The sequence below is a fragment of the Trichococcus alkaliphilus genome (assembly GCF_003008695.1).
Lineage (GTDB): Bacteria > Bacillota > Bacilli > Lactobacillales > Aerococcaceae > Trichococcus > Trichococcus alkaliphilus.
The window spans coordinates 3,439-118,781 of record NZ_PXZT01000003.1 but is presented as its reverse complement, the minus strand read 5'-3'; the positions used below and the strand labels follow the sequence as shown (position 1 = coordinate 118,781).

Below are 115,343 nucleotides of genomic sequence, written 5' to 3'. Positions count from 1 at the left end.
ATACGGAACAGCCGAGACAATGCGAAGGCGTCGGCTGTTAGAAAAAAGCCAAAGACGGAACAGTCGAAACAATCCGCAAGCGTCGGCTGTTAGCAAAAATCCGAATGCACAACAGTCGACAGCAGCCCACGATTCCACCATAAAACTAAGTCAGCCGCCTCTTACCTTAGTTTTTTTCCGGTAATAAGTCCTTAATTTTTGTGAAACCGCTCCCCTCGTGCTAGGCTTAAGGAAAATGCACAAGATCCATTCAAAAAGGGGATAACCAACATGGAAATTTCAAGAATGACTGTCAAAGGCAAAGGTTTCGCCAGCGCGCCACCAGATGCGATTGCCATATCATTGCAGTTGGAGGACATCAAGGACACGTATGAATTGGCGATGCAGCATGCCGCTTTGGCGTTGGAGCAAGTTCGGGAAACGTTGCTGCCGCTCGGATTCCCGAAAAAGGAGATCCGCTCCACGCATTTTTCGATCGACAGCGCGTATGAGCACAGGAACGACTTCCGCGGCGAAAACAAGCGCTATTTCCTTGGCTACCGCTACCGGAACGATCTGAAGATCACCTTCGGAAACGACAGCAAGCGGCTGGGCGAAATCCTGTTGGCGCTGTCGGCCTGCGAAGCGGATCCGGAATTCTCGGTCTATTTTTTCCTGAAGGATCGTCAGGAGGTCGAACAGGACTTGCTGGAGGATGCCGTGCGTGACGCCAAGGCGAAGGCACAGATACTGGCTGCTGCGGGTGGAGTCATACTCGGGAAAATCTTGGCGATCGATTACGATTGGGGCGAAATCGAAGTGCGCTCCCGCGTCTACGAGGCCTCATCGAAGATGGCCTACGACAGCGCCCCGATGATCGATCTCGAGCCCGAAGACATCAGCAACAGCGATACCGTGACGGTCGTGTGGGAAATACTGAATCCGCAAAAGGCTTGACGGGCAATTCTTCCATACTGAATAAGGTATACTTGAAAGTCCGATGTCTATCATAATATTTCTGTCCAGTTCCAATGAATTCTGCAACATAACAGTACCGGAAAATGCCGTGATGTTATATCCTATACAAAGCAAAGCGTGTTTCTTACAAAAATTCATAAAAACTTCGCATTTGAAAAGTATACTGAAACCCGCTATAACATCATTAAAGGAGCAATTCCATGAAACTGAAAGAAATGCTGTCTGATTATCAGCTGGGAGAGCAGCCGATGTGGGATGGAGAACAAATAATCACCGGCATTACCGATAGTTCCAGGGAAATCACGGAAGGAATGGTATTTGTCGCCATCACTGGCTTTGAACAGGATGGCCATGATTATATCCCGCATGCAATCGCACAAGGTGCCGCTTTGATCGTCGGCGAACACGATTACCCAGAGGCATTACCGATTCCTTACCTAAAAGTCGCCAATAGTCGCCAAGCGCTGGGACAGCTGGCGGATAAATTTTATCAACATCCTTCCGGCAGGAAACGCGTCATCGGCATAACCGGAACGAACGGGAAGACGACTACCGCTTTTTTCCTAAAGCATTTGCTGGAGCAGCAAGGTTTTTCCGTTTCCATGATCGGCACCATCTACAATGAAATCAACGGGATCCAATATTCGACGCCAAACACGACGCCGAATGCCGAAAAGGTGCATGAGTTGATTGCGGCTTCCCAAGATGACTTTGTCGTCATCGAAGTGTCGTCGCATGGGCTGACGCAATACCGTCTTGAGGGCGTCGCTTTCGACTACGCCCTGTTCATGAACCTGCAGCACGACCATTTGGATTACCACAAAACAATGGAGGCTTATTTCGAAGCCAAGGCATTGCTGTTCGACAAGCTGAAGCCGGATGGGAAAGCTGTCGTCAATACTGATGATGCCTGGGGGATGAAACTGGCGCAGCGTCTTGTAGCCAAGGGGACTGCGGTCATCACCGTGGGCCATCAGGAAGATGCCGTTCTGTCCATCAAAAAGATGACGAACCAAGTGGTCACATTGGATGTTTCGGATGAGACGTCGGCGTTGGATCCGCATATGCCGGGTGAACATAACCTTTACGATATTGCGATGGCTAGTGCTGTGATTCAGGATCTCGGCTATCCGTTGGCGGATGTCACGGAACAGATGCGTTCTTTTGCGGGCGTGCCGGGTAGGTACGAAATTGTCCATCTGAAGAATGGGATCCACTGTATCGTCGATTACGCGCATACGCCGGAAGCGGTCAGCTCGATTCTGACATCGATGCATAAGGACGGGGCGCAAAGGATCACGCATATTTTCGGCTTCCGCGGCAATCGGGATGCGACGAAGCGGGATGAAATGATCGCGGCTTCGACTGCTCAGAGTGCGCGTGTGATCTTGACGACCGACGATCTGAACAGCATTCCAGAAGAGGCGATGAAGCAAGAATACATGGATTATCAGCAGAAATTTGCTGGGATGCATCAAATCGACGTCATGATGGACCGGACATTGGCCATCCAAACAGCCATGAATGAGGCTAGCGAAGGCGATTGGATTCTGGTGACCGGCAAAGGCCATGAGAAATACAAGACCGCCTATGCTTTGCCGACTGCTTCCGACAAGGAAACGGTGCTGTATCTGAAAAATTCAGAAAAATAAAATGGTTATAAAGCTGCAAGACACTGAAAAATTGGGTGTTTTGCGGCTTTTTTTTGTTTTGTTCGGGTGTTCGGTTTTCCCTATCAAAAGTGTTCGGAAATGCGGGATATGCCGATTCACTATGAAATGATAAGCTAGCATAAGCTATTTTTTGTGCATTTTAAACAGAAAAATAATGCATGTGTAGCCTTAACAAGGCACGCACAGCATCAGAATTGCGGATATAAATTGGGGGAGGAATCAGAAAAATGGCATCACACGTGATAGACATGATTATGATGAGGAACAATTTCGGAACGGAAGCGATGCGCGGGGTCTGGTCGGAGGACAATCGGCTGCAGAAGCATCTGGACGTCGAAGCAGCGTTGGCGCTCGCGGAAGGGGAGTTGGGATTGATCCCTCAAGCTGCAGCCGAAACGATCGCCTCGAAAGCGAAGAGCGAATACATCAATCTGGAGGCGTTGGCAGCCAGCGGGGCGAAGCTGAAGCATTCGTTGATGCCGACGATCAATGCCTTGCAGGAGTTGAGCGGGGAGGACGGCGAATATGTGCATTTCGGGGCTACGACGCAGGACATCGTGGACACGGGAACGATGCTGCAATTGAAAGAAGCGCATCAGATCTTCATCAGCGAACTGGAAGAAATCGCGCGTGAATTGGCGCGGCTTTCGGCTGAATACCGCACGACACCAATGGCCGGACGCTCGCACGGGATGCAAGGCTTGCCGACGACATTCGGCTTCAAGATGGCGGTCGTGCTCAGCGAAACCTTGCGCCATTTGGATCGCTTAAAGGAATCCGAAGAGAGGATTTTCGTGGGCGGCATCGCCGGAGCAGTCGGAACCTATGCATCCTTCGGGGAGCAAGGTCCGGCTATCGAAGCCGCCGCATTGACGCGCTTGGGCCTGAACACACCGGACATCTGCTGGCAGTCCTCGCGCGATCGGATTGCGGAGTACGCCAGCATCATCGGCCTCATCAGCGGAACATTGGGAAAAGTTGGCAATGAATTCTACAACCTGATGCGGACGGAAATCGACGAAGTCGAAGAGCCGTTCTCAGCTGGCAAAATCGGCTCCTCAACGATGCCGCACAAACGCAACCCGGCGGCATTCGAAGGAATCGCCAGCTTGACGCGTCCGATTTTGGCGAACGTCTCGTTAATCCAACAATCCACAATTGTCGAACATGAACGCGATGCGATGAGCTGGAGGGGAGAATGGATCGCTCTGCCGGAAATCAGCATTTATCTTTCCTCTCAATTGGCCAATACGAAGGCCGTCCTGAAAGGCTTGGTCGTGAAGCCGAAGCATATGTTGCGCAATTTGAATCTGCAAGGCGGTTTGCTCTTGTCGGAACGGGTCATGTTCGTCCTGTCCGAACAATTGGGTAAACAGACGGCGCACCATCTTGTCTACGAGTTGTCGATGGCGGCGGTCGAAGAGGAACGTTCCTTCCGCGACGTGCTCGTCGAAAACGAAACGGTCCGTCAACATCTGACCGAAGCTGATATCGATACCTTGCTGGATCCGGAAACGTATCTCGGCTCGGCTCCTCAAAAAGTCGATGAGGTGCTGCAGCGATTCGCAGCAACCGGCCTGGACAACAGCGCAGAAGGAGCGGATGCACAATGACGCAGATTTTCCGTTTGGCGCAGGAAGCGGATGCGCCCGAACTGGCGGAACTGCTCCGCCAAGCCTATGTTTCGAATACAGAGCTTGGCATCCATTTCGCCGCTGCGCATGCGGACACGGAATCCGCGGAAAAACACATAACCAACAATGTCTGCTACTTTTTGGAGGAGGATGGACAATTGTTGGGGACGATCTCATTGCGGATGCCTTGGGGGCCGAATCCGGGTGCGTCAGGGGTGCCGCACATCGGTTGGCTGGCCGTTTCGCCGACTGCAGGAAAAAAAGGGATCGGCAGCTTGTTGTTGGATTTCATCGAACAGGATATCGCGCGCGACCAACTGAAATGTCCGGCAGTCACTTTGGGCACGGCAGTCGAGCATCCGTGGCTGCCGCAGCTTTATGAAAACAGAGGCTACGAAAAATTCGCGGAGACCGACCTCGGTTTGGGGCACATCACCGCTTATTTCAAAAAAATAATCATCCAAGAATTTAAATAAAGCAGTGCTCAGAAGGTCGAAATGAAAGCTCTAAAGATACGCTTCAATGAGTTGACCGTTGTGGACGGAATCGCTATAGTAGTTGAAAAGGCTGGCGGAAAGCTTGATGGCAATCTGCTGCTGGCTTGCACAAAACAAAGGGAGAATGATACCATGACTGCAACGCAAACGGAAACACAAACCAAAACAGGCTTCTACGAAAAATTGGTCGCTTACCGGCGTGAACTGCATGCGCATCCGGAATTGTCCGCAAAAGAATTCGCGACGACCGAGCGCATCCGCCGCTGGCTGTCGGAGGAAGGGATTACGATTCTTGATTACCCGCTGGAGACGGGCCTGATTGCGGAGGTCGTGGGCGCACTGCCTGGCCCGACCATCGCGCTGCGTGCGGACATCGACGCTTTACCGGTCAAGGAAGCGACCAATTTGCCGTTCGTTTCCGAAACGGAAGGTCTTATGCATGCTTGCGGTCATGATTATCATACCGCTTCCATGATAGGGGCGGCGATCCTGCTTCAAGCGAAGAAAGCGGTATTGAAAGGGACTGTCCGTTTCATCTTCCAACCTGCCGAAGAGATTGCGCAAGGCGCGAAGTGGGTCGAAAAAGCCGGCGCTTTGGAGGGCGTTTCTGCCATCTTCGGGATGCACAACAAGCCGGATCTTCCGGTCGGCACGATCGGCATCCGTGAAGGCGGACTGATGGCCAGTGCGGATCGTTTTGAACTGGAAATCCACGGAGTTGGAGGACATGCCGGCATTCCCGACTCGACCATCGATCCGATCGTCATCGCCAGCCAGATCATCACCGGGTTGCAGACAATCATCAGCCGCAACACGAGCCCTTTCCACAACGCCGTCATCAGCATCACGCAGATCCACAGCGGCAATTCGTGGAACGTAATCCCTGAGAAAGCCTACATGGAAGGGACGGTCCGCGCTTTCCAGAAGGAAGACCGTGAGAAGATACCGGCCTTGATGCGCCGGGCAGCTGAAGGGATCGCAGCCGGTTTCGGCGCCATAGCGGATTTCCGTTGGCACCCTTACGTTTCCATCGTGGATAATGATGTCCGCTTCAAAGACATCATGGAGGAAACGGCTACCGAACAGGGCTATCGTTTCGTTGAGCCGAAACCGGTCGCCGGCGGGGAGGATTTCGCGCATTACCAGACGCTCATCCCCGGATTCTTCGTATTCATGGGCGTCGAAGGCACGCGCGAATGGCACCACCCTGAGTTCAACCTCAAGGAGGAAGCCTTGTCGGTCGCCGCTGATTACTTTTCGGCTTTGGCGATCAAGGTGCTGGACCGATGGGAAGCCTGACCGCATTCACTGAAATGATGGCGGCTGAAGTTTTGAAGGCAACCCCGACAGACAATGAAGCAGCTTTGCGGGAAGCCAAACGGGGAATACTTGACTTTCTTGCCAGCGCTTTTGCTGGCCGGGAAGATGCCGGGATAATCAAGCTTCTGCAGGCAATCGAAGCAGAAGGCGGCCATTCCATCACGCCACTGATCGGCCAAAATAAACGGGCGAACCGGCGCCAAGCGGCACTCCTGAATGGCTTTATGGGCCATGCACTGGATTATGACGATGTCCATTCCGACGTCCGCGGCCATCCCAGCTCGGTCATTTTGCCCGCGCTATTTGCTTTATCTTCGGGTCGGGAAATTTCCGGAAAAAGTTTTTTGGACGCCTACATCATCGGTGTTGAAGTCATGTCCCGGCTTGGCCAAGCGGTCGGGACTTCCAGCTATCTGAAGGGGTGGCACAACACCTCTTTGCTTGGCGGTGTCGCCGCCACCTTCGCGGGTGCACGATTGCTCGGATTCACAGCTACCGAAACGCAGAATGCTGTCGGAATCGCCGTCAGTCAGGCTGGCGGACTGCGGGTGCAGTTCGGTACGCAAATGAAGCCGTTGCATGCCGGACTTGCTGCGCAGCAAGCTGTCCAGTCGGTCGAATGGACCCAGCAGGATTTTCACGGAAGCGATGCGACGCTTGATTCAAAAATCGGTCTTCTGCAAGTTTATGGCGGAAAAGAAGCGGATGAACCCGTCCGGACGGCCTTGACCGAGGACTGGGGGAAATCGTGGCGAATAGCCGATCCTGGTCTCTGGTTCAAACGCAATCCGTTCTGTTCTGCCGCTTCGCATGGCGCAGATGCCGCGCTGGAGTTGGCGCAACTGCATTTGAATATCGCAACTATCCAAAAGATAAACATCGTTTTTCCGCCCGGCGGCGATGCGGCTTTGATCCATACTCGCCCGAAGACTGGCGAACATGGCCGCTTCAGCATCGAATATGTCGTTGCTTTGGCGTTGTTGGGGCAGCCATTCACGCTCGGAAATTTCGGGACTGCAGCTGTTTCGCTTGAGGCCGAAAAGCTGATGGGAAAAATATCCAGAAGCTATGACGCAGAGCACAAGCCGGACGCGCAAGCCATCCCAAAAGGCCGCTTCACGATCGTTCGGATAACACTGGCGGACGGTTCCGCCCATAGCCGCGAAGTGAGTGTTCCGAAGGGTTCGCCGCAAGCGCCGTTGACGGATACGGAACTCGAAAGCAAATGGCGCGAGTCCGCCCCGGATCAGGATAAAGCCGAGCGGATCCTGCAGACGATCCGCGGTCTGGAAAATGCCAAGGCGAGCGAATTGGAAAAATGGTTATAACGGGATTTGCCAACTCATATTCATTTGAATAAGATTATCGAAAACAGAATTATCAGACTCAAAACCTTGAATAGGATATGCAAAAGAAGGCAATCGACCATCCAAGCATTGTTCTCTAAGTGGTTTCGGGTCTCTTTTTCAGTTCACACGTGAAATCCAGATTAAAATTGCTCTACCTTACAGTATCCTGTTGCATTTAATTGCATCTAAACAGGAAATCGCTCAGTTATTACAAAATAGTATATCTAGATATGAAATATAACTATTGTACTTATTTATGGCGGCGGTTTAGAATGGCCTAGTAAATACTGATGGCAAATAAGATGGGGGAAATATCATGATGAATAACAAAGTTTGGTTCATTACTGGAGCTGGTCGCGGGATGGGATCGGAAATCGCAAAGGCGGCATTGGCTGCCGGAAATAAAGTAGTAGCTACTGGTCGAAACATCGAGCAAGTTACCAGAGTACTCGGCAAAGAGGAAAACCTATTAGTTATAAAATTGGATATCACGAATTCAGACGAGGCTTTGGAGGCTGTCCAAAAAGCTGTTGAAAAGTTCGGCAGAATCGATGTACTGGTCAATAATGCCGCAAACTTCTACGGTGGGTTCTTTGAAGAGTTGAGTCAAGAACAAATTGAAGCGCAAATCAACACAGCTCTTTTTGGACCGATGAACGTTCCACGGGCTATTCTGCCCGTAATGCGCAAACAACATTCTGGTCACATCATCTCCATTTCTTCAGGTGCAGGGATTTCCGGTTTTGAATTCAATTCTGCTTATGCTGCAGCCAAGTTTGGACTTGAAGGATGGATGGAATCGCTGCAGCCGGAAGTTGCGCCATTCGGTATAAACACCACAATTGTAAATGCAGGGATGTTCCGTACGGAATTTCTCACGCAAAATTCTACGACTTATGCCAGCCCATCCATTGAAGATTATTCGGAACGCCGAAAATTAAATCAAGAGGCATATGAAAGTCAGAATGGCAATCAAGCTGGAGATCCTGCCAAACTGGCTCGTGCACTTGTCAACATTGTTGACGAGAAACAGCCACCCCTCCGATTCATAGCCGGCAAAGATGCTGTCGCAATAGTGGAGAATAAAATAGATACCCTGAAAAAGCAAACAGAAGCTTATAGAGACCTTTCTATTTCCCTAAATCATGATGACGTCGTAAACTAGAAGTAGCCAACATTGAAAATCAGTGTGTAAGAGTCAACGTGGGTTGATGTCCTTGCACACTGATTTTTTTATAAAAATCCCAATCATTGAATCTGCAATATCAAAGTTTTCACCAGCTAAACGAAACAGGTACAATTCAAAATAAATATAAATTTTTGTTATCCGAAACGCGTATTTTAGAGATGGGAAGTGAATTTATGGATGTTAGAGTGCTACGTTATTTTTTGGCGGTTGCTCGGGAAGGAAACATGACCAGAGCTGCTGATCGCCTACATGTCACGCAACCGACACTTTCGAGGCAACTTAAATCATTAGAGGAGACTGTCGGGAAAAAACTATTTTTACGCACCAACTATGCAATCAAACTGACGGACGAGGGTCTGCTTCTTAAAAAAAGAGCGGAAGATATTGTTGAAATGGTCGATAAAACGTTGGATGAATTCCGAGCGCTGGAAGATATTAGCGGAGGGGATATTTACGTAGGGAGTGCTGAGTCCGAATCAATCAAATACTTTGCCAGAGCCGCAAAAAAATTGAAGGATAAACATCCAAGTGTCTGCTTCCATCTTTACAGCGGGAATACTGAAACAGTCACAGAAAGGCTGGACAAAGGTCTACTGGATTTTGCTATCATTGCTCAAGAAGTTGATTCAATAAAATATAATTCCATAAAGCTGCCTTCTAAAGACACCTGGGGACTCATTATGAGAAAAGATAACCTGCTTGCGGCTAAAAAAACTATTTCTCAAAAAGACTTGCTGCATATTCCATTAATTGTATCAAGGCAAGGAATAACTGAAGATTATCCAAAATGGTTCGGCGATCACATCGATGACTTGAACATTGTTGCAACATTTGACCTGATCTACAACGCTTCCTTCATGGTCAAAGAAGGGCTTGGTTATGCTTTGAGTTTTGATAAGATCGTCAATACGGGAAATGAAAGTGACTTATGCTTCAGGCCTCTCGAACCTGCATTAGAGACAAGCATGTATGTCATTTGGAAAAAATATCAAATATTCAGCCCCATAGTAAAAATATTATTGCAGGAGATTGAAGAAATCATCAAAAATAGTGCTATTGCTTCGGATAATTTTTGATTGTGGGAAAGAAAGTTGGCACAAGTTATGAAAAAAGTGAGAATTGCGGATAAAGAAGTTTTTCCGATCGGTTTTGGTACATGGAGTATGGGTGATAAAGCATACATGCGCGCCAAAGAGATAGAAGCTTTAATGGCAGGAATAGAAAAGGGAATCCAGATGATTGATACAGCGGAAATGTATGGGGATGGAAATGCCGAACGCTTAGTTGCAGAGGCCATTACCCCGTATGATCGCGATAAGTTGTTTATCGTTTCGAAAGTCCATCCAATGAACGCCTCAAGAGAAAAACTGCCTGTCAGTTTGGATAATAGTTTAAAAAGACTGAAAGTGGATTATCTGGATCAATATCTACTTCACTGGCAAGGCAATATTCCATTAGAAGAAACTATCCAAGCGTTGGAAAAAGAGAGAAGAAAAGGGAAAATAAAATCTTGGGGTGTGTCCAATCTGGATATGAATGAATTAAACACCGTGATAAAGATGGAAAACGGAAGGAACTGCGCTTCGAATCAGGTCCGATATAATTTAGGTGATCGGGGAATCGAATATGATTTGTTGCCTGTTATGAGACAGCATGATATCCCTCTGATTGCTTATGCACCTGTCGCGAAAGGCGATAAGCTCGGATCAAACTTTGCGAAACAAAAGGTATTGCTCGAAATAGCCAGTAACCATCAGTGTGATATTTTTCAGTTATTGTTGGCTTGGTGCATCCGGGACGGAGAAACAATTGCGATCCCTCAATCAAGTAACCGCAAGCATGTCGTCAATAATGCGGCCGCTGCAAACATACGGCTGACCGATGAAGAATTCAATCAAATCGACTCCATATATGGTCGACCTGTTTCTAAACAACCATTGGCTTTGTGGTGACAGGAAAGCTTGTCAGCTTTGCTTCTCCGAGAGTGTTCCAGCGGATATTTTAAATGAACCCCAATTTACGTTATAATAAAGAGGTAAGCTGCCGATCCGAAAGGCAACCAAGCAGCGAACCTCAAACTCCAAAAAAGAAAGGATCCTCCCTATGGCAGACATCACCTTTGAAATCGTCGAGGAACTCGGCGTCCTGTCCACATCCGCAAAAGGTTGGACGAAAGAATTGAACCTGGTCAGCTGGAACGGCAGACCGCCAAAATACGATATCCGCGAATGGAGTCCGGAACACGAAAAGATGGGCAAAGGACTGACATTGAGCGAAGAAGAAATGGCGGCCCTCGCCAAACTGTTGAAATAACCAGAAAACCAGCTGAAGCGAATACGCTCCAGCTGGTTTTTCGATTGCAGCATTTTATTAAGTATGGGCTGTGCCATTGCGTTTCCCGCGCCGATAGAAAAGGAACATCAAAAAAGCGGAAAGCAAGGCGGTGGCGGAACCAAAGTAGAAGGGCACCTGGTTGTTGAAGGTATCATACAACCATCCTCCGATCAGACTGGCCGGCAGCAACGTCATCCCAAGGATCATGTTGTAGAGTCCCAGACCGGTGCCTTTCTTTTCCTTGCCGATGATGTCGGATACTAGCGCTTTCTGGATGCCGTCCGTGGCGGCACTGTACAATCCGTAAAAGGCGAACAGGCCGACGATGGCGAAGGGGGTCGCGGCCTTGCCGAAACCGAAATAGATCAGCGAGAACGTCAGGTAGCCGCCGATGATGATCCTTTTGCGGCCGATTTTGTCGGACAGTTTCCCGAGCGGAACGGCAAAGGCGACCGAAACCGCATTGAATACCAGATACATGATCGGGATGAACGCATCGCTGACGCCGACGTCACTCGCCTTGATCAGGAGAAGGGCATCCGTCGAATTCCCTAGTGTGAACAGGAAAACGATGGTTAGAAAAAGATAGAAGTCCTTGGGGAAATCCCGGAAGGCCAGTTTTCCGAGCCGTTCCGATTTGGCGCGTTTGGCTTCCTTCACAAAAAAGATGATCGACAAAAGCCCCAAAAATCCAGGGATAGCCGCAAACAGGAAGACGCGCCGGTAGTCGCCGGGGAAAGCGGCCAAAACGGCAAAGGCGATCAGTGGGCCGACAATGGCGCCGCTGTTGTCCATCGCTTTATGGAAGCCAAAATTCAGGCCGGCATTGTTGTTTTCCTCTGAAGAACCGGCCACAAGACTGTCCCGGGGAGCGGTGCGGATGCCTTTTCCGACGCGTTCAACAAAGCGGATCGACAGGACCTGTAAAGGCGTCGTCACGAAAGCGAAGAGCGGAGAAAGCAGGGCGGTGATGCCGTAACCGATGATCATGAAAGGTTTGTTGCGGCCGATTTTGTCACTCCACCAGCCAGAGAGGGATTTGAGGACGGAAGCGGTGCTTTCGGCGATCCCTTCGATCAGGGAGATTTCGGTTTTCGAGGCGCCCAATGTCGTAAGGAACAAAGGTAGGATGCTGTAGACCATCTTTGTCGTTGTATCCGTCAGGAAACTGGTCAAGCCGACAAAGAAAATATTGCTTTCGACGCCGAGTATCCGCTTTTTCTTCTTCTGATTATCCGCCATCTCGAAAACCTTCTTTCCGGTTATTTCTTCATCTCCATTTAATTCCTTTTCCGGCCAAAAGTCTAGCAGAGCGCCCACGCTCACACGACCATTCCGCGCGATTCGGCCAAATGGATAATCAAATGAAATTTTGGTAAAGTGTACATATTGAGATGTCCGGACTGAACACCTTATGAGGGAGGAATCGGAATGAACAGATTGCAGATCAATCAAACAACATTATCCTTGGCGAAAGGCGACATCACCCAGTGCGAAGTCAATGCCATAGTTAATGCCGCAAACGAGAGCCTGTTAGGCGGCGGAGGAGTCGACGGCGCCATCCACCGAGCCGCCGGGCCGGAATTGTTGGCCGCCTGCCGTCTTTTGAACGGGTGCCGAACCGGTGAGGCGAAGCTCACGCCAGGATTCCGGCTCAAGGCCGCTAATGTCATCCACACTGTCGGTCCTATCTGGCGGGGCGGAACGCACGGTGAAGCAGATTTGCTGGCCTCGTGCTACCAAAAATCATTGGAATTGGCCGACGCCAACGGAATCCGCACGCTTGCTTTCCCGGCAATCAGCACCGGCATTTACGGGTATCCGCTGGAACAGGCGACCGCAATCGCTGTCGGAACCGTCCGGAAATATCTGGAAAATCATCCGGGATCCGACATCACCGAAATAACCTTTGTCTGCTTTGACGATGCGACAGTGCACGTATACGAGCAGGCATTCGAAGAATTGGAAAGGGGAACTGACTGATGTTTTTATTTTTTGACGTATTGCCGTTCCGCAAGCAACTGGAATACAACCAGACGATCACGTGCAGCCGCTGCGGCCACTTTGGGCGCTATGAGGTCTATCTCGTGGGCAATCGTTTCCGTCTGTTTTTCATCCCGGTCATCACCTTCGGGAAAAAATACCTTGTGCGCACGACCTGTTGCGACACGTGGTATTTGCTGGATCCGCAAATTGGCAAAGCAATCGAACGAAAAGAAACGATCACGATCCGGGACAGCGATCTGCAGCTGTATCAAACCGGCGAACCGCTTGAAAGCAGATGCCCCAACTGCGGTGCCTCCTATCCTCAAGGCGCGCATTTTTGCCCGAATTGCGGAGCGAAAGTGGATGAAATGGAACGCTGAAAAATCACTTGGAAAATAAATGAAAGAGGATTTTCTGAAAGCGTTACAAATAGTTCAATTATGGTATACTATCACTATCGAAAATTGTAAGGGGTGGTCATAATTATATGTTAACGAATAAAGAAATCAGATCCACGGCTAGAGAATATTTACGCGGCAATTATAAAATGGCGGTCATCAACCTGATCCTTATCACTATCGCGAACAGCACCATGCAATCGGTAGTCAGAACGCTGACGGGCGAAAGTGCCTTGAACATGCAGATGACAGGGGAAACCTTGCCGAATTGGGATTCCGTCTTCTCAATGCAATACTCGCCTTTCCAAACGACCCTGAATGTGGTTCTTTCGATCATCGTGGCGCTGATCATCGGCTCCATGCAAATGGGGAACGAATGGGGGTACCTGGATATGCTGGACGGTACGCCGCTTTCGTCGGGCCATCTGCTCAAACCATTTGAAAACCAGTTGTTCAAGACGTTGGGCGTTCTGGCGCTGCAGGCTTTCTATGTCATTCTATGGTCTGTGTTGCTGATCATACCGGGCATCATGAAGCTATACGCCTTGGCATTATCGAACTTCATTTATTTCGATAATCCGGATATGAAAACGACGGACATCCTGAGACAAAGTGAAGCCTTCATGAAGGGCAAAAAGATGAGACTTTTCCAATTGGATCTGACTTATTTTGTCATTTACCTGATTCCTGTGGCATTGTTCTTTGGTGTCGGAATTGCTGCGTTCAACATGTATGCCGGAGCGGCAACGGCTGATTCCGATGCGTTATTGTATCAAGCATTGTTGCTGGTAGGATTGATGTTGGCGGCATTCGCTGTCTTCGGCATCCTGACCTTCATTGTTGAGCCGAGAAGGAAATCCGCGCGTGCTGTCTTCTATTCGGAAGTCCTGAAGGAAGAAAACCTTATCGTCGGCTGATCGGCACATACCTTATGATTTAAATTTTCAGAAAAGGAGCGAAATAATGGAACCAAGAATTAAAAGAGAAGCACCAAGCATCACAACCGATTTGCGCAGTGATACAGTGCAAGTCCCTAGCGTGATCCGGAACTGCTCGGGAATCCGGATTTTTGGGAAACGAATCAAATCCCTGATCTTTACGACGGATATTGCGATTATCCTGAATAACGATGCGGATGCCGTCATCGCGGTTTATCCATTTACCCCGCATCCGGCGGTCATCCAAAGCATAGCCAACGTCTCAACCATTCCGATCCTTTCCGGTGTCGGCGGGGGGACGACCCAAGGCAAGCGCAGCGCCAACATCTCTTTGTTTTCGGAGGCGCAGGGTTCGTTGGCAGTCGTCGTCAATGCGCCTACACCGATCGATACCATCAGACAAATAGAAGAAACTGTTGATATCCCGATCGTCTGTACGATCGTGACGGAATACATGGATATTCAGGAACGATTGGATGCCGGCGTCGACATCCTGAACGTCAGCGGAGGGAAGGATACGGCCTATATCGTGAGTCGAATCCGTGAAAATTTCCCTGATGTTCCGATCATCGCGACTGGCGGCCCGACGGATGAAACGATCCTGGATGCGATCAATGCCGGAGCCAATGCCATCAGCTGGACCCCGCCTTCCAACGGCGAATTGTTCCGACGCAAGATGGACAAGTACCGCAATAAAGAGCGCGAACGCTACATGCAGGAGCATCAAGGCATGACAATCGAAGAAGTCGAAGACTTGGAAGATCACAGAGATTAACCTATTGAAAAAACGCGAAAGCAGTTTGCCAGGACAGTCTGGCAGCTGCTTGCGCGTTTTTTTTCGGTATCACGAGACTTCTTTTGTTAAAAAGATTACTACAGATCGGATATCATGCCGCCGTCGACGACGAATTGCGAACCGGTCGAGTAGCTCGAATCATCGGATGCAAGGTAGATGACCAGATTGGAGACTTCCTCCGGTTTAGCGGTCCGTCTCAAAGGAATATCCTTTTCCAGTTGTTTGATGTATTCATAGACGTCACCTTGTTCAGCCATCGGCGTTTCGATGATGCCAGGGTGGACGGAATTCACGCGGATGTTGAATTGGCCAAGCTCTGCAGCGGCTCCTTTCGTCATCCCGGTTACTGCGTGCTTGGATGCGCTGTAGGCGATGGCGGTAGGCGCACTGACCAGTCCGTCAACGGAGGAAATGTTGACGATCGAGCCGACACCTGCTTTTTTCATGGAAGACACGACAGTTTTCATGCCAAGGAACACGCCCAGCTCGTCGATTTCGAATGTCAGTCGGAAATCAGCTTCCGTCAATTGATCCAATGTTTTGAAGATACCGACGCCTGCATTGTTGACGAGCACCGTAACCGGTCCAAATTTTTCCTCTGTAAGTGCGATAACTTCTTCCCAATTGGCTGATTTTGAAACATCCAGCTTCATGAAGACGGCATTTTCGCCGATTTCCTCAACCAAAGCTTTACCTGCCTCTTCGTTGATGTCGGTTACGACTACTTTGGCGCCTTCCTCCGCGAATTTGCGTGCGTGCATGGCACCCATTCCTTGCGCCGCACCTGTGATGATCGCTACTTTGTTGTCTAATTTTCCCATTGCAGATTGCTCCTTTGGATTCTTTTTTTGCCGCTTCCTAATAGATTAGGATAACTTGTATAGGCTTACAAACATGTTATTCCTATAATGGGTCGGAATCAATATTACTGCAGTATATTTATCTATTCACAAACGAAGTGCTTTCATAAAATTCGTGAGTGGTTGTGAACATTGCATTATTAACGCGCGTTTAGGCATATTTAAACATTTGAACAGAAAATGAACAAATGTCCTTTATGCCGACAATGGAATAATTTGATCAATATGAATGCAGTCGAGGTTGCAGAGCACGGACTTGTCTGGTTGCGGACAGCGTTGTTGCGCGTGAAATCAACTTAAGGAACGGTCGGGTTCAGGTGTATTTTTTTTAAATTATCGGCCAATAATATATAATAAGTGTATGGATGAAATCGATTTTCGGATTGCAGTAAAAGTCTGGGTGGGGTTGGCAGAACCAGAGCCAGCGATGCGAAAAATAGAATATTGGAGGTATTCGTATGAAATGGAAGGGTGGAAGAAGAAGTTCCAACGTGGAAGATCGACGCGGCAGTGGCGGCTTTTCGACGGGTGGCGGCGGACTAGGCGTGAGCGGTATGGCAGGCGGCGGAATTTTTGGGATCATCATCATGATCATCATTGCCCTGTTCGGAGGGGGCGACCTTTTTGGCGGTGGCGGCGGCAGCACGCCGACTGAAACGCCACAGACAGGTGTCACTGAAACTAGCAACAAGACCGAGGACGAGATGGCAGAATTTGTATCCGTTGTATTGGCCTATACTGAAGATGCTTGGACACAAGAATTTGCTAACAATAACATGGAGTATGTGGCACCGACGTTGGTGCTCTATACAGGTCAGGTGCAATCTGCTTGCGGTGTAGCTGGTTCCCAAGTCGGACCGTTCTACTGCCCAGCCGATCAAAAATTATACATCGACTTGAGTTTCTACGATCAGCTTTCGCAAGAATACGGCGCGTCCGGCGACTTTGCGATGGCCTATGTCGTCGCTCATGAGGTCGGACATCATGTCCAGAACTTGCTGGGCATTATGGATCAGGTGCAAAGCAGTCGTAATCAGTTAAGCGAAACGGAATACAATGAGCTGAATGTGCGGTTGGAACTGCAGGCCGATTACCTGGCCGGTGTCTGGGCAAATTATGTCCAGGAGCAGGGCGTCCTGGAGGAAGGCGACTTCGAGGAAGCCTTAACAGCAGCACATGCTGTAGGGGATGATACCTTGCAGAAAGAGCATCAAGGCTACGTCGTACCGGACAGCTTTACGCACGGCACTTCCGAGCAACGCATGCGCTGGTTCACGGAAGGCTTCGAAAAAGGTGATCTGAGCGGCGGGGATACGTTCGCTATCCCTTATGATGAACTGTAATTTATGATGAATTTGGTAAAGCCTGTCGCGCTGCGGCAGGCTTTTTTTGGGGGCATTCAATGTACTTCCATCCGATTGACACAAGCAGTCTGTAGGATTATAATATAATCAACACATGAACGGTTATTCATATGTAATGCGGAATCATTCCGTTTTCGGATAAATAATCCGAATGCATATAGTTAAGGAGTGGTAGATATGTCTGAGAAAGTGAAGCAGATCGAATGGTATTTGGACGAATTGGATTGCGCCAATTGCGCCAACAAGGTTGAGACCGGCATCGCGAAAATAGAAGGGATCCTGGAAAGCAACGTGAACTTCATGACGAAGACTTTGCGGATCGAAATCGAAGGGGATCAAGAGGCGGATATTTTACCGAAAGTGAAACAAAAACTCAGTATACTTGAACCGGATATCCATCCGACTCTGAAAAAAAGCGGTGAATCGATCGGAGTGGATGGATTTCCGATAGTAGCGGCCCAAGCGGCTGAAGCGACATCCACAGAAAATGGCCACGAACATCACGACCATAATGCTGCACATGAACACACGCATGCGCACGGCGAAGGCGACAAGGATGAAATCCGGAAATCCTTCATCCGCCTGATCGTCGGCTTTGGGATTTTGTTGGCGGCGATCTTCGCACCGGTCAGCGGAACTGTTTCGTTGGCATTGTTTGTGACCGCGTACTTGGTTGCGGGCTACGACATCGTTTGGAGCGCGCTCCTGAACATCAAGAACGGTCAGCTGTTCGACGAAAACTTCCTGATGACGATAGCAACCCTGAGCGCTTTCTACATTCAGGAGTATCCGGAAGCGGTGGCGGTCATGCTGTTTTATCAGCTGGGGGAACTGTTCCAGGACATCGCCGTCGACAAATCCCGCCGCTCCATCGCCGAACTGATGGACATCCGCCCTGATTACGCAAACGTGAAGACAGCTGCCGGCATCGAGAAAGTCGCTCCGGAAACCGTCAAAATCGGCGACATCATCCTGATCCGGCCCGGCGAAAAAGTGCCGTTGGACGGGAAAGTCGTGAGCGGTACCTCCGCAGTCGATACCTCAGCTTTGACAGGCGAATCGGTTCCGCGTGGCATCAAAGTCGGCGACAATATTTTGAGCGGGTTCATCAACAAGAACGGCGTCATCGAAGTAGTTGTCGAAAAGCCGTTTGCTGAGTCCACCGTCGTAAAAATTTTGGATTTGGTGCAGAATGCCAGCGGCCGGAAAGCGCCGACGGAAAACTTCATCACCAAATTTGCCCGCTATTACACACCGGTTGTCGTCATCGCAGCCGTTTTGCTGGCGGTCGTGCCGCCGCTCGTCATCCCGGGCGAAAGCTTCAATGAATGGCTCTACCGGGCCAGCATTTTTCTGGTCATCTCGTGTCCGTGCGCTTTGGTCGTTTCGATTCCTGTCGGCTTCTTCGGCGGCATCGGATCAGCCTCGCGCCAAGGCATCCTCGTCAAAGGCAGCAACTTCCTCGAAGGCCTGAATGATGTCAAAACGGTTGTGATGGACAAGACCGGTACCTTGACGGAAGGCAAATTCGCCGTAACCCAGATCGAAAGCGCCGGCGATCTGACGGAGGATCTTTTGCTGGAACTGGCGGCCTATGCAGAACTGCATTCCAGCCATCCGATTGCCGATTCCATCAAGGAAGCATACGGAAAACCAATAGCTGAAGACCGGATTGCCACGACAAATGATATCCCAGGTCACGGTTTGCAGGTCGTCGTCGATGGGCAAGAAATCCTGGTCGGCAATGCCAAAATGATGGAGAAATTCGGCATCATCCATACGCCGGCTCATGAAACCGGGACGGTTGTGTATATCGCTGTGGATAAACAATATGCAGGATACATCCTGATCGCTGATGCCATCAAAGCTGATGCGAAAGCCACAATCACCGGCTTGAAGGCGAGAGGCATCCGCACCATCATGCTGACCGGGGATTCACGTGCGGTTGGTGAAGCGGTCGCCAAAGAAATCGGCATCGATGAAGTCCATGCGGAATTGCTTCCGCAGGACAAAGTGACAAAGCTGGAGGAAGTGTTGGCAAGCAAACGAAAAGGCGAAAAAGTCATCTTCGTTGGCGACGGCATCAATGATACTCCGGTGCTGGCCCGTTCCGATATCGGGATGGCGATGGGCGGATTGGGATCCGACGCCGCCATCGAAGCTGCGGATATCGTCATCATGGACGATCAGCCATCCAAGATTTTGACCGCAATGGATGTGGCGAAGGAAACACGCAAAATCGTCTGGCAGAACATCATTTTCGCCATGGCAGTCAAAGGGGTGTTCCTGATTCTCGGTGCGTTCGGCGTCGCCACGATGTGGGAAGCCGTCTTCGCCGATGTCGGCGTGACCGTGTTGGCTGTCCTCAACAGTATCCGTATCCTGAAAAAATGATTGTTAGTATGTGGGGCCGCTAGCGGCCCCTTTTTTTGTCAGCTCAGGCGTCCGCCGGAGCACCGCGTTGCAAACGGGTGTCAGCTCCGATGAGCGTATAGCTCACCGAAGTTGGATGAAGCAAAACAGGCTGAACTCCGGGAAGGCTGTCCTCATCGGAGTTGGGGCCGTAACGGGGCTTCTGTCCTTCGGCGAGAGCCCTGTTCCCCGGAGTTCAGGCAAGCCGACGCTAGCGGCTGCGCCTACCGAAGCGTCCCAAGCGGTTTATCCGCAAGGCTGTGCTACAATGAAAAAATAACATACGAAAAGTGAGTGATGAGATTGGAAAACGGAATCCGTAATTTTGAGTTTCAAAATCCGACAAAAATAGTTTTCGGCAAGGACCAGATCAAGCGTATCGACGGCCTGATTCCGCAGGACGCGAAAGTATTGATTTTGTACGGCGGCGGCAGCGTCAAGAAATTTGGGACCTTCGATCGCGTAGTCGGAGCCTTGGGCAACCGCGAATGGGCTGAATTCGGCGGCATCGAGGCGAATCCGACCTACGAAACGCTGATTCAAGCAGTCGGAAAAATCAAAGCAGAAGGCTACGACTACTTATTGGCAGTCGGCGGCGGCAGCGTTATCGACGGCGTGAAATTCGTTGCGGCAGGTGCGGTGTTCGATGGCGATCCTGTTGATATGTTCGGCAGCGGCGTAGGCAAAGGCTTGCCGGTCACAAAAGCTCTGCCTTTCGGAACTGTTTTGACGCTGCCGGCCACGGCATCGGAAATGAACAACAATTCGGTTGTCACCTTTGTGGAAAAGCAAGCGAAGATCAGTTTCGCCAGTCCACATACTTATCCACAATTTTCCATTTTGGAACCGGAAGCGACTTACACGTTACCGAAACGCCAACTGGCCAACGGTGTCATTGATTCCTTCATCCATGTTATGGAAGCTTATCTGACGTATCCGATTGACGCAAAAGTACAGGACCGTTGGGCGGAAGGGCTGCTGCAGACATTGATCGAAATCGGCCCGGACGTAGTCGATGAGGACAACCACGACTATGCGACCCGCGCCAATTTCATGTGGACAGCGACGAATGCGCTGAATCGTTTCATTTCTCCAGGTGTTCCCCAGGACTGGGCGACGCATCAACTGGGCCATGAAATGACGTTGGCATTCGGAATCGACCATGCCCGTACTTTATCGATCGTCCTTCCGGCCATGATGAAAGTCCGCAAGCAGCAGAAATGGGACAAACTGCTTCAATATGCGGAACGCGTGTGGGATATCCGCGCGGACTCCGGCCTGACTAGTGATGAAGAAAAAATCGATTTGGCGATCAAAAAGACCGAAGACTTCTTTGCCAGTCTTGGCGCACCGATCCGCTTCTCCGATGTCGAGCTGGATGAAACCGACATTCCGGGTCTTGTGGAAGCACTTGTCCGCCACAAGAAAGAGAACATTTCCGAGCGCGGCGACTTCACTACCGAGGATGCTAGAGCTGTTTACACAGCGGCGCTTTAAAATTATGTTTATCCTGCATGAACTCCCTTTAACCGGGGAGTTTTTTTGCGCATTTTGCTCACGTTAATTTAATAATTTTTAAAACTAACATAGTGACACCCAATAATATATGGTAATATTGAAGAAAGAGAGCATCGGAGTCAACGGGAAAGAAGGGTTGCCAATTGGAGAATAACCAGAGCATTTTCGATACGATTTGCCGGCTGCGGGACGAACAGCCTGGCCTGCCTTATCGATTCCAGGATGAGCGGACGGCTGGGCAAAAAGATGTGCTATATGTACTCGCATCTGAAGGGATCCCTTTTTGGCGGAAAGAGGACTTGGCGAAGGAGTGCTGCGGCATCCTCAAGGACCTCGTCAACAAAGAAGAAGCGATCCTGACAGATCCTGTCCTGCACCATTTTCTGGAGCATTATCCGATCTGCAGTTATTTCCTGGAATTGCGCGAAAGGGTGCGCATTACTTTGGAAGCGGAATCAGGAGCGAGGGAGCGTCTTTATCACCTCGGAATGCGGCTCGCACGCAGCGGTACCGATCCGGAACAGGTAAAATTGGGCATCATCCTTTTGGGCTTCTTTCCGTATGATACGACCAAACAGATCATGCGCACACTGGGTTACCACAGCGAGTATACCTTGTATGTGCTCGAGAGCATCCAGTTCATTTTCCCTTTGCAGAACAATTTCATCTTTGAACTGGCCAAGCACACGGTCGGTTACGGGAAGCTGGCAGCCATGTTCTTGCTGAAGCCGGTCAGGTGGGAACAGCAGCACTGGATGATGCATGAAGGCATCAAGAGCGATTTCCTCGCCAACATCTATGCCAATCTTTGCATCCAGAAAACGGATATGCGCGCCTATTTCAAAAAGACGGAGATCACGGCCGCCAATTTCACGGATTTCGCTTACCTGATCTGTTATGCCGATTACAACAATGATAGCGTGACCATCGATACCCAGCTGGATTTCCTCTATAAGTTCATCGATAAGCGTGACTATGCGACAAGCTTCATCGATCTGGGGGCGCTCGTCAGCATCTGGTATCAGGTAGTCGATTATTGGCAACAGGATTACGACTTCATCAGTCAAAATGAAACGAAATACCGCCGCACCAAAACAATGTGGGATACCCGCATCGCCCGCTACGAAAAGCTGGTGCATAAAGTCGAAAGTTTCTTGCACCAGCCAAAATGGCGCCACATCGTCTATCAAGAAATTTCCGCCCCGAATGAATCGGATAACCTGATCATGAAAGTGCTCGTCTATCTGAACATGCATCCCGATTTTCCGGCTTTCATGGAAGTGCTGAGTAGGCAACCGTTGGGATTCAACATGCTCGATTTCTTCCTGAAAATCAATCCCGAATTCTATTTCGACGATGTCTGCGAATACCTGGAAGCGATCCTGAACCCGGATCTCTACATGCTCCCTCTGGAAACCGAAGAGCCGGAAAATCCCAGCGTTACGGACCTGATGCGCGCCGACGAATGGTTGCTGCGCCTGTTCGAAGTGATGAGCGAGAAACGCAAATACAATGAAGCCTGGTGCATCCGCGGTATCCATTACCGTCATGCCGGCGTGCGCAAAAAGGCAGTGCAGGTGCTACAACAGCACAGAAAAAAATGGTCAGACCAAGTGGAATCCGAACTCCAGATTGCGCTTGAAAAGGAGCCGAACATCAAACTGAAGCGGCAAATCGACAGACTGTTGCAGCCGGAAAATCTGAAGAACCAAAAAGAAAACCGTTATTTGAAGATAAAGCAGCCGCCTTTGAGCCATGCCCATACCGACAAGGAATTGCTGCATACGTATATCGCCGGCACGCAGTTCCATGAGCTGAGCGGAGTCGCCGATTTCCTGAAACCGGGGGACCTGCTGCAGCTCGTCCGGGAGGCCGATAATGCTTATGACGCGAATGCCATCGCCGTTGCGACGCAAGCCGGCTATATGTTGGGTTATGTGCCGCGCTCGGAGAATCCCGTCCTGGCCAGTCTGCTCGATGCCGAGGAGCGTCTATACGCAATCCTCGAATCGCCGACAGTCGAGATGGAACGCCCGAAAATCACCATTGTCCTGAAACGCACCTTTTTCCAGGCGCAGCCGACTGAACAGGGCCAAGGCATCATCTTGCCGTTCCCGCCGCCCAAGAAAAAGAAATACGAATGAGAAGAAAAGCTGAGAGGAACATCGAAAGAACATGGTGTTCCTCTTTTTGCGCGGAAATGAACTTGACTATTTCGGCAGAAAGTCGAAAATGAGGAGAGAGGGTCATTCTGACATAAGGGAGCATAAATATATGAATTTTGGGAAACTATTGGGTACATTGATCGTGGCATTCATCGGTGGTTGGGCAGGGATCCGATTTCGTGTTCCCGCTGGGGGGATGATTGGCTCGCTGGTCGCAGTCGCCATCTACAATTATTTTTCGCAGATGGGCTACATGCCGGCCAATCTGAAGATCATCGGCCAGATCATCATCGGCGGTACTATCGGCATGAACTTCACGAAAAGCAGCTTGGCTGAAATGAAGCAGGTGTTTTTCCCTGCCGTCACTTCCGTACTGATTTTGTTGACCGTCGGAGTGATTGCAGGCTACATCCTGCATAAAGTGGCCGGAATCGATCTGATCACGGCCTTGCTGGGGACCTCCCCGGGTGGATTGACGGACATGACCATCTTGGCGGCGGCCTTCGAAGCGGACACGATTATCGTCTCCTCCATTCACCTCGTCCGGCTGTTCTCGGTCATTCTGTTGATGCCGATTTTTGTCAGGATCATCAGCACGTATATCAACAAGTAAGCAAAAAATAGTGGGGCGGGAAATCCGAATCGGATTCTCCGCCTCACTATTTTTTTGTATAAATGCTGTCATTCGTATTTCTTCAGGAAGAACAATCCCAGCGTTCCTAGGCCGGTATGCGAGCTGATCGTGGAACCGATCGTGTTCACATAGATGCGGCGCGGATGGAAATGATCTTCGATGTATTGACGCATTTCCTCTATGGCTTCGGGATCGTCGCTATGGCAAAGGAAGACGTTTTGTTCCTGGATCATATCCGCTTCATCGCGCAAGCGTTCATACATCCGGTTCATGACTTTTTTGCGTCCGCGCAGTTTTTCGACGGGGATCAGTTCGCCGTTCACCACTTCAAGCAAAGGTTGGATATTCAGTAATCCCCCAAAAAAGGCGCTGGATTTCGAAAGTCGGCCGCCTTCGGCAAGATAATTCAGATCCTTGACCGTAAACAGAGACACGACGTTGGAAGCCGTGAAACGGACACGCGATTCGATCTCATCCAAAGTAAAACCGGCCTCGCGCATTTCAATCGCTTCGACGACGGACAAGCCTTCACCGACGGAGGCGCTCATTGAGTCGACCAACCGCAGATCGAAGTCTGGGAACTCCTCTTGCAGTTGCTGGTAAGCCAAGTTGGCCGCTTGGTAGGTGCCGGACAGCTTGGCGGAAAGGGAAATGTAGATGCCCGATTCGCCGGCTTCGGCCGCTTTCCGGAAACCGGAAAGGAATTTTTCCAGGGACACTTGGCTCGTTTTCGGGTTACCGCCGCGCGCGATCATTTCATAGACTTTGTCGGCTTGGATTTCGATCATGTCTTCGTATTCGCCGGTATCCAGCAAAGTGGTCAACGGGAAGACTTCCACATCATTCTCCTGCAGATAGGCATAAGCCAGATCACAAGCACTATCGGTAAATATTTTCATAATAAACGCCTCCTCTAGCGCGAGTTCTATCACGGGATATTCCGTGGACTACTCTACAGTATAGCACGTTTCGTCCATTTAGAAAATTTCAGCGCTACAGCTTCATGAAGTGGAACGAAGTGTGTTCGAAGTGGATGCCGGAACAAAGGCTCAATCGTTCAGTTCGCCGAGTTCCTCCTTGATCAGCAATGCAGTCTTTTCTGGGATGCCCAACGCTTTGAGGTCTTCGTAACTGGCTTCGCGGATGTTCTTCATCGTCTTGAAATGCTTCAGGATCTTCGTGCGGGTTTTCGGTCCGACGCCTTCGATCTCGTCCAATTGCGAAGAGATGCTGTTCTTGGCGCGCACTTGGCGATGGAAGGTGATTGCGAAGCGGTGGACCTCTTCCTGGATCCGCTGCACGAGATGGAAGGCTTGGCTGTTCGGACTGAGCTCCACGATTTCATCCTTCTCGCCGAAGATGAGCGAGGACGTCTTGTGCTTCGTGTCCTTGACCATGCCCGCCACCGGGATGTCCAGTCCGAGCTCGTCCTCCAGCACTTCCTTGGCGGCATGCACCTGGACTTTGCCCCCGTCCATCAGGATCAGATCCGGCATGGCGCGTCCTTCGCGCAGCAGCCGGCTATAGCGGCGGCGGATGACCTCCTGCGTCGTCGCGAATTCGTTGCTGCCTTCGACCGTTTTGACTTTGTATTTCCGGTAGTTTTTGCGTTCGGGCTTGCCGTCCCTGTAGACGACCATCGCCGAGACCGGATTGGTTCCCTGAATGTTCGAATGGTCGAACGACTCGATTATCTCCAAGTATTCGATGCCAAGCGCCTCGGAAAGTTCCTGGATGGCGCCGACCGTCTTGTGGGTGTCGCGCTCGATCAGCATGAACTTCTCAGTCAGCGCCAGTTCGCTGTTCGTGATCGCCAGTTCAAGGATGCTGCGCTTGCTGCCGCGGACAGGGGTGTGCACTTTCGTTCCCAGCGCTTCCTGCAGCAATTCCGTGTCGACGCCTTTCGGTACGAGGACTTCCTGCGGCAGGATGTGATTGGGATCCTGATAGAACTGCATAATGAAGGAAGCCAACTCTTCCTCAGGCGTATCGTAGCAGGGGAAAAGGGCGGCTTCGCGTTTGATGATCGAGGACTGACGCAACAGGAAGACTTGGATCGACAGCCAGCCTTTGTCCATATGGAAGGCGAAGACATCACGGTTCGTGTAGTCGCGGGACATGACCGTTTGTTTTTCGACGGTCGCCTCGATGTAGCTGATCTGGTCGCGGTAATCGGCAGCCTGTTCGAAATTCAGGATGTCGGCGGCACGGTGCATTTTTTCCCGCAGATCCTTCTTGATGTCCCTGACTTCGCCGTTCAGGAAAGCGGCAATCCGTTTGATCTGGGCATCGTATTCCTCTTTTGATACCTCATGATCGCAACAACCGATGCATTGGCCCATATGGTAATAGAGACAGGCGCGCTTGGAATTCTTGGCGCACTTGCGCAGCGGATAGATCTTCTGGATGAACTCCTGCGTCTCAGTCGCCGCGTAGACGTGCGGATAGGGGCCGAAGTAGAGGCCGCCGTCATCTTCGACCGTCGAAGTGATGATTAGCTGAGGATCCTTTTCGTTCGTGACCTTCAGATAAGGATACATCGTCCCTTGCTTCAGCTTGATGTTGTATTTGGGCTGGTAACGCTTGATCAGGTTGATCTCCAGCAGCAGCGATTCTTTATTCGTTTTGGTGACGATCGTTTCGAAACGGTCGATGTCCTCGACCAATAGCTGCGTCTTGCCTTCGTGCCTGCTGTGAAAGTAGGATTTCACGCGGTTCTTCAAATTTTTGGCCTTGCCGATGTAGATGATTTCGTCATCCTTGTCCCGCATAATGTAGCAACCGGGCAAGTCGGGCAGCAGCGCCAATTTTTGGTTGATTTCTTCTCTGCTCATCCGTTTCAATCCTTTTACTTTTTGTTGAGAATAGTATACCATGAATGGAAACATACGTTCAGCCGTTTGATTCCGAAAAGGACCGGCGGACACAGTCATTTTTGGGGGCATCCCCATCCCCACAGCAAGGATGTGAAAACAGTGTGGTCAACAAAATGAAATATGAAAAGTGGCAGCGTCAAACCGCTCTCTTTTTGGGCAGCCAGACGATTTCCCTATTCGGCTCGTCGCTTGTCCAATACGCGATATTCTGGTACCTGACTTTGGAAACGCAATCCGGCGTCATCATGACCTTATCGACCATCTTCGGCTTTCTGCCGACTTTCTTCATCTCGCCATTTGCCGGTGTGTGGGCTGACCGCTATAACCGGAAACGCCTGATCGTGCTTTCCGACGGCATCACCGCGCTCTCGACCTTGGTGCTGGTGCTACTGTTCTTGGCGGGGCAGCGTTCGATCTGGATCCTGCTGGCGACATCGGCCATCCGTGCGGTCGGGGCGGGCATCCAGATGCCCGCTGTCGGCGCCATCCTGCCGCAGATCGTGCCGGAAAAGGAATTGACCCGGATCAACGGTCTCAACGGCAGCATCCAGGCCGTCGTCATGCTGGTTTCACCGATGATCAGCGGCGCGCTTTACCAGTTTGCACCGATGGAAGAAATATTCATGATTGATATCGTGACAGCGGCTTTGGCGATCGCCATCATGGTATTCCTGCTGAAAGTCCCTACGCATGAAAAAGCCAGCCATGAACAGGTCAGCAATTACCTGCAGGACATGAAGCTCGGCTTCCGCTACATCCAAAATCACGCCTTCATCAAAAGGCTGTTCCTGTATTTTTCGCTTGCCTTCTTCATGGCCGCTCCGGTCTCCTTCCTTTCCCCGCTGCAGGTCGCGCGTTCGTTCGGCGAGGATGTTTGGCGCTTGACGGCGATCGAAATCGCCTTTTCCATAGGGATGATTGGAGGAGGGCTCTGGATCGCGTCATGGGGCGGCTTCAAGAACCGGATCCATTCTATCGCTTTTGCGATCGGGGCTATGGGCTTCTGCACTTTCGGGATGGGTGTGATTCCGAATTTCTGGATTTACCTCTTCCTGATGGGTCTCGTCGGTCTCGTCATCCCGCTCCTGAACGCGCCGAGCATGACGCTGCTGCAGGAAAAGGTCGAGGAAGATTTCCTCGGCCGCGTCTTCGGCGTCCAAAGCATGGTCGCAAGCTCGATGATGCCTTTAGGGATGCTGATCTTCGGACCGCTAGCGGATCGCATGGCGATCGAAATCCTGATGGCCGTATCGGGCGTGTTCCTTATGGTCGTGGCATTCTTCGCCATCCGCGACCGGGTCCTGTTGGAAGCCGGCAAACCGGAACCTTCGGACGGAGAATAATCAACTGAATACAAAAAACGAGCGCGGCTCATCCAAATCGGATGAGCTGCGCTCGTTTTTTGCTTTATGTGATCAGAGGCCGCATTTCAGTTGCGCGCCGCAGTTCGTGCATGTGTTGCAGCCACCCAGATCTTCGACCGTACCTTGTCGGCAGATTGGGCAGGTATCGCCGATTTCGTTGCCGATTGTGACATCGGTGGACGCGAGACTGGCTATCGAATCAACCAGGAAAGTTTTGTCCTTGTTGATTTTGACGTGCTCTTTCTCTTCCTCAAGCTTGGCTTCGTCATCCCAAACGTTTTCTTCGGCTTTCAGCGTCAGCACTTGCGAATCGCGGCTGCCGTCGACGTAGACCGTACCGCCCTTGGCTCCGCCTAGGTAAAGGCGTTCGTAGATTTTCTCGACTTGATCGACGGTATAGCCTTTCGGCGTGTTCACCGTTTTTGAAATGGAACTGTCGACCCAGCGCTGGATCGTCGTCTGCACATCGACGTGTTCTTCAGGAGCAAGCGTCATGGCGGTCGCGAAATAATCAGGCAACTGGTTCGGATCGGCATTCGGATGACGATCCAGATATTCTTGGACGATATCTGCTTTCACTTCGATGAATTTGCCGAGACGGCCGCTTCGGAAATACGTGAACGAGAAGTAGGGCTCCAAACCCGTGGAAACGCCGGCCATCGTGCCTGTCGATCCGGTAGGCGCCACCGTCAACAGATGCGAGTTGCGGATGCCGTATTTCAGGACGCCTTCACGGACATGCTCCGGCATTTTTTTCATGTAGCCAGTGTTGATGAAACGCTCGCGCAGGATCTGCGTCTCTTTTCCGGTCTGTCCGACCAGGAACGGGAAGCTGCCGCGCGTCTTCGCCAATTCGATGCTTTCTTCGTAGGCCGCCACTGCGATCGTTTCGAATACTTGATCGATCAGCTGCAGGCTTTCCAGTGAACCGTAGCGGACGCCGCAATAGATCAGCATGTCCGCCAAGCCCATGATCCCCAAGCCAATCCGGCGTTCGCCAAGGGCTTGTTTTTTGTTCTCCTCAAGGAAGTAAGGGGTGGAATCGATGACGTTGTCCTGCATATGGATGCCGGTGCGGACAGTCTGTTCCAATTTGGCGAAATCGACCATCTGCAGGTCCTTGTTCACCATTTCAGCCAGATTGACGGCGGCCAAGTTGCAGACGGAATAGGCTGCCAATGGTTGCTCGCCGCATGGATTGGTCGCAACGACCTTTTGACCATAGGCGACTGCATTCGTCATTTTGTTGGCGTTGTCGATGAAGAAGATGCCAGGCTCTGCCGCGTAAGTGGCGCAGACATTGATCAGCCGCCACAATTCGCGGGCTTTGACGGTCCGGAAGGTGCGGACGGCGTTGCCGGCAGCTTCCCAATCGCGGACATCGCCGCAGTTGGTCCATTCGGCGTCATAGTGCGCCATCGCGTCCGCGTCGTAATGTTCGACATCCGGGAAACGCAGCGCATACTCTTCATTCCTCATTACGGCGTCCATGAAGTCGTCGGTGATGCAGACGGAAATGTTGGCGCCGGTCAGGAATTCAGGATTGTTGACGGTGTAAGTGCCACCGTCGCGCAGTTTCTTTTCGGCTTCATGGATGACCGAGGCGTCAAAACCGCCATGTCCGGGAATGTGCTTGTAGTTGACGATGCCTGTATACATGTTGATGTCCTTTGATGAAAACGGCGTGAAATGCAGCTTTTCCTTCGCCAGCATGCGGATCTGTTCATCCTCGAAGTTTTCGATGATGTAGCGCAGGATGCGCGGATTCTGCATCTTCGAAATGATGAATTCGAAGATATCCGGATGCCAGTCGGCCAGCATGATCATCTGTGCCCCGCGACGTGATCCACCTTGTTCAACCAAATGCGTCAGCTTGGCGATGTCATCCATCCAGGAGACGGAGCCTGAAGAGCGGCCGTTGACGCCTTTCACTCCTGTGTGGCGCGGGCGCAACGTCGAACCGTTCGAACCGACGCCGCCGCCACGGCTCATGATTTCCATGACTTTTTTGCGGTGATCGGAAATGCCGCCGCGCGAGTCGGGCACGAAAGGCATGACGTAACAGTTGAAATAGGTAACATCAGTACCGGAGCCTGCGCCGTAGAGCACGCGCCCGGCCGGGATGAAGTTCAGGGCTTTCTGTTCTTCGTAGAACTTCAGGAACGCTTCATGGCGCAGTTCCGGCGTGATTTCGACCTCGGCAAGACCATGCGCATTGCGCATCGCGATCTGTTCGTAGAAAAGCTCCAGCGGTTTGTCCAGCGTCAGGATCCGGCGCGTCACGATGCCGCCTTCCTCGACTTCGAAATCATCGATATTGTGCTGGTATTCCTCGGAAACTTTGATGCGGACAGTCTGTTCCTTGTGGTTTACGGAAAGGACGGTGCCGGTTCCGCGGGCCGGATATTTCGGGTCCTCCTTGACCGTCAGAATCACGAGATCCCCTTCCGACAGGGTCTCCTTGGTGGAATCCTTGTAGGAGTAGCGATCCAACATGACGAGGCGGGACACTCCCTCATAAGTCACGTGCATATCATCCGTGATCGGAAACACATGCGGGAACTGCTCGATGTCCTTGTTCAATTTTTCGAATCCTGCTTTAAATGTGGTCTTTGTTGCATCCACAATAATCACTCCTTCATTTATGGCGAAAACACTAGATGTTGTGCTATCGGTTTGTTTCTCATACCATATATATTAATTCTGTTCACCAGATAAATCAAGGGGAACAGACGGTAAGTCGGAGTATGCAAACGGATGAAAACGTTGTTTGGGTGGAAGGGGATGCGTTTATAAGAATATATCGGCCAATAAGAAGAGGTCGTTGTGCGTCGGGATAGGGAAGTCGGCTTATGCGGAGAGAATGAATGCCGAACAGCCGAGAGGGCAAGCAATTATCCAAATCCGAACACCCCAACAAATCCGTCCCCGCCCAGAATGCGAAATAGTACCCGGTCAGCCCTCGCGAAAGCTATAATATAGGCAGAAAGAACAACAAATGAAAGGAGCTCGAGCATGAATAACGATAAAGAACGCTTCGCGGACATGATCCGCAATTCGCAACGCATCGTCGCCTTCACAGGGGCGGGCATCAGCACAGAGAGCGGCATCCCGGATTTCCGTTCGGCGGGCGGGATGTTCGACAGGCTGAGCGGCCGCCATTTTACTGGCGAGGAAACGCTCAGCATCGGTTTTTTGGAGACGTATCCCGAGCTTTTCTTCCGCAATTATGCGGCGCATTTCGATTTTACGCAGGCGCTCCCGAACGCCGCGCACCGCTTCTTTGCGGCCCTCGAGCAGATAGGCAAAGAAGTCACCGTCGTCACCCAGAACATCGACAATCTGCACCAGTCCGCCAGCAGCAGCGCAATCATCGAGCTGCACGGCAACGGGACGAGATGGCGGACGTTCGACACGGGCGAACCCGCCGATGCCACCGCAATCAGCATGGATGCGGAAGGCATCCAGCGCGATCCCCAAGGCAGGATGGTGCGCCCCGATATCGTGCTCTACGGCGAAATGCTCGATGAGGAAGCGATGGAGCGCGCAGCCGCGGCAATCGGCGCAGCAGACATGCTGGTCGTCATCGGTACCTCGTTGGCCGTCTATCCGGCCGCGAGCTTCGTCCACTATTTCAAAGGCCCATACGCCGTCCTGCTGAACCGTACGCCTGTGCCGCAGTCGCTGGCCTTCCAATTGGCCGTCCAGACCGATGCGGGCGCCTTTTTGGCGGACGTCTGGAAAGAATTTTTTGAAAAATGAAAAACAGGGCGCATTAACAAAAAAAGATGTGGGAAAGGGGAAGTCGTTATGCCCAAACTGAGTCAGCTGGCGAGGTATTTGGTCTATTCCTACGAAAACCATACGGCAGCTCGGTTCGGCGACAACGAGCTGAAGCTGCAAACGATGCTTTATTTCGCGCAGCGGGAATGCCTGGCGGTGGTCGGAGAGCCGTTGTTCGAAGAAAGCTTTGAAGGTTGGGAAGAGGGACCGGTGTTGCCGGAACTGCATTTCTTCTTCGAGGAAGGCTACGAGCCCTTCGAACCATTGGAGATGAAAAAGTTGACGGAGCGCGAACAGTACATACTGGACCTCATCGTCTTTGCGTACGGACAATACGAAGGTTGGTATCTGGCGGATTTGGCGCGCCGCGAAAATTCCTGGCGCAACAGCAGAACGGCAATCCCAGCAGAATCTGCCGAACCCAAACTTATGGCACTTGCGGACATCCGCGAAGACGCGAAAAAAGTGCGGATCTATGATTCCGTTTTTGATGTTTATCTGGATGAGTTGGAGGATTTCGAAGGGGAGGTGCTGGAACGATGAACGAAACGAAAGCCTTCATCGGGGCCATCGTGAAGACCCGGTTTGCCTATCATGACCTTGAAATGGACAAAATTGCCTTCAAATCGCGGCCATTCCTGATCATCGGTGCAGAATACGATACGTTGCCGTGCGACTTCACGGCCTTTCCGATTTCGAAAGTGTCGACGAGCCAAAACATCGACCCCATCCACGACATCAAAGTCGAAAAGGAACGCTACCCCAAATTGAGCCTAAATGCAGACATATCCTACATCCGCATCCATAAAATCCAGACGATCCACAGCTCACAGCTTGCGATCGGGATCCTGTCCTCATTGAGCGAGACCTACCCAGATTTCTATGCGGAAGTGAAGGCAGCTTACCGGGATTTTTCTGGAGGTCTCTTCTGACTGAGCGGAGTAATGACAACAGACTGGAACTTACCGCGCAAAAAAACACCCCTGCACAGCCGAGGGCCCATGATGGGGTCTCCGTCTATCCAAGGGTGTTTTACAATCGATTATGCAAACTCAGCGACGTGCGCTTAAGCTTCCACACTATTTTACGCCATTTCCCTTTGTCGGGAAAGCAGCGACAATAGTGTCGTCTGCACCACTAAAAACAACTTCTTTTGAAGTCACAGTAACAGTAATATCCAACACAGCAGCAGTTGCAGTAAGCTCAGCTAAGATGGCTTGTTTATCAGCTTTCGTAAGTTGATTCATGCTTTTCGCTCCACGTGCATTCACGATAGCTTGTGCATTATTTATGTGGACAATGATTTGATTCGCTTCTTCAGCAGTCACATCATTGGACCTTAAATAATTTTTTGCTTGCTGCACATAATTGGATGGTAAGTTGGTGGCTACCAAAGTTTTGATGATATCATTTTCAGTTGCAGCAGCAACATTCGCTTGCGCTCCGAAGAACAACACGAATGCAAACAAAAGAGATACGATGATTTTTTTCATATTTTTCACCTCCTTTCAATGCATCTGTCCCGATGCTAAATCAGTATTGTTCCATTTCGGCCGTGCTGGCACGATTTTGGCGGTAGGCAGCTCGCTTGGCCTTGCTGATTAGACTGTAGCCCACAAGGCAGGCTATCCCCAAAAAGAAGACCAGTGCCCCGGTTGCCAGCAAAAATGCAGTATAATGCATTGCCAACGTGCGCAGGGCAGTGTTGATGTAATCCGCTGAAACAGTGATGCGTTGCGGAATCTTAAGGCTCAACGCCACGATTGCTGGGATGATGATGAAGGCAGATCCGGAAACCAAGCTGCTGCCGATCCAAATCAGGGAGCGGTAAGGCAGTTTCCAATTCAGGCAGACGAGTGTCCCGGCAATCAAAAAGAAGGTCAACGGTACGAGATAGAAATAAGCAAGAACGGTTTGCAGCATTTTTCTGAAGGTCTGGAATTGCGGGTAAGCAATGACGTTATCCAGATTGAACAGCATTGTATGGCTGCCGACAATGGCGGTGGCTTCATCAATGATAGCACCGGTCTGCGCTTGCAAGATTTTATCGAACGGTTGGTTGTGCTCTGCGGCATAATTCTCAACATAAGCCGTCACGGGTTCCTCGAATAGGCTACGATCAATCTTCATTGCGTAAGTTGCGTCGGGGTCAATCAGATAATTGAGCGCTTGTTCATTGTTCGTGCGGACAAGCTGTCGCAAGCCATATGGGTCCATCGCAGCTTCGATGAAGACTTCCTCAGGTATGGACGTTTCCAGGCTCAACGTCTTGAATTTAGCGGACAGGCTTTCCTCTATTTGAGTGTAATAGGAGCTATCTTCCAACTGCTGATTGAGGTCGCTTGCGTTCAGCAGGACTAGCTTCATGAAAATGACTCCGATCAAGGTAACCACTACAAACATCAGGAGAAAGCTGAGGATCACTCTGCCGATTTTTTTTATGTTTCGCATCACGATTCTCCTTGAAAATTGATTTCCGACAGTGGCTTACCTTCGACCAATTTTGCGGTCACGACATATCTGTCAGGTGTGTTACCGATGTAGTCGAAAGGATAATAAGTGTACAAAGTCAAAATTTGTTCTTCGGAAGGTGCCAGTATACTTTCGTCGGTACTGCTCTTGATTTCGATGTTGCTGATTTCATACATATAGGTTCCGTAGGTCAGCTCGAGGCGGATTTCATCACCAATCTGCGCTTCATCCAGCGTCTTGAAGACCGAATTGGTGTGCCCGGTGATGACTGTGTTTCCGATATCCCCCGGAAAAACTGAACCATAATATTGACCGGCACCATCTAACAATTGGGTTGCACCGTCGCCAACGAAAACAGGCGAGACGATGCCTGCCGCATCCACGTTCAGCGTCCCATATTCATCCCCATATTTCGGGAAAGAGAGTTGGTTCACTGTGGTTGTCTCTGTCACAATCACACTGCTGTCGCTCAGATTAGTCTGATTGATGGCGACTTCTTGTGGGAAAAACATCCGAGATATGTTAAGAGCGTAGGAGACATTATCAAAAAAAGCCAAGGAAAGCAGCGTAATGCCGGATACGAATAGCAGTACCGGGATGCCAATCAGCGTAGCGATTCTCCGTTGCTTTGCCCGATTTTTTTGACTTATTTTTTTTTTCATCATTCCACTCCATTCATTTAAGGTGATTCAGAGAGTATGTAGTTTCCGCGAAAAATACAAGGAAACAGAAAACGACGTTTTACTTTCGAATGTAATTATATTATTCCATGGATATCATGATCCCTACCGTTTATAGTCTTATAGGACTATAAACGACTTCTACCGTACTTGTATTAATAGGCTATACCTCACCTGAATAATTCATACAGTCTCAAATGACTATTACTAACCTTGATACAGCAGCATTTTCCGGTGTATCGATTTCAATCCTAACCGCGGGTATATTGCTTTCAAGTAACAACGATTTCTACGTTGGCGATGACGGTATTGCCCGCCATTGCCAAATGGGAGCTGATATCTTCATTAATGTCGCCAAGGTGCATAGCTTCATAGGGATGTAAGGGCGCATCCTCGAATGGAATGGCGAAAACACCGAATCCTGCATAACAATAGAGTCCGCCCGCATGGACAATGTTTGTTGTAGGCATTCCCGAAATCGGGAGCAGCTTCGGCAACGGTGCATAATATTCCTGATTGGCATATCTTTTGAACGTCAGCTCGATGGGATCTTGCAGAGCGAATGTTTCAATAGTATGTTCTTCCTTCAGGTTAACTGTATATGCGATCCCATCAATCAGTAATTTCATAGTATTCGTCATCGGATCAACTTCTTTCGCAAGTCTTTGCAACGGAATCAATCAGCTTTTGTATTCAGACTAGCACTTGAAGTGGACTCCAAGTCAATATCGAATACAGATTAAACTGATTATTGCACCAAACAAAAGGCCAGCACCCCATTTCGGGAGTGCTGGCCTTTTGTCGGACAATATTTAAAAGTTTTTAAGGAGAATGGGGGATTCGAACCCCCGCGCGCCTTTCGACACCTAACGCATTTCGAGTGCGTCCTCTTCAGCCGGACTTGAGTAATTCTCCATAAATGACATTATACCGCTTTTCGAACAATCAGAAAAGAAGATTTTTCAAAAAGTACCTAAAAAGGCAGAAAAATTTTTGAAAAGGGATCCTGTCGATGAAGCGCGCTAAAACGGAAATATTAAGGTTTTCTTCCTCGGTAGATTAAATTATGGTAGTATAAAATTCTGCGTACTCATTTATCTATCACTTTTACATACATCAGGAGGAATTTGAATTGTATAAACTAATGAATCACTGGTACAAGCTGAGTCTTGTCAAACGTATCATCGCCGGTCTTATCATAGGTATTATTCTTGCGGTAACCATTCCGGATGCAGCAAAGCCGGTCACCATTTTTGGATCACTGTTTGTCGGCGCTCTGAAAGCGATCGCGCCGATGCTGGTATTTTTCTTGGTTGCATCCGCGATTTCGCAGCACAAAAAAGGCCAACAGACGAACATGAAATCTGTCATCGTGCTCTACCTTTTGGGGACATTCTTGGCGGCACTCGTAGCCGTGGTCGCCAGCTTTATCTTCCCGGTTACTTTGACATTGGGCGCCGGGGCTGAGGATATCGCCGCTCCAGGCGGTGTGGTGGAAGTCCTGAAGGCGTTGCTCCTGAACGTCGTGGACAATCCGGTCAAGGCGCTCTACAATGCCAATTATATCGGCATTTTGTCATGGGCCCTTATGCTCGGCTTTACTCTGAAGAATGCCGCAGCTTCAACCAAGCTGATGCTGTCCAATGTTTCTGATGCGCTGACGGAAATGGTCAGGATCGTCATTGCCTTCGCACCTTTAGGGATCATGGGGCTTGTGTTCGATGTCATCGCGACAAGCGGAATCGGCGTTCTGTTTAGCTATGGGAAACTGCTTGCGGTCCTGATCGGATGCATGCTGTTCGTCGCTTTGGTCGTCAACCCGATCATCGTCTACATCTATATCCGTTCCAATCCGTTCCCGCTCGTCTTCAGATGCTTAAGGGAAAGTGGCATCACAGCCTTCTTCACAAGAAGTTCTGCTGCGAACATCCCCGTGAACATGACGCTGTGCGAGGACCTTGGATTGGATAGGGATACTTATTCCGTATCCATTCCGCTTGGGGCAACCATCAACATGGCCGGCGCGGCGGTAACGATTTCCGTCCTTACTTTGGCAGCGGTCAATACCTTGAATATCCCGGTGGATTTCGCGACAGCCTTCATCCTCAGCATCCTGGCAGCCATCAGCGCCTGCGGGGCATCGGGTGTTGCCGGTGGTTCCCTGCTACTTATCCCGCTCGCGGCCAGTCTGTTCGGCATCCCGAACGATGTGTCTATGCAAATAGTCGGTGTCGGTTTCATCATCGGAGTCCTGCAGGATTCATTCGAAACAGCCCTCAACTCATCGACAGATGTTCTCTTCACTGCGACTGCCGAATTCGCGAAACGACGCAAAGAAGGCAAGATTGCCTAAAAAAGAACAAAATAGTCTGCACCAAAGCATGCTACTGGTCCCGAAGCGGATCAGTGGCATGCTTTTTTCGATTGTCGAATTTGCAGCGGAATCGGAGAAGAGAGCATCGCAGATTTATAAGCAAATTACATGCTGTTTGATCGCTTGTTGCCTGTATGAAAAGGATAGGCAGTTTATGCAACTTTGTTGAACATAAATTTTTGAGAAGAATAGTTGCTCAAAAATATGCTATACTTGAAGAAAGAATGAGGATGGACAAGTGAGTGTTGGGTACTTTGCATCAGAGCACGAGTCGTAGGAGGTTGATTATGGGGGAAGAGAAGCAAACGGACATAAAACAGCTGAAAAGTCCGATCAACAAGGAAATCATGAACATTGCGTGGCCGGTTCTGATCGAACTGGTCCTGAGTTCGTTGTTCGGGATGATCAACATGATGATGCTGGGGAATATCGCGGATCATGCCTATGCTGCAGCGGCCGTTTCGGCGGTCGGGGTGACGAACCAACCGCTATTCCTCGGGCTGGCCGTAGTACAGGCGTTGAATATAGGAGGCACAGCCTTGATCGCCCGCTATTTCGGAGCCGGAAAACACGACCGGATGGAAAACGTCATGAAGCATGTCATGATCATCAGCATGATTCTTTCCGCCCCATTGGCCCTAGCCGGCTTTGTCTATTCCGATCAGATCATGGCCTTTATGGGCGCACAGCCCGATACAGTCGAAGTCGGGAGGCTCTATTTCCGCATCATCTGCATCAGTTACCTGTTGCAATCCTTCAATTTCAGCATTTCCGGTTCCTTGCGCGGGATCGGCGAAACACAGATTCCGATGGGCGTGAATTTGCAAGCGAATTTTCTGAATGTCATCGGCAATGCCTTGCTGATTTATGGACTTTTCGGGGTTCCGGCTTTGGGCATCGAGGGCGCGGCGTTTTCGACAGTCATCGCCAACCTAGTGGCCAACTTCCTGCTGATCCGTTACCTGCGTTCCGGCAAGAGTAAGCTGAATTTTTCTTTCGCGCATCCTTTCCACTTTTCGATGAAAACGATGAAAAGTTTGGCGAAAATCGGACTGCCTTCAGCGTTGGAACAATTGGCGCTGCGTTCCGGGATGATTCTGTTCATCCAGATCGTGTCAGGCTTGGGGACCGTCGTCTTTGCCGCCCACAACATCGGCATGAATATCCTGACGCTGTCATTCACGCTCGGACAAGCCTTCGGTATTGCGGCGTCAGCCTTGGTCGGCAGGGCATTGGGGGCCGGGGACGCGAATCTGGCCGAAAAATATGCCTCGCGGACCGGTAAAATTGGCAGCCTGTGGGGTGCGATCCTCGGAGTAGCCTTCTTTTTCGGAGCCGAATACATCGTCGGCTTCTATTCCAGCGATCCGGAAATCATCCGGAATGCCTCAATCGCCATCCGGGTTGCGGCCATTACACAGCCTTTCCAGTCGCACCAGCTGATCGTCGCGGGTTCGTTGCGAGGGGCAGGGGATACGATTTTCCCGCTGATCTCGACTTTCCTTGGGATTTTGATCATTCGTGTCGCAGCCGCCACATTCTTTGTTCAGGTGCTCGGACTCGGCATCCTCGGAGCCTGGTTGGCCGTTATGCTGGATCAGATCATCCGTTGGTTCCTGATTGCAATGCGGTTCCGATCCGGCAAATGGAAAAAGATGAAACTGGCATAAATTCATCCCAAAATAATTCAACAAGCCTCGGCTAATCCGCCTCTTTCTGAAAAAGAGGCGGATTTTTTTCACATGAACTGGCGAAAAATGGTATACTGTTCAATGAGAGAGCGGTTACAAATTATGATCTGTTAGCCGTAAAGAAGAGGCCAATATAAAGGAGGATGAGCAGTATGGGAGGACAACTGATACTAATTCGGCATGGAATCGCGGAAGAGCGTACGCCTGAAGGGGATGACTTCTACAGAAAACTGACGGAAGCAGGAGTGGAGGAACTGACTGCGTTTCTGCCCGACATCGCACCCTTACTGACCGAGAGCGGAAACCTGAAGATATGGACAAGCCCATTGGTCCGGGCGCGTCAGACTGCTGAATTGGTGGCTGAGGCCACTGCCGTCAAAGTGATCCAACCGCAAGAATTTTTGGAGACCGGTGATTATGTCGCTTTTATGGAGGCATTGAACCAGGAGGACGATGGCTTCAATTTGGCGCTTGTCGGGCACGAACCTTATATGAGCATCTGGACGAAAGAATTGATCGGTGCCGCGATTCCGTTCAAAAAAGGGGCAGTCGCCTTCTTTACGGTCGACATGACCGCAGACCCGATCGGCAATCTGGAGTGGCTGTTGGCGCCGGGCGAATCGGCGAAACGCAAACATGAAGATGCCGCTGACAAAAAGCATGCGGCTGATAAGCACGAAGGGACCGCGGATTGGGGCCCGTGCGACGGCGAAGATACATTATATGCCGGCATCATCAACGAACAAATAGCCGGGGTCCAGCATGCCTATGCCGCTTATCAACAGGATCCCGTCGATCCGGAATCGGCCCATGCACTGCGAGTCGCAATCCGCCAACTGCGGGCTTTGTTGAATTTCAACAAAGCGAACGGCGAGGAGAAATATTACCGGGAAGCGGGCGAAGACTGGCGCGACATCGCAATCACCTTCGGATACCTGCGCGAGCTGGATGTGCTGATGGAAGAGTGCCGTGAGCTCCGCGGGTTGTATCCTGAAATGCTTGCCGAGGATGGCCAAGTCATGACTTGGTTGATGGAAGAACGCCAAGGCGAACAGGCCAGCATTCATGAATTGATCACAAGCGGTGCTCTCACCGAACGCATTCTCGATGCGGAAGCCGCTACGGCTCATTACTTGAAATCCATCAACTTGGATGATGACCAGCAGAAAAAAGCGACAATCAAAAAGCTGGAAAAAATGAAGAAACGCCTGATGCGCAAGTGGGAAGAAGTCGATTTCTCAAACCATGAACAGACCCACAGCCTGCGCATCAATGCCAAAAAACTACGCTATGCCGCAACTTACCTTGCCCCAATCCTTGGTGAAAAGGACAAGGATACTATCAAAGAGATGAAGAAAGTCCAGACTGCACTCGGTACGCTCTGTGACCTCGACATCAACGGACACCTGCTGTTGGAGATGGCAGATAAGACAGACGATTCCGATCTGCAGAACGACTTCAGAAAAATCAGCGAACATCAGTTCCAGCGCAGGGAAGCGATATTGAACGACGAAGCAGATTGAATATAAAAGAAGCCCGTCCAATAACCGTTCAAACGGTCATTGGGTGGGCTATTTTTTGTGATTCTGCTATGGAACCGGAAAGGAATTAGCATTTAAACTGCAGCTATACTTATTTTGTTGACTCTGCTATCATGATAATTAGATTGTAAGTGTATACAGGAAAGGAGGTAATCCATTTGGGAACAATGAAGGATGTAGCTGCTTTAGCGAAGGTGGGCGTCGGAACCGTATCGCGTGTGCTGAACAATTCCGGAGCCGTAAAAGAATCGACCCGCAGAAAAGTGGAAGCGGCGATGAAAGAGTTGAATTATATTCCGAATGCCTATGCACGCGGCCTGAAGATGAACAAGACGCACACGATCGCATTGATCATTCCGACAATCTGGCATCCGTTTTTTTCGGAGTTCGCCTACTATGTGGAGCGGAATTTGTCTGAACATAAGTACAAGATGCTGTTGTGCAACTCTGATGTCAGCAATGACAAGGAACTGGAATATATTCAGATGGTCCAAGAAAACAAGGTGGACGGCATCATCGGCATCACCTATTCGGATTTGGATAATTTTGTCTCGTCGCATTTGCCTTTCGTCACCATTGACCGTCATTTCAAGGAAGAAACGGTTTGTGTCACCTCGGACAACCTTCATGCAGGTCAATTAGCTGTAGAAAAGTTGGTTGAGAAGGGCTGCAAAAAACTCGGGTATATCGGAACCCATTCACGCTTTCCGAGCGAGACGACAAAAAGAAGAGTGGGCTTCGAAGAGCAAGCTGAGCTTATGGGAATTCCTTATGCCATCTACGATGGGGAAGACCCTGTTGTGGAATTCAAGCAGGAGATACGAACCTTTCTCGAAGAAAATCCGGATGTGGATGGCGTATTTGCCCACACAGATTTTATTGCTTTGGACATTCTGGAAGTTTTGGAGGAAATGAATCGCAAAGTACCGGAAGAGGTGCAGATCATCGGGTGCGATGGCATCAAGATGGAAGCAGGGCGCAAACAGATCGTATCGACAATCCGTCAGCCTGTGGATTTGATGGCCAAAGCCGCAGTCGAAAAAATCATCCAGGTGATCGATGGCGAACCCGTCAAAACGAAGATCACTTTGCCTGTCCATTACATAGAAGGACCGACGACGAAAAATGAAATTTTAAAATAATATGTTTTTGGTATTGACAGAAAACGGTTACTGAATTATTATATGTTTAAATCAAAAACATATTTTTTTGAAGCAAAGTGGAAACGTTTCAATTATCGAATAAACGTTTCCCTATTTTTGAAATCGCGGGCAGTTTGATGATCCATCAACCGCACCGATTTCAAAAGTAGCATGCCGATTCTTCAGAATTTATTTTTTTGAACTAAAGTGGAAACGTTTCAATTATCGAGCATGAATCTTTCCACATTTTTTTGAAGCAAAGTGGAAACGTTTCAATTTCCAAAAGGAGGAGTTAGATCAGTCATGAAAAAAAGCCAGACAAGCATCAAACCAAAGGGCACACAAACAAAATGGGAATTCATCAAACAGCACCGAATGCTCTACTATATGCTGTTGCCGGGACTGTTACTCACACTGGTATTTAAATATTTCCCGATGTACGGCATTCTCTTGGCTTTCAAGGATTACAACCCGCTGCGTGGGATCATGGGAAGCGAATGGGTGGGAGTGGAAAACTTCGTACAGTTCATCGACTCACCGAACTTCTCAGTGTTATTGGAGAATACGCTCAAAATAAGTATTTACGGACTGATCTTGGGGTTCTTCCCGCCGATCCTCTTGGCATTATCCTTGAATCATCTGATCAGCACAAAATGGAAGAAGCGATTCCAACTGATTCTGTATGCACCGAACTTTATTTCCTTGGTGATTGTTGTGGGGATGTTGTTCATGTTCCTGGCCGCGGATGGCCCGATTAACGGATTAATTGAAACCATCACCGGTTCGCGAATCACGTTCATGACCGACCCGAATTATTTCCGGACTTTGTACATCCTATCCGGCATTTGGCAAGGAATGGGCTGGGCATCGGTCCTCTACACAGCCACACTGGCAAACGTCAGCCAAGATCTGATCGATGCAGCTCACATGGACGGCGCCAATATCTTGTACCGGATCTGGTACATCGATCTTCCGGCGCTGCGCCCGATCATGGTCATCCAGTTCATCCTTTCTGTCGGGGGAATCATGAACGTTGGTTATGAGAAAGCTTTCCTGATGCAAACATCTATGAACCTGCCTGTTTCGGAGATCATATCGACCTACGTCTACAAAGTCGGGTTGCAAATGGGGGATTACGGATATTCAACGGCAGTCGGGTTATTCAATACAGTCATCAATGTCATCTTGCTGTTGGCCGTAAACATGATAGCAAACAAAGTAAACAATGATGACGCGGCTTTATAGAGAGAGGAGAACAAAATGATAACGTTGACAAAATTTGACCGCAGCGTCCTGCTGCTGAATCGTATCCTGATAGGGTTACTCGTCCTGATCACCTTATCGCCGTTGCTGTATGTATTGATTGCTTCCTTCATGGATCCCTTCATCCTCCGCTCGCAAGGCCTGAGTCTGAATCCTGCGAATTGGAGTTTGGATGGCTATAATCGGGTGCTGAAGGACCCGGCAATCATAAGAGGTTTTGTGAATTCGATTTTCTATTCGTTCACTTACAGTGCATTGACCGTGGGGGTATCGATCTTGACTGCCTATCCTTTATCAAGAAAAAAACTGGTAGGCAAACGACCGCTAACAATCTTTTTTATAATCACGATGTTCGTAGGTGGCGGGTTGGTTCCTACTTATTTATTAGTGAAAAACCTGGGCATGTTGAACACCGTCTGGGCAATTGTCCTTCCAGGCTCAATCAATGTTTGGAACATTATCTTGGCCCGGACGTACTTTCAACAACTACCCGCCGAGTTGGAGGAAGCAGCCATCATTGATGGCGCGAATGAACTGCAAATATTCTTTAAGATCATGCTGCCATTGGCGAAACCAATCATTTTCGTGCTGTTCCTCTACGCTTTCGTGGGTCAGTGGAATTCTTACTTCGATGCCATGATTTACCTGAATGATGCGGACCTGCAGCCACTCCAAATTGTGCTGCGAAAAATACTGATTCAAAATCAACCACAACAAGATATGATCGGATCGGCGACTCAAATGGCGGAAATGGCCCAGTTGGCCGAACTGATTAAATACTCAACAATCGTCATCTCCAGCTTACCGCTTCTGATCATGTATCCATTCTTCCAGAAGTACTTCGATAAAGGGATGATGGCAGGTTCACTCAAAGGTTAGGCAATACGCAACACAAAATAAATACACTATAAAGGAGAAATACAAAATGAGAGTAAAATACCTTGGCACAGCACTATTATCCACAGCAACAGTCCTGACTTTAGCAGCATGCGGTTCTTCCGGCGGGGCCTCTTCCCCCGATTACGAATTGACCAATGTCTCGTTCCCTTTGGAGGAAGAAGTGACCTTGAAGATGTCCACTTCCAGTTCTCCGTTGGCACCGGCTGATCCGAATGAGAAGTTGATCTTCCAGCGTTTGCAGGAGCAATCGGGCGTCCAAGTCGAATGGAAAAACTATTCGTCGGATTACATTGAAAAACGGAATCTGGACATTTCCAGCGGCGACTTGCCTGATGCCATGTGGAATGCCGGCGCCAGCGACTATGATCTGCTTTCCTGGGCGGAAGACGGCATCATCATTCCCTTGGAAGACCTGATCAATGAACATATGCCGAACTTCAAAAAAGTATTGGACGAAAACCCGGAATACCTGGCTATGATCACAGCGCCGGACGGCCATATCTACTCGTTGCCATGGATCGAAGAATTGGGCCAGGATAAAGAGTCCATCCATACCGTAAATGATATTCCGTGGATCAATGTGGATTGGTTGGAAGCATTGGGCTTGGAGATGCCGCAAACAACGGAAGAATTGATGGTTGTATTGGAAGCATTCAAAACCCAAGACCCGAACGGCAATGGCAAAGCGGATGAAATCCCGATGTCCTTCATCAACGATGGCGGAAATGAAGACATGAAGTTCCTCTTCGGCGCATTTGGCATCGGCGACAACGATGATCACTTGGTAGTCAATGATGACGGCACAATCGACTTTACTGCCGACAACGAAGAATTCAAAAATGGCGTCACTTATTTCAACGAACTGTACAACAAAAACCTGATTGATGTGGAAGCTTTTGAACAGGATTGGAATGCCTACGTAGCTAAAGGGAAAGAGCAACTGTTCGGCGTGTATTTCTCATGGGATAAAGCCAACGTTTCGGGAGCGAACGATTCCTACGAGCCGCTTCCTGCACTGGCTGGTCCAAGCGGAGAAAAACACGTTACGCGTACGAACGGCTTCGGATTCAGCCGTGACCGTTTCGTCATCACAAGCGCCAACAAAAATCTAGAATTGACTGCCAAATGGGCAGATCAAATGTACGTGCCGATCCAATCTGTGCAGAACAACTGGGGTACTTACGGAGATGAAACGCAGCAGAATATCTTTGAATACGTAGAAGCCACAAATTCGTTGAAGCACCTGCCGTTGGACGGCACTGCACCGGGCGAATTGCGCCAAAAAACCGAAGCTGGCGGACCTTTGGCAATCTTGGATGAGTACTACGGAACTGTGACGACAATGCCGGATGATGCACAATGGCGTTTGGATATCTTCAAAGACACTTACTTGGCTGATGTTCATAATCAATTCAACTATCCACGCGTATTCTTGTCATTGGAACAGGCAGACCGGATCGCACAGATCGAAGCGGACTTGATGCCGTTCGTCAACAGAAAACGTGCAGAATGGATCGCAAACGGGAAAATCGCCGAAGAATGGGATGCCTACGTAGAGGAATTGAACCGTTTAGGACTGGAAGAATGGATGCAAATCAAACAAGATGCTTATGATACATACTTGTCAAACAACAAATAACAAGAAATAAAATAAATCAAATCCAAGAAATGAGGGATAGCGTGAGCATTCAAAGCCAAGTGGCCTATTCAACAGAGCGGGCCAACCGATACATAGCAGAAAATAAAGGGATAGTGAATCCTCTTTACCGGAATCACTACCATGCATCACCGCCAGTGGGCTGGATGAACGATCCGAACGGCTTCGTCCAGTACCAAGGGGCGTACCACCTGTTTTATCAATTCCATCCCTATGATGCGAAATGGGGCCCGATGCATTGGGGCCACATGAAGTCGACGGACTTGATCCATTGGGAAGACTTGCCTGTCGCCTTGGCGCCGGATCAGGCGTATGACCGGTTCGGTTGTTTCTCAGGAAGCGCCATCGAACGAGATGGGAAACTGTATCTGCTTTACACAGGAGTGACCGAAGCCAATGAAGAAGGCGTCCATCACCAGGTGCAGTGTCTGGCGGTGTCGGAGGATGGTCTGCACTTCGAGAAAGTGCAGCAAAATCCGGTCATCCCGGTTGCGGCTTTACCGGCAGATGCTTCCCAGATCGATTTCCGGGATCCTAAAGTTTTTGAACACGAAGGCATGTACTATACGGTAGTCGCCTCCAAGGCTGGCGACGAGACAGGGCAGATTTTACTTTACCAATCTGCTGACTTGGTGGAATGGGAGTTTGCCTCCGTCTTCCTGAAGGGGAACAAAGAGCAAGGGATCATGTGGGAATGCCCGGATTTCTTCCACTTGGATGGGAAAGATTGCCTGATCTTCTCGCCGATGCAATGGCCGCAGGATGGGGACGACTATCAGAATCTGAATGCGTCGGTACTGGCTGTCGGCGAGGTGGATTGGGCGACGAAACAGTTCCACCCGGAAAGTTATCAAGAATTGGATCACGGTTTGGATTACTATGCTCCCCAAAGCCTTGAGGACGACAAAGGCAGAAGGATCTGCATCGGTTGGATGCAGATGTGGGGAAGAAATTTCCCGACAGATGAGCTGGGCCACGGCTGGACAGGATCGATGACGATCCCGAGAGAGCTGAAATGGGAAGATGGCAAGTTGAAGCAATATCCGATCGGCATCGTAGCGAATAGCGACAATCAGGGAGAAATCAGCCCGGTGATCACGATGGCAGATGCCAAAGAAACAATCCCTGGTATCGCAGGGGATTGCGGATTGCTGACGCTGAAAGTGGACACGTCCGGATTGGAAAAACTGTCCATCCATCTCCGTGAGAACGAGAACGAAAGAACCATAGTCTACTATGACAAAGCAAAGAATGAATTAGGAATCGACCGATCAGCAAGCGGCATCGTCCTGAAGGGTGAAGAAGCGACACCTCCCGTCAGCCGGAGAGTTGTGTTGTCCGGAGAGCGGGATTATCTTGAACTCGCCATTTACTTGGACAGTTCGTCGGTTGAAGTATTTGAGAAGAACGGCGAAGCGGTCATGACCGCGAATGTTTATCCTACCGAAAAAGCGACAGGCATTTCCTTTGAGTGCAGCGGCAAAGCTGTTTTTGAGGAAGCGACTTTTACGCCCTTCATTTAATCGGGTGTGCAGTTAGCTGTGCCGGACAAATATTTTAGGAATGAAGGAGACGTTATGCGGAGAGTTTATACGATTGGAGAAATACTGATTGATTTTTTCCCGAGTGAAATCGGCGTACCTTTGAAAGAGGTCCAGAGCTTTACCAAGCAACCGGGAGGGGCGCCGGCGAATGTGGCTGTGACGGTCAGCCGCCTGGGCGGAAACGCGAGCTTCATCGGCAAAGTGGGCCAAGATGCCTTCGGTGATTATCTGACAGATGTCCTCAAACAGAATCAGGTGGATACTCATCACCTTTTCAGGACCGCTGAGGCAAACACGGCGTTGGCGTTTGTGTCGCTCCAGGAAAATGGGGAACGCGAATTTAGTTTCTACCGCAATCCCAGCGCGGATATGCTGTTGGACAAGGAAGAGCTGAATGAGCTTGTTTTCACGGCTGCAGACATCCTGCATTTTTGCTCGGTCGATCTGATCGAAGCACCAGTAAAGTATGCGCATCTTGCAGCCTTGGAAAAAATGAAACAGGCAGGCGGGACGATCGTTTTCGACCCGAATGTCCGCTTGAATCTGTGGCCTGATCCGGAAATGCTGAAACAGACGATCCAGCAATTCCTTCCGTATGCGGACATCCTGAAAATCAGCGATGATGAATTGGCGTTCATAACGGGAGCTGATTCAGAAGAGGACGGGATAGCGGCATTGTTGAAGACGGAGCCGAAACTGCTGATCTTTACAAAAGGGAAAAATGGAGCGGATCTGTACTTCAAAGGCGGGAAGGCCAGCGTTGAAGGGCTAAGCGTCCAAGCAGTGGATACGACAGGGGCAGGCGACTCGTTCATCGGTGCTTTCCTCTATCAGATAGCCAACAAAGCCGATTGGGAAGACTGCAGCCTGGATGAAATACGCGAGATGGGAACTTTCGCCAATCGTGTGGCCGCGTTGGTGACGACGCGACCAGGCGGCATGCAATCCATCCCGACCCTGCAAGAAGTGTTGAGCTTGGAAGGATAAATCATAAAAAAGGACCGCTACCTAAATCGAGTGAGATTTAGGTAGCGGTCCTGCTTTTTATTTTAGGTTAGCATTTCGGGTAGCTCTGATTTAGAGAAATTATTCACCGACTATTTTCATGAATTCCTCGCCGGTGATGGTCTCTTCGACCAGCAGGAAGCGGGACAGTTCATGGAGCTTTTCGATGTTTTCGCTCAGCAGGACAGCGGCCTTTTCATGGGCTTTCTTGATGATGTCCAGCACTTCGTTGTCAACCTGTTCGGCCATTCCTGCGGATACGTTCATGGAAGTGTCTCCGCCCAGATATTTGTTGGTCTGGGTTTCGATCTGCATCATGTCGAACGCATCGCTCATGCCGTATCGCGTAATCATGGCGCGGGCCATTTTGGTCATCTGTTCGATATCGTTTGAAGCGCCTGTTGTGATGCTGCCGAAGACAATCTCTTCTGCGGCGCGACCGCCTGCCAGAGTGACGATTTTGTTGAACAGTTCCTGTTTCGTCATCAATGATTTTTCGCCTTCTTCAATCTGCATCGTATAGCCGAGTGCACCGGAAGTGCGCGGAATGATCGTGATTTTGTGGACCGGCGCGGATTCCGTCTGCTTGGAAGCGATCAGCGCATGCCCGATTTCGTGGTAGGCGATGATTTCTTTCTCTTTCGGAGAAATGACCGCATTTTTGCGTTGGTAACCGGCGATGACGGTTTCCACAGATTCTTCCAAATCGCTTTGGGTGACGGCGGTGCGGCCTTCACGGACTGCCCTCAGGCCACCTTCGTTGATGATGTTCGCTAATTCGGCACCGGAAGCACCGGATGTGGCGCGGGCGATCGTATTGTAATTGATGGAAGGATCCATCTTGTAGTTCGTTGCATGCACTTTCAGGATGGCTTCGCGTCCTGCCAAGTCCGGCAGTTCAACCGGTACGCGACGGTCAAAACGACCCGGGCGCAGTAGGGCAGCATCAAGGGATTCCGGACGGTTGGTGGCGGCCAGGAGGATGATGCCTTTGTTGGCTTCAAAGCCGTCCATTTCCGCTAGCAGTTGGTTCAAGGTCTGCTCACGCTCATCGTTACCCCCGCCGTAGCCGCCGTTATCGCGTTTCTTACCGATTGTATCGATTTCATCTATGAAGACGATACAGGGGGCTTTTTCGTTGGCTTCCTTGAACAGGTCGCGGACTTTGGCAGCGCCGCGGCCGACGAACATTTCGACGAATTCGGAACCGGATATGCTGAAGAACGGCACATCGGCTTCGCCTGCGACAGCGCGGGCCAACAGGGTTTTACCGGTTCCGGGAGGTCCGACCAGCAGGATGCCTTTCGGATTCTTGGCCCCGATATCCTGGTATTTTTTCGGTTGATGCAGGTAATCGACGACTTCGCTAAGCGCTTCTTTGGCTTCGTCCTGTCCGGCTACATCCTTGAATGTTTTCGAATCGCCTGCCTTCACGTAGACTTTGGCGTTCGACTTGCCGAATGACAATGCGCCACCGGCTCCGCCGCCCATCCGTTTCGCCATCTGTTTCCCTAACAGGCTACCCAATCCCCAGAACAGCAGGAGCGGTAAGACCCAAGAAACCAAGATGGAAAGAATCGGGGAGGCTTCGGTCGGTATATCCTTGCTGAAGGTCACGTCGGCTTCTTCCAGACGGGTGACGAGTGTCGGATCATCGATCAGGCCGGTGATGTAGACTTGTTTGTCGCCTGCGTCATCGGTCGCGACGAAGGTGATTTGGGTATCCTCCAGTTTGACCTCGGATACGTCACCCGTCGACACTTGGTTCAGGAACGTGCTGTAAGTCACTTCCTCCACGCTTCGGTTCATGTAGCTAGGCAATACGAAATAGTTCAGAAACATCAGGACGCTCAATGCCATCAACAAGTAATAGGCTGTCGTTCTGCGTTTATCGGGGTTTTCGTTGTTCAAATTCACATTCCATTTTCGATTGTTTTTATTTTTGTCATCTGCCATTTATGTCAATTCAATCCTCTCTTTGTTGTTCGTTCATTTCCTGTATCAAAAGCTGCAATTCTTTGATGCCGACTGCAATTTTTTCAAGCCGCTCCTCGGACACGCTTTCCATCAGCAAGCAGTATTTACTTTCAATATCCTGCTCCATTTTCTGAAGGATCGCTTGGCCATTTGGGGTAAGTTTCAGCGTGATGAAACGTTCGTCATCCGCGCGCCGTTCGCGCGTGAGATAGCCTTGCTGTTCCAGTTTTTTGCAGATGGTGGAGACGTTGCCGTTGTTCATATCCATTACTTTCGCCAAACGGTTGAGTGACAGATCTTCGCTCAGCTTGATTTCCATCAAAATCCGCAATTGCAGCGGGGTGATGCAATAGTCTTTAGCGACCGGGCACATCACGGTATCCTTGGAAACTTGGATGGTCCGCATCAGATCCCAGATCTCTTTTTTTAAAAAATCAATTTTCATGTTGAAATCCGCTCCTTTTCCGGATAATGGTTGTGATGTAAAACTATTCTAAATCAAAACTATTCTTTGTGCAAGCGGTTCAACTTACTCTTAAGTAAATCGTAAAGAATCATCCCCAGCAGGAATGTTGTGAACCTACTATAGAGCGCGAGTGTGAAGAAAGCATGAAGATGATTGAAATAATTTCATAAGAAATGTTTGCGGCGTGCGCTTTGCCGGAGGAGGGTGGCCGGCCGGACGGGGCTTCAGCTCCGGCGAGAGCGCACTCGTCGGAGGAGCGCTCAAAAAAATTTTCCCACCTCAGGGGAAGCCCGTCTCCCCGAAGGTGAGCACTCGGAATGTGGGGTGACCTCCGGCAAAGCCTGCGTTCACCGGAGGAAATGAAAAATAGACCGCTCCCCGGAGGACAGCGGTTGGACGGGGCTTCAGCTCCGACGAGAGGTTGCTCGCAGGAGGAGCGCTCAAAAAAAATTGCCCCAGCTCCGAGGAAGCCCGTCTCCCCGGAGGTGAGCACTCGGAATGTGGGGCGAACTCCAGCGAAGCCTGCGCTCACCGGAGGAAAAGAAAAATAGACCGCTCCCCGGAGGACAGCGGCCGGAAGGGGCTTCAGCTCCGACGAGGGTCTGCTGGCCGGAGGAGCGCTCAAATAAAATTGCTCCAGCTCCGAGGAAGCCCGTCTCCCCGGAGGTGAGCACCCGGAATGCGGGGCGAACTCCGGCGAAGCCTGCGTTCACCGGAGGAAACAAAAAAACGCACGCAAGCGATTCAGCGGGGCAGCCCCCGCGCGCTTGCGTGCGACAAAACATTCTAGTGGATATTTATTTGGTACAAAATAAAAGCTTATTAATCTCTGAAGCGATTCGCGTATCTAAGCAGTCCGTAAATAATAATTGCAACTACTGTCCCACTGATCAAAGCCAATATCGGATGGACTTGCAGGAAAGCAAAATAGAAAAAAATAGTCGTGATAAGAAAAACGCCCAAACTAATGAAAGCAATTTTTTTGTGGGTCATTTTTTCCTTGTCCTTCATAGGACCACTTACATTCACAGACAGAACAACCAGCGTGTATGTACCTATCGCAAAGACGGCCCAGAGCGGGTTGCCATATGTAAAGACGCCGCTTGTATCTTGTGACTTGATAATTTGATAAACCAGAAAAATCAGGATCGCTAAGTTTTGAACTATCCAAGCAATGCGTATGTTCATCAGATTCCTCAGGATAAGCCGTTCATCTTTAATTTTTTTCATTTTCAGTTGCTCCTTCCAATTGTTCGATCCAAAAAACGTCATCCAATGTTTTGTTGAGTGCATAGCAGAGTTGAAGACAGAGTTTGAGCGAGGGGTTGTACTCGGATTTTTCTATAAGACTTAAGGTTTGCCTTGTAATCCCCGCATAGTCTGCAAGTTCTTTTTGTGAACGATTTTTCTCTATTCTGAATTTTTTCACATGATTTTCCACCGGGCAGTCTCCTTGTCGTGTAATATATATCTTCCGTATATGTAAAATATATATTACTTTTTCTGTTTGTAAAGTCATTTCAAAAGACCATTCATAGCATAGCTACCGTGCGAATGCTTCCTGTTGCCGCCACCGCTGTGTATAATGAAAGAGAGAAATTTTGTGATTACGAAGAAAGGACTGATGATCAGTATGAAAGCATATAAATATATCCAAACGCCGCTGGGGAAATACTTGCTGGCTGAAAACGGCAAGGGCATCACGTTTCTGGAGCATGTTGCATTGGAATTGGATCCGCGGATCGAGAAGGAAATCGCGGCTGGAGAAATGGTTGAGGCGGACACGCCGTTGTTGATGGAAGGGGAGCGTCAGCTGCAGGAGTATTTCAATGGTGAGCGTCAGGAGTTCGAGCTGCCTTTGGATGCAGCCGGTACGCCTTTCCAATTGAAAGTGTGGGAAGCTTTGCGCCAAATCCCTTACGGCGAGACGCGCAGCTACAAGGAAATAGCCATCGCTGTCGAAAACCCGAAAGGCGTCCGCGCAATCGGCATGGCAAACAACCGCAACCCGATATCGATCATCACCCCTTGCCACCGCGTCATCGGCACGAACGGGAAACTGATTGGGTATGCTGGTGGTCTGCATTTGAAGGAATATTTGCTGAATCATGAGACAAAGGTTGCAATCGAAAATGCCACTGTCTAAGTTGAGTTCTGAATGATTGGGAGAAATGATTCTCAATTAAACAGCTGATTCTCAATAAGATGAAAATAAACGTACATATGTGCTTTCGTAAGATCATGAGGAAACAGTACCTGAAGAAACAGCTTCAGGTTGCGAACAATGAAAAATCAAATTAGAAATGCAAAAAGAGTCCGGGACAACACGTTCCGGGCTCTTTTATTTGAATAGACTTACGCGATACGCAAATGAAGCAATGAAATATTGAGGATAAATAAAATAAACTTCTGACTAACTAATTAGAAGTTTGTTTGTAATCGTTATCATCATAAGTTAAACCTATGATTTAGATAAAAATGATTGATTGGATATTTGGTTAACCAGAATTTATACTTCAGATATCAAGTTGAGTAATGAGCAATCAATAGAACTGCAGTCTATAGGAACTTGTTACTAAAAGGATTCAACTGGATAAATACAAATCCATGGATATATGAAAACGCAAACATTTGGAGGGACGATATGTTAAGAGAGCTACAATGCAGCATCTTTCGCGGTGGCACAAGCAAAGGTGCATTCGTAATGGAAGAAGATTTACCGGAAAACAAAGAGGAACGTGATCAGATCCTATTAAAAATCATGGGCAGCCCTGATCAACGCCAAATTGATGGTTTGGGTGGGGCAGTCTCCACAACCAGTAAAGTCGCCATCATTTCAAAAGAAACAACCGAAGATTGGGATGTCAACTATACATTTGCGCAGGTTCAGATCGATAAACCTTTTGTTTCCTATGCAGGAAACTGCGGGAACATTTCATCTGCAGTAGGAGTCTTCGCTCTTGAAAATAACCTGGTGGATATTACCTCCCCAATCACGACTGTAAGAGTATATAATACAAACACAAAGAAAATCATTCACGAGCATATCCCCACGCCTAACGGAGAGATCACTTATGAAGGCGACTTCAGTATTTCAGGTGTTCCAGGAACGGGCTCGAAGATCGAATTGGAGTTTTTGAATCCGGAAGGTTCCTTCACCGGCAAACTGTTGCCGACAGGACAAACCAAAGACGTGCTGGAAATCGAAGATTACGGAGATGTCGAAGTATCGATCGTTGATGCAGCAAACCCGCTGGTGTATGTCAAAGCAGAAGCTATCGGTTTTGCAGGAACAGAGACGGCGGCCATGATTGACGCAGACCCGGCCAATCTGGTGCTGTTGGAAAAAATCAGGGGAGAAGCAGCAGTCAAAATGGGCTTGGCCGATAATTGGGAAGCAGCCGCTACGGTGACGCCAGGAGTACCCAAAATGACAATCGTGTCAGCAGCGCAGGATTTCATTACGGACAGCGGGAAAGAAATAAACGCATCCGAATATGACCTTTCCATCCGGATGATGAGCATGCAGAAAGCCCACAAAACAATCGCTTTGACAGGGGCGTTGTGTACAGCAGCCGCCTGTGCGATTCCGGGCACTATCCCGAATGAAGTGCTGGGGAATGAAAATGTGAAGAATGAGCTTGTGCTTGGACACAGTGATGGCCTCATTTCGGTAGCCATGAAGTACAAAAATGAAGATGGAAAGATAAAAATCGAATCCGTATCGAGTCACCGGACCGCGAGAAAAATCATGGTCGGTAAAGTCTTCTATAAAGGATAGAAATAACACAAAGAATAGGAAGTGTGAAAATGTTAGCATTGTTAGGCTATGGAATGATCGTTACCTTCATGGTTTTGTTATTAACCAAGAAAATGTCACCTTTTGCAGCATTAATTTTAGTTCCCGTTGTTTTTGGTTTAGCCGCAGCATTTATATCTGGAACACCACTTTTGGAAGTGTTTGACTGGATTTTTGGTGGATTGTATTACTCACTTGATGGGGATGGAAAACTTATCGGTAAAGGTGTAGCCCCAACGATTACATTATTGCTGTTCGCCATCCTTTACTTCTCGGTTATGTTGGACGTCGGTCTATTCGATCCATTGGCTACGAAGATGATCAAATGGGCAAAAGGCGATCCAATGAAGATTTGTGTCGCTACTGGTGTTATCTCTTTAATCGTGTCACTGGATGGTGACGGGACAACGACTGTTTTGATCGTAACGACAGCAGTTCTGACGCTTTTCAAAAAAATGAAGATGAACCAGCTTTACTTGGCGGTAATCATCGGATTCTGCAACTCGGTAATGAACTTAGTCCCTTGGAGTGGCCCGATGGCGCGTGCGATGCCGGTGCTGAACTTGACACCGAAAGAATTCTTCGTACCCGTTATCCCAGGTATGATTGGTGCAACAATCCTAGCATTGTATATGTGCTACTACTACGGTAAAAAAGAGCGCGCTCGTCTGGGCTACGAAAAAGGCAGCGGCATTATCCATGACAGCGACTTGGAACACATCATTAAAGAAATCAACGAAAAAGATGCGTATTTGAAACGCCCTAAATTGATTTGGTTCAACTTTATCCTTACAGCGGCAATCATGACAATGTTGATCATGGACGTCATCAATGGCGGTATCCTCTTCGTGCTTGGTACAGCTATCGCGTTGCTGGTCAACTACAGACAGTTGAATCTGCAGTCTTCCCGTCTGATCGCGAATGGTGGAGAAGCACTAGGGCCGGTGAGCTTGGTTTATGGTGCAGGTATCATCATGGGTGTCCTGAACGGCAGCGGCATGAGCGCAGCCATCGCACAACAAATGGCTGGCATGATTCCGGAAAACATGGGTGCTTACATTCCATTCTTCTTGGCTTTGATTTCTTTACCTGGTTTGTTCTTCTTGCCAAATGACGCCTTCTACTTCGGTATCCTGCCGGTATTGGCACCAATCGCTTACCAATACGGGGCAACACCAACTGAAATCGGTGTCGCTTCCATGATGGGTCAAGCCATCCGTTTTGCAAGTCCATTAGTGGCCTTCCTTTATGTTTTGGTTGACAGAACAGAAGTCAGCTTTGGCGATTACTCAAAAGAATACCTGAAATGGGGTCTTCCAAGCTTTGTGATCCAAACGGTCATCGCCATTCTGATTGGTGCGATTCCGCTGCCTTTCTTGTTTAATTAGTCATCAAACGACTTCCCGGCAAAGGTCAATCAAGGTTCTGATGTAAGGGGGCAGTTTTCGCCCTTTGCGGTAAGCCACAATCATATCCGCATAATGTGGCTTGCCCTCGAAAGAGAAAAAGCGCGGAGCATTGCCGAATTTCAAGTGACGGATATGGGTCTCGTTCAAGAAGGAGATGCCATATCCCGTCATCGTCAGATTGACAGCTGTCTCGATATTCCGAGTATGCGTCACTTTATTGGGAACGAAATGATGTTCCGCAAAAATCGCTTCGGCGATTTGGCCGGTGCGCTGATCTGGGAAATGCAGAATGAATCGATCCTTTTTGAACAAATGCAGATCAATGGAAGGATAGCTGCTCTTCGGATTAGGCTTCCCTTGATTGATGCAAGGATGTCCTGAGGGCACAGCCAACAGGATTTCTTCCGATTTGATGATTTCATAGTCCAGATTCAAAGCGTGGTGCGGCATGTTCATGATTGCGATATCCGCTTCGCCGTTGTTGATTTTTTCTTCTACAACTTTGGAAGATTCTTCGAGCAACTCGACTTCGATATTTGGGTAGATTTCATTGAATTTCGGCAAGATATCCGGAGCCAGGTAAGAACCGCGCATGAAGGGAATGGAAACGCGCAGACGGCCGATTTTGTTGTCCAATATATGGGCAGCTTCATCGTAAAAGTTTTCGCGCATGCGCAGAATCTCGATCCCGGCAGCCAAAAAACGTTCACCAAGGAAAGTCAGTTCATATTTCTTTCCGATTTGATTGAAGACTGGGAATCCCAATCGGGCCTGCATATTTTTGATGTACATGCTCAATGAGGGCTGTGAGATGTAAAGAGACTCAGCTGCCCTTGTCAAACTGCCGCAGTCGTTGATTGCCTTCACGTATTCGATATCTTTCATTTCCATAGAATCATCCCCTTGTTATAAGTCGTGCTTATGATATTCATAAAATATATGTATTTCATTTATGTTTATTATAGGGATACACTCATACTAAGTAAATACAAGAATATATAAATTGGAGAGGTACTATACTATGAACAGCAAGCAGAAATCAATTAAAACCATCACTACAAATGGGAAGGAGTATAAGTACTACGATCTGAAATCATTGGAAAATGAAAAAGTGACGATCGCCAAATTGCCATATTCCATCCGTGTCTTGCTGGAAAACTTGTTGAGGCAAGAAGACGGCAAGGTAATCACTGAACAACACGTCCTGTCCTTAGCCAACTGGAAACCTGTAAACGAAGTGAAAACAGAGATCCCATTCAAACCATCCCGTGTCATTCTGCAGGATTTGACAGGCGGAGCGGCGATCGTGGACTTGGCAGCATTGCGTTATGTGACCGATAAATTGGGTAAAGATTCCGCAATCATCAATCCGGACATACCAGTGGATTTGGTCATTGACCATTCCGTTCAAGTCGATTACTCCGGATTCAATGATGCCTTCAGAATGAACGCGGAAATTGAGTTCGATCGGAACCGCGAGCGTTACGAATTCTTCAGCTGGGCGGAAAAATCGTTTGATTCCTTCAGTGTTGTGCCACCAGCGACGGGAATTGTCCATCAGGTGAACTTGGAATACCTGGCTGATGTGGTCAAGGAAGCCGAAGCCGATGGGGAAACCATCCTCTACCCGGATACTTTGGTAGGGACCGATTCGCACACGACGATGATCAACGCTTTGGGTGTCCTTGGTTGGGGCGTCGGCGGCATCGAAGCCGAGGCAGGCATGTTGGGTCAACCGTGTTACCTGCAGCTGCCGGATGTCGTTGGCGTACGCTTTACTGGCAAACTCCAAAACGGCGCGACAGCAACTGATCTGGCTTTAAAAATGACCCAAGTGTTGCGTGAGCAAAAAGTAGTCGGAAAATTCGTCGAATATTTCGGTGACGGCCTGAAAAACTTGACGATCGCCGACAGATCGGTCATTGCCAACATGGCGCCGGAATACGGAGCGACCTGCGGCTTCTTCCCGGTTGATGACGAAACATTGGGCTATCTGCGCTTCACCGGCAGGGAAGATGCGAAAGTCGACAGGATCGAAGCCTATGTCAAAGCGAACAACCTTTTCTACAATGATGCAATCGAACCGGAGTATTCAGAGCTGATCGAAATCGACCTTTCAACAGTGGAACCAAGCTTGGCCGGTCCAAAAAGACCGCAGGATTTAGTGAAACTATCCGATGTCAGCCAAAAATTCACCGAAGCCTATGCAGCGCCGATGGGGAATCAAGGCTATGGGTTGGATGCAGAGGATATCGACAACAAAGTGACGATCACCTATGAAGACGGCTATCAAGAAGAGCTGGAAAACGGAGCGGTATCCATCGCGGCCATCACAAGCTGCACAAACACAAGCAATCCGTACCTGATGCTCAGCGCCGCGTTGTTGGCAAAAAATGCAGTCGAAAAGGGACTTTCCGTCAAACGCTACGTCAAAACATCCATGTCGCCGGGATCGAAAGTGACGGCGCGCTATTACGAAAAATCGGGCTTATTGCCTTACCTGGAAGCGTTAGGCTTCAATATCATCGGCTACGGCTGCATGACCTGCGTGGGCAACTCCGGACCGCTGAGGCCGGAAGTCAGCGAAGCGGCCAAAGAGGGCAACATCCTGCTTTCGGCTGTATTGAGCGGTAACCGCAACTTTGAAGGACGCATCCATGCGGAAGTGAAAGCGGGCTACCTGGCAGCGCCGCATTTGGTCATCGCCTATGCCTTAGCGGGCAATGTCAAAGTGAATCTGGCTACCGATCCGATCGGGACGGATAAAGAAGGACAGCCAGTCTATTTCAAGGACATTTTGCCGAGTAACGAAGAAGTCCAAAAAGTCGTGAATGAATCCGTGCTGGCGGATATGTTCAAAGAAGAGTACCGTTCCGTATTCGACTCAAACGACCTGTGGAACAAAATTGAATCCGCAGATAAACCGGTTTACGACTGGGATGGCGATTCAACCTATATCGCAAATCCACCATACTTCGAAAACTTCCAATTGGAAACGGAGCCGATAACGAGCCTGAAAGGAATGCGCGTTTTAGGGAAATTCCAGGATTCCATCACGACCGACCACATCTCGCCGGTTGGAGCCATCGCAATGAAGTCTCCAGCCGGAAAATATCTGATGGAGCATGGCGTGAAACCGAAAGACTTCAATTCATACGGAAGCCGCAGAGGACACCATGAAGTGATGGTGCGCGGTACTTTCTCGAATATCCGCTTGAGAAACGCTTTGGCGGATGGCTTGGAAGGCGGGTTCACCAAATACATCCCGACCAACGAAATCATGCCGATTTTCGATGCCAGCGTGAAATATAAAGAAGACGGCACCGGATTGGTGATTCTGGCCGGAGACGATTATGGAATGGGATCTTCCCGCGACTGGGCAGCAAAAGGCGCCAGACTGTTGGGCGTCGATGCGGTAATCGCTAAAAGTTTCGAACGGATCCACCGCTCCAACCTGATCATGGTGGGTGCGCTTCCGTTGGAATTCCTAAAAGGGGAAGATGCGGAGACGCTGGGATTGACAGGGTTGGAAGAGTACGCGATTGCAATCACGGATGAGGTAAAACCGAATGAAGTAATCACTGTGACAGCGCAAGCTGCGGACGGAACGGAAAAAACCTTCCAAGCTATCGCAAGACTGGATTCTGAAATCGAAATCGACTATTACCGCAACAAAGGGATCTTGCCGATGGTGCTCAGAAACAAGATCAAATAAGCTTTTCTTAATATGCTACTCCGAGTAATCGATGAATAGAAGAAGCCGGCCCCGACTCCGGCTTCCAGAATACGCAAAAAAGCAGGCCCGTAACAGCCTGCTTTTTGCGTATTTTACTTTTAGCAGACCATTTTTTTAGAGAACAGATTCAATTTCAGATCGTTCGGAGCCTGAAATCGGTTTGATTGACTAATAAGAATGGGTACCTTATAATATTGTGTAATAATAATTATTACGTTTTACGAGGTTGCTGCTATACTACGCACTGAGGAGTTGTGGGAAATCATGGTAAGGATAAACCGACTCGGTGAAGTTGATGGCTGGTACAGCATTGACAGCAACCAGGTTCAGTCAGATGAGTTATTGCATCACTATTTAGCCGAATTAGACGCTCAAGACGACATCAAATCGCTAGCACTATACAACTTTATTATAGCTGTTTTGGAACAGATTAATGGCTATGATTTTGATTGGTGGGATAACTTTACAGTTCCTAAAGATAAGTCAATCGCTATTCGAGTCAGGGGACATGAGGTGGAGATGAGTCTAAGGATCATCCAAAAGTTGAACAATAAGCATCTCTCAACAGGAAATCGTATCTATGAATTTCGTCTGGATTTGAATTCGCGTTTAAAGGGAGCTAAGCAAGAGATTTTTGGAGAGACTGATATCATCTTAAGGGGCATTTTTCAGCTAGGTCAGGAAATGGTTGAGATTGGCGAAACATATTCATACAATAAATATGTTGTTGGCGTATTTGACAAGGCGTATTCTAACTCTTCGTTTACGCCGTCGAGCTACTCTGGACAAAGAAATGTTGATAAGACGGATATAATGGCATTGGCTCTGGATGGTTCCGTAGAGATACAAGATATGATCGAACAACTGGAAAGGGATGATACTGATGGGTAAGGAACATCTTACTTCTGAGCAATATACTGAGTTGAAGCCTTTTAAAGACGAGAAGAGCAGGTACGACGCTCCTTTTGGAAAACAATCTTTGGAAATGCAACATTTCATGGCGGCATTGGATGTTTCCAGAGAAGAGTTGATGAAAGACTACGCGATTGATGAATTGCAATTAAAAGAATTTCTATTTGGGACACCCGAAAAATCAGCTGAAGGTAAATTTTTTTACATCTATTATGATTTAAAGAACAAAGTAGATGAACAGAAGCAAGCCAGCAATAAGAAAGCCTTGATAAAACTATTGAATTCCGGCAAAGCATTTGAGAAAAAGATTTTTTATAAATTATTCAGGACCGTATTAGGGATTACTCAGAAAGAGTTTTCGGAGATTGTTAATATGAACATATCCACCATCAGGTCGTGGGAGCAAGGGAAGTCTGCTGCTTCGGGTTCTTCACAAATGTTGATCTATATGGCGTTGCCTGAAGAGGTCAAGAAAGAGTTGGAAGTCAATAAAAAAGCAGAAAACTGTAGGCCTTCTGCTGAAGTAAGGGTATTTGAAGGGACCATTCGAAGTCCTGGAGGGAAAACTATAGTCAGCATCAAAGGCGGAAAAAACGGACCGAGAAAAGTAAGCCGCTCAAGATCCAATACGATAGAGCGTTTGGAAAAAGTATCTGAAATAGTTAAGGAATTAAACTGAAAAAGAGGCAACCTCGAAAAAGCGAGGTTGCCTCTTTTGTCATTCCACATACAAAGACAATTTCTTCTCGATGCGTGTCTGGAAAGCAGCAAAGACGCTGCAGACCGCCCAGTAGATGAGCGCGACCAGGATGTACATGGTCATGTAGTCGAACTCGCGGCCGCCGACTATCTTGGCGTTCTGGAACATTTCCGGAACGGTGATCATTGCCGCCAAAGATGACCCTTTGATCAGGTCCAGCAGCACGTTGCTCATCGGCGGGATGGCGATCCGCAGGGCTTGCGGCACGATGACTTTACGCATGATGAACGACCATTTCAGCCCCAGCGCATAAGCCGCTTCCCATTGTCCGTGATTGACGGAATTCAATGATGATCGGATGATTTCCGCACTGTAGGCGGCCGAGCTCATGCTGAAGCCGATGATGGCTGCCGTGACGGCTGTGAATTGGATGCCGATGAACGGAAAGCCGAAGTAGAGCAGGAACAAAATGACCAAAGTAGGGGTTCCCCTCATGAAGGAGATGTAGAGCCGCGCCAGCCAGCGAAGTGGTTTCAACTTGGCCAGTTGCAGCATCGCAAGAACAAAGCCAAGCAGCGTACCATTCACCATGCTGGTCAACGCGATTCCAAGCGTATAGCCCATCCCTTTCAGGACGTACGGAAGGCTGTAGAGAGCCAATTCCGGATTAAAGATATACTGCCACTGGATGCCTGACATGTCTTGCCCACCTTTCTGTTCTACGTATTTATTCTATGTGTCTAATCTACGTTGCTTACGTCGATCACAGGGAAATCATATTCGATCTGGACAGTCACATCCGCACCGTCATAGAACTGTTTCGACAATTCCGCTAAAGTACCGTCAGCACGCATTTCATCCAAAGCTGTGTTGAACTTATCGGTCAATTCGTCATTGCCTTTTTTGATGGAGAAATTAGTTTCGGATGGGTTGTAGAAAATGTCATGCACTTTTACCGGGATATCAGGCAAAGCCGCAGTCGCCAATTTTTGTGCGTAATAGTCGTTCAGGATAACGTCGGTCCGTCCGTTCGCTACGTCCGAAAGATACATATCGTTTGTCGCGTTGTCGTAGATTTTTTCTTCTGCGCCGAAGTAACGCGCAACTTTCATGTAAGTTGTCGTTGCCGCACCGGCAGCGATTTTGCCTTTCAAATCTTCCAGCGTTTCGATGCCGGAATTATCGGATTCACGGACGACCATGGCACCGAATGAATATTTGTAAGGGGTAGTGTAATTGTATTTGTCGGCATTTTCGCCATTGCGGTCGATTCCGAATGCTGCAACATCCACTGCGCCGCTGTTGACGGAAGTAAGCATGCCGTCTACGCCCATTTCTGTGAATTCCACTTCCACGCCGATGCGCTCAGCGATTTCACGAAGGATCTCCACTTCGTAACCAGTCAATTCGTCAGTTTCCTTGTCGTGATAAGAATTAGGGTAAAGCGTCCCGGAAGTGGCTGCCTTCAAAACGCCGGCTTCCTCGATCTTGTCCCATGCTGTTGCTGAATCAGTTAACACCGCTGTATCAATAGCGCTGCTGTCGGCTGTTTCGCCGCTCCCGCAGGCCGCCAAAGTCAAACCTAATAATGCTGTCAAACCGCCAAATAAAACTCTCTTTTTCTTTACCATCCGTGAAACCTCTCCTTTTTCCTCGAATAAGAACTAGACTTAAGATAGCACGTATTTGGGCCGAAAGCAACCGTTTTATCTATAAAAATAATACAGTTTTAGATGCTGTTATAAATCATTTTCATCGGAAAGATTGAACAAAATGAACATATCTTGTTGCGTGGTTCCGAACATTCGGTCGGGATGTTGGTACAGTTCGCAAAACAGTTTGTGAAATGGGGAACAGCCCCCGCAATATGCAATGAAAGTTACTGAAAATAAAAAGAGGAACATTGGACAATATCGCTCCTCAAGTATGCAAAAAACCCGGATCGGTGTCAAACACCAATCCAGGTTTATTAAGTTTGTCTATCAAATAGTATTTCCCTTAACGCACGCCACGCAAATTTTCGGCATCGAAACTGAACAGGATGCCATTACCCGGCACATCCAGTTGCATCCGCTCGACGATGGCGGTTTCCACCGCGGGAGCGACATCGGATGTGACTAGGTTCATGATGATGTCTTTGCCGGCATCCACTTCGATCCCGAACACTTTCCGGCATTTTTCTGCGAAGGCCCCGGTCCCGTGGAAGAGGGTGCCACCGCGTGCGCCTGCCGCAGCAGCCGCTTCGACGACTTCGTCACCCAATCCGGCGGCAACGAGCGTGAAAAAGACTTCGTGACCGGAATCTGGATGGGCATCCTTTTCGTCCAGATGCAGACGTTCACCGTGCGTGCCCAGCAAGTGCGAAAGCGGACTCGTGAAGAGGATGCCGCGATTCGGTAACTCGAAATGGAAGAGCGAGCTGATGTGTTCGATGGCAGGCTGCGTTTTTTCGCGCGCGCAGACCATAAAGAGGATCTCTTTTTTTACTTCATAAAAACCGATCGTGCGCAATAAAGCGCTGGAAACCGTGCCGGAACCATGCATAATGGTCCCGCCGGTGATGCCGCATTTCTTCGCTTCCTCAAGCACCCGGCTTGCTTTGCCGATGTTGACGACGACAAAAATGACGTCGTAGAATCGTGTGTTTTCAACTTGTTTGGTCAATCAAAGACCCTCCTTTACACTGTTGCGCTGATAGATGGCGCCTAACAATTGCAGCGAGATGATCGGCATCATCGCCACCATCGCAATCATCCCGAAGCCTTCCAAAAGCACGTTGGCGTCCGGCGTGATTTCCGCGACACCTTGGATGAACGCCAGGATGAAAGTGGCCGTCATCGGCCCTGAAGCCACGCCGCCCGCATCAAAGGCTATACCGACGAACAGCTTCGGGACTTTGTAGGAGAGGGCGATGATAACCAGATAGCCGGGGACGAGATAGTGCCACAGTTGCAGCCAAGGGATGAGCACACGCACGACCGACAAGAGGACGGCGAGCCCGACTCCGATGGACAGGAATCCCAGCACAATACCGCGCTTAACATATCCAGTTGTAACATCTTCTATTTGATGCGTCAATACATATACCGCAGGTTCCGCCAAAATGACCAATACCCCCAGTACAAAACCGACTACCAGGACCGGAATCGAGCTGTCCATCCCGGCAATCAGCATGCCGAGTTTGCGTCCGACTTCCATGAATCCGGCATTCACGCCGGTTAGGAAAAGCACCAACCCGACAAACAGATAAGACATCCCCAAGAAAATACGGCGGAAAGTACGCTTCGAGAGTTTTTCATCCGTAAAGAAGGCATGGGTGAGCACGAAGATGATCAATATCGGCGAAACTGCCAACAGGATTTCACCCGCGATTTTCGGCAACTCGTGCAGGAAAGGCGCAAGCCAGTCGGTCTCCGCAGCCGCGCTGGCAGGCATCGAGCCCGAAAGCGGTTCATCGGAACGGACGAACAAACCCAGGATCAATAAGGCTAGAATGGCGCCGGCTGAGGCGATCCCCACCAGCCCGAAGCTGTCCTCTTCAGCTGATTGCGTTCGTCGGTTCAGGGATGCGACCCCGACTGCCAGAGCCAACATGAAGGGCACAGTCAAAGCGCCGGTCGTCGATCCCGAAGCGTCGAAAGCGATGGCGAACAGGTCGTTGGTGCTGAAGTAGGCCAACCCGAAGATGGTGAGGTAGAGGAACGTGAAGGCTTTGTTCAGCGGATAGCGGTAAACGATCCGGAATAGGCCAATAGTCAGCATCACGGCGATGCCGACGGAAACGACGACCAGGAGCAAATTTTTCGGATACATGCCGTTCGTGACCTCGGAAACCTGAGTCGCCAAAATATGCAGATCGGGTTCCGCGATCGAGATGAAAAAGCCGAGCACAAGCCCCATCCCGAGCACGTATTTCATGCTGTTGCTGCGGGCCAAGCCTCTCCCGAGAAATTTCCCGATCGGCGTGATGCCGAGATCCACGCCGAAAAGGAAGATGGATAAGCCGATGGTGATCAAAAACGCCCCGAACAGGAACCTCTGCAGATCAATCGTTTCGAGCGGCGTCAATGTGAAGTGGAGAAGGACGACAAGCAACGTGATCGGCAACACCGACTGCAGGACTTCCCTTAATTTTTCTGTAAAGATACGCATAGATTCATTCCTTTCACAGTGATGTTATAATGTTGAAGAGTAATATCCATACATTAAACATAACATGCCAACTATTAAATAGGAAGTAAAACGCACCCTTTCGAAGGACATTGGGCAATTTTCCGATGCTTTCAGGAAATTCGCCCGGATCCGATAGTCACTAGAGCCAACCGTTTTGCTTTGACGGAAGCGCTCCAAAGCATTAGAATAAAGGAAACAATAGGGTTTCATGAAGGATGATAAATATGAACATAAAAAACAAAAGCTTGCTGAAAACTGCCGTTTTGGCGGGCGCGGCGGCCTATCTGCATCTCCAAAACACGTGGATCCAGAAGACCGAGTACACGATTCCGGTCAAGAACCTTGCGCCGGAAAACGAAGGGATGAAGATCGTCCAGCTTTCCGATCTTCATCTGCCCAAAGAGAAAATCGATCTGAACAAGCTGATCGACATGACCAAGGAAGCGGAACCGGACTTCATCTTTCTGACCGGCGACCAGATTCAAGGGGATCATCCTTTTGACCCCTCGGTGGCAGAAACGCTGTTCCGGAAATTAGCGGCGATCGCGCCGACCTATGCCATAACGGGGAACCATGACCGCCACTCTCCGATGTTCCACATTGCGTTGGATCTGTACAAGAAAACAGGGATCCGATTTCTGGACGATGAAGCAATGAGCGTCCTGGCGAAAGGCAGAAAGCCTGTCGTCATAATGGGTCTGAGCGACAAAGGCGCAGCCATCCAGAAAATTACGAAGGATTTCCTGAAAAAAATCAAGCTCCGCAAAGATTGGCAAGGCCAGACGCGCCTTTTGCTGGCGCATCGTCCTGAACATTTCCTGAAGTACCATATCAATCCGGAGAAATCAGCTGACATCACGTTTGCCGGCCATGCGCACGGCGGTCAAATCCGCATCCCTAGACTGGGCGGCCTTTACGCTCCAGGCCAAGGACGGATGCCGCAGCATACCGAAGGGGTCTATCTCTTGCCGACAGATCAGGAAAAGAAACTGGTCGTCAGCCGCGGTATCGGTGGAGCGTCCTTTCCGTTCCGCATCAACAACCGACCGGAAATGGTCATCGTGACCTTGACGAGCGGCTCGGTTTCCAAACCACTGTAGGCGCGTGCTCTGATTAAGCTTAGACGGCGAGGGAAGAGCTTTCCCTCCAGTTTGTTATGTAAGCGCATTAATAATTTTTGTATTTCTGACTGAATTGCGTTACACTTAAGGTAATAAGTAGAAGGAGTGTGGGTTATCATGGTGAAGAGCTTAATGGACAGAATGCCTTTGAATGATGGTTTTACAATCCCCGGTATCGGATACGGCACTTGGAATGTGAGCGATGATGAAGCGGAAGAATTGGTCTTCATGGCCATCATGCGCGGGTACCGCCTAATCGACACAGCCAGCATGTATGGAAATGAAGCCGGCGTAGGCCGCGGTATCCAAAAAGCAATCAATGGCGGCATTTCCAGAGATGACATTTTCGTCGTCACAAAAATCTGGAAAGACGACATGGGTTTTGAGAAAGCAACGGACGCTATTCGAGCCAGCTATGACCGTCTCGGACTGAAATACATCGACCTGTTCCTGATCCATTCGCCTAGCGAAAGCGACGATGTCAACGCAGAAACGTGGAAAGCATTGGAAGATGCCACAGACTCCGGCATTGTCCGCAGTATCGGTGTTTCCAACTTCATGCGCGGCGATCTGACGCAGTTGATGGAAAATTGCCGGATCAAACCAGCAGTAAACCAACTCGAAATCAACCCTTACAACAATATGGAAGTAGTCGATGACTTCTGCTACGACAACAATATCGTGACCATGGCTTACAGCCCATTGGCAAAAGGCCGGGTCATCTCGGAAAGCAAAGTCATCAAGATCGGCGAAAAATATGGCAAGACGCCGGTGCAGGTTGTATTGAAATGGTGTGTGCAACGTGACCTCATTCCGATTCCGAAAACGAAGGATGCCGATCGCATGAAAGAGAATCTGGACCTCTTCGACTTCACCCTGACTGATCAGGAAATGGAAATGATCACGCGTATCCAAAAGCCCACTAATTTCGAAAGAGGCCACCAAGACCACAACTTGGGTAAACGCATCGGATTCGATACGAATAAGGCTCTTAGAACGCATAAAACTTCTGATACGCACAAGACAGTTTAATGAAAAATGATAGAGCTGGGGACTTTCAAGTCTCCGGCTTTTTTTAGGTTTTGATCATGTATTCATGAAAACTAGAGGTCCCATTTCTATGCGAATGTCTGAAAAATGTTACAATAGCAGTAAATACTCAGAATAAGGATGGATAGGATGAATTTTTATTATGACGAAGAAGCAATCCGCTATCTGAAGGCAAAGGATCCGATTTTGGCGGACATCATCGACCGGATTGGGACGATTGAACGGCCAATCGATGCGGATCTCTTTTCGGCGCTCATCAACAATATCGTCGGTCAGCAGATTTCGATGAAGGCCCAGGAGACCGTCTGGAAAAGGATGCTCACCGCTTTCGGAGCGATCACGCCAGAAAATCTTTGCCGAGTGAGCGTCGAAGAAATCCAACAATGCGGTTTGTCGACCCGCAAAGCGACCTATATCCGTGAAGCGGCCGAAAAAGTCCTTTCAGGCGAATGCGATCTGGAGGCGCTGAAGGGCTTGAGCGACGAAGCGGTCATCGCCGAACTGTCGCAGCTGCGCGGCATCGGCAAATGGACTGCCGAGATGCTGCTGATCTTTTCGATGGGCCGTCAGGACGTGCTGAGCTGGGACGACCTCGCCATCCATCGCGGACTGCGGATGGTGTACCATCACCGCAAAATCACGAAGCAGCTGTTCCAGAAATACAAACGGCGCTACGCGCCATATGGTTCGATCGCGAGCCTTTATCTGTGGGAAGTGTCCGTCGGCGGCCTGCCGGATCTGAAGGACTATGCGCCGCTGTCGGAAGCCGAAAAGAAGAAACGCCAAAAGCAGCGCCAAGAGCTGAAACGGGCGGAAAAGCAAATCCTATAATGAATAATGCCAGCATCCCATTCTCACAGGGATGCTTTTTTGCTTCTGTTGCGAAGGGGATGCTTTAACCGGGCGTCAGTCCCAATTACGCCTACAAAAATCATTCATTTTACATCTCAAAAAAATGGTATCGCTAAGCATTCCACCCCCGATTAGTGTAGAATGGGGATAGAATGTTCAAAAGACAACAATGAGTGAGGGGATAAAACCATGATCAGATTAGGCATCATCGGAACGAGCAGCATCGCGCATGAATTCGCCACAGCGGCAAAAGCATCCGGACAATTCGAAATAAAAGCGGTCTACAGCCGCACCCAGTTCAACGCCCAGAGTTTCGGCGAGGGCTACGGCGCGGATCTGTTCGTCACCGAGCTGGACAAATTCACAGCCTTGGAGGAAGTGGATGCCATCTACATCGCATCGCCGAACAGTCTCCATTTCGAGCAGGCCATGTCGGCCATCGCGAACGGCAAGCATCTCATCGTCGAGAAGCCGATCTTCTCGAACACGAAAGAATGGGAGGCAGCCTTCGCCGCAGCGAAAGCCAACAATGTTTTCCTGTTTGAAGCCGCCCGCCACCTGCATGAACCGAACTTCGCGCTCGTCAAGAACGAGATCGCCAAATTGGGCGAAATCGACGGCGCCAGCTTCACTTATGCCAAATACTCCTCCCGCTATGACCAAGTCTTGGCCGGCGAGGAACCGAACATCTTCTCGCTGGAATTTTCCGGCGGGGCGCTCTCCGATTTGGGCGTGTACTTGCTGTATGCTGCCATCGCTTGGTTCGGTGTGCCCGAGGAAGTCGATTATGCCGCCAAGAAAATCCAGACGGGCGTTGATGGAGCCGGCACGATGCTGCTGACATATCCGTATTTTACAGTCAGCCTGCATACTTCGAAAATCTATAATTCCTTCGCTGATTCGGAAATCTACAGCGGCAAAAATACGTTGATTCTCGATGGTGTCAATTTGATCCAATCCGTCGAACTGGTGGACGGCGAGACCGAGGAACGTTATCAATTGGCCGAAAAAGCGTCCGGGCATTTCATGGATGACGAGGTCCGTGCATTCGCGGGTGTCTTGAATGATCCGGGAAATCCTGATACTATAGAAGACTATGAACGTTGGACGCAGATCAGCCGAGACGTCAACCGGACAATGGAAGCTTTGCGCAAAAAAGCGGGCATCGTTTATCCAGCGGATTTAGATGAGGCGTAGGTCAGCCGGATGCTTCCGCGCGAGGCATGCACCGCAGCTTAATAACAGGCTGCACTATAAGAAATGAGGAAACAAATGATGATGATGGAAGAAATGGCAATGCCATTCGAGAAATACTGGAACGAGATGAGTTTTCAGCTGCCGACGCCGATCCAAGAAAATGTCTTCAAGCCGTTGATGGAAGGCAAAGATGTCGTTGGCCTATCGCCGACCGGTACCGGCAAAACCTTGGCTTATGCCATCCCGTTGCTGCAAAAAACGGATGCCAACAAGGAATTGCAATTGTTGGTGCTCGTGCCTTCGCAGGAATTGGCACACCAAGTAGGGCACGTTTTGGCGGAATGGGGTTCCCTTAAAGACCTGACCGCGCAAGTGATCATCGGTGGCGCGAACGTGGGCCGTCAGATCGACAAGCTGAAGGAAAAGCCGGAAATCGTGGTCGGAACACCGGGACGATTATTGGAATTGGCCAACCAGAAAAAACTCAGACTGCACAACATCAAGACGGTCATCTTGGATGAAGCCGACTACTTGATGCAGGAAGAGCATCTGAGTGCCTTGCGCGAATTAATCAAAAAAATGCCGGGTGCCCGCCAGATGGGTTTCTTTTCGGCTACGAACAGCGAAAACCTCAAGGATATCCAGAAATGGTTCAACACAGAGCCGCTTTGGTTCGACACGACCAAGGAAGGCCAGTTCATGGATCAGACTGTCCATGGTTTCATCGAGGCACCGACGCGGAAACGTGCGGAAATGCTGCGCCGGTTGGGCAACTTGGAAGGCATGCAGGCGCTCGTTTTCGTGAATTCTACGCAGGAACTTGATTATTTGGCGGGAAAACTGCAGTTCGAGGGCATCAATGTCCGCATGCTGCACAGCGACTACGGCAAGGCGCAGCGTAAGAGCGCCATGGATGAATTCCGCAAAGGCAACGCGACGTTCCTTCTGACGACGGATGTTTCCGCCCGCGGGATCGACATCCTGGATCTGCCTTACGTCATCCATTACGATCTGCCGCTTTCGAAGGAAACCTACTTGCACCGCTCCGGACGTACGGGCCGGATGGGCAAAAAAGGGGTCGTGCTGTCACTCGTGAATGACCGCAACAGTCGCGATATCAAACGCTTCGCGCCGCATCCGGATGAAGTGAAAGAATTCTTCATCTACGGCGGTGAGCTCGTCAACGAACTGCCGAGCCGTGAATCACGTGACGCCATCCGCGATGCGCAGAAACCGGCCGCAGCCAAAGCAGCCAAAATCCAGAAAAAAGCTGCCTTGAAAGAGGAAGAGGCGTCCCCACAAGCGCCAGCCAAGAAAATCAAAAAGAAAAAAGTCCGCACCAAGACGCTGAAAAACAAAGGCGCGCGCCGCAAGCCAACAGAACAAAAGCCATCTGAATAACTGAATTCCTTTTCGCATTCTGCCGGTAGGATCGCCCCAAACTGCATGCGCGGGGGCTGTCCGCGGTGGTGTGCGGATTTTTTTGTTCGACTGGAATGTGTGCCGGAACTCCGGCCTAGGCGGCGGTCGCCGGAGGACAGCACTGCGAAATGCGCCCAGCTCCGGCGAGGCTGCCGCCGCCGGAGGAGCCCGGTAATAGCGGATCTCTCCTCCGATGGCGCAACCCCTCGTCGGAGCAGACACTCAAAATGCGGGCCGGCACTCCGGCCAGTCGCTCGTTCACTAGTCCCAACAGGCAGATTTCCTTCCCGGGTCCGTTGCGGCGGACCCCTCGCACCTGTATAATCAAAGACAGAGAACGAATATGTATACGGATACGGAACGAAGTCCGCTATGCAGCACAAGAAAGGGGTGCATGCTATCCATGGTCACCATCAATGACATCGCCAAAATGGCCGGTGTGGCGAAGAGCACCGTTTCCCGCTATCTGAACGGCGGAGCGGTCAGCGAAAAAACAAAGGCGAAGCTGGATGAGATCGTTGCCGAGAACGACTATAAACCGAATAAATTTGCCCAAAGCCTGAAAGCGAAGCGCACGCATATGGTAGGGACGATCATTCCGCGTCTGAATTCCTTTGCGACGAATGAAGCGTTGCGGGGCTTGGAGAATAGTCTTCGCCTTTCCAAAAACCAATTGTTGATCACGAATGCGGATCAGAGCCGCGAGCGCGAAATCGAAGCCATCTCCACCTTGGCGAAGCAGCGCGTCGACGGCATCGTCTTCTTCGCGGCGGCTATAACGCCGGCTCATGTGAAGGCGTTCGAAGATGCTGATGTTCCCGTCGTCATCGTCGGGCAATCGCATCCCGATTTCCACTGCATCATCCATGATGACGAGAAGGCGGGCCATTCGGTCGGAGCCTACGCGGTGGCGAACGGGCACAGGAACATTCTTGTCTTCGGGGTCGACGAATCCGATACGGCGGTCGGGGTGACCCGACGCAACGGCATCGAGCAGGCTTTCGAAGGCCACGATATCGACTATACCTTCGTCAAAACGAGCTTTGCCATGAAGGACGCCTACGAAAAGGCACTGGAAATCCTGCCGCAATCAAAAGCGACTTTCGTGATCGGCGCGACCGACAACATCGCGATCGGGATCATGCGCGCGGCTCATGAGTTGCAGCTGGAAATCCCAAATCAGTTTTCCTTGGCGGGCTTTGGTGGTTATGAAATCACCGAGGCGGTCTATCCGCGCATCACAACGGTCCATTATCCGTTCATGGAATCCGGCGAATTGGCGGCGAAAATCCTGATGGAATTGATTTTGAAAAAAGAAGTCGCCCAGATCCAAACGCTGGATAACGAGCTGTTGATCCGGGAATCAACAATGAGAAAAGAATAGCCTCAGCCTATACGACTAGCAACAGATTTCAACAATTAAAGGTCCGTAAGCAAATTTTGCTTATGGGTCTTTTTTTTGGTTCGTCCGCTAAAAACAGAAAAAGTGCAAACCCATGCAACCGCTTCAAAATCACCCGAATCGTCAGAGGCGCAAGTTTTCTCCATCGTTTTCATTGTTACCCAATATATTGATGTGGTTGACATAGTTTTTAACCTATGCCATCATTGATTCAATGACTATAACCAAATGAATGGAGAATGATGATGAGCGAAAAAGAATCTGTATTATCCGTAAAAAATGAAGAGCGGGCCAGCAGAAGACTGAGCACAATGGAAGCAATCAAAAACAAGCTATATGCCGGCGGACGCCTCACCAAATCGGAAGCTATGGCATTGATAGAGATGCCGCTCGAAGAGCTTTGCGCAGCCGCCAACGAGGTTCGCGAGCATTTCTGTGGAAATGTGTTCGACGTCTGCACGATCATCAACGGCAAAAGCGGAAAATGCTCGGAAAACTGCAAGTTCTGCGCCCAATCCCGCTATTACCGCACGAAAGTGGATGCCTATTCTCTCATCGGATCGGAAACGATCGTCGAGCAGGCGAAATATAACGAAGAGCGCGGCGTACTGCGGTATTCCATCGTTACCTCGGGCAGAGCCTTGTCCAGCAAGGAAGTGGACAAGGTCTGCGAAAGTCTGGAAGCCGTCCAAAAGGAATCGGACATCGCGCTCTGCGGCTCGTTCGGGCTTCTGGAGGAAACGGAATTCGCCAAACTGAAGCAGGCGGGTTTGACGCGCGTCCATAACAATCTGGAAACTTCGCGAAGGAACTTCCCGAATGTCTGCACGACCCATACTTACGACGACAAAATCGCCGCCATCCGCGCTGCGCAAAAGGCAGGTCTGACTGTCTGCAGCGGCGGCATCATCGGCCTTGGCGAAACGATGGAGGACCGCATTGATATGGTCATCGACCTGCGCGAAATGGGTATCCGTTCGATACCGGTCAACCTGCTGAATCCCATCCCTGGCACGCCGTTCGAGGAAAACGAAGTCGTCGGCGATGACGAGATGAGCCGCATCATCGCGATTTTTCGGATGCTGGCTCCGGATGCTTATATCCGCGTGGCCGGCGGAAGGGGGCTGCTTGCGGATAAAGGCAGACAGTGCTTCCTTTCCGGCGCCAATGCGGCCATTTCCGGCGATATGCTGACGACGGACGGCATCACGATCGAACAGGATATGCGTATGCTCGGAGAACTCGGTTACGAGGTGGTCTTGCGCGATGACTGATGGGACAGGATAGCCCCGCCAGTCCTCTCATCGCAATATCCTTTTGAATTCAGGGAACGAAAGGGGTTCTCTGTTGATTTATTGTTTTTCGAGATTGATTCGATAATTTAATTGCGGATTATTATATAATAAGTGGATATTGTTTGAAGGAGGAAGATCAGAAAAATGAATGATGCAAAGGGATTAAAAAAATATTTGGCAGTGCTGGGTGCATTCGCCTTATTGGGTCTGAGCGGCTGCAACCAAGAAGAAGCGGCGGAAGCGGACAGCAGCGTGCAGGCGACGACGGAACAGACTTCCGAAGGGGTAGCACAAGAAGCAACTGAAGAAACAACTGAAGAAACAACCGAAGCAGCCTCTGAGGAACATTTGGATTACGAGAACCAGGATGAATGGGACTTCGAATCCGGTGAGATGCAATCCCCGATCAATATCGAAACGAGTGCAGCCGAAGCAATGAGCACAGACGGCTCGCTGACACTGGACTATGCGGAAGAGATCATTGATGTGATCGATAACGGGCACAGCATTGAAATAGAAGACGGCGGCCAAGCGACGATTGCCGGACGCAGTTTTGAACTGGCGCAATTCCATCTGCATTCCCCGAGCGAGCATACAGTGGATGGAGAAAGTTTCCCGATCGAACTGCATTTTGTCCACAAAGCACAGGATGGGCGTTTGGCGGTCATCGCGGTTTTCTTTAAAGAAGGAACAGAGAACGCTGCCTTCCAAGCGATTCTGGATGATGTGAAGGCGAATGAAGAAGCTACTATTGCGAGCGGACTTAGCCTGAACGTTGCCGAACTGCTTCCAGCGAACAAAAGCTACTACCATTACCTAGGATCCTTGACGACACCGCCGCTGACCGAAAATGTCGAGTGGTACGTGATGGCGAACCCTGTGGAAGTCTCCGCGGAACAGATTGCGGCCTTCAACGAATATTATCAAGGCAACAACAGAGAGGTCCAACCATTGGGCGAGCGTTCTGTTTTGAAATACGAAGAATAGCAAACCTTCTTCAAAGTTCCGTCCAAACCCATTCCAGTGGGGCAGGCGGAACTTTTTTGATTTTGAAAAGTTCCGTAATGCGATTACAAAATGCGGAAGAAACGGATGCAACGGAACTTTTTTTGTTATAATTGAAGGAAAAACGCGAGCAGGGGGAACGTAATGGGTGAAATAGCAGCAAAAGCCGCATCATTGATATTGATCATCGTGATCGGTTACGTCATCAAACGAATCGGATGGGTAAGCGCAGAAGATTTCCCGAAATTTTCAAAAATTGTTTTGCGGATCACGTTGCCCTGCGCACTGATCACCAGTTTCAACACGTTCGACATCACTTACAACCTGCTATTTTTGACCGCAATCGGCCTCATCGCTAACTTGGTCCTGCAAATCACCGGCTATCTGGTAAATCAGAGGAAAGGCGGCATAGCGCAGGCTTTCGGAATCATCAACCTCGGCAGCTACAACGTAGGGGCCTTTGCGATGCCATATATCGCCGGATTGATGGGCCCGCAGTCGATCATTTTTGCATCCCTTTTCGATGTCGGCAATTCCTTCGGAGCGGCCGGAATCGGTTATGGCTGGTCCCGTTCGGTGGCGAATGAGAAACAAAAAACGACCTTAGGTGGCTTCCTCAAGCTCATGTTCCTTTCGCCGCTGTTCGATACATACTTGATTCTTTTGTTGATGCGTCTCTTCGGATTGCAATTGCCGGATGCAGTCATCACCTTTACGTCCACGGTGGGCGGCGCCAATACATTCCTGGCGATGCTGATGATCGGAATCGGTTTGGAATTGGGCTTGGATGCGCACCGCTTCAAGCTGGCCTTCAAATACTTGGCCATCCGCTACGGCTTTTCGCTGATCTTCTCCATCCTGACCGTGCTCTTCCTGCCGGTATCATTGGTCGTGAAGACGATCCTCTGCATGCTGTTCTTTTCGCCGATCGCATCGATGGCGACCGGATTCACCGACGAAGCGGGCGGGGACGTCGAAACATCCGCCTTCATGAATTCCGTCTCCATCCTGATCGGAATCTTCGCGCTGCCGCTCGTTTTGGCGGTCATGGGGTAAAAAATTATAGAATGAATCAAACCACCCGGTTATCACGCAGGTGGTTTTTTTGTGGTAGGAAACTTTTCCTCCGGCGAACGTAGGCTACGCCGGAGTTCGGCCCACTAAGGAGTCCTTTCCTCCGATGAGGAGGTGCTCGTCGGAGTTGGATCCCGCGATTTACCGTCGTCCTCCGGTGAGCGGCCCATCACCGGAGCAGGGCGCCACGTATAGCGCTCAGCTCCGGACAGCCTTCACACCTGGAGAAAAGAAGCATAAACATATAGCATCAACCTATATCTGTATATATCATTTAAGTGTTACCCTATAACCGGATTCCATGGCATACTGGAACAACCTTCACGAATGAAAGGCATCAGCAAATATTGGGATAGCGACGCTGCATCAGCACCGCTATCCTTGAAAATACAAAAGAACTAGGAAAAGGGGGAAAAGTAATGAAAAAAGAAACAAATCGTTGGGTGGTCCTGATCAGCTCGATGGGAATCTTGTTGTGCACCGGTATCGTCTACACGTTCAGTGTTTTCGCGGGACCGTTGGCGGAGTTGCGGGGATGGGCGGTGCCGAACATCATGATGGCGTTCGCGATCAATTCCGCGGTGGGGCCGATCCCGATGATCTTCGGCGGCTATTTTACGGACCGCGGCTGGGCAAAATGGATTGCCCGCATCGGCGTCGTGCTTTTCGGTATCAGCTTTGCTTTCACGGGGCAAGCGACGAGCATTTTTCAGTTGTATCTGATCTACGGCATCTTCGGCGGATTTGCGCAGAACTTTGCTTATTCCGCTTGCCTCAGCAACACGATCCGCTTTTTCCCGGATAAAAAAGGCTTGGCTTCCGGTCTGATCACGGGTGGCATGGGCGGAGCGGCAATCATCGCGGCACCAATCGCGAATACGCTGATCGAACGCTACGGCGTGAGTCAAGCTTTCTGGCGCATGGGCTTGGCGTATGCGCTGGTCGGTTTCTTTTTCAGTCTGTTCATCCGCTCGGCACCTAAGCAGATCGTTCCGCAAACCGTTGCGGCCTCCGAAAAAGTTCCAGCAAAAGCAATAACCGCAAACAAAAACTGGAAGGAAATGCTGGCGACCCCGGCATTCTACCTGCTGATCCTGATGTTCGCGATGGGCGCCTTTTCCGGCCTGATGATTGCGTCGAATGCATCGCTGATCGGTCAATCCATGTTCGGTTTGTCGGCATCGGCCGCAGCCGCTTATGTCAGCCTCTATTCCTTGAGCAACACGTCCGGTCGGGTATTCTGGGGCGCAGTCTCCGATCGCATCGGTCAGATCCGCGCGGTCATCATCATCTACAGCGCAATCATTTTTGCCTTCATCCTGCTTGTAAGCGTTGACCAAGTGTGGGCTTTTGTTGTCGGAATCGTCACCTTGGGACTCTGCTTCGGCGGCGTGATGGGCGTCTTCCCGGGATTGGTCATGGATAACTTCGGTCCGGCGAACCAGGGCGTCAACTACGGCATCGTCTTCATCGGCTTTTCGAGCGCCGCCTTCGTTGCACCGAAAGTGACTGCATCATTGGCAGCGGCCAATAATGGAGACTTCACGAAAGCCTTTTATGTCGCGATTGCTGTAGTCCTGATCGGACTGGGCTTGAGTCTCGTCTACGCGAAAAGAAAAATCGCAGCTAAGCTTGCTGCGGAAACTGTCCAGTAGATAATTCATTGAAAACAGCTTGCATTCCGGGGATTTACTCTCTAAAATGCGAGCTGTTTTTTCTGAATGGAAAGGGCTGTGACGTAAGCATTTGAGGGATTAACTGCGGGAATTAGCCCGTAATGTTAGCGCTTAAAGCAGAGGAGTCTTATAATGGGAGTGTGGCAGATCATTTTCGGATCAATGCAATCTGATTCAGCAATTATCGTCTGAGGATCCCTATTGGAACGGATCCCGTCGTCAGCTCCCGCAATTTTCCTAAGGAGGCTGTTTTTATGAAAAAAAGAATAAGGATATTATCCATCTTCGCCCTAGTCATGTTCGTGGGCTGCGCCAACACAACGATTTCGGACTCGGATGGGGAAATTACTAGCCAAGAGAGCTCCGCCCAAGCCGTCAGTGAGGTGGGAAAAGGGTCTGGCAACGAATCTTTGAATAGCGTCACGACTCTGGCTTTCGCAGATGAAGACATGGAGCTTTATGTGCGCAAGCTGATCGGGAAAGAAGAAGGCGAACTTGCGGCAAGCGATGTCGAAGCGGTCGATGCCCTCTATTTGGGTAATAAAGACATAAGCGCGATCGACGGGATCGAACACTTCACGAATCTGCGGATACTCCACCTGAACCAAACAGAAGTCAGTGACATCAGCGCCTTGGCCGGGTTGACGCAATTGGAATATTTGGATATCAGCCATTCCCGTGTAGAGGATGTTGCAGCATTGGAAAATCTGACCAAGCTCAAAACACTGTACCTCAACAACAACAATTTGGAAGACATCAAACCGTTGGCGAAATTGACACAGTTGATGACGCTCTACCTGAACGACACTGCCATCGACGATATCCGTCCTTTGGCTGGCATGGACGGACTCCAGTCGCTGAATCTGCGCAATACAAAGGCCCAAGATATCGCTGTTTTAGCGGAATTGATGCAGTTGCGCTACCTGAACCTTGGCAACACGCAAGTCACTGATATTACAGCCGTATCCGGGTTGACGCAGTTGACCATCCTGGAACTGGAGAACACGCCCATCAGTGATGCCAACGCCGTTGCAAGCTTGTCGCAATTGATGACACTGGACTTGAGCGGCACGGAGATCAGTGATGGCAGCGGGTTGGCGGAACTTGGAAACTTGTTGACGCTCGACCTTAGCGGTACCCACATAAGCGACCTTACACCATTGGCCAACCTGACGCAGCTGACGCGGTTGGATCTGAACGACACACCGGTCGAGGATATCAGCAGTTTGGCTGATTTGACTAGGCTGACGCATCTCGAAATCAGCGGAGCGCAAGTGAACGATGACTTCGCCTTGGCAAATCTGACGGAATTGGTCTACCTCGATTTGGCTCAGAATCGGATCAGCACCATCGAAAGTTTGGCCAGTCTCATCAAAATCAGGCACTTGAATCTGGCCGAAAATCAGATCGCCGATACCACCGCTTTGGCGAATTTCGCAGAGTTATGGTACCTTGATGTGAAGGGGAATCCAATCAGCGATATCGCACCTTTGACTGGCTTGGCCAAGTTGGGGAAACTGCATATCAGCAATGCGGGCATCAGCGCTGAACAACAAGAAACGCTGCAGAGCGCACTACCAGGTTGCGACATCGCTTGGTACTAATAATTAGCGCACGAGGATGGAACTGGTTTGCTAAGAAATAAAGATACATTCCACACACGGTAGTACGTTCAGAATGGGTTGGATATCCCAATGAGGGGACCTCTCCGGAAAATAACAGTCAGGGGGGCGAATTTCTTGGTGAGTTCCCCCCTTACCGGTAATTTTTATCAGGCAATACCAGGCCATAAACCATCATCGCAATCCCAGAACGCACAAGTACCCTGTCATCCGGGACGCTTGTGCATTTTGTTCCCCCTTTTTTTGAAGACTAAAATATTTTTTTAGAAAACGCTTGACTTTATCTTTGAAAGGGTTTACTATTCATATCAAGAGGAACCGGTTTCACCAATACAGAAAACCTGCTCCTTATCATTTTGAGCCAGAAAGGAACCGGTTCCGAAATGAGATGAAACAAAGTTTTTATTGCACTTATTCTTAGGCACAACAGACAAAAGGAAAGAGGGAGAAAAAATGGATTACAAAAAGATTGCAGAAGAATTGTTGACGGATATCGGCGGGAAAGACAATGTACAGGCGGCGACGCACTGTGCGACACGACTCCGCTTGGTTTTGAGGGATGAAAGCAAAGTCGATCAAGCGGGATTGGACGCACGTGACGAAGTCAAAGGGACGTTCTCCACGGCTGGCCAATACCAGATTATCTTGGGTTCCGGAATCGTAAATGAAGTCTACAAGGAATTCATCAAGATGGCCGGCATCGACGCCATGAGCAAAGAGGAAGTCAAAACAGCCGGCACGCAAAAATTGAATCCGATCCAACAAGGCGTCAAATTGCTTTCGGATATCTTCGTACCGATCATTCCGGCCATCGTAGCTTGTGGTTTGATGATGGGATTGAACAACGTATTCACGGCACAGGATTTGTTTGTTACCGGAAAATCGCTGATTGAAGCTTATCCGGCCATCGAAGGTTTTGCAGCGATGATCAACACATTCTCCAACGCGGCATATGTCTTCCTTCCAGTCCTGATCGGTTTCAGCGCAACGCAGAAATTCGGCGGTAACCCATACTTGGGAGCTGTTTTGGGGATGTTGATGGTCCACCCGGATCTTGTCAATGCCTACAACTATCCAGCAGTCTTGGCTGCAGGCGAAGTGCCTTTCTGGGATATCTTCGGATTCGAAATCGCTAAAGTCGGTTACCAAGGAACAGTACTGCCGATCTTGTTTGCATCTTACATCTTGGCGAAAATCGAAACGTTCTTGCACAAACGCGTGCACACATCATTGGATAACCTGGTCACACCGCTGTTCGCTATAATTAGCACTGGCTTCCTGACTTTCACATTGGTAGGACCTCTGACGCGTACACTCGGCGACGTGATGACAAACAGCCTTGTATGGTTGTATGACACGACAGGTGCCATCGGCGGAGCCATCATCGGTTTCTTCTACGCTCCACTGGTCGTTACCGGTATGCACCACAGCTTCATCGCTGTCGAAACGCAATTGTTGGCTGATATCGCCAAAACAGGCGGTACGTTCATCTTCCCGATCGCCGCTATGTCAAACGTGGCTCAAGGAGCTGCCGCATTGGCGATGTTCTTCATTATCAAGGAACAAAAAGCGAAAAGCTTGGCTTCCGCTTCCGCAATCTCCGCTTACTTGGGGATCACTGAGCCTGCGATGTTCGGTATCAACCTGAAATACCGCTACCCGTTCTACGCAGCGATGATCGGTTCCGGCGTCAGCAGCGCGTTCATCTCCTTCTTCAAGGTTAAAGCGATCGCAATGGGCGCAGCTGGCCTGCCGGGCGTCATCTCGATCAAACAAGAAGACTTGTGGATCTACGTCTTGGGCATGCTGATCGCGACACTCACGACAGTATCCATGACCTACGTCTTAAGCAAACGCGACTGGACAAAAGACGAAGCGAAAAAAAGAAATGCGGAACAGGTTCCTTCAGCTCTGAATAAGGAAACACTGTGATCCAATCGATCTAATTTCCGAGAGGCAGGCTTGGACTACTAGGCATAGGACTAATTTGACTAGGAAAGGAATAAACGATGAAAGTATGGACGCGCGAGGAGCGCTATAAACAAACCTCGGATTATTCCGACAACTATCTGGAAGAATTGGCGAAAAGGGTGGCGCAGTCACCCTTCCGCCAAAACTACCACATCCAACCGAACACAGGCCTTTTGAACGATCCGAACGGCTTCACCTATTTCGACGGCAAATGGCATCTCTTCTATCAATGGTTTCCGATGGGCGCGGTCCACGGTTTGAAGCATTGGTACCACCTGACTTCGACCGACCTCGTGCAATGGGAGGAAGAGGGCGTCGCGCTGTTGCCTGACACCCCGTACGACAGCCACGGCGTCTATTCCGGCAGCGGCTTCGTCAAGGGCGGCCAGCTGCACATCATGTACACCGGTAATGTCCGCACGGAAGAATGGGAAAGGGTGCCGAACCAAATTGTTGCCCGCATGGAGGCGGACGGCAGCTTCACGAAATTCCTGCCGCCTGCTATCGCCGGTAAACCGGAAGGCTACACCGACCATGTCCGCGATCCCAAAGTCTGGGAGCAGCAGGGCACCTATTACACCGTCATTGGTGCCCAACGCACCGACGAAACCGGCACAATCCTGATGTACCGTTCCAAGGATGCCTTGGAATGGGAATTGATGGGCGAAGTCGATGCCGGCTTGCCGGACTTCGGCTTCATGTGGGAATGCCCGGATCTGTTCGAGATCGACGGCAAAACGGTGCTGCTGTTTTCACCGCAAGGACTGGAGCCGGAAGGCGACCGTTACCACAATATTTTCCAGACGGGCTATGTCATCTCTGATGACTTCCAGATGGATGAGCTGAAATTGGAGCATGAAGGCTTCCAGGAACTGGATTCCGGGTTCGATTTCTATGCCACCCAGACCGCCGAAAGCCCGGATGGCCGCCGCATCTTGACGGCTTGGATGGGCTTGCCGGATGTGGCGTATCCGACCGACAGCGAAGACTGGGCGCACTGCCTGACGTTGCCGCGCGAACTGTCCATCAAAGAAGGAAAACTGATCCAGCAACCGGTCCGCGAATTGGTGTCCTTGCGCAATGAGAAGTCCGTGTCTGAATCAAGCTTGTTGTTTGGCGAAAAGACGATCGAGCGCAACGGTGGCAACTGCTACGAGCTCCAGCTGGATGTAGCATTCCCGACGTCAGCTGACCACGCGCCGGTTACTTTGGATCTCTGCGAAGATGCGGCCAATGATAAACGTTTCCGCATCACCTTGGATCCATCCGTCAAGAAAATCACGATCGACCGTAGCCAATGCGGCATCCCGTTCGCAGAAGAGTTCGGCACGACCCGCACGCTGACGGTCGAACAGATGGATGCAGTGAAACTGCAGATTTTCGTCGACACCAGCTCAATCGAAATCTTCGTCAACGACGGCGAAGGCACCTTCACCTCCCGCGTATTCCCGCAAGCGGGAGAAACCGGTCTGTCGCTAGCGGCAGGCAACGCAATCGATTACAGCCTCGAACTTTGGGAATTGGCCTAAAGAAGCAAGATATCATAGTTGAACGCACCACCCATTAGCTCTGTTAGCAGAGTAAGGGTGGTGCGTTTTTTGCGTTGAGCGCGTAGGACGATGGAAACATTCCCGGCGCGTTGCCCGAATGGAACAGCTCTCTTATTTCAACAAATATTTTGAATAAATATGCATAGACAGGCTGATTTTCGTTATACTAGAGAGGACAAAAACTTTAGGGGTGGATCCGTGCGTGGTAGATATTGCCAAGTTAGTTCAAGGTAAGGAATTAAGCGAATCTGATCAAAAACTGTTGACATACATCATCAACAACATGGATACAGTCCTACAGATGGGTGTCCGCCAGATTGCTAAAGAAAATTATACTTCACCGGCAACTATTATTCGCTTGTCGAAAAAGCTGGGATACAAAGGTTTCATTGATCTCTATTATCACTTATTACCGCTTGTGAATGCCGAAACAGTGCCTGTAGGAAGCTCGGAAGATGAATTTTTTCAACTGGATCATGCGCTCGTGCTGCAACATAATTCAATAGAGGACATGGACGATTTCATCGGAAAAGTATTGAGTTTGGACGGGAAATTCATTTTCATCTATGCTGCCGGTTTCTCGGCGATTGCAGCAGAATATTTCTATAAAAAACTGTTGCTGTTGGGGAAACCAGTCATCCTTGCCACCACATTGGATTCTATTGGTGTGTTGGAGAATAATCTGAAAAACATCGGGGCATTTGTAGCCATTTCCAAATCAGGAGAGACGCAAAGTGTCATAGATAAGGCGCTGAAAGCGAAAAATGCTGGCATTTTTACTGTAGCTTTCACGAAGGAAACGCCCAATCGGTTAGGTGAATGTAGTGATCTGAATTTTAAGGTTACCGATCAACACAAGCTCGATGACAGGAATCTGTTGCCCAATACATTCTTTCCATTTACATTGCTGCTTGTGGAGTACCTATTGAGCCGTTACCTGAAAGAAATCAATGAAGTTGAAGAGCCAGCAGAAGAAGAAAAAGCATAGAAAGCATGACAGCAGTAGCAAACAGAATAGTAAGTGAAACGTGTTTCGTCTTTGCGGAACACGTTTTTTAACGTTATGAAAGCCTTTTATTTCCGGTCGGTTCCCGCTACACTGTAGTCATATTAAAGAAATCATATTGGAGGGAAACAAATGAAAGAGAGAGTCATGGATACCATGCAGAAATTTTCCAAAGCGATGTTTATTCCCGTTTTAATTTTACCGATAGCGGGCATTTTAATCGCGATAGGAAATCTATTTACCAATGCGCGTCTGTTGGAGGTTTTGCCATTTTTGAATAACCCGATTACAACCGGATTCGGAACAATCCTATCCGGATCACTCGTTTCGATTTTAGTGAACTTGGGCGTCGTCTTCTGCGTCGGCTTGGCTGTTGGATTAGCCAACAAGAAAAAATCAGAAGCAGGATTTATCGCGCTGCTCGGTTATCTTGTCTTCATTAATGCAATGAATCGTTTCATGGGTCTGCAAGGCATCCTTGTAGAAGGCGATCTGCAGGGGACCGGACAGACGATGGTCTTAGGTGTCCAAGTCTTGGATATGGGTGTTTTTCTGGGCATCTTCCTAGGAGTGCTTACCGCGATTGTTCATAATCGCTATGCCAACAAAGAATTCAACAATGCTTTCCAAATTTATGGCGGCACGCGGTTTGTCTTCATCGTGTTGATTCCTATCCTTGTGTCCTTGGGTATTTTGTTCACTTACATCTGGCCGTTCTTCCAAGGAGGCATCAGCAGTTTAGGAACCTTGATCAATCAAAGCGGTAACTTCGGTGTCTTCCTATATGGTTCGTTGGAACGTTTGCTTATCCCGACCGGACTGCATCACTTAGTGTACACACCGTTCTTATACACGGAACTGGGCGGCATCGCCGAGGTCGGAGGCGAAATTTTTGAAGGGGCACGGAACATCTACTTTGCTGAAATTGCAAATCCGGATGGCGGATTATTAGCACCGAGTGTCATCTGGGATGCACGCGGTATCTCTAAAATGTTCGGTCTGATTGGTGCTTGCCTAGCGATGTACCATACAGCCAAGCCGGAAAATAAAGCGAAAGCGCGTGCCATTCTGATTCCTGCAGCAGCGACTTCTTTGATTGCTGGTGTAACAGAACCAATCGAATTTTCCTTTATGTTTGTCGCTCCCTTATTATTTGTTGTCCATGCTGGTTTAAGTGGATTGAGTATGGTCTTGCTGAATGTTCTGAACGTGCGGGCAATAGGGCCAAACGGATTAATAGACTTCTTGTTATATAATGTGCCGCTGGGAACAGAACGAACAGCGTGGCCCATGTATATTGTCGTCGGCTTATTCTTCTTTGTAGTGTATTACTTCCTGTTCCGCTTTTTGATCACGATGTTTAATTACAAAACGATCGGTAGAGAAGAGTTGGGATTAGAAACACGTTTGTATTCGAAAAAAGATTATCAAGAGAAGAGCGCTAAAGCAGGAGCACCCGCAAATGAGTTGGGAATGGCGCATACGATTGTTGCTGCCCTCGGTGGCGAAGCGAATATCGAGACGGTCACGAACTGCTACTCGCGCTTAAGACTTACTTTAACCGATCCTGAAAAAGTGAACGAAGGGATCTTGAAGAATGAGACAGGGGCAAGTGGCATCATCAAGAAAGGCCAAAATGTTCAAGTCGTATATGGTTTGCAGGTGAACAGTATTCGTAGAGCCGTTGATACAGTATTAAATAGAGAAATTGTAGAAGAATAAATTGAATACAAAAGTGAGGATGAATTGTTTATGAAGAAATTTTCTGTAGTCATTGCTGGTGGTGGCAGTACGTTTACGCCAGGAATCGTGATGATGATGCTGGATAATATAGATCGTTTCCCGATGCGCGAATTGGTGCTGTACGACAACGATGGAGAACGTCAAGCCGTACTGGGTGAAGCTCTGGAAATCTTGTTGAAAGAAAAAGCCCCTGATTTGAGGTTCTCCTACACAACCAATCCAAAAGAAGCGTTCACAGATAAAGACTTCTGCATGGCACATATCCGTGTCGGTAAATACGAAATGCGCGAAAAGGATGAAAAGATTCCGTTGCGTCATGGCGTGATCGGCCAAGAAACCTGCGGGCCAGGCGGTATTGCTTATGGCATGCGGAGTATCTCGGGGATGCTGGAAATCATCGACCATATGGAAACCTACTCGCCTGATTGCTGGATGCTGAACTATTCAAATCCGGCTGCGATTGTGGCAGAAGCCTGCCGCGTCCTCCGCCCTAATTCGAAAGTGCTGAATATCTGCGATATGCCGGTAGGAACGTTGCGCAGAATGTCCCAAATCATCGGAAAGGATCCGCAAGACCTGGAAGTCCGTTACTTTGGTCTGAACCACTTTGGCTGGTGGACTAGCGTGAAAGATAAAGAGGGCCACGAGTATCTTGACCAGATTCGAGACTATGTGGCAGAGAACGGGTACTTGACCCAAGTTGAAGTCGACACGCAACATATGGATCGGAGTTGGCAAGAAACGCATAAAAAAGCAAAAGATTTATTAGCGGTCAATCCGCGGTATCTGCCGAATACCTATTTGAAATATTATTTGTACCCGGATTATGAGGTAGCGCATTCTGATTGCAACTATACGCGTGCCAATGAAGTCATGAATGGCCGGGAAAAAGAAGTTTTTTCTGCCGCACGCACTATCATCGAAAAAGGGACAGCCATTGATGGTGGATTCCATATCGACAGCCATGCCTCCTTTATCGTGGACTTGGCCCGAGCGATTGCCTTCAACACACATGAACGAATGTTGATGATTGTGGAAAACAATGGCGCCATCGCCAACTTCCCTGATGATGCGATGGTGGAAGTGCCCTGTATCGTGGGGAATGACGGTCCGGAACCACTGGCCCAAGGGAAAATCCCTGCATTTGAACAAGCCTTGATGTTCCAGCAAGTGACGGTCGAGAAATTAGTCGTGGAAGCCTATGTCGAGCAGAGCTATCAAAAACTATGGCAAGCCTTGACGTTATCGAAAACGATCCCGAGCGCAAAAGTTGCCAAGGATATTCTGGATGATTTGATTGAAGCCAATAAGGACTACTGGCCGGAATTGCACTGATCCTATATGAAGCCTGGCTTTCAGCTGATGCGAAAAGTATCACCTGAAAAAATAACTGATTAAAAAAGGATTCCTGCTCTTTAAAGAGACAGGGATCCTTTTTTACGTGTGCAAAATGGAAGCCATCAGCACGGGATTGCATTTATATTGAAAGTACGAAATAGCAACATTCTGATTCTGCAAACAACTGTTTTAAAAAAAAATCGGATTCTTCACGGTTACCTTTAGGAAGCGTGTGTAACCGCATCCTTTTTCGCGAAAAATTCACAAATAATTCATTTTTGATTTGCATATCCGCGCCATAACTGGATAATAGTGGTTGTAGCTTTGTGATGTAACAAAATTATCTTCAATTTATTTTTTTGGAATAAATGAAAATGTAACACTATATTTGTACATTGCAGAGGCCCATAATCGGATTCGGGGATTTGATCTCCACTATTAAAAAGAATCCACACATACAGCATCGAAAATTTGAGAGGAGCAATGAACTTGCCGAAAATAAAAATAGAGAACGTAACGAAAATTTTTGGGAAAAAATCAGAGAAGGCTCTGGAACTTCTTGAACAAAAGAAGAGCAAGCAAGACATCCTGCGCGCCACTGGGGCGACAGTAGGGGTAAACAACGTCAGTCTTTCCATAGAAGAAGGTGAAATCTTCGTCATCATGGGTCTTTCCGGAAGCGGGAAGTCGACACTTGTGCGGATGTTCAACCGTTTGATCGAACCGACGAAGGGCAACATCCTGATCGACGGAGAGAACTTATCGATCATGGACAAGAAGGAATTGCGCCAAGTGCGCCGAGAAAAAATGAGTATGGTTTTCCAGAACTTCGGCTTATTCCCGCATCGCACGATTTTGGAGAACACCGAATACGGACTGGAAGTGCAAGGCGTCGCAAAAGCCGAGCGCAAGGAACGAGCGCAACAGGCTTTGGAGAATTCCGGTCTTGGCGATTACAGTCATCAGTATCCGAACCAATTATCCGGCGGGATGCAGCAACGGGTCGGTTTGGCCCGTGCACTGGCGAATGACCCGGAAATCCTGTTGATGGACGAAGCCTTCTCGGCTTTGGATCCATTGATCCGTCGTGAGATGCAGGATGAACTGTTGGATCTGCAGGCAAACGTCAAAAAAACCATCATCTTCATCACCCATGATCTGAACGAAGCTTTGCGCATCGGGGACCGGATTGCGCTGCTGAAGGACGGGGAATTGGTCCAAATCGGTACGCCGGAGGAAATATTGACCAATCCGGCAACGCGCTATGTCGAAAAATTCGTGGAGGACGTCGACCGTTCGAAAGTACTGACGGCCGAACACATCATGAAGCGTCCGATCGTCATGAATATCGAAAAACATGGCCCGCTCTTCGCATTGGAATTATTACGCCAAGAAGGGATTTCAACAATCCTTGTGGTGGACAATCACCGCAGACTGAAAGGGTACATCACTGCCGAGGACGCTACGAAAGCGTTGAAAGCCAACACTACTAGAGTGGATGGCATCCTTAGAGAAGATATCCCGACTGTCTCCAAAGATACTACTTTGAGCGATATTTTCCCGATCATCCATGATTCAAGCTCGCCGGTCGCTGTCATCGAAAACGACAGATTGGTGGGAGTACTTGTCAGAGGCGCTGTCATAGCCGCTTTGGCAGGAGAAAGCGAGGTGTCCGTAAATGGATAATCTATTAAACTTCATTCCTGAATTGCCGGTTGCCGAGTTCACTGAATACGTCACGGATAAGACCGCAGACACGTTCAGCTTTTTGTTCGATCCGATCAAAGAGTCTTCGCAGACTTTGATTGATCTGATGACTTCAACATTGACGGCCATACCGGCAGTCATCCTGATTGTATTAGTCGCTCTGTTGGCATTCTTTGCCTCAGGGAAAAAATTCGGCCTGGCCATCTTTTCCGTCGTCGGACTCTGGTTCATCCATAACCAAGGACTCTGGGAAGACTTGATGTTCACCTTGACGCTGGTCCTGTTTTCGAGCTTGCTGTCCGTACTGATCGGTGTGCCTTTTGGTATCCTGATGGCGAAAAACAAACTTGCGAACAGCATCATCAATCCGGTCTTGGATTTCATGCAGACGATGCCAGCCTTTGTTTATCTGATTCCAGCCGTTGCTTTCTTCGGGATCGGCATGGTTCCGGGGGTGCTTGCGTCACTTATTTTCGCAATCCCGCCGACCGTCCGCTTCACGAATCTGGGGATCAGACAAGTTTCCACCGAACTGGTTGAAGCAGCCGAATCATTCGGCAGCACCGGCGCGCAAAGGTTATTCAAAGTCGAGTTGCCGTTGGCGAAATCCACGATTATGGCCGGCATCAACCAGACCGTTATGCTGTCCTTGTCGATGGTCGTCATCGCTTCGATGATCGGTGCCCCTGGATTGGGCCGTAATGTCCTTTCCGCTTTGCAGCGCGCCAAAATCGGTTCCGGTTTCGTATCCGGGTTGGCTTTGGTTGTGCTTGCCATCATCATCGACCGTCTGACCCAAAAATTCAGCAAAAAGAGCGCATCATAAAGCTACATAAAGACTCACATATTCCTAATTGCCAAATAAAAAGGAGAGAAACATACCTATGATAAAAACAACAAAACGTAACTGGAAACGCCTCGGACTTACTGCCGGATTGGGCTTAGGTGTCACACTGATCGCCGCTGGATGCGGTGCGACAGAAGATACAGCATCCATGGAAGACACGGTCGGCAAAGGCCAGGAAATTGAACTGGCTTACGTCGAATGGGATGACGCAGTGGCCACAAACCACGTTGTCGCAAAAGTTCTGGAAGACCTCGGTTACGATGTGACTTTGACACCATTGGATAACGCAATCATGTGGGAAGCCGTTTCCACAGGCGAAGCGGATGCCATGTTGAGCGCTTGGCTGCCCGGAACGCACGGCGCACAATTGGAAGAATACGGCGATAAGATGGTCGACCTAGGCGGAAACCTTGAAGGCGCGAAGATCGGTCTGGCCGTTCCTGCGTATATGGATGTCGACTCCATCGAAGATTTGACCGATCAATCCGGCAAATCCATCACCGGAATCGAGCCAGGTGCAGGTATCGTGGCAGCTGCTGAGCGTGCCATCACGGATTACTCGAATCTGAGTGATTGGGCAATCGAAACGTCCTCATCCGGCGCAATGACCGTCACACTCGAACAAGCAATCGAAAATGAAGAAGACATCGTCATAACAGCCTGGAACCCGCATTGGATGTTCTCGGCCTATGACCTGAAATACCTGGATGATCCCAAGGGAACTTTCGGCAGCGAAGAAACGATCCACACGATGGCACGTGAAGGACTCGAAACCGACATGCCTGAAGCTTACCAAGTATTGGATCAATTCCATTGGACCATCGAAGATGTCGAAGCCTTGATGCTCCAAATCTATGAAGGCGAATCAGCCGAAGACGCTGCTGCAGCGTTCGTCGAAGCTAATCCGGATCTAGTCGCAGAATGGACTGCCGGCGTAGCCAAATAAACAGAATATTGAACACTAGCAGGAGCTGCTGCCTCATTCCGAGGCAGCAGCTCTTGCTTTTTTGGTAAAAGTAGCCTGGGTTGTCCGATTCTTCAGTGTTATCGGACAACCCTCGAACCGAACATGCTCCGGTTGTCCAATTCATCAGCGTTATCGGACAACCTTCGAACCGAACCAACTTAGGTTGTCCGATTCTTCGACGTTATCGGACAACCTTCGATCTAAATGTTCAAGGCACAATGGTGAGAAGTGGAAACCGGTTAACCGCATGGAATTCGTTTACTTCACGAAAAAAAGCGAAGGCCACCAGCATCCGCATGCTGATCGTCTTTGCTTTTTTGTATTTTTTTGAACATTTTGTCTTATTCTTTCATGTGCATTTCTTCATCCGATAGCACGTTCTTTTTGCCCAACAGCAGATTTTCGAAAAACATTTTCAAAAACTGTTTATCCTGTTTCTCGCCATGGTAATGATAGAGCACGAGGGCGTTCCTGAAGTAGGCGGCATGCTCGCTGAAGAGTGAATTGTCGATGTGGAACCCTAATTTCCTCAAATATTGGATACCGAAAACAGCGACCGTCCGGGTATTTCCTTCTCTGAAAGGATGGGCTTGCCAGATGTCCGCCAAAAATGCCATCGCGTGCAGCGCTTTTTGCTCGTTAGTCAGGTTACTGTAAGAGAAATTCTGTTCTTTTTCAAAATCGTACGCCAAAGAATCCTGAATCATGAAATGCGAACTATATTGGACCGTCTCCCCATTTAGCACAGGCTCTTTCTTTGTGATATTCACAGTCCGGAACTTGCCCACAGGAATTTCTTCCGGGAAAACATCTGTGAACAAATGCCTATGGATGCCCAACAGCGTGGAAGGGGAGAGCAGGAAACAATCTTCAGCCAACAATTCCGCAATCCGGAGTGAAACGATATCCGCCTCGACCGTGTTTGCATCCACATGTGCTTCCCGGTGATAATCCGAAATTTCGCGATAAATGGCATCGTATCCTTTTTTTCCTTCTATATTTTCGTAGGCCAGCTCAACCATGTACTTGGATGGGCTGAGGCCATCGACTTTTTGCAGACCGAATGCCGTCTGCCATAACGCCAATTTTATTTGGTAAGGCAGCTCATTTTCCGCGACATCATAGCTGGGTGGTAATTTGCCTTCTGAATAGTCCATAACTAAAACCTCATTTCAAATGGAAAAGTAACTTGCTTCCTAATGATTATACAACTATTTATTCAATAATGCCGCTGCATCAGACGCCCAACTTTTCCTTTAAAGCCTCCGTCAGTGTCAACGAGAAGTTGATGCCTTTTTCGATGCCAAGTTCATTCAAATAATTTGGGATCGTGAGTGTTTTTTTCACTACTTTGTTGTCACGTTGTGCTTTATATTTTTTGAAGTTGATATCCACAAGCGTTTTGATTTGAGTATTGTTTTGTTGATAGGTGATTTGATCTGGCAAGGGCAGAGGCTCGTTTTGCTCCAGTTTATCGATTACTGCAAAACCGATATAATCCCTGGCCATCGTGATAGCTTCTGCTAAGTCTTTTCCTTGTGTGTAACCATCCACATCCGGTATCTCGACGAAATAAGGATATTCCTCGGCCAAATCGACAGTGATGTAGATGGGATAGATGTATACTTTGTCTTCGATCATGATGGGTCCCCCTTTATATGACTGTGTTCTTCTATATAATTAATTATACGTGTTTTATACGTACTGGTCAAATTAGTGCCGTACTGAATTGCATTAATCCCGAATAGAAGCGAAGACAGCCAGCATCCTCCAGCTGGGAGTCTTTCGCTTTTTTGAGTTCTTCTGAACACTTTGTCTTTTATTTATTAGGTAAACTTCCGAATATTCTCCCAAACCTGACCCTATCAACGGCAGATTACCTCACATGTTTCTTCTTGATAACCTCAAAAAAACTCTTCCACAATCAAAGTATGTCAGTAAAGCTAACGCGCATTCCTGGAAACTGGCGTCGCTTTCTGTAATGGCGCTTAAATATATCGATAGTTATTTTGCCTCATTCCACCCACAGCAAACCTGAAAGCCCTCACAATTATTCGGCCACGAAAGTCAGTTTCTTTTCAGAAAAACCTTACATAACTGACAAAGGGCAGCAAATATACCCCGTTGTAAGCGGAATATTTTTGTGATGAAAGCAGAAATGTCATAAATGCTATCATCAAATTAGAGCTTTCAGTTTACCGAAAGTAAAAATCACACTATTATGGGGACATATTAGAAATTGATTAAAAGAAATTTCATCGGGAGGGAACAGCATGACAGTGAACGCAACATGGAATACAACGGAAGCAACAACTTTAACCGGAGAAGAAGTAATAGCGATGGATCAACAGTACGTGATGCGGGCCTGGTCGAAGCAGGGCCAAGCTGCCATGGCAGTCAAAAAGGCGGAAGGCATTTATTTCTGGGACTATGATGGCAACCGTCAAGTGGATATGTCCTCCCTGTTGGTGAACGCGAACATCGGTCATCAGCATCCGAAAGTCGTGAATGCGATCCAGGATCAAGCTGCAAAGATGTGCTTCATGGCACCGAGTTATGCGACCGATGTGAAGTCCTTGTTGGCGAAGAAACTGGTCGAGCTGGCCGGCGGGGATATGGCGCGCGTGTTCTTCACGAATGCCGGAGCTGATGCGAACGAGAACGCAATCAAGATGGCACGGATCGCGACGGGGCGCACGAAAGTCTTCAGCGGCTACCACAGCTACCACGGCGCAACGCTTGCTGCTTCGAATGCTTCCGGGGATTCCCGCAGGTTTGCGGCTGAGATCGGCGGCGCGAACGGCTTTGTGAAATTCTCCAATCCGTCTCCTTACCGCGACAACCTTCCATTTGAAACCGAAGAGGCATTGACGGCCTTCTACCTGAAGAAACTGGGGGAACAGATCCAATACGAAGGCCCGTACAATGTGGCGGCCATCCTGTTGGAAACGGTCATCGGCGCGAACGGCATCATCGCTTATCCAAAAGGGTATCTGGAAGGGGTGCGCAACCTCTGCAACAGCTACGGCATCGTGATGATCCTCGATGAAGTCATGGCCGGCTTCTACCGGACCGGAACAGCTTTCGCTTTCCAACAATACGGATTCACCCCAGACATGATCACCTTCGCTAAAGGGGTGACATCAGGCTATGTGCCGCTGGGAGGCGTGATCGTCTCCGAGTGGATCAGCGAATACTTCACTGAAAACCAACTCCAATGCGGCTTGACTTACAGCGGCCACACATTGGCTTGCGCAGCCGGCTTGGCGACTTTGGAAGTCTACGAGGATGAAAAAATCGCCGCCAACGTCGAAAAATTCGGCGCAATACTGAAGGATTACCTGGAAGAGATGAAAGCCAAACACCCTTGCGTCGGAGATGTCCGCACTTACGGCCTCTTCTGCGGAGTGGAACTGGTACTCGACAAGGAAACGCGCGAACCGCTTGTGCCTTTCAACACGCCGAACCGGATCATGCCGGCCATCTACAAGGAACTGAAGGATCGAGGCTTCTCGACTTTCGGACGCGAAACGACGATCAGCGTCTGCCCACCGCTTACGATCACCGAAGCAGAGTTGGCTGAAGTACTGCCGATCCTAGATGAAGTGCTGACGCTTGTCGATGCGACCTATTTGTAAAATGCGCCGGGTCCCGGCCGCACCACATTTCAAAAAATATCTTTCAAAAAATCTACTATTTAATGAAGAAAACAGCCTAAAGGGGTGGAGCGCATGCTAGTGAAAATTGAGGCCATTGTGAGGCCGGAGAAGACCGAACAGATTTTAGCGAAACTCGCTGAAAAGGGGCACACCGCCGTGACACGGATGGACGTGTACGGGAGAGGGAAACAGGCAGGCATCCACATCGGCGATGTCTTCTACGACGAACTGCCGAAGGAATTGCTGTTCCTGGTGGCCGAAGCAGCCCATGAAAAAGAAATCGTCGACGTCATCACCACCCAAGCGCGCACAAGCGATTTGGGGAATTACGGCGACGGCCGAATATTCGTGCACGCAATCGAAAATGCCTATACGATCAGTAGCGGCGCAGAAGGACTGTAATAGAAGGACTGTAAAGGTGGGAATTGTATGAAGGAAGTGACAGCGATCATTCGCCTGAACAAGGTGACGGAAACGAAACAAAAACTGGCTGCAGGCGGCTTTCCGGGCTTCACTTGCCGAAAAGTCTTCGGACGCGGCAAGAATCCGCTGATAGGCAGAGACTTCCGCGAAGCAGTCGGACACAGCGTGCTGATGCCGAAACGGATGTTTACGATCGTGACGGAGGATGAACATGTGGAAAACGTGATCGGCATCCTGCTTGCGGTCAACAGCACCGGCCAAGCGGGGGACGGCAAGATTTTCGTGCAAACGATCGCCCGCGAATATCAGGTACGCCGCGCATGAAACAGGTTAGGCGAAAAGAGACCAAGGAGGACAATTTTATGAAGAAAGCAGATACGCTCACAAGCGATGCACTGATTCCCGAGCAAAGCACGTCCGCGATCGCGGTTAAGAAAAGACGAAAGAGGATCCAGCCGGAAAAAATGATCACCGTCGGCACCGTCGCAGCGATCATGGTGCTCTGGTATGTCGTTACCGCGCTGGGGCTGGTCAGCCCGATGCTGTTGCCAAGCCCATTGGCGGTTTGGACGGCCTTCGTGGAGATCCTCTTCAACGGCTATAAAGGCTATTCCTTGCTGCAGCACATCGGCACCAGCTTATGGCGCCTGCTCAGTGCCTTCGGATTGGCGATCATCGTCGCGATTCCGCTGGGCCTGCTCAGCGGCTACAACACGAAAATCAAAGCGGCCTTGGATCCGATCATCAACTTCTATCGCCCGCTGCCGCCATTGGCTTACTACACTTTGTTGGTCATGGGGCTCGGTATTGCGGATGCTTCGAAAGTCGCCTTATTGTTCCTGGCAGCCTTCGCACCGATCTATGTCAGCTGCGTCTCAGCCGTTGCGAAAGTCAACACAGACTTCATCAACAGCGCAAAAACGGTCGGCGCCAGCCAGACCCAAGTATTCTTCCATGTCATCCTACCATCTTGCTTGCCGGATATACTGACGAGCCTGCGCACCGCACTCAGCGTCGCCTATACGACCCTCGTTTCGGCGGAAATGGTTGCGGCCATGACCGGGATCGGTTGGCTGGTCCTTGATGCCAGCAACTATCTGCGCAGCGACATCGTCTTCGTCGGCATCATCATCATGGGCATCACCGGCATTCTTTTGGATAAAATCATCGTCATCGTACAAAATAAATTTGTCCCTTGGGCAGGAAAATAATCGGAGGCTTTTATGAAAAAAAACCACATGTTCTCTAAACTACTGTTCTTATCTTGTTCAGCTCTTTTGTTCGCGGCGTGCGGAGGCGCAGACAGCGCGACCGATTCTTCCACCGCATCAGCGGATGGCGACCTGCCTGACAAAGTCATCATCGCGACTTTGGAAATGCCGAACGACGAAGGCATCGCGAAAGCGGAAGGCTATTTTGAGGATGAAATGGGTGTGCCAATCGAAATAGTCCAATTCGAAAGTGGAAAAGCGATCAACCAGGCCATGGTTTCCGGCGCCGTCGACTTCGGCTTGACCGGTTCGGGCTCGGCCGTATTGGGGATCGCATCGGGAATCCCGATCGAAATGATCTGGATCCATGAAACGCTAGGGTCCGTGGAATCCTTGGTTGCCAAGAACGAGCTGAACGCTACCTCCTTGGAAGACCTGAAGGGCAAGAACATCGGCGTTCCTTTCGCCAGTACCGCCCACTACAGCCTGCTGCGCGCCATCACGGCCAGCGGTTTTGAAGAGACTGATTTCGTACTGATTGACTTGCAACCGTCCGATATTTTTGCGGCATGGCAACGTGGCGACATCGATGCCGCCTACATCTGGGAGCCTACCCTCAGCGAATTGCTGACTGAAGGCACCATCGTCCTTCACAGCGGAGACGTAGCTGAAATGGGTTATATGACAGCCAACGTCGAAATCGTCCACAGCGAATTTGGTGCAGCTTATCCGGAAATCGTCGCGAAATACATCGCTGCCGTCGATAAAGCCGTAACGCTTTACAGAGAAGATCCGGATCAAGCCATCTCCATCATCGCTGAGCAATTGAACATCACTGAAGAATCCGCTAAGCTCCAAATGGAAGGCCAAAACTGGATTTCCGCAGAGGAACAATTGGATGCAGCCAACCTGGGAACTTCCGATGCAGTCGGCGCAATGGCCGCTACAATGTATGATATGGGCCAATTCTACCTGGATCAAGGCAACATCACCGCATCGCCGAGCGAAGAAGAGTTTGCTGAAGGCATCAACACAACATACAACCAAGCTTACTTGGATTCGAAAGAATAGGGGGAACCGCTATGCAGAGAGCTTATGACGGAATCAACGGAAAGACAGTGGTAAAACTGGAGGATGTCGAACTGGTCTACAACAGCGAAATCGGGACAGTGACGGCCTTGGCCCAAGTCAATCTCGACATCCAAGAAGGTGAGTTCATCTGCGTAATGGGACCATCTGGCTGCGGCAAGAGCACGCTCTTGAACATCATCTCGGGCTTCATGCAACCGACTGACGGCCAAGCCTTGATGAACGGCAAACCGATCGAAGGCCCGGATTGGCAGCGTGGGGTCGTCTTCCAGTCGCCGCCGCTCTATCCGTGGCTGACGATCAAAGAAAACGTCAATTTCGGATTGCGCATGCGCAACATTCCGGAAAAGGAACGCGAAGCGATCACGGAGGAATACCTGGAAATCGTCGGACTTACGGACTTCGCCAACCGCAAGCCTTATGAGCTTTCCGGCGGGATGAAGCAACGCGCTTCCTTGGCCAAAGTGCTCGTCAACGAACCGGGCATGATCCTGATGGACGAACCGTTCGGCGCGCTTGACGCACTGACCCGCGACAAGATGCAGGCGCTGATCCGCCGCATCTGGATGAAGAACCAAAGCACCGTCTTCTTCATCACCCATGACGTGGACGAGGCGTTATCGCTGGCGACGAAAGTCATCGTCATGTCCAGCCGCCCCGGCCGCATCGTGAAGGTGCTCGACACCGACTTCACCTACGACATGGACGGCGCCAACAGCGAAAGCGCCCGCTACTCCAAGCAATACATGACGATGCGCGAATCGATCCTGAACGTCATCAACCAAAAAGAAGAGTTGGCTGTGTGATATAATAAATGAAAAATAATCCGAAGGGCAGACCTAGACGGCGCGCCTTTCGGATTACTGTTTAATAGAGAACAATTTACTTCAGAAAGGGTGCATGGAATGGATTGGAATTATCAACAACCAGTGAAAATCATCTTCGGAAACGGGAAAATTACCGCCTTGAAGGAGGTCATCGCGGAACACGGGGAAACAGACGGCATCCTGATCTGTTCGCGTTCTTTCCGCAAATCCGGCTTGGCCGACAAAGTCATCGCGGAAGCAGACGGCCTGTTGACGGCCGTCTACAGCGACGTTTCGCCAAATCCAGAGGTGACCGAAGTCGATGCCTGCGCCGAGCTGATGCGCGCGAATAGTTCCAAGTTTGTTGTCGCATTGGGCGGCGGAAGCGTGATGGACCTCGCCAAAGCCGCTGCAACAATCGCCACGGTGGACGAGTCAATCAGGCTCTACCACGGCACCGGCAAAGCTTTGCCGGAAACATTCCTGCCTTTGATCGCAGTGCCGACGACTTCTGGAACCGGCAGCGAAGTCACGAGCGTCTCGGTCCTTTCCGACCATGCAACCGGGAAAAAAGCGCCGATCTTTTCACCGAACTTCTTCCCGGCCTACGCCGTCGTCGATCCGGAATTGACCTACACTTGTCCACCGACCGTGACCGCCTGCTCCGGGATCGATGTCCTTTGCCAAGCGATCGAGGGCTACTGGAGCTTGAACCATCAGCCGATCTGCGACGCGCTGGCGATCCATGCCGCCAAATTGGTGTTCGAGCACCTGCCGATCGCTTACGCAAACCCGACAGATGCCACAGCGCGCGAAAAGATGGCCGAAGCCTCCGTCATCGCCGGCCTGGCCTTCGCGCTGCCGAAGACGACATCTTCGCACGCAGTCTCCTATCCGCTGACGAATCTCTATGGCATCCCGCACGGAGAAGCCTGCGGGTTGACGATTGATTACTTCGCCCAGGTGAACGCTCAGCTGGAGACGGACGGTCGCGTGACCGCCTTCGCCAAAGCGCTCGGCTTCACCGATGCAGCTGAGATGGCGGGTGCAATCTCAGCGCTGAAAAAACAGATCGGCTTGCGGACGGATCTGGTGGAACTGGATCTGTCCGATGCCCAAATCGATGAATTGGTCCAGCTTTCCCATCATCCGAACCTCGATAACAATCCCGTGAAGATCACGGATGATATCCTTTATGATCTGTTCGGGACGTTGACCAAAAAAGATATGTATGTGGAGCAGCCGTAATTGGCTGCTTTTTTCTTTAACGCAACAAGAGTCCAACTAGCGAATGCAGTAACACCATTCGCTAGTTGGACTCTTGTTTTTGAATCAGATTGAAATCGACGAAGGATTCTTCGGTTCATTAGGGATGAAATGGTAAACGGTAACATTACAAGGTAGCCGAAAATCATCAAAAATAGCAATTCAAGCCTTTACCCAAAAAGATTTGGCGGTAATCCTCCAAGTCTTCCGCCTGGTACTGCCTCACGCCCGTGAAGGCATATTCGCGCTCCAACAACTCGTATTTATTTTCGCCGAACTGGTGGAAGGGCAGCAGGTTGACGTCGGTCAGTCCGATGGATGCGATCAGCTGGCTGAAGTGTTGGGCATCTTCGAGGCTGTCGTTGTAGTCCGGGATGATTGGTATGCGGATCAGCACCTCTTTGCCGGCAGCTTTTGCGATGCGCAAGTTTTCAAGGATGATTTCGTTTTTGACTTTGGTCCCCTCGCGATGCGCGGCGCTGTCGTAATGCTTCAGGTCGATCATCAGGTAGTCCACATCTTTAATGAAATCTTGGAACAGCAACGGGTTAGTCCAGGCAGTCGTCTCGATGGCCGTATGGACGTTTTGTTGTTTCAGCTCAGCCAGCAACTTCTTCGCAAAAGTGGCCTGATAGAGGACTTCGCCGCCGGAAAGGGTGACGCCACCGCCGGATTCTTCATAGAAAGGTAGATCCTTCATGACTTCCGTCAACACTTCATCCACGGTCATGTCCTTCCCTTGCGTCACGTACTCCTGTTTCGTCTTGTCCCACATCTGTTCGGGGAAGGCGTTTTGCGATTCGGGATTGGCGCACCAAGTACAGCGCAGCGGACAACCTTTGAAGAAGACGACCGTGCGGATGCCGGGACCGTCATGGATGCTGAACTTCTGGATATTGAAGATGCAGGCGGTTTGCGGAGAGCTGGGGACGGTCACTTTTTTTGGATAATTCATGTTTATTTTCTCCTTATCGCTGATTTTTAGAAAAACGTTCTTGCGTTTCTTTACGCTTAGTTTATCACATGACATTCGCAAGTCAACGGGATTGTTTCAAATGAATTGAAATTAATTTCGAACGAAACAGAACGAGCGCGGGAAATTGTATTCAGTTGCATGAAATGATAGAATGGTTCCATAAGAAGAAACGGTCAGTCAAGGAATGGAGCAACGAATAATGACAGGTAGAAGAGAAGAAATCCTGGCCTTGGTCAGCGAATTAAAGAAGATAGAAGTAAATGATCTTGCCGAAAGGCTCAAAGTTTCGAAAGTAACCATCCGGAAAGATTTGGATGCCTTGGAAAAGCGCGGGCTTCTCCATCGCGAGCACGGTTTTGCAGTGCTGAACAGCCAAGACGATCTGAATTATCGCTTGGCGCTCAACTACGACAAAAAAGTGCAGATCGCAAAACTGGCGGCAAAAGAAGTCTCCAACGGCGAAACGATCATGATCGAATCGGGGTCGAGCTGCGCCATCCTTGCGGAAATAATTTCGAAGACGAAGAAGGACATCACGATCATCACGAATTCGAGTTTCATCGCTCATTATGTCAGCAATGAGATGAATTGCCAGATTGTCCTGTTAGGCGGGAACTACCAGCAGGATGCGCAGGTGACAGTCGGTCCGCTTGCAAAGAAGAACATCCAGAATTTCTTCGTGGACAAAGCGTTCATCGGCATCGACGGCTTCGATCGCGTATTCGGTTTTTCCAACAGCGACATGCTGCGTTCGGAAGTCGTCCAGACGATGGCGACGGTCGCCAAACGAGTCATCGTGCTGACCGATTCCACTAAATTTGGCGAGAGGGGGCTCATCAAAACACTGGATATCAACGAAGTCGACACCATCTACACTGACGGCGGCCTTAATGAGGATACGCAACGTTACCTGGAAACGAAAGAAGTCACAGTTGTTACAACAAAATAAGAATTTACAGAAGAAGCCGGACGGAATCACACAAGATTCTGTCCGGCTTCTTTTTGAGCTGTTTTCACATTCATGAAGGGGTTTACATTTTTAATACATTGCGCACAAAATCGATTGACAGTCATTTCTGGTGGTGGTATTATGATTTCGAAAGCAAGTGTTATTAGTTTCGAACGAAACAATAGAAAAGGGGAGTCAGCATGATGCAAGCAACAACCGCAGCAACGCCGATCGTTAAAAAACAAGCAAACTATTTTGGATCCCTCTCTGACCGAATGAACGCCTACCGCGAAAGCGTCTTGGAAAGCAAGCCTTTTGTGGATGCGGAAAGAGCCATCTATACAACCGAAAGCTACAAAGCGCACCAGGACAAACCGATGCCGATCAAACGGGCCCACATGCTGAAGAATATTTTGGAAAACATGACCATCTACATCGAAGACGAAACGATGATTGCGGGCAACCAAGCTTCTGCGAACCGTTCGGCCCCGATTTTCCCTGAATACGCAATGGATTGGGTCGTCAAGGAATTGGACGAATTCGACAAACGCGACGGCGATGCTTTTTACATTACGGAAGAAACGAAAGAACAGCTCCGCGCAATCGCCCCTTATTGGGAACACAACACGATCAAGGAAATGGGTCTGGCCGCCATTCCGCCAGAAAGCAGACTGTTCTATGATCTCGGCATCATCAAAGCGGAGGGCAATATCACTTCCGGAGATGCCCATGTGGCGGTGCAGTACGGCGATCTCCTCCGTTTCGGGCTGAAAGAATACGAAGCGCGCGTGCGTGCGGCGTTGGCGAAGCTGGATTTGACGAAAGCGGAAGACCAAAAGAAATACCATTTCTATCAAAGCATCCTGATCGTAACGGAGTCCACGAAAAACTTTGCCAAGCGCTATGCCGACTTGGCGGAAGAAAAAGCCCAGGAAGCCGCTCCGGAACGCGCGGCGGAATTGTTGGAAATGGCGCGGATCTTGAACAAAGTCCCATACGCACCGGCAGATACATTCAAGGAAGCCATCCAGAGCATCTGGCTTGTCCACCTCGTCCTGCAGATCGAATCCAACGGCCATTCGCTTTCGTACGGACGCATGGACCAATATATGCAGCCTTATTTTGACCGCGACGTGGAAAAAGGCATCCTGACCGAAGACGCCGCAATCGAATTGCTGAACAATCTGTGGATCAAAACGCTGACGATCAACAAAATCAGAAGCTGGTCGCACACGCAATACTCCGCCGGTTCACCGCTTTATCAAAACGTAACAATCGGCGGGCAGACGGTCGACAAGAAGGACGCCGTGAACAAGATGTCCTACATGATCCTGAAATCGGTGGCGCAATGCCATCTGACCCAACCGAACTTGACTGTCCGCTATCACCGTGGGCTCGACAACAAATTCATGCAGGAGTGCATCGAAGTCGTGAAGCAAGGCTTCGGCATGCCAGCCTTCAACAACGATGAAATCATCATCCCTTCCTTCATCGAACGCGGCATCGCGGAAGAGGATGCCTACAACTATTCGGCCATCGGTTGTGTGGAAGTCGCCGTTCCGGGCAAATGGGGTTACCGCTGCACCGGCATGAGCTTCATCAACTTCCCGAAAACACTATTGATTGCGATGAATAACGGCATCGATCCTGCTTCCGGACAGCAGTTGGTGGAAGGCTCCGGCTACTTCACGGAAATGCAGAGCTACGATGATTTGACGCGCGCTTGGCACAAAACGATCCGAGCCATCACCCGCCACAGCGTCATCATCGAAAACGCAATTGATACGGTATTGGAGCAACAGGCTGGGGATATCCTGCTTTCCGCGCTCTGCGAAGACTGCATCGGCCGCGGCAAAACATTGAAGGAAGGCGGCGCCGTCTACGATTTCATCAGCGGACTGCAAGTGGGCATCGCCAACTTGGCGGACTCGCTGGCTGCCATCAAAAAGCTTGTGTTCGAAGACAAAAAGATGACCGCCCAAGAACTGTGGGATGCCTTGATGAACAATTTCGCCGGCGAAAAGGGCCTGGAAATCCAACGCCTGTTGCTGGAAGCGCCGAAGTACGGAAATGATGACGATTACGTCGACTGCCTGGTCGTCGATGCCTATAACGCCTACATCAATGAAGTGAAAAAATATCCGAACAACCGCTACGGCAAAGGCCCTATCGGCGGATTGCGTTATGCCGGCACCTCCTCCATCTCGGCCAACGTCGGCCAAGGGAAAGGCACGATGGCGACGCCGGATGGCCGCAACGCCGGTACCCCGTTGGCAGAAGGGTGTTCGCCTTCGCATAATATGGATAAGAATGGACCGACATCCGTATTCAAAACAGTCGCAAAACTGCCGACCCGTGAGATAACCGGCGGCGTATTGCTGAACCAAAAAGTTTCGCCGCAAGTCTTGGCAAAACCGGAGGATTCCATGAAACTGATCGCCTTGATCCGGACTTTCTTCAACAAGCTGGACGGTTTCCATGTCCAGTACAACGTCGTTTCGAAGGAAACGTTATTGGATGCCCAAGCCCATCCCGAAAATCACCGGGATTTGATCGTTCGTGTGGCTGGTTATTCCGCCTTCTTCACGGTTTTGTCTAAGGCGACGCAGGATGACATCATCGAAAGAACCGAACACACATTTTAATCGGAAAAGGAGACTGAACGAATGGAATTTATGATCGATACGGCAAACATCGTCGAAATCACAAAAATGATGGAATCCCTACCCTTATGCGGCGTGACTTCAAACCCTTCCATCCTGAAGAAGGAAGGGGATGTGGCATTCTTTGACCACTTGAGACAGATCCGTGCCTTTATTGGCAAGGAGCGCAGCTTGCACGTCCAAGTCGTCGCTATGGATGCTGAAGGGATGATCAAAGACGCGCACCGGATCCTTGCGGAAATCGATGATCAGGTCTACGTAAAAATTCCGGTGAACATGGAAGGGCTGAAAGCGATGAAAGCCTTGAAGGCGGAAGGCGTGAACATCACCGCGACAGCTATCTACACCGAAATCCAAGGCTACTATGCAATCGAAGCGGGTGCCGATTACATCGCACCGTACTTTAACCGCATGGAAAACATGAACATCGACCCATGCCAAGTCATCAGCGGTTTTGCGCAAATGATTGCGGCTGGCAATTACCCTACCAAAATCCTGGGCGCCAGCTTCAAAAACATTGGCCAGGTGAACAAAGCTTTAATGTGCGGCGCCCAAGCTGTGACGGTAGGCACCGATGTACTGGCAGCATCCCTCGGCATGCCCGCTATCCAAAAAGCCGTGGATGATTTCAATGATGATTGGGTCGCTATCCATGGCGTCGACAAAGAAATCCATAAATTATAGCAGAATGAAACAAGGAAAACCCCGCCGAAACCGGTTTCGGCGGGGTTTCTTTGTCGTGCACAGTTCAAAATTCCCCGCCAAAACTGATTTGGCGGGCTAAATCAGTATCGTGCGGCCCGAAATAAACCGCCAAAGTCTGTTTGGCTGGGAAACTCCCGCCCGTTCAGACCCTCAAAGCAGCACCGTCATCAGAATAATAAAAGTCACGATGGAGAGGATGACGTTCAGCGAGAGGAAATTCATGATGAAGCTCTTGTCGGGGCAATCGCCTTCGATGAATACAGGAATAATGAAGGAGGGCGGACAGATGAACATCGTGTAGACGGCCATCTGGAACATCTGGTCCAAGCCAAGCAGCTTGTCGATGACGAAAGTGTTCAGCAGATAGGCCAACAAGAGCATCATTCCGATCCTCAGCAATACTGCCGGGAGCGGAACCAAGAGCTGTTTCAAATCGAAGTGGAGTTCGTAGCCAATCACCAGCAGAATAAGCGGCAAGGTGATTTCTGCGAGCATTCCCGCAGTAGCCACCAATGCGGAGGTCGCAGGGTTCGTGTGTAAAAACGTCCGCCCTCCAAGCATAGAGGCTAGGATTCCTAAAATCGTGGTTATCAGGAAGGGGGATTTGACGATATGTTTGACCTGATCCTTCAGGCTCATCCTTTTTCTGCCGGTTTGGTTGCAGCCGACTTTATCCAAAAAAGTAGAGAGCACGATGAAGATGAATATTAGATTGCCGATATCGAGGATGGCCAATCTATACAGATGCTCGGCGCCGAAAGTGGAGATGAAGAGCGGATAGCCGATGATGCCGGTGACGAAGCTGGAATAGACCGCCGGGAAGAACGCATTGGAAGATTTCCACATTTTCTTGAACAAAAATCCCATCGATAAAGCCAACAGGGAGGTGAGGAAGACAGCGACGGAGCCCCAGAGATAGTCCGCTTGCAGATCGGCATCCAACAAAATCAGGAACAAAAGACAAGGCAGCGCCAGATTCAAAATCAGCTTTTTCATGCCTCTGACGGCATCGGCGCTGATGAATGCGGTCTTTTCCAGAACAACCCCTGTCGTTATAAGCGCGATGACGGGAAATGCCTTCAAGGCGATGGTTATGATGTCGTTCATGAAACATTACCTCCTTCATAAACCAATAGTGCCTTCAGATCAGTCCGACAGCGAGCAAAACACCAACCAAGGCAAGCATAACGCCCACGATGATTTGCACCACCCGCAAGGTAACTTTTTGCAGAAGCCGTGAGCCGACGAAGGCGCCCGCAAAAGCGGCGACTATTGCAGCTACAACCAACGCCCAGTCGGCATCCGTGCCGATGGTGCCCAGGTGGTTTGCATAAACGGAAAGCCGGGTAAGGTCGATCAAGAAGGCAGCGGCAACGCCGGTCGCAATGAAGGCTTCCTTCTCGAGGCCCGCTTTGCTGAGAAAGGCGGAGCGGAGGGCACCTTGATGACCGGACAGGCCGCCGAAGAAGCCGCTGATGGCGCCCCCCAGCGGCAACCATTTCTCAGCGAACGCCATCTTTTCGAAGCGCGGGTGCAACTCAATCAGGGCAAAACCGATCATCAGCAGCCCGATGACGACCTTGACCACCGTAATCTGGAAATCCCTCTGACCGATTGCGTAGCTTGCGATTGGCGGCAATTCCGAAAAATAGGTCAGCAGCCACGCGCCCACGAAAGCCGCAACGATGCCAGGCAAGGCGAATTTCAGCAGTACCTCCTTATCGGCTTTCCGTCCCACAAGCACCAACTTGAAGACATTGTTCGCCAGATGGACGACCGCCGTCATGGCTATAGCTGCTTCCAACGGGAAAAACAGCGCGAATGCCGGCATCAGCAGCGTGCTCAGCCCGAATCCGGAGAAAAGGGTCAAAAAAGATGCGCCAAGGGCCACAAAGCAGACAATCACATACATCATTGTTTCCACCACCTTTGCTTGAGGGCATACGAAAAGGGATAAGATAGTTGCTGCAGGCACGCACAAAACAATTCGTTCCTTCATTTCTATTGTGCGCCCAATGGAGCGGCAGATGCAAATGATACGACATGATTCGGACACCCGCATTCGCCAACTTTTTATCTAAATGATTACGGAGTGCTTTTCATAGTGGCGACAATTATTCCGGGGTATAATGGACACAAGGAAATATAAGCCAGAACAATAGTTAGAACCTTGTGCCTTGCTTAAAGGAGGTTTTATAAATGAAAAGAAAAATTACTTTAGTAGGAGTAGGTATGCTGACGGCAATCGCTGTATTTTCCACCGCCTGCGGACTGGTAGACGGGGGAACTGCATCGGACGAATTAACCAGTATCGCTGCAAGCAGCCAAAGTGAACCAATCGAGTCAACTGCCGGAAGCGACAGCGAATCATCTGCAGAAGCCGACACAAGCGTAGCCAGCACCCATTTGGCAGATCCTTATTTCGCTATTTTTGCGAGCAGACAGTATGTGGCGCAGTACCATTTCCGCGAGTTCACAGGGAATCAGCTGGAGGAACGGTCGATGACAGTCGCCATTGACGGCGCGGATAAAGCCATCCGGATAAGCGGGGAGAACACAGACACGACATACCTCACTTTGGACGGTCAGACCTATCAGATTGATCACCTGAACTTGACGATTGCGCAGAATGAAAGTGCGGATCCTTCTGAAGAAGCGGACGAAGACGGCATCATCGAAGCGCCGCCGTTCAGGGATATCGGCAACACGTATGTGGGCAGCTGGGAGGACCAAGGCCTCATCTATGAAGAATACTACGCCGCAAATGGCGACCGGATGTTTTATTATTTCGAGGGCAATGTCCTGAAACGAATCCGCTCGACCTCCGGGGAAAATGAGTTCAACCTTGATGTGATCGAAGTGAGTGACAAAGCTGCACCCGAGCTCATCGAACTGCCCGAAGACTACGAATGGCTGCCATAAGAAAGCATGCGGCCGCTGAAGCCGTCCTCCGGCGAGAAGTCTCTTCACGGGAGGACGGCCAAGCAATGGCCGCTCAGCTCCGACGAACAATGCTTCGCCGGAGTTGAGCCATCCAAAACAGGCACCAACTCCGATGAGCAAAGCCTCGCCGGAGGCGAAAACTGACTCCAACTCCGGTCAGTCCCAATTATCCAAACATCGCAAGCAAATCCCACGAGAGAAGATGGTCCACTGTGAAAAAAACAACGAAAGTACTGATCGGCTGTATTTGCGCTGCGGCAATCTTTTTCGGTTTCCGCCAGGCGGGTTTTTCATCTTTAACTGCTGTTTTGGAATCCCGTCTGAGTCGGTGGGTGACGATCGGGGATGAAGCATACACGATGCCGGTCTACAACGGCGATTATCGGCTGATCTTCGACGAGAAATTTGACGAAAGTCCGCTCGATCCTGCCATCTGGAACGACCAGTATCTGGCTTCCTGGACGCCGGACATGGATGCCGCGCGTGCCGTCTACGAGGTGGCGAACGGCAATCTGAATCTCATTATCAACGAGGATACGCAGCCGTGGAATCCCGAGTTCGACGGAACCGTCCGCACATCCAGCGTGATGACCGGCAACCGGACCGGGCTCCACGAATTCAAGGCTGGTCTGGAGGTACGCAATGACATCGAGCCGTTCATGGGCTTCATCTCGCAGTACGGCGTCTTTGAAATCCGGGCAAAAATGATGAGCAGCCTCGGCAACATGTGCGCCTGGTGGCTCGTCGGGATCCAGGACACACCGGAACAGGATGTGGAAGTGGATGTCTTCGAGAATGCCCTCAATTTCGGCAATGTCGTCACGGCTTCGCTTTACGCGCACCGGGATCCGGCAGCGCGGGAACAGCATTTCGTCCATGACGTGGGTGATACCGATCTGAGCGCGGACTTTCATATTTATACTTTCGAATGGACTCCGGAAGGCTTCGTCTTTTATTTCGATGACGAAGAAATCGGGACGTTCCAAGCCGAGGTCGTCTATCCGATGATTTCCATTCTTTCGGCCTATGAGGGGCGCGAGAATTGGTGGGTGGGTCCGTTTGACCCGGCCGCGCCATATCCGAAGGTGTTCCAGATCGACTACCTGAAAGTCTGGAAAAAAGTGCCGGAAGACTTCGAACAAGTCGACAAACTGAAAATAGTCTCCCAGGATGAAGCGGCCTTCACAATGGAGGCCGGCCAATATGACATCGACCACGGCCAACTCGTCGGTTCCCCATCCTACGTCACGCTCCGCTACAACGACGGCACGGATACGCAGCAATGGGTCAAGTGGGAAGAGCTGACGCCCGCCATCCTCAGCAAATTGGACAAACCGGGTTCCTTCGAATTAGAAGGGGAAATCATCGGTCTGTCTGAGGACATCTTGGGTAACCGAAAAGCGACCATAAAAATTATCGTCAGCCAAAATGAATGAGAAAAGTGTACCTACTTCAGCAACTTAGCGCACGCTAAAAAAACAATCTTAATGAAAGGACGTGCCCGATGGAACTTATCGCAAAAAGTGCCGAACTGGCGAACGGGTTGCGCCTGAGCTACGCCGAACAGGGTACAGATTACGGCACGCCACTCATCCTGTTGCCCGGGATCGCAGATTCTTGGTGCATTTTCGAGCCGCTGCTTGCGCAACTTTCGGATAGCGTCCATGCTTACGCCTTGAGCCAACGGGGACACGGCGATTCGGACAGGCCAACGACCGGTTACCGCACTCGTGATTTCGTACAGAATCTTCTGCTGTTCATGGATGCTATGCAAATCCCGAAGGCAGTCATCGTAGGGGCTTCAAGCGGCGGTTTCACAGCCCGCAGCTTCGCCGCAATGCATCCGGAACGGACGGCGGGTCTGGTCCTATTGGGTTCACCTGCCACGCTGATAGGGCGGCCGAATCCGTTTGCGGTGCTGAAAGATCCGCTCGATCCCGATTTCGTGAAAAGCTTTGCGGAGAGTGTCCTCTCCCGCCCGACGCCTGCCGAAGCCTTGGCTAGCATGGTAGCCGAAAACCTGAAGGCGCCCGCGCGCGTATGGCTGGAAACTAGCAACGGACTGTTCGAAGAAACTTTTCCCGGCGAGCTTGCCAAAATCCAGACACCCACGCTCATCGTCTGGGGCGATCGGGATCCCATCATCACGAATGAGGACCAACTCGCGCTCGCTGAAGCAATCAAAGGGTCCAAGCTTATCACGCATCCCGGGTCGGGCCACATGCTCTATTGGGAAGAACCCACCCTGATCGCACGGGATATTGTTGATTTCCTTATTAACGGAAAGATTTAATCAGTCCAAAAGCGAACTATCCAAAACGAGCCAACCGTAGTTTCTCTTTTTTGAACAATCAAGAAAGGAAGTTCTTTGTTATGGCTAAACAAAATCCCCCGCCAGGGTACAAAGACATGATGGCGTTCAGCCTCGTCGATGCCCTGTTGGGAAGACGTTCCCGCCGCTTCTTCAGGGGTGCAGAGATACCGGACGGCGTCTTTGCCTACAAATCCCGTTTCGAACCGGAACCATTGAGTGAATTGGAAAAAATGCTGGTCGTGGCTGCCTGCGGTGGTAACACGAGCTGGCATCACATGCACTACCGCGCCAAGGAATACGCTCCGCAGCTGTCCAATTACGCAGGTGCCGCCAGCGGACGCACTTTCCCATCGTCAGCCGGTTTCCATACGAGCAAGATCTTTTTCACAGATGATGAAGGCGTCTATGTGCTGGACAACCGTGATGAGCCGGCTTTTGCGGAAAGGGGAAAGGACGGGGAGCTGAATTTCGAAGAAATGGTGGCGGACATGAAGGCGCATGTCACCCAACTGCAGGACGGGCGCCTGAAAGTGCCGGCGGAAATGCCGCATGTCGAGCCGCATAATACATGGGTGGCTAATCAACCCGGGACACTCCTTGTCATCCCTGTGGCCGACGTCTCGCTGCACCTCATCCTCGGACTCTGTTATTTGGTTCAGAACCGCTTTGTCCTCTACGATGACATCAATAAGCGCAGCATCCCGGGCATCGAAGAGTTCAGTCACATCATCGATCCGCAAAATGTCTACCCATTGGCATTCGCCGAGCAGCTGATGCTCACCGAAGCCACCGCCGAGCTTTCCGCCAGTTGTTATGCCGGAGCCTTGATGTTGCAGGCGATGGGCTTGGGCGGCTGGATGTACGACGGCATCAATCCTTTCAGCATCCTCGGCGCGAGCGGCGATCCGGCTGTTCCCGGATTGGGCTTCCGTTTCGATACCCGCGAGGATTGGTCCGTTCCGAATGGCACCGGTCTGGAAGGCGTCATGGAGGGCTTCTGCCCACCGCATTATCCGGATATGCGGGCAGCGGTCGAAGCGGTCGTGAAGCGCAAATTCGGGCCAGGCGGACCGTTCCACCCGGATACGCCAGGGCCTTGGAAAGATTCGAAAAAGGTCCGTTCCGCTGCGAAGGTGCACGATGAAGACTTCATCGCTTGCGTCGCTTTGCAGGCGCAATACATCTTCGACACATTCGGCAAATTTCCCGCCACCGTCCCGACGATGGCAATCGTGACCTTCCTGCAGGCGCACCACCTTGATCTGGAATTCTACGACAAGTTCTACAACCCCGGCGCCTATCTGAAGACGCATGCGGAACATATGGAGAAATGGCATTCGCAAAATCATAAGGAATAGGCCTGTGTGAAGGCGAAATCCCACGCTTTTCCGAAACTAAAACAAGACACATGCAAAATAAACCCGCTGAACCGACGGCAAGCTTTTGTCCTTTCAGCGGGTTTTGATGATAGGAATGCTGTTTACAAAAACCAGCCGTTGTTCAAGGAACCTTTGGAGGGGGTGAATCCGATGAAGCTGCTGCTGTCAAAGGCTATGGAAGTGCTGTATGCGGTCCTACCCATCACTGTCATCGTCCTGTTGCTGCACGTCACTTTGACGCCGCTTGCCGACTTGCAGCTCATCCGTTTCCTGATCGGCGCTGTGCTGATCGTTTTCGGCCTTTCCATTTTTCTGTACGGGGCAAACATGAGCGTCAGCCGCATCGGCAACGCCATGGGGGCAACGGTTTCCAAACCTGACGACCTCTCATTTTTGGCCGGTGCAGGATTGGCCCTTGGTTTTATCATCACCATCGCAGAACCCGATCTGCATCTCCTAGTAGAACAGCTTGATTGGCTCACATCAGGAGTGCTGATCAAGTGGGGAATCATATTCGCCGGAACGTTCGGAACGGCCATGTTGCTTTCGTTGGGGCTGGTCCGAATCTCCCACAACCTTTCGCTCTACAAAATGCTGGCACTGCTATACGCCGCCGTCTTCCTGTTGGCATTCGACGCCACTAACGCTACGACTGGAGTCATGGCGATTCCCTTCATTCTGGCGATTGCGTTGGGCAACTCGCAGGTGAAGAAGGAAAACGAAGATTCCAGCAAAGGCGGTTTCGGCTTAATCGGTGTCGTTTCGATCGGCCCACTCATTTCGGTGATGGTCATGGATCTTTTTGGAAGCAGCGGTGCAGACACAGCGGTCCAAACGGCAGCTGGCAACCTAGAAAAAGGTGTCCTTACCCCCTTCATTGGACAGCTGCCAATCACTGCGAAGGAAGTAATGGTGGTGCTGTTGCCGATCTTTTTGATTTTTCTGCTGATCCAGTGGATTTCTTTCGACATGTCGAAACAGGATGAAAAGGGGATTTTATTCGGTTTGATGCTGACATATGCAGGATTATTTATGTTCATGCTCGGTGCCAACGCCGGGTTTATGGAAGTCGGGAAAGCTGTCGGATACGGCATCGCCTCGTTGGACGAAAAAATTTATCTGATCGTCATCGGCTTCGCGTTGGGATTCGTCAATGTGCTGGCTGAACCAACCGTCCACATCCTGTCGCACCAAATCGAGGAACTTACCGATGGTTTTTTGAAAAGAAAGGTCGTGCTGGCGGTTCTTTCCGTGGTGATCGGTTTGGCGGTGGCGCTCGTGATGCTTGGGATCGTCTTTCCCGACATCCAGCTATGGCACTATCTGCTGCCCGGCTACCTGCTGGCACTTTCGCTTACCTATTTCGCCCCGACGCTTTTCGTCAGCATCGCCTTCGATTCCGGAGGCGTCGCTTCCGGACCGATGACGGCGACATTCATCCTGTCCTTCATACAAGGAGCCGGCGAAGCCATGGGAAGGGAGAACCTCTTGGCCGAAAGCCTCGGTATGATCGCGCTTGCGGCAATAACCCCGCTCATCGCCGTGCAGGTGCTAGGGATTCTGTTCAAACGGAAAACCGGCAAAAACGAAAGTGACGGAACTAAAAAAAATACTGACAATGAATAGAATGGAGATATAATTTGGATGAGAAACTCACAGATCAAATTGTCGAACAGAGATTACCACTCAAGAATCTAGAAAATATATTCTGATGAAGAAGTGCGGAATGTTCAAATCGAGGAAGAGGCTGAAGTGGTGGATCAAGAGGATGGTTGGGAATAACCCGTCATTGGTTCAGATAATCATAAACAGCAAACAAAAATCGCTAAACCAACTTCCTTGGACAAGAAAATATAAAGAACCAGGCAGCCGCCTCTCCGACAATGGATGAGGCGGCCGCCTGGTTTTGTAGTCTACATAATTCTGATAAGTAGGGAAAAATCAGCTCCAGGGAAACTGAAAAAATCCGATAATTTCGTTCGGTCATCTGCCATCAGCGTAGGCTCCGAGCGGCTGTGTCCATGACAGAAAACGATTCAATTCGAAGTAAATGTTGGTAAGTTCAAACGGTGATTTATTTGAGTCATTGACCGTTTAACATGCTGCTTGTCGACGTTGCTGATCTATTGGATAGCATCGCAAATATAGTTATTGAAGATTGCAAATGAACTTATCAAAATCATTTGAGGATTCGAACGAATATTCACATGGTGCATATTGAATAGGAAATATTCAGTGATATAATAAACGCAGATAACGTTAAAATTAAAAAAAAAACTGGAAAAACTAGCGAGTCAGCAACGATGAGTAAAGGGAATAATTTTTTCCTATCACGTAATTAGCCCAAAAAAAATTACAATAATAAAATTCGGTTGGGACATCATTTTTCTTTGCAATGTACTAATCGAAAATATGAGGAGACGTCTTATGAGAAAAATTATGCGCAAGGTTAAATCGCAATGGATAGCTGTTGGTTTATCCGCTTTGGCGATGGTAGGATCAGGAATAGGGATAACTGCTGCAGAAGCCACCACTGTTGCGTCAGAAACTACAAGCACTGTTGAAAATGCTCGTTCAGGGCGAGCAGATTTGACTGACAGTTGGGTAGCCTATAACGTAGATGAAATAGAGGCCGAAATTGATCAGCAACAAGACTCCCATCGTGAAGACTACGAAATTCAATGGGGTGACACGTTATGGGGAATCAGCCAAGCGACGGGCATACCTATTTCTCAACTGGCACTGATGAACAATGTTTCTAATCCGGATTTGATTTATTCGGGGAGTACTTTAGGTGGGATTGTGTCAGGGTACCGAGTTGCTGTTAAAAATAGAGTATCCGTAGATCCACTAAACTCTTATGAAAAAGTGGCACCTTATAAATACGAGAATGAATCTCGGGACGAAAAAGAAAACGACAAAGAGAAAATTGTGAATAAGGGTACTGAAGTAATTATCGCGAAACCTGTAGTGAACGAATCACCAACAAAGCATCCCGTGGCTAGTAACTCTGAAGTAGCAGCGGTGAAAAAAACCACAATTAAAGAAGCCGTGACAACTCCCTTTGAGACCGTTTATGTAGAGGATGCAACATTGAACATAGGCGAAAAGATAGTCACACAAGTCGGTGTGGATGGTTTGAAGACTAACACTTATACCGTAACCTTCATAAAGGGAATAGAAAAAAAACGTAAATTAAGTAATACTGAAATCACGACAGAACCAATTAATCAAGTCATCGCCGTCGGAACGAAAGAGATGCCGATAGTAACGACGAAAACCGAACAAAGCACCGAAGCTATTCCTTATGAAACAGCAACCCAAGAAGACGCGAGTTTGTTGGTTGGTGAGACGAAAGTGATCCAACCGGGTGTGGATGGTTCCAAAACAAACACCTATAATGTAACCCTTACGGATGGAGTGGAAACGAACCGCGAACTCAGCAATACAGAAATCACGATAGCGCCAGTAAATGAAATCGTGGCGATAGGAACGAAAGTAGTCGAAACGAAGGTTGAGACAGCTACCGAAAATATAGTGGCATTCGAAACGATCACTCAAGAAGACAACACCATCCCGATAGGCGAAACTCAGATTGTGCAAGCAGGGACAGAGGGCTATGACACGGTTACCTATGAAGTGACATATGCCAATGGTATAGAAATGAAGCGCGCAGAAACGAGCCGAAATACGACTTCACCTGTTGAAGAGATTATTACTGTGGGGACGAAAGCCGGTAACATAGAATTGAAATCTGATACGGAAGCTCCCGAGGTGTTGCATGTAAGTGTGGAACAGGGCATCATGCTGCCTGGCGATTCGGTTACTGTCACGGCGGAAATAGCTGACGAAAAGAGTGGGGTCGAGTATGCTTATGCCTATTTTACAGCTCCAAGTGGTAATAAAAGCGAAGTTGTAACTTTAAAGCGCATCAGTGGGAACACCTTTGAAGGGGAATTCATTATCAGCGAATATGAAGAAAGCGGAACTTGGAATCTCGACTATATTTTCGTAAGAGACAATGAGAACAATAGTAGAGTTCTGTATGAAAGTGATCTGGCAACAATTACTGAAAATACTAGCACAAGCATCATAGTTGGGGATGCAAATTCTGACACAGAGGCTCCTGAAGTATTGCATGTAAGTGTGGAACAGGGCATCATGCTGCCTGGCGATTCGGTTACTGTCACGGCGGAAATAGCTGACGAAAAGAGTGGGGTCGAGTATGCTTATGCCTATTTTACAGCTCCAAGTGGTAATAAAAGCGAAGTTGTAACTTTAAAGCGCATCAGTGGGAACACCTTTGAAGGGGAATTCATTATCAGTGAATATGAAGAAAGCGGAACTTGGAATCTCGACTATATTTTCGTAAGAGACAATGAGAACAATAGTAGAGTTCTGTATGAAAGTGATCTGGCAACAATTACTGAAAATACTAGCACAAGCATCATAGTTGGGGATGCAAATTCTGACACAGAGGCTCCTGAAGTATTGCATGTAAGTGTGGAACAGGGAGCCATGCTGCCTGGTGATTCGGTTACAGTAACAGCGGAAATAACCGATGACAAGAGTGGGATCGAGTATGCTTATGCCTATTTTACAGCTCCAAGTGGTAATAAAAGCGAAG

94 protein-coding genes, 1 tRNA gene and 1 pseudogene are annotated in these 115,343 nt (G+C 49.6%); 72 read left to right on the top strand and 24 right to left on the bottom strand.

The genetic code is table 11. The features are described 5' to 3' along the window. Positions 1–270 precede the first annotated feature (270 nt). The 10 genes from C7R73_RS03695 (at position 271) to C7R73_RS03650 (ending at position 10,932) form a co-directional block, all read left to right on the top strand. On the top strand, positions 271–936 hold the full coding sequence (locus C7R73_RS03695) for an SIMPL domain-containing protein (protein ID WP_106449184.1): 666 nt from the start codon (positions 271–273) through the stop codon (positions 934–936). A 221-nt stretch (positions 937–1,157) separates the two neighbouring features. Beyond that, entirely contained in the window at positions 1,158–2,609 is a 1,452-nt protein-coding gene (locus C7R73_RS03690; protein ID WP_106449183.1) for a UDP-N-acetylmuramoyl-L-alanyl-D-glutamate--2,6-diaminopimelate ligase, read from the top strand. A gap of 248 nt (positions 2,610–2,857) precedes the next feature. Then, a complete protein-coding gene (gene purB / locus C7R73_RS03685) occupies positions 2,858–4,243 on the top strand; it encodes an adenylosuccinate lyase (RefSeq protein ID WP_106449182.1) in 1,386 nt (461 codons plus the stop codon). Next, a complete protein-coding gene (locus tag C7R73_RS03680) occupies positions 4,240–4,740 on the top strand; it encodes a GNAT family N-acetyltransferase (protein WP_106449181.1) in 501 nt (166 codons plus the stop codon). The genes purB and C7R73_RS03680 overlap by 4 nt, the downstream gene beginning before the upstream one ends. A gap of 21 nt (positions 4,741–4,761) precedes the next feature. Beyond that, the gene (locus C7R73_RS03675) at positions 4,762–6,060 is read left to right on the top strand and encodes an amidohydrolase (RefSeq protein WP_275658088.1); all 1,299 of its coding nucleotides are present in this window, start codon (positions 4,762–4,764) and stop codon (positions 6,058–6,060) included. Continuing rightward, a complete protein-coding gene (locus C7R73_RS03670; protein WP_106449180.1) occupies positions 6,048–7,409 on the top strand; it encodes an MmgE/PrpD family protein in 1,362 nt (453 codons plus the stop codon). Before C7R73_RS03675 ends, C7R73_RS03670 begins: the two co-directional genes overlap by 13 nt. Positions 7,410–7,746: 337 nt before the next feature. Beyond that, the gene (locus C7R73_RS03665) at positions 7,747–8,595 is read left to right on the top strand and encodes an SDR family NAD(P)-dependent oxidoreductase (RefSeq protein ID WP_106449179.1); all 849 of its coding nucleotides are present in this window, start codon (positions 7,747–7,749) and stop codon (positions 8,593–8,595) included. 197 nt (positions 8,596–8,792) lie between these two features. Next, entirely contained in the window at positions 8,793–9,695 is a 903-nt protein-coding gene (locus C7R73_RS03660) for a LysR family transcriptional regulator (protein WP_106449178.1), read from the top strand. Positions 9,696–9,722: 27 nt separating this feature from the next. Further along, positions 9,723–10,571, top strand: a complete 849-nt coding sequence (locus C7R73_RS03655; protein ID WP_106449375.1) for an aldo/keto reductase — start codon at positions 9,723–9,725, stop codon at positions 10,569–10,571. 151 nt (positions 10,572–10,722) lie between these two features. Further along, entirely contained in the window at positions 10,723–10,932 is a 210-nt protein-coding gene (locus C7R73_RS03650; RefSeq protein ID WP_106449177.1) for a YdbC family protein, read from the top strand. 57 nt (positions 10,933–10,989) lie between these two features. Here C7R73_RS03650 and C7R73_RS03645 read toward each other — a convergent pair whose 3' ends face one another. Further along, positions 10,990–12,195 (bottom strand): MFS transporter, encoded by a 1,206-nt coding sequence (locus C7R73_RS03645; RefSeq protein ID WP_106449176.1) that lies wholly within the window; start codon positions 12,193–12,195, stop codon positions 10,990–10,992. Positions 12,196–12,384: 189 nt separating this feature from the next. Between C7R73_RS03645 and C7R73_RS03640 the strand changes: the two genes are divergently transcribed. The 4 genes from C7R73_RS03640 (at position 12,385) to C7R73_RS03625 (ending at position 15,050) form a co-directional block, all read left to right on the top strand. Further along, positions 12,385–12,936, top strand: a complete 552-nt coding sequence (locus tag C7R73_RS03640; protein ID WP_106449175.1) for an O-acetyl-ADP-ribose deacetylase — start codon at positions 12,385–12,387, stop codon at positions 12,934–12,936. Beyond that, entirely contained in the window at positions 12,936–13,319 is a 384-nt protein-coding gene (locus C7R73_RS03635) for a zinc ribbon domain-containing protein (protein ID WP_106449174.1), read from the top strand. Before C7R73_RS03640 ends, C7R73_RS03635 begins: the two co-directional genes overlap by 1 nt. Before the next feature lie 107 nt (positions 13,320–13,426). Beyond that, positions 13,427–14,254 (top strand): DUF975 family protein, encoded by an 828-nt coding sequence (locus tag C7R73_RS03630; RefSeq protein ID WP_106449173.1) that lies wholly within the window; start codon positions 13,427–13,429, stop codon positions 14,252–14,254. Positions 14,255–14,300: 46 nt separating this feature from the next. Further along, on the top strand, positions 14,301–15,050 hold the full coding sequence (locus C7R73_RS03625; protein WP_106449172.1) for a beta/alpha barrel domain-containing protein: 750 nt from the start codon (positions 14,301–14,303) through the stop codon (positions 15,048–15,050). Between the two features lie 98 nt (positions 15,051–15,148). Here C7R73_RS03625 and C7R73_RS03620 read toward each other — a convergent pair whose 3' ends face one another. After that, positions 15,149–15,892, bottom strand: a complete 744-nt coding sequence (locus C7R73_RS03620; RefSeq protein ID WP_106449171.1) for an SDR family NAD(P)-dependent oxidoreductase — start codon at positions 15,890–15,892, stop codon at positions 15,149–15,151. A gap of 497 nt (positions 15,893–16,389) precedes the next feature. On the opposite strand from C7R73_RS03620, the gene ypfJ reads away from it, so the two are divergent. The 5 genes from ypfJ (at position 16,390) to C7R73_RS03590 (ending at position 24,003) form a co-directional block, all read left to right on the top strand. Continuing rightward, on the top strand, positions 16,390–17,274 hold the full coding sequence (gene ypfJ / locus C7R73_RS03615) for a KPN_02809 family neutral zinc metallopeptidase (protein ID WP_106449170.1): 885 nt from the start codon (positions 16,390–16,392) through the stop codon (positions 17,272–17,274). A 198-nt stretch (positions 17,275–17,472) separates the two neighbouring features. Further along, positions 17,473–19,689: a heavy metal translocating P-type ATPase gene (locus tag C7R73_RS03610; RefSeq protein ID WP_106449169.1), complete on the top strand. Its 2,217-nt coding sequence runs from the start codon at positions 17,473–17,475 to the stop codon at positions 19,687–19,689. Between the two features lie 321 nt (positions 19,690–20,010). Next, positions 20,011–21,204 (top strand): iron-containing alcohol dehydrogenase, encoded by a 1,194-nt coding sequence (locus C7R73_RS03600; protein WP_106449374.1) that lies wholly within the window; start codon positions 20,011–20,013, stop codon positions 21,202–21,204. A 164-nt stretch (positions 21,205–21,368) separates the two neighbouring features. Beyond that, positions 21,369–23,369: an HIRAN domain-containing protein gene (locus C7R73_RS03595; protein WP_106449167.1), complete on the top strand. Its 2,001-nt coding sequence runs from the start codon at positions 21,369–21,371 to the stop codon at positions 23,367–23,369. 130 nt (positions 23,370–23,499) lie between these two features. After that, on the top strand, positions 23,500–24,003 hold the full coding sequence (locus tag C7R73_RS03590; RefSeq protein ID WP_086985711.1) for an AbrB family transcriptional regulator: 504 nt from the start codon (positions 23,500–23,502) through the stop codon (positions 24,001–24,003). A gap of 68 nt (positions 24,004–24,071) precedes the next feature. Here the strand turns inward: C7R73_RS03590 and C7R73_RS03585 are convergent, their stop codons facing one another. Then, entirely contained in the window at positions 24,072–24,923 is an 852-nt protein-coding gene (locus tag C7R73_RS03585) for a DegV family protein (protein WP_106449165.1), read from the bottom strand. A gap of 150 nt (positions 24,924–25,073) precedes the next feature. Then, positions 25,074–26,858: an excinuclease ABC subunit UvrC gene (uvrC, locus tag C7R73_RS03580; protein WP_106449373.1), complete on the bottom strand. Its 1,785-nt coding sequence runs from the start codon at positions 26,856–26,858 to the stop codon at positions 25,074–25,076. Positions 26,859–27,013: 155 nt separating this feature from the next. On the opposite strand from uvrC, the gene C7R73_RS03575 reads away from it, so the two are divergent. Then, positions 27,014–28,243: an MFS transporter gene (locus tag C7R73_RS03575; protein ID WP_106449372.1), complete on the top strand. Its 1,230-nt coding sequence runs from the start codon at positions 27,014–27,016 to the stop codon at positions 28,241–28,243. A 72-nt stretch (positions 28,244–28,315) separates the two neighbouring features. Here the strand turns inward: C7R73_RS03575 and C7R73_RS03570 are convergent, their stop codons facing one another. Next, on the bottom strand, positions 28,316–30,892 hold the full coding sequence (locus C7R73_RS03570; RefSeq protein WP_106449371.1) for a vitamin B12-dependent ribonucleotide reductase: 2,577 nt from the start codon (positions 30,890–30,892) through the stop codon (positions 28,316–28,318). Positions 30,893–31,279: 387 nt separating this feature from the next. On the opposite strand from C7R73_RS03570, the gene C7R73_RS03565 reads away from it, so the two are divergent. From C7R73_RS03565 to C7R73_RS03555, 3 genes are read left to right on the top strand one after another with little or no spacing between them, the layout of a single operon-like run. Further along, positions 31,280–32,026, top strand: coding sequence for an NAD-dependent protein deacylase (locus tag C7R73_RS03565; RefSeq protein ID WP_106449164.1), 747 nt, complete (start codon positions 31,280–31,282; stop codon positions 32,024–32,026). A gap of 48 nt (positions 32,027–32,074) precedes the next feature. After that, complete coding sequence (locus C7R73_RS03560; protein ID WP_106449163.1) at positions 32,075–32,590, top strand: Panacea domain-containing protein; 516 nt, start codon at positions 32,075–32,077, stop codon at positions 32,588–32,590. After that, entirely contained in the window at positions 32,587–32,979 is a 393-nt protein-coding gene (locus C7R73_RS03555) for a hypothetical protein (RefSeq protein ID WP_106449162.1), read from the top strand. Before C7R73_RS03560 ends, C7R73_RS03555 begins: the two co-directional genes overlap by 4 nt. Positions 32,980–33,126: 147 nt before the next feature. Here the strand turns inward: C7R73_RS03555 and C7R73_RS03550 are convergent, their stop codons facing one another. The 5 genes from C7R73_RS03550 to C7R73_RS03530 form a co-directional block, all read right to left on the bottom strand. Next, positions 33,127–33,540 (bottom strand): hypothetical protein, encoded by a 414-nt coding sequence (locus C7R73_RS03550; RefSeq protein ID WP_106449161.1) that lies wholly within the window; start codon positions 33,538–33,540, stop codon positions 33,127–33,129. A gap of 40 nt (positions 33,541–33,580) precedes the next feature. Continuing rightward, complete coding sequence (locus C7R73_RS03545; RefSeq protein ID WP_106449160.1) at positions 33,581–34,498, bottom strand: hypothetical protein; 918 nt, start codon at positions 34,496–34,498, stop codon at positions 33,581–33,583. Next, entirely contained in the window at positions 34,498–35,181 is a 684-nt protein-coding gene (locus C7R73_RS03540; protein ID WP_161525858.1) for a class D sortase, read from the bottom strand. The genes C7R73_RS03545 and C7R73_RS03540 overlap by 1 nt, the downstream gene beginning before the upstream one ends. A 290-nt stretch (positions 35,182–35,471) precedes the next feature. After that, a complete protein-coding gene (locus tag C7R73_RS03535; protein ID WP_161525857.1) occupies positions 35,472–35,840 on the bottom strand; it encodes a cyclophilin-like fold protein in 369 nt (122 codons plus the stop codon). 184 nt (positions 35,841–36,024) lie between these two features. Continuing rightward, positions 36,025–36,114 (bottom strand) — tRNA-Ser (locus C7R73_RS03530). A 217-nt stretch (positions 36,115–36,331) separates the two neighbouring features. On the opposite strand from C7R73_RS03530, the gene sstT reads away from it, so the two are divergent. The 9 genes from sstT (at position 36,332) to C7R73_RS03480 (ending at position 48,298) form a co-directional block, all read left to right on the top strand. Continuing rightward, positions 36,332–37,552 carry a serine/threonine transporter SstT gene (gene sstT, locus C7R73_RS03525; protein WP_205076456.1) on the top strand — a complete coding sequence of 407 codons (1,221 nt, stop codon included), beginning with the start codon at positions 36,332–36,334 and terminating at the stop codon, positions 37,550–37,552. Between the two features lie 308 nt (positions 37,553–37,860). Continuing rightward, positions 37,861–39,243: an MATE family efflux transporter gene (locus tag C7R73_RS03515; RefSeq protein WP_106449155.1), complete on the top strand. Its 1,383-nt coding sequence runs from the start codon at positions 37,861–37,863 to the stop codon at positions 39,241–39,243. Positions 39,244–39,416: 173 nt separating this feature from the next. Next, positions 39,417–40,787 (top strand): CHAD domain-containing protein, encoded by a 1,371-nt coding sequence (locus tag C7R73_RS03510; protein ID WP_161525856.1) that lies wholly within the window; start codon positions 39,417–39,419, stop codon positions 40,785–40,787. Positions 40,788–40,972: 185 nt separating this feature from the next. Then, a complete protein-coding gene (locus C7R73_RS03505; protein ID WP_106449370.1) occupies positions 40,973–41,947 on the top strand; it encodes a LacI family DNA-binding transcriptional regulator in 975 nt (324 codons plus the stop codon). A gap of 324 nt (positions 41,948–42,271) precedes the next feature. Continuing rightward, positions 42,272–43,192 (top strand): ABC transporter permease, encoded by a 921-nt coding sequence (locus tag C7R73_RS03500; RefSeq protein WP_414718255.1) that lies wholly within the window; start codon positions 42,272–42,274, stop codon positions 43,190–43,192. Between the two features lie 15 nt (positions 43,193–43,207). Continuing rightward, the gene (locus C7R73_RS03495; protein ID WP_086985774.1) at positions 43,208–44,089 is read left to right on the top strand and encodes a carbohydrate ABC transporter permease; all 882 of its coding nucleotides are present in this window, start codon (positions 43,208–43,210) and stop codon (positions 44,087–44,089) included. 46 nt (positions 44,090–44,135) lie between these two features. Continuing rightward, positions 44,136–45,749, top strand: coding sequence for an ABC transporter substrate-binding protein (locus C7R73_RS03490; RefSeq protein ID WP_106449152.1), 1,614 nt, complete (start codon positions 44,136–44,138; stop codon positions 45,747–45,749). A gap of 41 nt (positions 45,750–45,790) precedes the next feature. Then, on the top strand, positions 45,791–47,290 hold the full coding sequence (locus C7R73_RS03485; protein ID WP_239992561.1) for a glycoside hydrolase family 32 protein: 1,500 nt from the start codon (positions 45,791–45,793) through the stop codon (positions 47,288–47,290). Positions 47,291–47,344: 54 nt separating this feature from the next. Further along, complete coding sequence (locus C7R73_RS03480; RefSeq protein WP_106449150.1) at positions 47,345–48,298, top strand: carbohydrate kinase family protein; 954 nt, start codon at positions 47,345–47,347, stop codon at positions 48,296–48,298. 99 nt (positions 48,299–48,397) lie between these two features. Here the strand turns inward: C7R73_RS03480 and ftsH are convergent, their stop codons facing one another. From ftsH to C7R73_RS03455, 4 genes are all read right to left on the bottom strand, one after another. Further along, positions 48,398–50,272: an ATP-dependent zinc metalloprotease FtsH gene (ftsH, locus tag C7R73_RS03475; RefSeq protein WP_106449149.1), complete on the bottom strand. Its 1,875-nt coding sequence runs from the start codon at positions 50,270–50,272 to the stop codon at positions 48,398–48,400. Positions 50,273–50,282: 10 nt separating this feature from the next. Beyond that, entirely contained in the window at positions 50,283–50,738 is a 456-nt protein-coding gene (locus C7R73_RS03470; protein ID WP_106449148.1) for a MarR family winged helix-turn-helix transcriptional regulator, read from the bottom strand. An 843-nt stretch (positions 50,739–51,581) separates the two neighbouring features. Continuing rightward, positions 51,582–51,989 (bottom strand): hypothetical protein, encoded by a 408-nt coding sequence (locus tag C7R73_RS03460; RefSeq protein ID WP_106449146.1) that lies wholly within the window; start codon positions 51,987–51,989, stop codon positions 51,582–51,584. Next, on the bottom strand, positions 51,976–52,200 hold the full coding sequence (locus tag C7R73_RS03455; RefSeq protein ID WP_239992560.1) for a helix-turn-helix transcriptional regulator: 225 nt from the start codon (positions 52,198–52,200) through the stop codon (positions 51,976–51,978). Before C7R73_RS03455 ends, C7R73_RS03460 begins: the two co-directional genes overlap by 14 nt. A gap of 162 nt (positions 52,201–52,362) precedes the next feature. Between C7R73_RS03455 and C7R73_RS03450 the strand changes: the two genes are divergently transcribed. From C7R73_RS03450 to C7R73_RS03440, 3 genes are all read left to right on the top strand, one after another. Further along, on the top strand, positions 52,363–52,905 hold the full coding sequence (locus C7R73_RS03450; protein ID WP_275658087.1) for a methylated-DNA--[protein]-cysteine S-methyltransferase: 543 nt from the start codon (positions 52,363–52,365) through the stop codon (positions 52,903–52,905). A gap of 498 nt (positions 52,906–53,403) precedes the next feature. Continuing rightward, positions 53,404–54,540 (top strand): 2-methylaconitate cis-trans isomerase PrpF family protein, encoded by a 1,137-nt coding sequence (locus C7R73_RS03445; protein ID WP_106449144.1) that lies wholly within the window; start codon positions 53,404–53,406, stop codon positions 54,538–54,540. A gap of 29 nt (positions 54,541–54,569) precedes the next feature. Then, positions 54,570–55,946: a CitMHS family transporter gene (locus tag C7R73_RS03440; RefSeq protein WP_106449143.1), complete on the top strand. Its 1,377-nt coding sequence runs from the start codon at positions 54,570–54,572 to the stop codon at positions 55,944–55,946. A 3-nt stretch (positions 55,947–55,949) separates the two neighbouring features. Here the strand turns inward: C7R73_RS03440 and C7R73_RS03435 are convergent, their stop codons facing one another. Further along, a complete protein-coding gene (locus C7R73_RS03435) occupies positions 55,950–56,858 on the bottom strand; it encodes a LysR family transcriptional regulator (RefSeq protein WP_106449142.1) in 909 nt (302 codons plus the stop codon). A 130-nt stretch (positions 56,859–56,988) separates the two neighbouring features. Between C7R73_RS03435 and acnA the strand changes: the two genes are divergently transcribed. The 3 genes from acnA to C7R73_RS03420 all read left to right on the top strand — a co-directional run bounded on the left by acnA (position 56,989) and on the right by C7R73_RS03420 (position 61,294). Beyond that, the gene (gene acnA / locus C7R73_RS03430) at positions 56,989–59,682 is read left to right on the top strand and encodes an aconitate hydratase AcnA (protein WP_106449141.1); all 2,694 of its coding nucleotides are present in this window, start codon (positions 56,989–56,991) and stop codon (positions 59,680–59,682) included. Between the two features lie 285 nt (positions 59,683–59,967). Further along, a complete protein-coding gene (locus C7R73_RS03425) occupies positions 59,968–60,594 on the top strand; it encodes a hypothetical protein (RefSeq protein WP_106449140.1) in 627 nt (208 codons plus the stop codon). Further along, positions 60,587–61,294 carry a helix-turn-helix domain-containing protein gene (locus C7R73_RS03420; RefSeq protein ID WP_106449139.1) on the top strand — a complete coding sequence of 236 codons (708 nt, stop codon included), beginning with the start codon at positions 60,587–60,589 and terminating at the stop codon, positions 61,292–61,294. The genes C7R73_RS03425 and C7R73_RS03420 overlap by 8 nt, the downstream gene beginning before the upstream one ends. Positions 61,295–61,333: 39 nt before the next feature. Here the strand turns inward: C7R73_RS03420 and C7R73_RS03415 are convergent, their stop codons facing one another. From C7R73_RS03415 to C7R73_RS03400, 4 genes are all read right to left on the bottom strand, one after another. Continuing rightward, positions 61,334–62,014 (bottom strand): amino acid ABC transporter permease, encoded by a 681-nt coding sequence (locus C7R73_RS03415; RefSeq protein ID WP_106449138.1) that lies wholly within the window; start codon positions 62,012–62,014, stop codon positions 61,334–61,336. Positions 62,015–62,055: 41 nt separating this feature from the next. After that, positions 62,056–62,946, bottom strand: a complete 891-nt coding sequence (locus C7R73_RS03410) for a transporter substrate-binding domain-containing protein (RefSeq protein ID WP_106449137.1) — start codon at positions 62,944–62,946, stop codon at positions 62,056–62,058. Positions 62,947–63,313: 367 nt separating this feature from the next. Continuing rightward, positions 63,314–63,979 (bottom strand): hypothetical protein, encoded by a 666-nt coding sequence (locus C7R73_RS03405; RefSeq protein ID WP_106449136.1) that lies wholly within the window; start codon positions 63,977–63,979, stop codon positions 63,314–63,316. Beyond that, positions 63,980–65,467 (bottom strand): DUF1538 domain-containing protein, encoded by a 1,488-nt coding sequence (locus tag C7R73_RS03400; RefSeq protein WP_106449135.1) that lies wholly within the window; start codon positions 65,465–65,467, stop codon positions 63,980–63,982. It abuts the gene before it with no gap. A 245-nt stretch (positions 65,468–65,712) separates the two neighbouring features. Between C7R73_RS03400 and C7R73_RS03395 the strand changes: the two genes are divergently transcribed. The 18 genes and pseudogenes from C7R73_RS03395 (at position 65,713) to C7R73_RS13805 (ending at position 90,312) form a co-directional block, all read left to right on the top strand. Continuing rightward, the gene (locus C7R73_RS03395) at positions 65,713–66,588 is read left to right on the top strand and encodes a metallophosphoesterase (protein WP_161525855.1); all 876 of its coding nucleotides are present in this window, start codon (positions 65,713–65,715) and stop codon (positions 66,586–66,588) included. 138 nt (positions 66,589–66,726) lie between these two features. Beyond that, entirely contained in the window at positions 66,727–67,641 is a 915-nt protein-coding gene (locus C7R73_RS03390; protein WP_106449133.1) for an aldo/keto reductase, read from the top strand. A gap of 147 nt (positions 67,642–67,788) precedes the next feature. Beyond that, positions 67,789–68,490 carry a DNA-3-methyladenine glycosylase family protein gene (locus C7R73_RS03385; RefSeq protein WP_106449132.1) on the top strand — a complete coding sequence of 234 codons (702 nt, stop codon included), beginning with the start codon at positions 67,789–67,791 and terminating at the stop codon, positions 68,488–68,490. A 210-nt stretch (positions 68,491–68,700) separates the two neighbouring features. Next, complete coding sequence (locus C7R73_RS03380) at positions 68,701–69,708, top strand: Gfo/Idh/MocA family protein (RefSeq protein WP_106449131.1); 1,008 nt, start codon at positions 68,701–68,703, stop codon at positions 69,706–69,708. A gap of 75 nt (positions 69,709–69,783) precedes the next feature. Further along, on the top strand, positions 69,784–71,109 hold the full coding sequence (locus C7R73_RS03375; RefSeq protein WP_239992559.1) for a DEAD/DEAH box helicase: 1,326 nt from the start codon (positions 69,784–69,786) through the stop codon (positions 71,107–71,109). A gap of 424 nt (positions 71,110–71,533) precedes the next feature. Beyond that, positions 71,534–72,514 (top strand): LacI family DNA-binding transcriptional regulator, encoded by a 981-nt coding sequence (locus tag C7R73_RS03370; RefSeq protein ID WP_106449130.1) that lies wholly within the window; start codon positions 71,534–71,536, stop codon positions 72,512–72,514. A gap of 263 nt (positions 72,515–72,777) precedes the next feature. Next, entirely contained in the window at positions 72,778–73,806 is a 1,029-nt protein-coding gene (bioB, locus tag C7R73_RS03365; protein ID WP_205076455.1) for a biotin synthase BioB, read from the top strand. Between the two features lie 165 nt (positions 73,807–73,971). After that, entirely contained in the window at positions 73,972–74,814 is an 843-nt protein-coding gene (locus C7R73_RS03360; RefSeq protein WP_106449129.1) for a carbonic anhydrase, read from the top strand. Positions 74,815–74,976: 162 nt separating this feature from the next. Then, positions 74,977–75,888 carry an AEC family transporter gene (locus C7R73_RS03355; RefSeq protein ID WP_106449128.1) on the top strand — a complete coding sequence of 304 codons (912 nt, stop codon included), beginning with the start codon at positions 74,977–74,979 and terminating at the stop codon, positions 75,886–75,888. Positions 75,889–76,325: 437 nt separating this feature from the next. After that, positions 76,326–77,561 (top strand): L-lactate MFS transporter, encoded by a 1,236-nt coding sequence (locus tag C7R73_RS03350; protein WP_106449127.1) that lies wholly within the window; start codon positions 76,326–76,328, stop codon positions 77,559–77,561. 275 nt (positions 77,562–77,836) lie between these two features. After that, entirely contained in the window at positions 77,837–79,186 is a 1,350-nt protein-coding gene (locus C7R73_RS03345; protein WP_106449126.1) for a leucine-rich repeat domain-containing protein, read from the top strand. 471 nt (positions 79,187–79,657) lie between these two features. After that, entirely contained in the window at positions 79,658–81,136 is a 1,479-nt protein-coding gene (locus C7R73_RS03340; RefSeq protein ID WP_106449125.1) for a sucrose-specific PTS transporter subunit IIBC, read from the top strand. Between the two features lie 77 nt (positions 81,137–81,213). Further along, positions 81,214–82,704 (top strand): glycoside hydrolase family 32 protein, encoded by a 1,491-nt coding sequence (locus C7R73_RS03335; protein WP_106449124.1) that lies wholly within the window; start codon positions 81,214–81,216, stop codon positions 82,702–82,704. Between the two features lie 223 nt (positions 82,705–82,927). Further along, complete coding sequence (locus C7R73_RS03330; RefSeq protein WP_106449123.1) at positions 82,928–83,713, top strand: MurR/RpiR family transcriptional regulator; 786 nt, start codon at positions 82,928–82,930, stop codon at positions 83,711–83,713. Positions 83,714–83,863: 150 nt separating this feature from the next. After that, entirely contained in the window at positions 83,864–85,453 is a 1,590-nt protein-coding gene (locus C7R73_RS03325) for a PTS transporter subunit EIIC (RefSeq protein ID WP_106449122.1), read from the top strand. 30 nt (positions 85,454–85,483) lie between these two features. Beyond that, a complete protein-coding gene (locus C7R73_RS03320) occupies positions 85,484–86,809 on the top strand; it encodes a 6-phospho-alpha-glucosidase (protein ID WP_106449121.1) in 1,326 nt (441 codons plus the stop codon). A 492-nt stretch (positions 86,810–87,301) separates the two neighbouring features. Further along, entirely contained in the window at positions 87,302–88,498 is a 1,197-nt protein-coding gene (locus C7R73_RS03315; RefSeq protein ID WP_106449120.1) for a quaternary amine ABC transporter ATP-binding protein, read from the top strand. Continuing rightward, a pseudogene (locus tag C7R73_RS13805) lies at positions 88,491–90,312 on the top strand (ABC transporter permease/substrate binding protein). The gene C7R73_RS03315 and the pseudogene C7R73_RS13805 overlap by 8 nt, the downstream one beginning before the upstream one ends. A 362-nt stretch (positions 90,313–90,674) precedes the next feature. On the opposite strand, the gene C7R73_RS03300 reads toward C7R73_RS13805, so the two are convergent. Further along, on the bottom strand, positions 90,675–91,490 hold the full coding sequence (locus C7R73_RS03300; RefSeq protein ID WP_106449117.1) for a Fic family protein: 816 nt from the start codon (positions 91,488–91,490) through the stop codon (positions 90,675–90,677). 79 nt (positions 91,491–91,569) lie between these two features. After that, positions 91,570–91,974 carry a type II toxin-antitoxin system HicB family antitoxin gene (locus C7R73_RS03295; protein WP_106449116.1) on the bottom strand — a complete coding sequence of 135 codons (405 nt, stop codon included), beginning with the start codon at positions 91,972–91,974 and terminating at the stop codon, positions 91,570–91,572. Between the two features lie 632 nt (positions 91,975–92,606). Here C7R73_RS03295 and C7R73_RS03290 point away from each other — a divergent pair. From C7R73_RS03290 to C7R73_RS03260, 7 genes are all read left to right on the top strand, one after another. Then, complete coding sequence (locus C7R73_RS03290; RefSeq protein WP_106449115.1) at positions 92,607–93,971, top strand: aminotransferase class III-fold pyridoxal phosphate-dependent enzyme; 1,365 nt, start codon at positions 92,607–92,609, stop codon at positions 93,969–93,971. Positions 93,972–94,064: 93 nt separating this feature from the next. Then, positions 94,065–94,394 carry a P-II family nitrogen regulator gene (locus C7R73_RS03285; RefSeq protein ID WP_106449114.1) on the top strand — a complete coding sequence of 110 codons (330 nt, stop codon included), beginning with the start codon at positions 94,065–94,067 and terminating at the stop codon, positions 94,392–94,394. 27 nt (positions 94,395–94,421) lie between these two features. Beyond that, complete coding sequence (locus C7R73_RS03280; protein ID WP_106449113.1) at positions 94,422–94,739, top strand: P-II family nitrogen regulator; 318 nt, start codon at positions 94,422–94,424, stop codon at positions 94,737–94,739. A gap of 38 nt (positions 94,740–94,777) precedes the next feature. Beyond that, positions 94,778–95,626 carry an ABC transporter permease gene (locus C7R73_RS03275; protein ID WP_106449112.1) on the top strand — a complete coding sequence of 283 codons (849 nt, stop codon included), beginning with the start codon at positions 94,778–94,780 and terminating at the stop codon, positions 95,624–95,626. 12 nt (positions 95,627–95,638) lie between these two features. Further along, positions 95,639–96,697 carry a taurine ABC transporter substrate-binding protein gene (locus C7R73_RS03270; RefSeq protein ID WP_106449111.1) on the top strand — a complete coding sequence of 353 codons (1,059 nt, stop codon included), beginning with the start codon at positions 95,639–95,641 and terminating at the stop codon, positions 96,695–96,697. Positions 96,698–96,708: 11 nt separating this feature from the next. After that, positions 96,709–97,521, top strand: a complete 813-nt coding sequence (locus C7R73_RS03265; RefSeq protein ID WP_106449110.1) for an ABC transporter ATP-binding protein — start codon at positions 96,709–96,711, stop codon at positions 97,519–97,521. Positions 97,522–97,620: 99 nt separating this feature from the next. After that, the gene (locus tag C7R73_RS03260) at positions 97,621–98,769 is read left to right on the top strand and encodes an iron-containing alcohol dehydrogenase family protein (RefSeq protein ID WP_106449109.1); all 1,149 of its coding nucleotides are present in this window, start codon (positions 97,621–97,623) and stop codon (positions 98,767–98,769) included. A gap of 166 nt (positions 98,770–98,935) precedes the next feature. Here C7R73_RS03260 and C7R73_RS03255 read toward each other — a convergent pair whose 3' ends face one another. Beyond that, entirely contained in the window at positions 98,936–99,742 is an 807-nt protein-coding gene (locus C7R73_RS03255; protein WP_106449108.1) for a glycyl-radical enzyme activating protein, read from the bottom strand. 220 nt (positions 99,743–99,962) lie between these two features. Between C7R73_RS03255 and C7R73_RS03250 the strand changes: the two genes are divergently transcribed. From C7R73_RS03250 to C7R73_RS03240, 3 genes are all read left to right on the top strand, one after another. Further along, a complete protein-coding gene (locus C7R73_RS03250; RefSeq protein WP_106449107.1) occupies positions 99,963–100,712 on the top strand; it encodes a DeoR/GlpR family DNA-binding transcription regulator in 750 nt (249 codons plus the stop codon). 203 nt (positions 100,713–100,915) lie between these two features. After that, complete coding sequence (locus C7R73_RS03245) at positions 100,916–103,357, top strand: glycyl radical protein (RefSeq protein WP_106449366.1); 2,442 nt, start codon at positions 100,916–100,918, stop codon at positions 103,355–103,357. Positions 103,358–103,378: 21 nt separating this feature from the next. Beyond that, positions 103,379–104,059 (top strand): fructose-6-phosphate aldolase, encoded by a 681-nt coding sequence (locus C7R73_RS03240; RefSeq protein WP_106449106.1) that lies wholly within the window; start codon positions 103,379–103,381, stop codon positions 104,057–104,059. Positions 104,060–104,230: 171 nt separating this feature from the next. Here C7R73_RS03240 and C7R73_RS03235 read toward each other — a convergent pair whose 3' ends face one another. Both C7R73_RS03235 and C7R73_RS03230 read right to left on the bottom strand, forming a co-directional pair. Beyond that, the gene (locus tag C7R73_RS03235; protein WP_106449105.1) at positions 104,231–105,187 is read right to left on the bottom strand and encodes an AEC family transporter; all 957 of its coding nucleotides are present in this window, start codon (positions 105,185–105,187) and stop codon (positions 104,231–104,233) included. Positions 105,188–105,221: 34 nt separating this feature from the next. Continuing rightward, positions 105,222–106,079 carry a sulfite exporter TauE/SafE family protein gene (locus tag C7R73_RS03230; RefSeq protein ID WP_205076454.1) on the bottom strand — a complete coding sequence of 286 codons (858 nt, stop codon included), beginning with the start codon at positions 106,077–106,079 and terminating at the stop codon, positions 105,222–105,224. Positions 106,080–106,279: 200 nt separating this feature from the next. On the opposite strand from C7R73_RS03230, the gene C7R73_RS03225 reads away from it, so the two are divergent. The 6 genes from C7R73_RS03225 to C7R73_RS03200 all read left to right on the top strand — a co-directional run. Beyond that, positions 106,280–107,002: a hypothetical protein gene (locus C7R73_RS03225; RefSeq protein ID WP_106449103.1), complete on the top strand. Its 723-nt coding sequence runs from the start codon at positions 106,280–106,282 to the stop codon at positions 107,000–107,002. 233 nt (positions 107,003–107,235) lie between these two features. Then, on the top strand, positions 107,236–108,459 hold the full coding sequence (locus C7R73_RS03220; protein WP_106449102.1) for a family 16 glycosylhydrolase: 1,224 nt from the start codon (positions 107,236–107,238) through the stop codon (positions 108,457–108,459). Between the two features lie 68 nt (positions 108,460–108,527). Further along, positions 108,528–109,316, top strand: coding sequence for an alpha/beta fold hydrolase (locus C7R73_RS03215; protein ID WP_106449101.1), 789 nt, complete (start codon positions 108,528–108,530; stop codon positions 109,314–109,316). Positions 109,317–109,396: 80 nt separating this feature from the next. Next, positions 109,397–110,695 carry a hypothetical protein gene (locus C7R73_RS03210; protein ID WP_106449100.1) on the top strand — a complete coding sequence of 433 codons (1,299 nt, stop codon included), beginning with the start codon at positions 109,397–109,399 and terminating at the stop codon, positions 110,693–110,695. Between the two features lie 171 nt (positions 110,696–110,866). After that, positions 110,867–112,342 (top strand): DUF1538 domain-containing protein, encoded by a 1,476-nt coding sequence (locus C7R73_RS03205; RefSeq protein WP_106449365.1) that lies wholly within the window; start codon positions 110,867–110,869, stop codon positions 112,340–112,342. Between the two features lie 801 nt (positions 112,343–113,143). Next, positions 113,144–115,343: G5 domain-containing protein (locus C7R73_RS03200; RefSeq protein WP_161525854.1), on the top strand; the 2,200-nt coding region annotated here is incomplete at its 3' end.

Excerpts from the sequence above, each read along its gene's own strand:
- C7R73_RS03695 (WP_106449184.1), top strand. The coding sequence starts at position 271 with ATGGAAATTTCAAGAATGACTGTCAAAGGCAAAGGTTTCGCCAGCGCG.
- C7R73_RS03690 (WP_106449183.1), top strand. The coding sequence starts at position 1,158 with ATGAAACTGAAAGAAATGCTGTCTGATTATCAGCTGGGAGAGCAGCCG.
- purB (WP_106449182.1), top strand. The coding sequence starts at position 2,858 with ATGGCATCACACGTGATAGACATGATTATGATGAGGAACAATTTCGGA.
- C7R73_RS03680 (WP_106449181.1), top strand. The coding sequence starts at position 4,240 with ATGACGCAGATTTTCCGTTTGGCGCAGGAAGCGGATGCGCCCGAACTG.
- C7R73_RS03675 (WP_275658088.1), top strand. The coding sequence starts at position 4,762 with ATGAAAGCTCTAAAGATACGCTTCAATGAGTTGACCGTTGTGGACGGA.
- C7R73_RS03670 (WP_106449180.1), top strand. The coding sequence starts at position 6,048 with ATGGGAAGCCTGACCGCATTCACTGAAATGATGGCGGCTGAAGTTTTG.
- C7R73_RS03665 (WP_106449179.1), top strand. The coding sequence starts at position 7,747 with ATGATGAATAACAAAGTTTGGTTCATTACTGGAGCTGGTCGCGGGATG.
- C7R73_RS03660 (WP_106449178.1), top strand. The coding sequence starts at position 8,793 with ATGGATGTTAGAGTGCTACGTTATTTTTTGGCGGTTGCTCGGGAAGGA.
- C7R73_RS03655 (WP_106449375.1), top strand. The coding sequence starts at position 9,723 with ATGAAAAAAGTGAGAATTGCGGATAAAGAAGTTTTTCCGATCGGTTTT.
- C7R73_RS03650 (WP_106449177.1), top strand. The coding sequence starts at position 10,723 with ATGGCAGACATCACCTTTGAAATCGTCGAGGAACTCGGCGTCCTGTCC.
- C7R73_RS03645 (WP_106449176.1), bottom strand. The coding sequence starts at position 12,195 with ATGGCGGATAATCAGAAGAAGAAAAAGCGGATACTCGGCGTCGAAAGC.
- C7R73_RS03640 (WP_106449175.1), top strand. The coding sequence starts at position 12,385 with ATGAACAGATTGCAGATCAATCAAACAACATTATCCTTGGCGAAAGGC.
- C7R73_RS03635 (WP_106449174.1), top strand. The coding sequence starts at position 12,936 with ATGTTTTTATTTTTTGACGTATTGCCGTTCCGCAAGCAACTGGAATAC.
- C7R73_RS03630 (WP_106449173.1), top strand. The coding sequence starts at position 13,427 with ATGTTAACGAATAAAGAAATCAGATCCACGGCTAGAGAATATTTACGC.
- C7R73_RS03625 (WP_106449172.1), top strand. The coding sequence starts at position 14,301 with ATGGAACCAAGAATTAAAAGAGAAGCACCAAGCATCACAACCGATTTG.
- C7R73_RS03620 (WP_106449171.1), bottom strand. The coding sequence starts at position 15,892 with ATGGGAAAATTAGACAACAAAGTAGCGATCATCACAGGTGCGGCGCAA.
- ypfJ (WP_106449170.1), top strand. The coding sequence starts at position 16,390 with ATGAAATGGAAGGGTGGAAGAAGAAGTTCCAACGTGGAAGATCGACGC.
- C7R73_RS03610 (WP_106449169.1), top strand. The coding sequence starts at position 17,473 with ATGTCTGAGAAAGTGAAGCAGATCGAATGGTATTTGGACGAATTGGAT.
- C7R73_RS03590 (WP_086985711.1), top strand. The coding sequence starts at position 23,500 with ATGAATTTTGGGAAACTATTGGGTACATTGATCGTGGCATTCATCGGT.
- C7R73_RS03585 (WP_106449165.1), bottom strand. The coding sequence starts at position 24,923 with ATGAAAATATTTACCGATAGTGCTTGTGATCTGGCTTATGCCTATCTG.
- uvrC (WP_106449373.1), bottom strand. The coding sequence starts at position 26,858 with ATGAGCAGAGAAGAAATCAACCAAAAATTGGCGCTGCTGCCCGACTTG.
- C7R73_RS03575 (WP_106449372.1), top strand. The coding sequence starts at position 27,014 with ATGAAATATGAAAAGTGGCAGCGTCAAACCGCTCTCTTTTTGGGCAGC.
- C7R73_RS03565 (WP_106449164.1), top strand. The coding sequence starts at position 31,280 with ATGAATAACGATAAAGAACGCTTCGCGGACATGATCCGCAATTCGCAA.
- C7R73_RS03560 (WP_106449163.1), top strand. The coding sequence starts at position 32,075 with ATGCCCAAACTGAGTCAGCTGGCGAGGTATTTGGTCTATTCCTACGAA.
- C7R73_RS03555 (WP_106449162.1), top strand. The coding sequence starts at position 32,587 with ATGAACGAAACGAAAGCCTTCATCGGGGCCATCGTGAAGACCCGGTTT.
- C7R73_RS03550 (WP_106449161.1), bottom strand. The coding sequence starts at position 33,540 with ATGAAAAAAATCATCGTATCTCTTTTGTTTGCATTCGTGTTGTTCTTC.
- C7R73_RS03545 (WP_106449160.1), bottom strand. The coding sequence starts at position 34,498 with ATGCGAAACATAAAAAAAATCGGCAGAGTGATCCTCAGCTTTCTCCTG.
- C7R73_RS03540 (WP_161525858.1), bottom strand. The coding sequence starts at position 35,181 with ATGAAAAAAAAAATAAGTCAAAAAAATCGGGCAAAGCAACGGAGAATC.
- C7R73_RS03535 (WP_161525857.1), bottom strand. The coding sequence starts at position 35,840 with ATGACGAATACTATGAAATTACTGATTGATGGGATCGCATATACAGTT.
- C7R73_RS03515 (WP_106449155.1), top strand. The coding sequence starts at position 37,861 with ATGGGGGAAGAGAAGCAAACGGACATAAAACAGCTGAAAAGTCCGATC.
- C7R73_RS03510 (WP_161525856.1), top strand. The coding sequence starts at position 39,417 with ATGGGAGGACAACTGATACTAATTCGGCATGGAATCGCGGAAGAGCGT.
- C7R73_RS03505 (WP_106449370.1), top strand. The coding sequence starts at position 40,973 with ATGAAGGATGTAGCTGCTTTAGCGAAGGTGGGCGTCGGAACCGTATCG.
- C7R73_RS03495 (WP_086985774.1), top strand. The coding sequence starts at position 43,208 with ATGATAACGTTGACAAAATTTGACCGCAGCGTCCTGCTGCTGAATCGT.
- C7R73_RS03490 (WP_106449152.1), top strand. The coding sequence starts at position 44,136 with ATGAGAGTAAAATACCTTGGCACAGCACTATTATCCACAGCAACAGTC.
- C7R73_RS03480 (WP_106449150.1), top strand. The coding sequence starts at position 47,345 with ATGCGGAGAGTTTATACGATTGGAGAAATACTGATTGATTTTTTCCCG.
- ftsH (WP_106449149.1), bottom strand. The coding sequence starts at position 50,272 with ATGGCAGATGACAAAAATAAAAACAATCGAAAATGGAATGTGAATTTG.
- C7R73_RS03470 (WP_106449148.1), bottom strand. The coding sequence starts at position 50,738 with ATGAAAATTGATTTTTTAAAAAAAGAGATCTGGGATCTGATGCGGACC.
- C7R73_RS03460 (WP_106449146.1), bottom strand. The coding sequence starts at position 51,989 with ATGAAAAAAATTAAAGATGAACGGCTTATCCTGAGGAATCTGATGAAC.
- C7R73_RS03445 (WP_106449144.1), top strand. The coding sequence starts at position 53,404 with ATGTTAAGAGAGCTACAATGCAGCATCTTTCGCGGTGGCACAAGCAAA.
- C7R73_RS03440 (WP_106449143.1), top strand. The coding sequence starts at position 54,570 with ATGTTAGCATTGTTAGGCTATGGAATGATCGTTACCTTCATGGTTTTG.
- C7R73_RS03435 (WP_106449142.1), bottom strand. The coding sequence starts at position 56,858 with ATGGAAATGAAAGATATCGAATACGTGAAGGCAATCAACGACTGCGGC.
- acnA (WP_106449141.1), top strand. The coding sequence starts at position 56,989 with ATGAACAGCAAGCAGAAATCAATTAAAACCATCACTACAAATGGGAAG.
- C7R73_RS03425 (WP_106449140.1), top strand. The coding sequence starts at position 59,968 with ATGGTAAGGATAAACCGACTCGGTGAAGTTGATGGCTGGTACAGCATT.
- C7R73_RS03420 (WP_106449139.1), top strand. The coding sequence starts at position 60,587 with ATGGGTAAGGAACATCTTACTTCTGAGCAATATACTGAGTTGAAGCCT.
- C7R73_RS03415 (WP_106449138.1), bottom strand. The coding sequence starts at position 62,014 with ATGTCAGGCATCCAGTGGCAGTATATCTTTAATCCGGAATTGGCTCTC.
- C7R73_RS03410 (WP_106449137.1), bottom strand. The coding sequence starts at position 62,946 with ATGGTAAAGAAAAAGAGAGTTTTATTTGGCGGTTTGACAGCATTATTA.
- C7R73_RS03400 (WP_106449135.1), bottom strand. The coding sequence starts at position 65,467 with ATGCGTATCTTTACAGAAAAATTAAGGGAAGTCCTGCAGTCGGTGTTG.
- C7R73_RS03395 (WP_161525855.1), top strand. The coding sequence starts at position 65,713 with ATGAACATAAAAAACAAAAGCTTGCTGAAAACTGCCGTTTTGGCGGGC.
- C7R73_RS03390 (WP_106449133.1), top strand. The coding sequence starts at position 66,727 with ATGGTGAAGAGCTTAATGGACAGAATGCCTTTGAATGATGGTTTTACA.
- C7R73_RS03385 (WP_106449132.1), top strand. The coding sequence starts at position 67,789 with ATGAATTTTTATTATGACGAAGAAGCAATCCGCTATCTGAAGGCAAAG.
- C7R73_RS03380 (WP_106449131.1), top strand. The coding sequence starts at position 68,701 with ATGATCAGATTAGGCATCATCGGAACGAGCAGCATCGCGCATGAATTC.
- C7R73_RS03375 (WP_239992559.1), top strand. The coding sequence starts at position 69,784 with ATGATGATGATGGAAGAAATGGCAATGCCATTCGAGAAATACTGGAAC.
- C7R73_RS03370 (WP_106449130.1), top strand. The coding sequence starts at position 71,534 with ATGGTCACCATCAATGACATCGCCAAAATGGCCGGTGTGGCGAAGAGC.
- bioB (WP_205076455.1), top strand. The coding sequence starts at position 72,778 with ATGAGCGAAAAAGAATCTGTATTATCCGTAAAAAATGAAGAGCGGGCC.
- C7R73_RS03360 (WP_106449129.1), top strand. The coding sequence starts at position 73,972 with ATGAATGATGCAAAGGGATTAAAAAAATATTTGGCAGTGCTGGGTGCA.
- C7R73_RS03355 (WP_106449128.1), top strand. The coding sequence starts at position 74,977 with ATGGGTGAAATAGCAGCAAAAGCCGCATCATTGATATTGATCATCGTG.
- C7R73_RS03350 (WP_106449127.1), top strand. The coding sequence starts at position 76,326 with ATGAAAAAAGAAACAAATCGTTGGGTGGTCCTGATCAGCTCGATGGGA.
- C7R73_RS03345 (WP_106449126.1), top strand. The coding sequence starts at position 77,837 with ATGAAAAAAAGAATAAGGATATTATCCATCTTCGCCCTAGTCATGTTC.
- C7R73_RS03340 (WP_106449125.1), top strand. The coding sequence starts at position 79,658 with ATGGATTACAAAAAGATTGCAGAAGAATTGTTGACGGATATCGGCGGG.
- C7R73_RS03335 (WP_106449124.1), top strand. The coding sequence starts at position 81,214 with ATGAAAGTATGGACGCGCGAGGAGCGCTATAAACAAACCTCGGATTAT.
- C7R73_RS03325 (WP_106449122.1), top strand. The coding sequence starts at position 83,864 with ATGAAAGAGAGAGTCATGGATACCATGCAGAAATTTTCCAAAGCGATG.
- C7R73_RS03320 (WP_106449121.1), top strand. The coding sequence starts at position 85,484 with ATGAAGAAATTTTCTGTAGTCATTGCTGGTGGTGGCAGTACGTTTACG.
- C7R73_RS03300 (WP_106449117.1), bottom strand. The coding sequence starts at position 91,490 with ATGGACTATTCAGAAGGCAAATTACCACCCAGCTATGATGTCGCGGAA.
- C7R73_RS03295 (WP_106449116.1), bottom strand. The coding sequence starts at position 91,974 with ATGATCGAAGACAAAGTATACATCTATCCCATCTACATCACTGTCGAT.
- C7R73_RS03290 (WP_106449115.1), top strand. The coding sequence starts at position 92,607 with ATGACAGTGAACGCAACATGGAATACAACGGAAGCAACAACTTTAACC.
- C7R73_RS03285 (WP_106449114.1), top strand. The coding sequence starts at position 94,065 with ATGCTAGTGAAAATTGAGGCCATTGTGAGGCCGGAGAAGACCGAACAG.
- C7R73_RS03280 (WP_106449113.1), top strand. The coding sequence starts at position 94,422 with ATGAAGGAAGTGACAGCGATCATTCGCCTGAACAAGGTGACGGAAACG.
- C7R73_RS03275 (WP_106449112.1), top strand. The coding sequence starts at position 94,778 with ATGAAGAAAGCAGATACGCTCACAAGCGATGCACTGATTCCCGAGCAA.
- C7R73_RS03270 (WP_106449111.1), top strand. The coding sequence starts at position 95,639 with ATGAAAAAAAACCACATGTTCTCTAAACTACTGTTCTTATCTTGTTCA.
- C7R73_RS03265 (WP_106449110.1), top strand. The coding sequence starts at position 96,709 with ATGCAGAGAGCTTATGACGGAATCAACGGAAAGACAGTGGTAAAACTG.
- C7R73_RS03260 (WP_106449109.1), top strand. The coding sequence starts at position 97,621 with ATGGATTGGAATTATCAACAACCAGTGAAAATCATCTTCGGAAACGGG.
- C7R73_RS03255 (WP_106449108.1), bottom strand. The coding sequence starts at position 99,742 with ATGAATTATCCAAAAAAAGTGACCGTCCCCAGCTCTCCGCAAACCGCC.
- C7R73_RS03250 (WP_106449107.1), top strand. The coding sequence starts at position 99,963 with ATGACAGGTAGAAGAGAAGAAATCCTGGCCTTGGTCAGCGAATTAAAG.
- C7R73_RS03245 (WP_106449366.1), top strand. The coding sequence starts at position 100,916 with ATGCAAGCAACAACCGCAGCAACGCCGATCGTTAAAAAACAAGCAAAC.
- C7R73_RS03240 (WP_106449106.1), top strand. The coding sequence starts at position 103,379 with ATGGAATTTATGATCGATACGGCAAACATCGTCGAAATCACAAAAATG.
- C7R73_RS03235 (WP_106449105.1), bottom strand. The coding sequence starts at position 105,187 with ATGAACGACATCATAACCATCGCCTTGAAGGCATTTCCCGTCATCGCG.
- C7R73_RS03230 (WP_205076454.1), bottom strand. The coding sequence starts at position 106,079 with ATGAAGGAACGAATTGTTTTGTGCGTGCCTGCAGCAACTATCTTATCC.
- C7R73_RS03225 (WP_106449103.1), top strand. The coding sequence starts at position 106,280 with ATGAAAAGAAAAATTACTTTAGTAGGAGTAGGTATGCTGACGGCAATC.
- C7R73_RS03215 (WP_106449101.1), top strand. The coding sequence starts at position 108,528 with ATGGAACTTATCGCAAAAAGTGCCGAACTGGCGAACGGGTTGCGCCTG.
- C7R73_RS03210 (WP_106449100.1), top strand. The coding sequence starts at position 109,397 with ATGGCTAAACAAAATCCCCCGCCAGGGTACAAAGACATGATGGCGTTC.
- C7R73_RS03205 (WP_106449365.1), top strand. The coding sequence starts at position 110,867 with ATGAAGCTGCTGCTGTCAAAGGCTATGGAAGTGCTGTATGCGGTCCTA.